Raw genomic sequence first — 112,408 nt, 5'->3', positions numbered from 1 at the left:
TTGGTTTTTCCGGTTTCCCATACTGGCCAACGAAGTGGCAGCCGAGCCCTTATCCCACCCGCGCAGCGCCTCTGCTTGCTGTTTGGGCCCGACCCCCGCCCCGGGAACCCTGACGTGCCCCGTTCGTTGTCTTTTCACAACTGCAACAGGAGATTCCGATGGATTGGAACCGTGTCGAAGGTAACTGGAAGCAGATGACGGGCAAGATCAAAGCGCAGTGGGGTAAACTCACCGACGACGATCTAGCCCAGATCAATGGCAACCGTGAGCAGCTCGAAGGCAAAATCCAGGAGCGCTACGGCAAGGCCAAGGACGAGGTGCGCAAGGACATCGATGACTGGTATGGCCGGCAGCGCTGGTAGCCTCAAACGATGAAGCGAAGGCCCCATATCAGTGGGGCCTTTGTCACGGTCCCAGCGAATTTAACGGTATCCGACGCCCATCACATAGTCCCGCATCATCGATTCTTCATTGACCGACTGACTGAGCAGCGCCTGCAGCATGTCGCGGGCATTGAGAACTCCTATTGGCGCATCGGCGGCGTCAACTACCGGAATATTTTTCAAACCCCGAGCATTCATGTCAAGCCACAGGGTTTCCAACACGTCCCCTGCCCTGCATAACAAGACATCTCGCGTCATCGCCAATCCCAACGGCGTTGTACAGCCAGCGCCCTGACATTGCCCAATCTGCTTCACCACATCAGTCTTCGTAACGACCCCGACAAGGCGTCCGGCCTCACCGTAAACGACCAATAGATCAACGCCAGAACCCAGCAGTTGCGCGGCCTCCAGCAACGGAGCATTCTTCGATATGGTGACGAGGCGCTCACGCGCTGCAGGCAAAATTGTTTCGACAAACATATGCGCCTCTAGTCGCTTGAGAAGACACAGTTCGGCGCTTGGTACTCGCCAAGAGGTCCATGAAACCTGAAGCTTCACGGACCTCCCGCGCGTTTAGACTAGCGTGGGTTAGGCACGGTCATCGACATAGACGATGACCGATCCATCGGCATTGCTCTTCACGGCAACAACGTCGTCCGCGCTATGCCCTTCGGCTTCGAGCTTGGCTTTGATGGCCGCATTCGCTTCGATGTTGGAGTGCAGCGTCGTCATAGCCTCGGCATTGGCAGACAACGCCTCATCGAGTGCGGCAGCCTCCGTATCGGCATTGCCCTGTAGCGAAGACAGCAGAATGATGGTGATGCTGGCTTCATCGGCCACAGCGGACAGATCGACATCGGCCGAACCAGCAATCGATGACATCACCGAGCCGTAAGTTTCGTCGGCCACGCCACCGGCATTGGATTTTGCATTGGCATCGACACCAACCTGAGCGTCGACGGCCGGAGTTTCGACGGTTACCCCCGCTCCGGCACCAGCATCCTGGGCGAAGGCAGGAAGAGCGATCGACGCGAGAAAGGCGGCGGCCGTCGTTAGGATCAGTGCGTTCTTCATTTTCATCTCCGTAGTGGTTTGCCCCCACTAGCGGCTGAAGAACGACCCGAGCCCCCGATGGTTGCGAATTAGTATCGGGGGGCGTTCACATAACTGCCTTGACTTAAGTAGAAATGTATATACATTGTTGATATCTTTTTCGTGTGAACCATTTTGTGAGCGAGCCATGTCAGACAAGCCCAAGAAGGTGAAACTCAACAAGAAAGATAGCCAATTGCTGATCCGTATCAGCACTCTTGAGCGCGATCAGTTCGTGCAGTTATGCGAACAGCTGGATACCAGCGCCGCTCGCGAGATCAGGCAGTTCATTCGTGGGTTCATCAAGCAGAACACACCCACTAAAAGCCATACAAGCAAGGTCGAAGAAAGCCAAAGCAGCTGAGAAGAACGTAGTTTCCATCAAGCAGCAGATCAAGAAGCGTGAAGCCAAGGTCGAGAACCACGAAAAGAAGATCAAGGCGCTGAAAAAGGCCGTCAAGAAGGCCGCATAAGGTTAGAACAAGGCCGCCAGCTGGCGGCCTTGCCAATTCGTACACTACCAGTCGACATCTATAACCCTTTCCAGGCGTTCAGCCCCGCGGTGACCAGCCAGATCACCGCGCCAAAAACGGCCGCAATGACCAGCCAGCCGATCTTGCCGGCGAGGCCATTCACCGCCCGGCGGAACGCCCGCAGGAACATGAAGTCCCTGCGGGCCTCGTCCTGCTGCTCGGCAGCGTCGACGCGGAGCCCGGCGTCAGCCAGAACGTCCGTCATGATCGACCTCAGTTGAGCCATCTGCTCGGGTGTGAAGCTCTTGCTACCGTCAACAAGCGCTGTCAGAACGCGGGACTGCTGCGCTCGGTCCCGCTCCAGCAGCTCGATCCGCCTGGTGTTGGTCATTCGGCCACGGCCGAGGGCGTTGAGATCGTCTATATCGGCCATGGCACTCGCCTGGATCGAGAGAAGATCGAGCGGCCGGGGCCGCCCGGGGTTATCGGGAGGTCAGGCGGTCCCAGAGCGTGCGCGGTGCAGGCGCCAACCTGGCGACAGCCTCCGCCTCCTTCGAGCCGGTGGGCGTCAGGGGCAGCTTCTTGCCTTCGACGGTGACGACCTGGGGGCGCACGGTGGCGCGATAGGACTGCCACTGGGACCATAGATACATGGCGAAGCCGGCATAGGCCGAGATGGAGTATCCGCCGCCCTGCCCCTGCAGAACTGCCACGATGAGCGCCTGGTGCTCCGGCGGCAGCATAAGGAATAAAGGCGCAAGCCCGGCAGTAAACGCCACAAGCTCCTGCAACCGGCGCCAGAGCCAGCCCAGCAGCACATTCTGCGCGATGGCGAGGAAGATCGAAGTCAGCATGGTGATGCGCCTCCTTAGCGCGTGGCGTGTCCCATTTTTCTGCATCATCTGATGCTGGGATTTGGGACAGCGAGTTAAAAGCGGACAAAGAAAAAGGCCGCTGCGAGGACGGCCAGGGTGGCAACGGCGACGATGATGGGGACTGCCCTGCCCCGCTCGGGCTTTTCGGCCGCCGGCGGCTCGGGCGTAGGCTTGGGGATGGCAATGCCGGTGCTGCCCTTGGCCCGCCAGGCATCGAGGGCGACCGCAGCCCACTGCTTCCGGCTGGGATAGTGCTTCACCCCTGCCCGCAGGAACGCCCGCTCGAAGGCTTCGACCTTGGCGTCGAGCCCCTTGGCGGCAACCAGCTTGCCAATGGCAGCCTTCTCGCTGCCCTCGAGGCCTTTGAGTTCCAGGAACAGATAGGCGTAGTTGGCCTCGTCGCTAGCCGGGTCTTTTCCGGTGCGAGCGCAATAGGCCTCAAAGGCGCGTCGGCGCGGCCCGGTCCACTGCGCCCAGCCATAACCGCCCTTGGAGCCGGGAACGGTCGGCTTGATCTCTTGCAGGATGGTCAGCCCGGCGCTCTCATGCCCGAGGTTGCCGAGGATCGCGGCAGCATCCACCGGCGTGATGGGAAAGTCCCGAATGAGCTGCGCCATGATGGCAGGCGATTTCGCGCGGAACACCTGTTCCGCGTTGAGTTTGGCCATGACAGCCTCCTGTTGATGTTACGAATTCGACGTACTCCCCAATTGGGGGATGCGGATGAGGCCGAGCGGCGCTATTAGCGAGGCGCTTGGGGGATTATTATGCGCGTACTTCAACGACTTGAATTTGGTTTGATCGCAATAGCGGTCTGCCTGGCTGCCTATTGGTTTGTGATGCAATGACAGACCAAGCTATGCCCGATGACGGTGCCGCTGAGGCCGCGGCAGAAAAGCCGTTCGATCCATGGGAGGAAAAATTTAGCTCCCACTATCGCCCGTCCAGCTCTGACAGAGCCAAAGAAGAAGCGCCGCCCGCCCTCGATCAAGCCGCTGCCTAGATGCAGTTGCAGGTCTTCATTGCACAGCATGAAGATCGCCAGCAGCGGCAACTGCTATTGCTGCCACATGAGAACGGCGCCGAGGCAATCCCGCAGCAATTGCAACATTTGAACTGGCGTCATCTGGCCGTAACGACGCTGGCCGATAGGTTACTTGTGACAGCGGGGCCGATTATTGAGGCCGAGATCGGCAGCAACGGATATGCGCTGCTCAGCCTTACGACGTGACGGGATGCAGTATGCGAGTGAACGTGTTTGTTGCGGCCAATGACAGGAAGACACCGCACGAATTGCTAGTGCTGCCCTGGGGGCCGCTGGGAGGCATTCCGGACCACCTTCAGCACTTGGATTGGCGCAACCTCGCCACGACCATGACCGATGACAAACTGCTGGGTAATGAGGCCGAGAGGATTAAGGCGGAGATCGCCAGCAAGGGGTACGCCATAGTTCGGGCAACCGAATGATGGCCTCCTATGGGGGTGAAGGAACGAACCGTTTGCAGAAGGTGCAGAACGGCTCCTGCTGCGCAGGAGAGTGAGTTTGGCAGAGTGTGGTCGGGTCACTCCCCAAAGCGTGACCAAAGGCCGCCTGCCAATTAACCGGTGCCGCCCCTATCTGGGACAGGTAGCAGCACATCTGTCCGCAAACAGCGTGCGCTACAGGGGCCGAGCGTTGAGCGTCTGAACTCCGCCGGCCCCACCCCTATTGTGGATGCTGAGCAAACAAAAGGGCTCGAAGCGGCTGTGAATCGACGGTGTTTCGATATCGATTTGTTGCGAATGGCCGGCTAGTCTTTCGCTGCGCATGCCGTAGTCGCGCACCGACCTACATGGTCAACGCCTGTGCCTGCCGATGGCACAGGCGTTTCCTATTGATGGAACTTAGGCGGACGCTCGCCGTTTTGCCGAAAGCGCAGATCAGTCCTCTACTGCGCAGGGGGAGCGATCTTGGCCGAGGGATTGCCCAGGTCGCTCCCTCACCTGATGCGACCAAAGGTCTGCTCGTAATCTGCCAGAATGTTGCCATGTATGGCCGGTAGCCGCGCACCCTCCCGATACGCGGTTACGGGGGCCGAGCGTCGAGCACACCAGCTCCGCCGGCCTCACCCCTTCCTATGAAAAAACCACAGAGGCGGGCCGATACGACCAAAGGCTTACTGCCTTTTACTCAGAACGGACCTCATCCTGCAGTGCGCAGTCCTGCGAACTGTCTAGGAATGGTTCTGATGGCAGAGAGGGTCGTGGGACTGCGCAATCGGCTTGGATCGCGGCCGGGACTCGGCCTATGCAGCCGGCATGACTATTGAAGAACTGACGCCCGAAGCCATTGCCTTGCTCAAGAGCGTGGTGAACAATCCCCATCCCATCGAGGACAGCCCCTCGCTACAGCTGCTGATGGCAGGCCGGCTAGTGATGGGCTCGCCAAATAAAGTCGTCATAACCGGCATGGGCGAACGCATGCTGGCTGCCGCAGCGCGACAAGAACCCATCGTCTAGCTGGCTGCGTAGCGCCACAGGTTATCCAGTTCGATCTCGCTCATGCCGATGGCTTCGCGAGCGGCCTCTACCAGTGGATGATCGCGCTCGAAGTATTTGGCGAAGTCCAGTTTCGCGGACGCTGCAGCCCAGGCCACCGGGCTGTAGTTCGGGCTCTCTGGTTCGTTGAGGCTGGCCACCCAGGCGCGGACATCATCCTCACAGCCGGCCACCCGCAGGCCGAACCAGAACTGGTCGGGCTCTAGGTGGGGGAATTGGGCTAGTCGGGCTGCGGCAGCCGCCTCGGCGGCCTTCTGCGCCGCAGTGACGATGATGGACGGATCAGGGCTCCACATTGTCGGTATCCTTTGGTGCGGGATCGGCAGGGATCGCAATAGGTCCGTCCTCGGTAACGGTGATGGGTTCGGGGAACGCCACGGCTGGCGATGGGTTTGGCCCATGCGGCAGGATCAGCGTCAGGTGGATTTCGCCATCGATGCGCTGGACCGGCCCTATGATCCAGATGGATGGCACCGCGCCCGACGGGATAACGTCGCCATCCTGCAACCCACTGAAGTCAAACAGATCGCCATTGATCGAGAGGACGTCCCCGCTATTCGCGAGGACGAGGGGTGCTGGATTGTACTGCGGTTCAAAGGTGATCTTCATCGTCAAGCTGCTTGTCCTAATGAAAAAAGTGCAATTTGTTCGGAGGTGGTTGAACCCGCCGTCTCAACCTTGAAATCCCAAGAGTTACCTGCGGTTCGCAGAGAGTGACTGGCCATTGCGGTGAAGGTGGTCCCGCTCGACACGCCGATCAACGTTGCGCCGCCGAAACACAAGCCGCCAACGAAGCTGGCGGGCATTGCAAATGCCTGGGACGTAGTGATGGTCAAATTCACATTCACGAAACGCAGACAAAGTAAGAGGCCGCTCGGCAGTTGAAAATATGTGCCGTTAGCTGTCGTCGCGGTAACGAGATCAAGGCGTTTCCAGACTCCCCAAGTCCCCCCAACAAACGTACGAATATAGATACCACCACCGATCTGCTGAGCAATCTGCGTTGCCGCAGATGTATTTGACGCGCGCGAAGTGTAGCCGTGAAAGTCCGCTCCGGACGCGGGCGCTCCGGTGCTCGACGCGCCGCAAAAGAAAAAGCCGTGCGGCGCAGTATTGAGGTTCGTTAACTGTGTCGAATTACCGAGCCCGAACGAACCTGCTGTCAGTACTCGCCCTGCTGTCGCGTCTGTCAGGCTGGATTGCAGCACCAGACTCAGCGTCGCTCGCATCGTGGCAAAGTCAGGATCGTTGGCCAGTTCGCGCATGGCTGCAGTCAGCCCGAACGTCGCCGCCGTCCCCGCCCCAGTGAGCATGACGCCCTTATCGCCGTCTGCGCCGTCGAGACCGGCCATGGCGATCAGGTTCTTGGCAGCAAAGGCTTCAGCCGTTCCTGCGCCCGTCAGCTTGATGAGCTTGTCGCCGCCGGCGCCATCGAGAGCAGCAAGCGCCGGAATGATGCCGCTGCGCAGTTCGTTGAGCAGCTGCACGAAGGTGTCCGAGAACACCCCCTCTTCATTGCGCGCATGGTATTCGAACGCCTGAAACGCCGTGGTGGTGCTGCCCCAGATCACCGAGCCAGTCGCCACTGTGTCGCTGGTCGGATCGGCTGCAAGCTGCATGGAGCCGACGCCGGGGATCGAGATGGTGCTGCCGGCCCGATAGCTCTTGAACAGGGTGCCCGTGCCGTTGATGGTGGCTGACCCGCTGTTGAAGCGAACTGCCCCGGCATTGTTGGGAAAGAAGATGCTCATAGGTGCCGAACCTTCATGGCTTGATGTAGCCGGGCGTGATGATCACGGTCACGCGCCAGAGAGATGAATAGTTGGGAGGTAACGGTTAGCTGCGGCGGCCGAAGCGGCCCTGTACCGTAATGGCGTAGGTCGAGCCGTAGTTGGTTGGATCGGAGTAAGGAGCCTCGCTTGACCCGCCGTTGCGCATTTTAGTGTACGTTCCAACAACACTATCAATGAACGGATTAGAGGTGGTCCAATTATCGGTGATGCCAGTTGCAGTAAATCCGGCATGAGCCGTATGCACATACTTCCCTGCACCTGACGGAACGGAGTTCTCTCCGCCAAGACTATTTCCGCCTTCGATGAAATTTCCCCAAGTGACAAAATTCCCGGAAATCGGGCCGCATGATTGCTGCATATCGACAATCAAATTGCCGCCCGAAATGTAAACGGAAAGCGACCTGCAAAAGCCCCTCACCTGTTCAAGCAGGATGGAGCCCGTCAATTGAACAAATTCGTTCTGCGTAACCCTCGGCACGAGGGCTTCATTTGCCCATGAGTGTGTCGGTGATACTGTTCTGTTGAGCCGAACCCGCCCAATGAAAGTATCTGCGCCAGCAGGAACCGGCCCAAGAACAATGCTATTCGTCCATTCTTGCGGCCGCGCCCCAACGCATGACGCATTATTGAATAGGTAATTCCATTTTGACGCGCTGTAGAGAATGTTCCATTGGAGCATGTAGATTTCGCCCTTTGGAACATCCGGGAATACCGCGTTGGCAGCAAACGTCTGCTCGCTGGTGAGGAACTGCACCAACGAATTGCCGGTGGTCAGGACGGTTCGACCATCCTTCCGCACCACAATCTGACCGCTTTCGATTCCGAACGATCCGCTCATTAGGGCACCCGAACCTGAATTGCCGGGCCGCCCGTAAAGGACCCGTTGTAAGCCGCTGACGGTCCGAATATCCAACCACTAGTCTGGAGGGAGCCACTAAAAGCAAACGCAGCGGCGGCAGGGACGATATCGGTAATGGTCCCATCAGCGTCAACGAGCCTGGGCGCGCCGTTCTTAAGGTCTATCGTGCGTCCTTGAGCAAATCCGTATGGAGTTCCATTGGAGCCAATTTGCAGGTATCGCCGGCTAGAATTGAACTTACCCCTCCCCAATGACACCTCTTCACTGGTCGGGTCGTAGTCAATGAGGACGTTGCCGGATGGGGCGGGTGGGCGCCGGAATACAAGTACTGTGTACGTTTTGGAAATTGCCGGAATGGCATTGGATGTGCGCCCCGAGCGTTCCTCTAGGATGATTTGGGTTGTGGTGGCCCGCGCGCTCAGATACCGAGCCCTGCCATCCCCGAGGTACTGTACGGGCCACCCTGGGAACATCGCGTCCCCGTCAACCACAACCATGAAATCAGGAACGTACCCCAGACCATGAGTGGCTAGTACATGGGACGTTATGGTCGTGTCGTAGGTGATCTGCCCCCCGTCAACCGAAAACCCGCCAGATGGCGTCACGGCGGCAATGGAGGCGTGATTGATCGTGGTGTTAACCGGATCAAATGCGGTCTCCATATAGTCCAGATCGGAATGGAAATAGAGCTTGTCGAGATGCGCGCTGGGGTTGTTCAGCGGGGCATTGCGCGGTGAGTTTGGGTTATCAACCGCGCCGGATGTGCCGTTCTCGTCATAGATCGCGCAGCGCCCGGTTATCGGGTCTGTCATAAAAATAATTGCCATGGTCGCTCCTAGCCGCTCGAAAAACGAACTGCGCCGGTATTCCAGTTGATGAGGGAGTTGCCCAGAACTGAGCGCTGCGTGCCGGTCGTCACCAACTCGTCGGAATCCAGGACGATACGCGAAGTGCCATCAGCCTTGGCGTCCATGTAGAGCCCGACTTGCGTAAAGGTCCCACCCGACGACCCCTTGATGGCAAAGGCAGCGCGCACATCCCAGCCGGCCGGTGCGGCCACCGCTTGGATCGAGATATAGCCGCCGGCCATCACCAACCCAATGGACGCCTCCACTGCCGTGATGGATGAAGCCGTGGCTTCGAACTGCGCATTGACCGATGTCGTTAGGCCGCTGAGCGCCGTGGCCGTTGCGTCCACGCCTGTCGTCGGATCATTGACCGTGGCCTCCAGCGTTTCCGTGCGATCCGCCAATGCCCCCATCTCGCCCGCAATGACAGTGACCTCGTGCGTGTAAGCAGCCGTGGTCAGCTCGAAGCGCGCGGCGATCTCGGTCCGCATGGTCTGCATATCGACCATGCGGTCGCCCAGGGCGTTGGCGAACTGCGCAATCGCCCGCGATCGGTCGGCCTGCATTTGTTCGATAGTACGGGTTGCCTGCGCGCGCGCGTCGTTCAACTCTTCGGTCAGGTCATTCGGGCCGATGCGAACGTCGGCGGTCGTTACCTGAATCCATGTGCTGGCAACCGTGGGACGGCCAGAACCGGCAAGGTACTGAATTTGCACCTCATAAGCGGTATTTGCTTCAAGGCCTTGGGTGACGCGACCTGAGCCGGTCAATAGATCCGGCTTTGGAACAACGCCGCTCCACTGAATTTCAGTACCGCCCGCGAGCCGGTGCGCAATGCGAACGAAATCCACATCCACGGCAACCGATGGCGAGGCCCAGAATGCGTCATAAGCAACTAAGCCAGAAACCGGATGCACGTCAAAACCCGAGACTTCCTGCGGCGCAGGCCGATTGGTCACCACCGGGGCAAAGCTCAACGGACGCTCGTCGGTGCTCGGCGTCCAGTTGTGGTCGGTAGGATCGATCTCCTGCAGGCCAAACACCACCTTGCCCCATGGGTCGCGGGTGCGTGCCGTGATCAGGAAACGCTTGGCGGCATAACCAAACCGCTCGTTGGTCCAGCCCAAAATTTGCAGCGGACGGAACTGCACAAATTCGGGCGGTAACGCCACGACATGCGTCCTAAACCGACGCCCTTCTTCAATCACCGCTTTGATGACGCGCTGCGCCTGCGTCCCCGAGAATGTGGTGCCGAGGTCCAGGCCTTCAACCTGCTGACGACCGTCGTCCTCGTCCTCAAGATCGCTGCGATAATAGGGGGCGGTCTCCTTGTCTTCCCAAGCCTGCGCTGGCTCACGATAGGTCGCGGTTGCGCCGTTGATGATGCTGTCGAGGTTCGGGAACGGGATGGAGCCCAGCGGTTCCGTCGCCAGCACATCACCGCCGTCATTCCCCCCGCCTGAGAAAGCGCCGTCGACATGGTCAGGCACGCCCACCAGAATATAAACCATACCGTCGCTGGCATGGCTGATGCGGGCATTGGCCCCGATCAGGAATTCCTTGATCACATCGGCCGGACGCTCGTTGAGGCTGATGCGTCGACCGCCTCGGAACTGCCGCTCAGTCCCGCCGTCAACCTTGTTGATGATCAGGTCGCATGCATCCATCGCGGCGGCCCAGACGGCATAAGGCAGCTCGGCAGCGGACTTCTTGCCGCCCCAGATATGCCGGCCCTCGTAATAGATGCCGCGCTCGATATTGTAGATGATGACGGCATTGTTGTCGGAGAAGGCCCAGGTCGATGAGTCAGCCCAGCGATGCGGGCCGCTACCGCCTGCCGTCGAGTCCTTGCGGGGGTCATAGAGCTTGATGCCCTGAAACTCGCCCACGAAGCTGGGGAAGCCGGTCCACAGGGTTTCCGACCACAGCGCTGTAGTGATGAGATATGGCACGCCACGCCCGACCATATCGGACGCCCAGGCGCGGTCAGCATCGCCGCCGAACTTGGACACCAGGTAATCGTCGGCAGCAGTTTGCGCGCCGTCAAAGAACTTCCACCAGAGGTGCCCACTATATTCGGGCACCGGGAAGCCCTGCGCCACAGCCCCGGTGCCGGACAGCGTCACCCGCACGCCGTTCACGTAGAGCCCGGATAGCGCCGAAACAGGCAGATCGCCGAACGACGAAGCGCTGGTCAGATAGGCGTTCGGCACGCCGCCGCTCTCGCCCCAGGAGTTCTGATATTCGAGCTTGCCGGCCTCGCCAACGGTGCCGACGAGGAAGTATTGCGGCACCTTGCCGCCAATCTGGGCAGAGCCGCGCGTGCCGGTGCGCTTCTCTTCTTTCGGCGCGAATGCCTGCTTGAGCAGCGTCGACGTGATCGAGAGGACGACGCCAACAATGAGCTGGATCAGGAAGTTCATGACTTGGCCTGCCCCCACCAGGTGTCGACTTGGCCGGCTGTGTCGCCATAACGACGGAAGCGGTCACCACTGCGCAGCCGCTGCTGCTCATCCGACTCCATGGCCGGGTTGGTCTTGGTCAGATCGATGGCGCTGCTCATGGCATCGAGCGATAGCCCACCCTCGCCACCGGCCGCCGCGTCATCCACCGATGCGCCGTCGACCCGCCCGGCAAAGATCAGATGCGGCGTCGAGACGAGGTTCCAGGTACTGGGATCGAACAGCGCGCGGTGCAGCTCGACGCGCGCCACGCGGACATTGTGGCCATAGACCATATCCATAGGCGAGCCAGCGGCGCTGCTGATGTGGTCGAGCCCGAGCGTGATTGACCGCGCCTCGAGCCCAATGGCATCCACCACCTGCGGCACCTCGAGCAGCGTGGCGCCACCGACCGCATTGCGGCTCACAGGCGCTGCGCCCCCAGCCGGCACCACATTGACCGCGATATTATCCTCGCCCGTCCAATAGACGAACTCGGCCCCTGAGCCGCCCAAGGCCTTGCCCTGCACGGTCAGAATATCGCGCACGACAATGGCCCCGCTGCCGAGAGCGGAGAGAGTTTCGACATCGTACATGGAGGCTCCCTACCGGCCGTATGTCTGTTCGGCGCTGAACTTGATGGTGGAATTCATGCCGTCGACCTTCGACGGATACGCGCTGCCCGCGTCGATCTTGAACTTCGCGCAGGGCTTGGCGACCACTACGTCGGCACCGGCCATGATCGAGGCTGGCAGCGGGGGCCATATCTCGGCACTGGCGACGGCGCCGGTGATCGGATTGGCGGTGCGGGGCTCGGCAAACTGCCCCAGATAGAACCGGCTGCTGTCGAACACGACACCGAAGAAGGTGCCCAGGGGGATTTCATACCCGGCTGGGAAACCGCTGAACGAGACATGCAGCCTGTCCGTGATGACGTTGAGCTTGGGCACCGTACCGCCGATGATCACGCCGTCAGGATCGCTGGCCGGATATGGCAGACGATAATTGTAGAGCAGGACCGCTTTAAGCCCCCCTGCCCGCGAATTGATCAACGCCATGATGCCTTCGGCGTCGGCGTTGAGCATCGGGATCGTCGTCAGGTCAGCCTTCCACAGCGACGGCGCCCGGTCGGCATGACGAGTTTCCCCGCCGCCGGTAGCCGAGCGCTGCTGCTGGAAGCCCTGCACGAATTGCACGTCCTGCACTCGGAGCAGGTCGGCAAAGGCGTCTCGCGGGAGAGGATTGGCGAGAACCATCAGCCAGCCCTCCGCAGCGGATTGCGGTTGAATGTCTGGATCACGTCGGGAAGCTGACGTTTGATCTCCTTGGTTATCTCGCGAGCCAACGCCGGAGCAGTTTCAGGCGAGGTGCCGGCCGGGACGCTGATATGGTTGTGGATCACCAGGTCACCGCCATTCTGGTTCGCCGCCATCGCCTTAGACTGCTGGTGCGGGATGACCTGCGAGCCGCGCGGCAGATTGACCAGCTCAGGCCCTCGTTCACCCACCCACGCCATGCCGCCCGGAGCGCTGTTCGTGCCGTCAGCAAAGCCAGGAATACCGAAAATGCCGGGCTTGCCGAAACCACCCGCAACGCCCCATCCGCCGCCAAGGCTGTTGCCGCCTATCCCGCCCATTACGGCGCTAAAGATCATGTCCCAGATACCGTTCGCCGCATTCTCCAAGGCCTTGTCCGCGATTTTCTGAAGAGCATTGGCCCCGGCGAGGCCGATCCCCTCCCACACAGATCTGGCAACGTCGCCCAGGTTCTCCCATTCGCTTGACTGCTCACGAAGGTAACTCGTGACATCGGAGAACATGCCGCCGAACACGTCCTTGCCGAAATCGTAAATCTCGGTCAGGCGGCGCGTGGCTTCTTCCGCCTCGGCCATCCCGGCAGCCAAGCCCGAAATCTCCTGACGCATCGCCGGCGTCAGCTTGATATTGTCGTTGGCCGCCTTGTTGAGCATGTCTTGCTCATAGCGGAGCCGGTTGGCGGCCTCCGCCGTCATGCCGAGTGCCTGAGTTTTGAGATGCTCGGCAGCAATAAACTGGCGAGCATCGCGGGTCAGCCCGTCATAGGCCTTTGCTTGGCGCTCGGCCTCTTTCGCAGCCGCCTTTGAGGCTTTGGTATCGACGCCAATGCTATCCGCAAGGCCCCGAAGCGCATCAGCAGCGCCAGAGGCGGCTCCCTTCACGAACTCGATGCCCTTGCCGAGGTAGTTGAAGCCTATAGACTCCTCGGCCGCGCCCTGGGCGGCGTCCATTACTGCGCCTCCCATTCCCTTGAACGGATTGTCGAACTTCTTCGGTTCAAATGGCGTGCGCATCCCTCCAAGCGCCGCACCTGCAAGCATATTTACGCCGGGCAAGGGAAGTGTTGAAACCCATGACAAGAACTGCGCAACCTGGACCCGACTTTCATTTAGCAAGCGAGTGACCCCGGCCAACACCACGTTAACTGTGGTGATTGTCACGTCACCCATCACGGCCGGCAGATTGGCCCAGACAATTGAAACAGCTTTGAAGCCGCCGACGAATGCGCCGATGATCCAGTTGATGCCCGTCTGCGCGGCGCCGACGATATCGAAGCCCAGCATCTTGGTGAGTTCATCGCGCCAGATAACGGCACCCGCGACGATGGCCGCGAAGCCGGCAATAAGCAGCACCGGCAAACCCGCGGTGGCATAAATTGCGGTCGCAATACCCCATATCGCCGTGGCGACCGTCCCGAGTGATCCGACCACCGCCACCAAACCCGAAATGATCGCTGGCGAATAAAGCAGCGCGAGGCCGACGGCCGCAGCAGCAGCGTATGGCGCAATGACCACGATGCCATCAGCCAAGAAGTTCAGGACGGTCTGCGCCACGCTGCCCCAGTCAACGAACTGGAGGCCCGTAGCCACCAGGGCGATGATACCGATGGTCAGCAGCGATACCGGGCTGATGATGGATTTCAACCCTGCCGCAATGCCCTGCAATGGTTTCTCCATCGTTGCAAACACGGCCGAGAGCTGGGTGCCTTGCTGCAGGGCGATCTGGAGCGGGTTCATGCCCATGGCTGAGGTGACGCCGATGTCCTGGAATTGGGCGGCGATGTTGGCCGTGTTGAACGAACTACCGCCGGCGCTTGCGCCGAAGCCGCCACGGCTCGGGCCCATGGTCAACTGCGCGGCGTGCTGACGCTCCTGACGCATCAGAATCTCAAGCGCCTGCTCTTGGCGCAGATAGCCGGCGGCCACCGCATTGGACATCGCCACGGCAGACCGTTCGGCCTCCCGCTCCAGCCGAATGCGTAAAGCGAACTGTTTATCGATGGAGCTGGCGGCCTGCTCGAAAACACGCTGCTCTTTCGAGCGCCGGGCCACGCTTTCGGTCGACACGGCAAGGCCTCGGCTTTGCGCCTCCTGCATCTTCTTCTGGGCAGCCTCGAAGCGCGCAACGCCACCGGTGGCCATATCGGCCGCCTGGCCTGCATCGGACATCTTCTTGCCGAACTGGTCGAGGGGCACCAGCGATCCATCCGCTCGGACGACGAGGCGGGTCACAACATCGGTCATTGCGGTTGTCCTTGGGTCTGCGATAGCGTCCATGCTTCCGATGGGGAGGGCTCAGAAAGACATGATGTTGCAAAAATGGCAGGGAGCGGCGGTGGTTGTTTTGTTGTTGACGCAGGCAGCACACGGTCAGAGCAAAGCGGAACTTGCGTCTCCAACAATTCAAGCTGCGTTCCAGTACATGGCCAATGCGTACCTGTGCAGGGACGCATTGGGTGGCCTAGCGCACTACCAGGCAGCCCGCGCGATCGCGGTTGAGACTGCTGTGCAAATCGGCCTGGGCCGAGACCAGGCGGTTTTGGCCGTCGATGAAATGGACCAGAGGTTAACGTCTGACCCGAGAGCCAAGTCTCCCGGTCTTGACACCGTTGCGTGTCAAACAGCGGTCAATGAATCCCTGAATAGTCTGTCCGTGGCCCAAGCAAGATATAGAACCGCGGAGTAGTTCGTGAACAGGCGCGCCAAGGGTTAGGTGTCCTTGTATGCCTGCTCCGACGGCTTCAGCTCAGCCATCGAGGTCATCAGCGCATCATCGAGCCGTTCAATCGTCTCGATCTCCCAAGGCCGAAGATGCAGGCCGGACAGTCGGGAGTAGGCGTCCAGATCAGCCCAGGTAATCGGCGTAGCACCGAAGCCGTTGCCGGCATTGCGGCGCCGGATACGAATGAAAGCCGTCCAAAGATAGCGCAGCGCGTCGGGGAACGGTGGCAAGGCCAGCTCCCCCTCAATCTCGCTGCGTCGTTCCGGCGTCCTTGCCCGGCTCAACTGCCCCTGCAGGTGAACACGCAGGCTATGGCCGTCCTTGTCGATGGCCGAAAGAGCAAATTCACGCTCCGCAAAGTCCAAAAGCTCTATGCGGAGCGCGGCGTAAAAGACTTCTCGCTGGCGACGAACTCCATGGCCTGAGTGAGCACGCCGATGCGCTTCGGGTGCGATAGGAATTCCGTGGCGTTCTCAGCGCTGAACGGGAATGGCTTGCCGCCAATCTCCACCGCCGACCAGCCGACGATCCGCTCCACCAGGTCGGCGATGTTTTTGGCGCGAACTTCGGCGGGTTCGTCCTGATCGGCCTTCCATTTCCGACCGTTGACCTGCGCCTGCTCGACTTGCGCGGACTTGAGCAGGCGTTCGCGGGCAAAGCGGTTATTCAGCGCCTCGGTCTTGGGATGACCCGGGCCGGCAAACTCCCAGACCCAGCCAGTGGGGCTCCCATGGATATCCAGCACCTGCATCTTGCCGATGTCGGCGGCCTCGAAGGCTTCGAAGTCCAGGGAGATGCTTTCGGTCTTGGTCATTTCGTCACTTTCGGATTGGCGCGGCGGGGTTTGGCCGGCGCGGCTGGAGGGATCGAGACAGCGCGTGCCGTCTCGCTGATGGCGATGCTGGCGAGCCCCTCAGCGGAGCTGGGCCAGGAGATGGACAGACCAGTGGCACGCCCATCAGCAATGGCCCGGTGGAGCGCCCGGGCGGCGGCCCGGACGTCGGTTTCTGCCTTGCTCATGGTCAGGGCGCGCTCGTCTGATATTTGAGGATGGTGCGGTCGAACGCCCCGCCCCGCTCGTCAACGCCGGTCAGCAGCGTAAAGCTCTGCGTGCGGGCATTGTCCTGGCCGATCTCGCCCTTGGTGGCGCTGGCCAGAGTGAAGTTGCCGAGGAAGAACGAGCAGAAGTCGGCGGCGCCGGTTTCGTGCTCCTCGAACAGCAGGTGCAGGCTCAGTTCGTCCTCGTTGAGGAATTGCTTGCTGCGCGCCACGTCGGACTTGAGGGCGGTGATCGTGCCCTCGACGCCGGCGAGATTGGTGAACACATCCGGCGTCAGCACCGAGCCCACCACCGGCACGCTCGAGGCGTTCAGGTTCAGCGTCAGATCAACCGAGCTGACATCGAGCACGTCATCGGCGCCGATGCGGATTTTGGCCTCAACGGCGGTAAGTCCGATGCTGACGGTTTCAGTCGGAGCCGTGAAATATGGCGAAGCGGCGCCTTCGAGCACTTCCATATCCTGACCGACCAGGCCGAAGGTCAGGATCGTCATGCCGTTGGGCTGCAGCTGGATCTGGAGCGAGCCGACCCGGACGCCGGTGAAAACCTCGGAGCCGTCGATATCGGCCTCGTATTCCTCGACAGTGAAGGACCGGGCAACAAGGCCCTGGGTGAGCTTCTTGGGCCGGGTGATCTCATAAGAGGCGAGCGGCCCAGCCTCGGCGATGAGCGTTTCGGCCACGGTGATGGTGGTCGCGGTCAGCCCCGTGACGCGGACATTGCGGTCCTGATTGGCCACAACAAACCCCGCCCCCAGCCGGATCACATCACCAACGCGCAGGCCGGCGGTGATCCAGGAGCCCGCAGAAGCGGTGACGGTGTTGGCTGCAACGGCCAGCGTGGCGCTCGACAGCTCAGCCGTCGCCTCGGTGATGGCCAAGGCCGGCTCGAAGGTGCCGCGAAACACCGCCTCAATCAGATCATCAAAAGACCCGACGCTCATGTCGCCGACATAGGAGCCTGCCACCGAGCGGGAGCCGTGCCGGCCGCGCGTGGTCATGCCGTCACGGCGGACCTCATTGGAGCGGATCGGCTCTTTTGCCAGCGTCAGCCCGCCCGAGTTGGGACGGAACGCCTTGGATGGGCTGGCAGCAGCCTTCACGCCATAGGTCTCTTCTGGCGCATAGGAGACGGCGACATTTCTACCGCTCTGATACATGCGAATTCTCCATGAAAAAGCCCGCCGAAGCGGGCATGTTGCAATTACAGGCGGATCGGGCGTCAGCCCCGATGGAAATACTGGAACGGCACGCTCACCGTGACCCGGTACCAGTTGCCGGCATTCACGCCCGCAATCTCGCTTTGCGCCGCTGCATCACCACCCTCATCAACGCGCGGCACCCAGCAGCGCAGGTAGCAACCGTCGCCTGGCTGATAGAGAACTTTGGCGCGGAACAGTTCGCCGATAGCTTCGGCATATTGGGTTGCGGTTGCCTCTCCGGTGCCGTCGGGCACGAAGACGTGGACATAGAAGAAGCCATTGGTCTGGCTGAGATGATTGCCGGGCATGCCGACGCCGCGGATCGCCTGCCCCGGCATGGTCGCCATCTCGAAGAAGACGAACGGCTGGAAGGCCGCGAAACTGGAGCCCGGCACCACCGCCTCGGGTGGCCAGGGTTCGTCTGGCACCTCGTTCTGATAGGCTATTCGCGTCGTCGTCCATCCAGCCTCTAGCGCAGCCTTTGCTGCCGCCTTGGCAGCGCCGTAGCTCCCCATAATCAGCGCTCCGAAATGAACAGGGTGGGGAACCGGTTGATCGACTTGTTGCCAACCAGCCCGGACGCAGTCGCCCCGCCAACGACGCCTTGCCAGCCGAACTGCACGCGCGCCGTGTTGCCGTAGCGCGCCGCCACGACCGAGGCCGCTTCTTCATAGACCCGATCAGTGCCGGGAACGCGCATGGTCATGGTGCTCATCTCAATCTTGCGGCTGTAGGGCAGCGGGTTGGTGATCAGGATTTCGCTGGCGCCGTCCCAATCGCTGAGATTGCGGGCCTCGACGCCGCCGACGAAAAGCTGGTGCCGGAGGCGATATTCGCCCGACAGGACCGGTGAGAGATCGAACAGCGTCTCCATGGCGAAGCGAACCACATCGTCCAGCCGGGGATATTCGTAGATAATCGTGCCGTCGGCCCGAACCTGCTCTTCCTGCGCGCCGCGCACGCCATCCACGGTGCGCGTGAACCGCGCCGGCCGGGGATCGTCCTGCATGACCCTGGCGTGCTCTCGCCTACCCAGCGCGGCCAATTGCTTCTGCGTTTCCTCGCGTGTCGCCTGCGCAGCCAAGACGAACAGGCGTTGATTTGCTCCAGCCATCAGGCGAGCGTCACAAGCAAATTCCACCGGACCAGCGTGGCCCCGATGTGGATCGGCTCTGCCGAAATCACCTTGCCCAGCTTTGCTCCGGCCGTGATGGCAAAATCGTCGTTTTCCTTGATCTCGTAGCTGCCGAGCGACGACGGTGAGACGATGACCTTCCGGTCCCGCTGCGTGATCATGCCGACCAACTGCTCAGGGTCATAGCCACGGACGAAGCCAGCAGCATTCTGCTCAATGGCGCCGCGCCGAAAGGCAATGGCCTGGCCGTGGTCGGCTATCTGGCCATCGAGCGCCGCAATGGCTTGGGCCGGCGTCATAGCCAGTACACCCGGAGCGGCTGCAGCAGCATCTCAATGGCTGATTTTACCACCAGCCCGGCCGCCTCCGACACCGTATAGGTGAAGGTGCCCACACCCTCGACTTCCTCGCTGCGCAAGAACAGGTTTTGATCCGAGGTCATGGACCGGAGGTGTTGGACACCGATGATGACCGCCTGCTTGGCGCTTGCCGGAACAGCAGCGGCGTCATAGCCAGCCTTGTACTGGACCGTCACCGCGTCATCGGCGCACTGGGTCGCCGGAAAGGCGAACGATGGAGCGAAACCGACGGTATTGGCTGCTCGCCGGTAGTCCGAAGCGTCCACCGTCTGCTCCGCGCCCGCGGCGTCGCGATATTTGACACTCACGACCTCGATCACCGGCAGATACGGCAGGCGGATCGATCGATGAAAGCCCGCCCGCGTCAACTCAAGGGTTTGTTCCCCCAGAGCCCGGCCCAGCCAGCCAGTCGGACCGTCGATACCCGCCTGCACCGCTGCAATCAGCGCGGTGATCTTGGCATCGTCAGCCGCATGCCCACCCGGCACGTCGGCCGGGCTGACAATTGGGGCTGGACCGGAAATGACGCGGACGGTCATGGGCTAGCCCGCGGCCTTGAGTGCATCCTGAGCCGCAACCAGGGCGGCCTCTGCATCCTTGAGCGTGGCAGCAGCAGCCGTCTTGTCGGCGCCGGCCGCAGCCTCCTTATGAGCCTTCTTCGCTTTGCCAACAGCAGCGCCCGCCGACTTCACGGCGTCTTTGAGCGCCACGAGCGGGTCGGTGCCGGGCTCCTCCAGCTCTGCCCAGCCGTTGTTGACGGCGACAGTAGCCAGATCGCCAGAAACGTCGGAACCAACGTCGAACCGGCGCGGATAGATCGAGCCATCAGGCACGCCATCGAACGCCTCGGTAACTTTAGCCATATTGGTGCTCCTTCTGCTCAGGGTGGAAGGCGGCGCTAGGCCGCCCGCCCTGGCTAGATCTGATCTGCCTGTGGGTTGTCGGCACCGTGCCCGCGAACAACGGTCACGCCGAGGGGCGTGGCGGCGCCGTGAGTGCCAGAGAAATCGGCGAACACCTTGATCCAGCGCTTGTTGCCCTTGTAGCCGACGCGATAGGCAGCGGCGGCGGCGTGCGCGGCCGTCAGGGCTTTCACAATGCCACCAGTGCCGACGGACGGAACGCCGAGCACATCTTTCTGCACGACCGCAGCAAAGTCGGCGCTGTCCGGTGGAGAGCCGTCGGCCTTGTCGTCGGCATGGGTGATCTTGAACTCGATCTTGTTGGTGTCACTGAACGTGATGCCGCCAATGCCGACGCCGATCACTATTTCAGCGCCGTCATAATCGCGGAGGTCGATTGCGACGGGGGTATTGTCGGCATCAAGCGCGGCCATGATCACAGCCACGATATTCATGCCCGAATGCAGGTCTTTCATGGGACCATTCCTTCGATGAGGGGAAAGGGACCGGGCGGAGGCCGCCCGGTATTCGAGCGAGGCCTACGCGGCGATCTTGAGCAGCTTGATCGCTTCGAAGTTCACCACGCCGCCGCCGACGCGCTTGGTCGTGTAGAACAGCACGTTGGGCTTGGAAGTGAACGGATCGCGCAGCACGCGAATGCCGGCGCGGTCGGCGATCAGATAGCCGCGGCGGAAGTCGCCAAAGGCAATCGGGAACGCGTTGGCGGCGACCTTGGGCATGTTGTCGTCGTTGTGGACCTGCTTACCCAGGATCGTGGCGACTCCGGCCTTATCGGTCGGGGCTGCCCAGATGTAGTTGCCGTCGGCATCCTTCCACTTACGGACCTTGCCCATCGTGGCGTCGGACATGAGCCAGGATGCGTTGGCCCGGTAGCCCTGCTTGAGCGCATAGTGCAGATCGATGAGGGCGTCGGCAGGGTTTGCGGTCGTGCTCGACGCGATGAAGCCCGACGCATCGCCCGAGGCGATAAACCCGAGCTTGCCCCAGGCGTAGGCGTCGTTCTGCACCATGTCATAGGAGAGGAAACCACGTGGCTTCTTCACCCCATTGCCGGACACAAACGACCGGTTTTCCTGCTCGGAGAACTCGATGGACACTTCCTCGCCGAGCCAGCCGCCGATATCGATGCGGGCATCATCCAGCGTGGTCTGCGTCGCGCCGGGCATGGCGTAGATCTCGCCGGTATTGATGACGATTTCGCGCAGCTTGGGATTGGCCGTTTCGGGGCGCTCGTCTTCCTCGCCAACCCAGCCCGAGGTGGCGCCGCCGACATTGACCAGCTTCTTGTATTCCTGGCCGCTGATGGTGATCACGCGCGACAGGCTACGCAGGGTCGAGACGGTGCCAAGAACGCGGTCGATGGTGCTCTCGGTTTCGGACGGCACCAGGTAGCCACCGTCAGGGTCGGACTGGGTGGTAAGTTTGGCCGACACTTCGAGGTCGGCCAGGCCGTTATCCACGCCCTTGCGGAACCACTTATTGAAGGCGTCCGAGTGCGCCACCACGTCGGGATCGTGGTTGATGCCGCCGGCCGGGCCAATGACTGCTGCCGCAATCGCCTGATTGACCTCGTTCAGCGCCTTGTTCAGCGCCGAGATTTCGTTGTTGATCTTGTCGACCTTGTCGCGGCTCACGACGTCATCGAACTTGGCATTGATGCCCTTGAGCTCTTCGGTGTGAGCCTCCTTGAAGGCCTCGATGGTCTGCTTGAGTTCAGTGAAAAGCGCCGTCTGGGTGCTGGCATCGGCGCGCACGGCGACGAGCCCGCGAGCGCGCGGGTTCAGCAAAACATGCTGCATGGTCTGTTCCTTTCGGGAGTTATGACCGGATTGAGTTGATAAGCTCCCGGATGGAAGCCTCATCGATGCCTGCATCACGCGCGGCGGGGGTCCGGCTTGCATCACGCAGGGCCGGATCGAGATGTCCGAGTTCGGCGAGGATCTCCTGCCGGGCGGAACGGGTATGACCGGCCTTGGCCAGCGCCGCCTCTGTCTGGCGGCGGGCGATAAGGCTGCGGTCGGAATTCTTCGCTTCGGGCAGATCGGCGCCCAGGTCATTGTCGAGGCGATCAGCAAAGCCATTCTTGATGGCATCGGTTGGGCCCATGAACGTCTCTGCGTCCATCAGGGCTTCGATGGCGGCGCGCTTGCGCTCGGTGCGGGCCTCGTAGATGTCGATCAGCGCATTGTCGAAGGCCTCGAACAGGGTGGACGCCTCGGCCAGCTCGTGCCGGTTGCCCACCACAACGCCCCAGGCGTTATGCACCATGATGAACGTGCCCAGCCCCATGACGATCTCGTCGCCGGCCATGGCGATGATGGAGGCGGCCGAGGCGGCAATGCCCATAATCTCGACCGTGACCTTGGCGGGGTGCGCCCGCAGCAGGTTGTAGATGGCCAGGCCTTCGAACACATCGCCGCCCGGCGAGTTGATCTGGACGCGGACATCAACATTCCCGATCGAGCGGAGCGCGGCGGCGCAGCGCTTGGCAGTAAAGCCTGCGCCAGTCCACCAGTCTTCGCCGATGACGTCGAAAATCGAGATGACGTTGTTTTCGGAAGTGCCGGCGGCCTTGGGCTGCGCAGCCCAGGCCTCGAACGCTTCACCCGGGGCATCGGCCTGGAAGTTCTTGGGCTTCTGCAGCGCATTGATCTCAGGCAGTTTGCGGAGGCTCATCACCTGTCTCCTGTTCGGATTTGTCCTGGCCGCCCGCCGTATTGGGCGGGTCGTAGTAGATCCCGCCCCTGCCATCATCGCGCGGGTTCTCATCTTCCAGTTCGAGCACCTTGTCGGGATTGTAGACGCCCCATTGCAGCATCTTGACGTAGTGATCTGTTCGGCTTTTGAGGTCCGCTCGCACCAGGGCATTGCGGTTGAACTTGGCGTAGAGGCCGCTTCCATCGTCGGTCAGATCGACGGTAATGCCCTCCTCCCACATGACCAGATGGTCCTCGAGAGTGAAGGCCAGAAACCCCTGCTGCTGGGACTCGATACCGGTGCCCCAACTGGTGCTCTTTTCGGTGTCGCCGGCCATATGCGGCGGCAGGCCGAAGAACATAAAAATGTCAGTGCGGCTGAGCTTGCGGCTTTCAACCCACTGCACATCCACCGCCGACATGCCCAGTTTTTCGACCTTCATCCCTTCTTCAAGGATCAGGTCACCACCCTCGTTCTCTCCGCCCGAGCGATAGCTTTCGAGGCTGGACTTGAGGTTGATGATGCCGTCTGAGCCGAGCTTTTGCGGATGGCTGAGGACGTGTCCGACGACCGCACCATTCTTGTAAGTTTTGGCGCCGTGTCGCTCCATCGAGAGCGATAGCCCCATGGTTTCGCGGGCATAAGTGATCGGCGTCACACCGGTTATGCCATCCAGGCTCAACCCGAACAGGTGGAAAACTTGATCCTGTTGCAGCACGACCTGACGGCCATCAGGGCGGGTCCAGACATACTCCATCAGCATGTCGGGTCGCTGCCGAGGCAAAACCCGATCAGGGTGAAGCGGAATGAGTGCCTGCACCTCCTTCTTGACCGCCGTGCGAACGATCATGGCGTAGGCATTGCCGCGCAGCAGAACGTGGGCCTGCATCATGCGGCGAAACTGGTTGGGCTTCTGCCACTTGTTCGGGCGGCGGCGGATAACCGTCCAGAGTTCGGCGTCCGAGGCGTCCTCACGCGTGCGGTCATCGACCCGGCGCTTGATATGCAGCGGCAATGTTGCGACGGCGCCCGCGATAATGCGGACACAGGCATAAACCGCGGCGATCTTCATGGCCGTGTTGGGCGTCACGCGTTCGCCGCTGATGCTTTCTGCGCCCCCGGAAAGGTATTCGTCCAGTTGGGCAGGCGTGTTTATGACGACGCCGCCATCACTCATGGCTCGCGGCTCAACGCGCGGCGATGCGGCCGGAGACCTTGCGTCTCCGAACCAGCGGTCCCAGAATGCCATTGAGCTCTCCTAGAGGATCAGCGCGCCGCGCGTGCGGTAGACCGATGGGGCTTGAACGCCCATTTCATTCGTCGCCGCGCCGACGGCCATCGCAATCGTGACCATGCCGTCAATCCGGCCCCGGCTGCGGTCCTTGTCGAAGGCCCGGTTTTCCTGCCCGTCGCTGATGACGCAGGCATTGGCTGCGCAGGAATACGTCACCGGCGAAGCATCTATCGTGATGGTCTTTTCGAGGATGCGGTCCTCAAGTCGTTCAATCGAGCGCGGCATCGTCAACTGCTTATCTTCGAACCGGACCAGCTTGCCTTGGGCGTGACTAACCAGCTTCAATCCACTGCCGGCCGGCTCATCTGGCCCCTTGTAGCGCCAGACCGGGAACCCGATTTGCTCACAGGCCGCGATGAAATCGGCCATGCCGGCCGGGTCGAAAGCCAGAAACTCAACCTCATGGGCCGAGCAAATTTCTTGGACCTTGGCGGCGACGAACGTCTTGTCGATCACAGCGCCAGGCACCGCCGTCAGGCAGGTGGTCGGGTCCATCGCCCATTTGTCGTAGGGTGCCATATCGGCCCGGGCCCGGTCGGCAATTCCGTCCTTGGTGGTCCAGTAGAATGTCTTGACCCAGAGGTGGCCGGTGTCGTCGACCCAGCAGACCGAAAGGGCGGTCAGGTCGTTCTTCTTTGACAGATCCAGCGACAGCCAGCAGCGGAAGCCCTTCATTTTGGCTTCATCGACCGCGCCCTGCACTGCCGACCAGGCTTCCTCTGCAATCCAGAACTCGGTCGAGCCAACCGGGATACCGAAGTAGAGCCGCTTGACCGACAATGCGGTCGATAGCAGTTGCTTGGCCGTGTTGACGCGCCCCTCGATGTTCTCCAGCGGGAAGGTCACGCCGAGGGCCGGCAGCGCCTTCGCCCACACTTCCGGCCGATCAAACACCGTTTCACGGTCAGCCTTGTCGACCCGAGCCACAAACGAGAACGCCTCGTCGTCGTCAAACTCGCCCTTGGCGACCCGCTGATAAAACTCGCTGTATTCGGTGCCGACGATCTGGTTGGACGCCGGCGTGTTGGTGCCCAGCAGCATCAGCGCATCGCCGGGCATCTTGGCGATGGCTTCCTTCCACAGCTCGATAGAGGTGTTGGTCTTGAACTCGTGGATCTCGTCGGCCGCCACCAGTGTTGGCTTTGGCCCCGAGACCGCCTCCCCGTTCGCCAGCGCCTGAAACAGCGCTTCGTGCTCGGGGAATTCAATCTTCCAGGCGTTGTCGCCTTCGCCCCGGATCAGCACATCGCCGCGCGATGCCATGCTGTCGCCATCCTCATGGCCCGGCGTGGTCGCCCGGCACATGGCCACCGCATCCTTGAACAGCACGTTGGCCGTGTTCTTGTCCTGGCCGATGGCGAACGCCTTGGCCCGCGGGATCCCGTAATAGCCGGTCATGTAGAGGCCGATGGCGGCCATCAGTGGCGACTTGGCCTGTCCCTTACCGGTCTCAATCCAGCCCGACCGGAACCGCATCCGGCCCGAGGTCTTGCGCCAGCCGAACAGCGAGCCGGCCACGAACACATGCCATGGCAGAGGCGTGAACGGCTGGCCGACGAATGAGCCCTCGGTGATCGAGAGCATCGCAGGCAGGAACCGGAGCGGCCGGGTGGCGTGATCCAGCGACCAGTGTAGCCCTCGGGCCGGCCCATCGCGCAGATCGCGCACGTGGCGCTCGGCGGCGGCGGCTACCAGCTCTCCGACGACGAACTTCCCAGCCAGGGCGTCTTGAGCCCAGGCCGTGACAGGATCAGCCGGCGCCTTTCTTGCCCGTGAACTCATCTGATGCGCGAACCACCGTCTTCTTGCGCTCCGCCTTCGTCGCCGCAGACCGGCGCCGTGGCGAGAGACCAAATTCTGCCTCGAGGATTGCCGCGTCCGAGGCCATTTCCCTCATGGCGGCGAAGTGCGGGCTGGTCCGGGTGATGGCCGTCTTGCTGCCTCGCTTCGGCTTGAGCACCGCGCCCCGCTCGGCGACTTCACGCAACGAGCGATCATAGAGGATGTAGCTGACCACCAGACGCTGCAGCGCGTGGGCATTGCCTGGTGCCATCAGCCCCCGGTCGCGCAATTCCGTGGTGACGCGGCGCCAGTGTTCAGCCGCCGCCGAGACTTCCAGCACGTCGCTGAACAGGCTTTCCCAATCGGGCTCAGGAACGATGCTGCCGGTATCTTCGACAAGGTTCATGGTGGGGCCCTCGATGCGCAACCATAGCTATTGGCCGCCGTTACGCTGAAAAGGAGAACCGACATGCAAGCTAGCCCCACCCTTTGGTTCATCGTTCTTACCGTCGGCGCGATCGTCCTGGTGTTAGAAATGGCATACGGCATCACGCGCAGCAGGACACCTATCCCTGCCGAGAAACAGCGCACCGAGGAAGCGACGAGACGGATCAAAAGATAGAAGATCGCGATCACAGCTGACGCGTTCGATACACATCACCCCCTTCGGGGTGGCCTCAACTTTTGTTTCTGAATTTCATCTCGGTGCGAATGCTTGCCCCAACCGGTCAGGGGCCCCATGCCCTCCAGACGTTTGATACCCCCCTCCCCTCTGGCTTGCTGCCTGGGGTTCGCTGGGGAGGCGCTGGGCGGGCGTCTGGGGTCACTCGGTGCCAGCGACCTTCCGCTGGACGTACTCGCCCTCTACGATCATCTCTCCCATGATCTCCAGCCTGACGTGACCGGTGGTCGTGGCCCTCATGTCAAAGGACACGCGGGTGACGCCTTGCAGCTCGACGCCGTTCAACTCCACCTTGCTATCGGCTGGGTCCAGCCCGGCGATGATCTTGAACCGATTGGTCTGCATCATGCTCTCCGGTTCCATGGGTGGTCGGCATAGGTCGGCCGGCCGGCGATATCATTGCCCTGGGCCTCGCGCCCATGCTCTTCTCGCTGCTTCACGATGTCATGGTCGTCGTGACAGAGCGGTTGCCAGTTGGCTCGATCCCAGAACAGTCGCTGATCCCCTCGATGGGGGACGATGTGGTCAACCACCAGGCCGATGCGGCGTGGGCTGGTCTCTATCGATCCGTCCATGTGCATGGTGCCGGGGTTGAGCAGGCCGCGCGCCTGGCACTTCACGCAGAACTGGTTGCCCGGCTCGGTGAGGAAGGCGATGCGAGCGCGCTGCCACTTGCTGCCATAGCCGCGCTCGGCAGTCTTGGCGCGCTGGAGCTGCGGCTGGGCGTTACCCAAATCCACTCCGATCTATCTTAAATTGTGACTATGAGTTTCATCGGCCGTCGGACCTTCCGCAGTAATATGGAGCGAAGGGGGTATGATGAAATGAGGTTGAAATATCAATACATCCGCCGCGACCTTGAGAATGCACGATCACTTCTGGACACCAGCGTTATTGAGGATAGGCGCATGAGCAAAGTGCTTGACCATTTGATCGAGGTGTCACTTTGGCTCGAACAGTCAGCAAAATCAGCGAACACGGCTCGGTCGATTTCCTGGAACCAGTACAACTGCCCCTAAGCATTATAGGGCGCTACCGGCGCCTACTGGCCATCGCGCAACCCATTTCTTCAGGCCCGAGGCCTTGGCACTTGGCGCTATGTTTGTTCTAGTCTCGCCGTGTTTTTGGAGGGGTGGCCATGGCGAAGCCGAAGTTAGAAACGATCTTTATCTACGGCGTTGACGACGATGGTGAAGCTCGAACTCTTCAGTACGAAAAGAAATCCGGGCGACTTTTCATCAGCGGGGAGGCCATCGTCACAGAAAAGCGCTTCTCGAATTTCGAACGGGGCCTTGCCGTAACCGGGTTGGTTATCGCCATTGCTGGCGTTACTGCCAGTATTGTCCAGGCTTGGGCTGCGGTTGCAGCATTACCCTGATCGCGCTCACCCGCGCCTAACTCCCTGGCTATTATGCCAAGGGCCGTGAAGCCTCTCGTTGCCAGGCGGGTGGCTCCATGCAAGTCTCTCTCGGACATCCTGCAGATGACGGGACAAGGTTATGCCCACACATATCGACGAACCGAGCCATGCAGTATGGCCAGCGATCTGGCGCGGCCTCCGATGCAAGTGCCCTCGCTGTGGTCAGGCATGGCTTTTCCATCACTACATCGAACAAGTAGACCAATGCCCGGCTTGCCAGGAGCCGCTCGCCGCCTACAAGGCGGGGCTGCTTCTGCCGCTGGTGGTCATCACACTGATGGTTCACATCATCGGCTTCGTAATGCTCGGAATGGAACTCGACGGGCATGGGAGCCCGTTGGTCTATCTCTACGTTCTGGTGCCGCTCTCCATTATCGTGCCATTGGCCATTCTCCCGTCGAGCAAGGGAGCGATTATCGGGCTCTTCTGGGCCAAGGGCTGGAGTGATGAGCTAGAACGCTAGCCCACGGTTCCCGCGGCCTCGTTGTTATGAGCCAAGCGAGCTGCCTGACTGCGGCGGCCCGTTGTCGAAGGCGGTATGCTGGGCATAGGGTTGTTGCCAGCCAAGAACAGACAGGGTTTTCACTGTGCCAATCGTAAGAATAGAAATCGCCAAGGGCGTCGCTTCGGTCGATCAAAAGAAGGCCGTGATACGGCGCATGACCGACGTGCTGGTCGAGGAGCTGGGGCGCAACCCGGAATACATTTTTGTCGTGATCGATGAGGTCGAAACCGACAATTGGGGACGCAGGGGCCAGAGCCTGACAGAACTATGGTCACAAGCACAGGCCGAACCCAGCAGCGATTAAGGTGGGTCGACCATGACCAGTGAGACAAGGCCGCTCCAGTCTCCTGGGGCGGCTTCTGCTTGTTATTTCTAGTTCCAGTAACGAGGACGGCGGGGGCCATCGTCACGATCCCGATCACGGTCTCCACCCCAATCGCCATGGCCACCATTCCAGCCGCCGCCGTGCCATCCGCCATTATCCGGACGGGGCGGACGAGGGCGCTGCGGGGTAGGAGCTGTCCCGAAGTTGAATTCGAAACTGAAGCCCGGGCTGACATTGTACCCGCCGCCATTGCCGCGGCGAGAGTTCAAATAGTTGGCTGACACCCATCCATCTGGGCCGCGCTTTTCGATGTAGCACCAACCACCACGGCAGCCTGTAACCTCAACACGGTCTCCGCGGCGCAGTACGTCCACGACGCCGTAGGAAGTACCTGGACCTGACCGAACGTTGACGTTCGCGGTAGACGTGGCTGGAGCAGCAAAGGCGGCCCCGGCAGAAGCGAGCATCACAGCGCCGGCTAGTGTTGCCTTAAGCACGTTCTTTTTGATCTGCATTTTGCATTCCTATCGGATGGGCTTGTTGGCCCGTTAACCGCATAAGACGCCATGCAGGATGAATGGGGTCTGAACCCACTTGTTCAGATACTGTTCAGGTGAAGAGTCTCGCAATCGGGCAACAAAAAACCGCCGGATCGCTCGGGCGGCGCGCTTCAGACGATGGTCTGAAAATGAAATTATGCCGTTGTGGCGCGGTTGCCCTCAGCGAGCGCATGGGCGAAGCTCTCATGTCCGGATTTTGGATGGCTTCAGGCATGTGGGGCCTGCTGGACAGGTTGCGAAACACTCGAAGCGACTACCTATGAACTGGTCGGCCAGGTCGTTGGACAAGGAGAACTCCCATGGACCATTCCAAGCATACGCGCCTCTCTGCAATGGAGCTAACCCCAGCCGCACTTGAGGGCGCGACCATTTACGGGGCTAACGATGACAGGGTGGGCAAAGTATCTCTTATTCACGGCACCGGTCCTGGTTCCCAAGCCATAATTGAGATTGGTGGATTCCTCGGCATCGGCACTAAGCCGGTTGCCGTTGCTGCCAGTGAGCTTGAATTCATGCGGGATGAACGCGGCGCCGTTCACGGCGTAACACGCTGGACCAAAGACGAACTCAAGATGATGCCAAGGCATCGCTATTGACAATAGCGACCCCGACAGATGCGGTGCGATTGCTGCGAGCCGAGGGCGGAGCTATTGTCTTCGAGGCGAGGCTCACATGTCCCAAGACAATACTGTGCCATCAGTCAGGATCGTCCGATTAGGTTTAGACTACTACGTCCATACCTATGAGAAAGGCGCCGAACGGTGGAGGGACCGATTTCCTCCGCTCTTGTCGCGCGGGCTCTTGCGGTGAAGGCGGCATTGCGCCTGGGAATAACGTTCGGCGCCTAAGTTCCTGTGGCACACCCAGCTGAAAAGGCCACCGCGTTACTACGCACGGTGACCTTCCACCCGCAGCTTCGAAAAGAGGCGAACGCGTGTGCTGTAAACAAAAAGGCCCGCCGAAGCGAGCCTTGATCTGACGCACTGCGCCAACTTATCAAAAACATAGGTGATTTGGCCCGCCTTGGCAAGCAGGCCAATCAACTGAAATCTACTAGAGCAGCGTGAGGTTGACCGCGGACTCTTTGCCGTCGCGGCCGCTCTCGATGTCGTAGGTGACCTTGTCGTTCTCGTAGAGGCCCTGGAGGCCCGACTGCTGAACGGCAGAAATGTGCACGAACGCGTCCTTGCCGCCGCCTTCAGGCGAGATAAAGCCAAAGCCCTTGCTCGTATTGAAGAATTTTACAGTGCCGGTGATGGAGCCCATTGGAAGTAGTCCTTTTTGATGCTCGGTGCCTTGGCGCGAGCGTTTGCCCACCAGCGACATGCTATGAGGGCCTATAAACGTTCACATTCGAGCATTGAGCCGCGCACCGAGAACGACCGGCAAAGGGCAGCCGTCATAGGCTGGAAACGTATGGCACTCAATATGCGGGCCAATATCGCTCAAAAGCAAGGCCAAGCTTCGTCACAAAATCACACGGGCTCCCCCTCGGTGGCTATCAGCGGAAGCCTCTCGCCATCCCGCCACCCCGTCTGCTTCGCCCTATCTTTCGGCAGCATCCCGAACAGAGCGGCCAGCTCGTCCAACGCGGCCAGTAGCTCTTTCTCCAGCCGGCGCCGCGCCTGTCCGCCTTGCCCCAGCTTGAGCTTGTCAGCCAGCCCGCGCACCGACTGACCATGGACGACGATCTGGTCCACAATGCTGGCTGCGCGCGGACCAAGGCATTTGCGGGCGGCCTCAAGCTCACTGCGGGCGTCATCCTGAGATGCCGAGACATGGTCTTGCCGCGGCCCGGATGTATCGACCCGGAGCTGGCTATAGTCCGTCGCCTTCAACGGGCCGATCTGGCTGGTTTCATACAGATGGCAGTACCTGGCGGCCGCAAGGAATTGCGCCTCGCTCTTGCCCCTCACTCGTGCCAGGCCGCCAACAAGAACCACCTCGTTCCGCATGGCCCCGATACTGCGGTCGTGCTGGGTGGCAACCTCGCCGCTCTCCACCGCGTCTAGCAGGCCCTGGGTGATCATTGGGTTCGGCACCAGCGCCGGCTTGAGCACCTTGTGCCCCTCCCCTTCGTCGACAATGGCGCGCAGCTCGTCCACGCGCAGCATCGCTGATTTGGACTTCGCCCGCTCCCGAGCCATGATCGAGTGCAGCAGACGCAGCTGCAGAATGCACTGCTCATAGGCTTCAGAATAGATTGTGGATTCCGCACGCGCCTTGGCCACCGCAACGGGCAGCTCCGATGCCGCCTGATCAAAGGTCAGCGGCTTGGCGGCTTTGGCCTTGGGGCCCTTAGACATAGAACGACCTCTCGGGTGGGAGAGGTCGGGCAGGCTGGTGTGACCGGGGGATTGTGAACTGGTTTGGATAGGTCGTCAAGAAAGCATGAGGAGCTGCTCGGCCTCGCCGAGCAGCTATTTCGGGTGGTCTGCTAGTTCACGAAGACCACTGTCCGGCTGGTGTTTTCGACCAGTACGGGACGATCATTGATATACACGTAGGAATAGCTGCGACTATCCGGGATCGGGCTCAGCACGACTTCGTTGGGAACAGCATAACCCACCACGACGTCATCTGCCACATTCACGGATCCAATCGGGTTCGCGATAGCATAGTCAGCGACCGATTGGGGGACGAGATACCCCGGCGACTGCACCAGTGCCCGCGTTTCCAAATCCACAATCCACACACGATCATTGGCGTAGATATAGCCGTAGCGATCGTCACCTTCGACCGGATAAATGGCCACATCGGGTGGCACCACCAAGCCGATATCGACGCCGCTATCGAAAAAGATCGGCTCGACCGGATGATTGCCAGCGTATTCGACAGTTGAGGCAGCAACGCCCGTCGCGGCACCCAGTGTCGCACCGGCAAAGCCGCCAATCACGGCGCCGATAGGCCCGCCAACCATGAAGCCTACCGCTGCGCCCCCACCCGCTCCCGCTACACCACCGACGGCGGCGTTGGCGTTGGTTTCGGTATTGACTGAGTCTTGGGCGAAAGCCGGAACGGCGGTGCACAGCAAAAGAACTGCAGCAGAGGCTGAAAGCCAATTTCTCATAATCTTTCCTCGTCTCGGTTTGTTTCGCCCCGGTCACCCAACGGACAGTCCGGAGGTTCGTTCCGAATTAGCGCCTCAAGCCTTCCGCTTCTTCCGGCACTTCCTGAACCAGACACTGGCAAACGCCTTCGCCGATGTCATGCGATGGGTTTTGGCAAAGCCCTTGGCCTCAATCCCGAACTCCTCGGCATTGCCCGACAGCGCGTCGGATAGCGCCTCGGGCTCGACGTCGTGCCGAAACTCATCGTCGGTCATTAGGATTTCGGCGGCGCGGATGTGCTCACCCCGGATCGGCGTCAGCTCGGCCCTGGCCACGACTTGCAGGATCTCGCGGGCGCGCATGGCGCCCCACTTGTCCACCACCGCGCGGATGGCGCTCACCGCAACGGTCTGGCCCGGCTTGTACTCTGGAGCTGGATAGCGCTGGATCGACACCCCTGCCCGCTGGGTCACCTGACTCATGGTGACCGCCTCCGGATCCTCTGCGGCCAGCTCGGCCCAATAGCGGTCCAGCGCCGTGATATTCTTCCGGTCGCGGTTGAGCGCGATAAAGTTGGCGGCCTCCGCAGTGGTGCCGGTCATCTGCACGATAATCGCTGGCACCACCGAGACACCTGGATGACGCTTCGCCGCTTCCAGCCGGTGCTGACCGTCGGTGCAGTGGTAGCCGCCACCTTCGACCGGGGCGACGACGATAGCGCCGAAGCTGGACCATTCGAACCACGTCAGGATTTTCTCAACGCGGCTGCAGTCCAGTGGTCGCTGGTAAGCGGCGTCAACATCGATCAGGGTCTTGTCGATCCAGTCGAGCACGGGCACTTCACCCGGATCGCGGAATTCTGTGTCGGCCATTATTGCCCCCTCAGTTTCAATTGATGAACGTCGTTCCAGTCGGTGCCCACGTCGGGCGGTATCTGCACGTCTGTCATGATCCCGCGCTGCTCCAGCCGGGCCGCAAGCGTGAACGCCGCCTGCTGGCCGCGTTTGTTGGCGTCATTGTCGGCGAAGATGACGAGGCCGGTGACGCCTTCTGGCGGTTCCCATACTGCCATCCTGCCGGCGTTGAGAGCTGCCCAGCACGGAAGTCCGAACATGGTTGTTACGGACATGGCGGTCTCGACGCCCTCGGCAATGCCGAGCCCTGTGTGACGCGGCTCCAGTCGCATCAGCCGCACCGCGCCGCCGTCAGGGAGCTTGCCCATCGTCAGCCTGGGTTCGCCCCATTTGATCTTTTCACCCTGTGGCGTCAGGTAGGTACGCTGCAGGCCAGACAGATCACCGTGCTGGTCGACGTAGGCCGAAAGCATCCCCGGCACCTTGCGGCCGCCATAGGGGATTGCCTCGTGAAACCGCAGGGCCCGGCTCGGTGCATAATGGCCAAGGCGGGAGCGCAGATAGACATCAGCGATATCGCCTGGCTGGATCGACCGAGCCGCCTTCCACAAGGCCATGACCTCAGCATGATTTCCCGCCGCTTCGGCCTGCTGTTGGGTCGGAGCCGGCGCCCGCGGCGCGCTGTCCGTCCCTATGATCGTTTCCACCAGTCGCGCGGCCTCGGCGAAATCGCAGTGCTTAAAGTCCATCACCAGCGCAAAGCCATTGCCGGCACAGCCGTTCGGGTTGTCCGTCTCACTGCCGTGCGACTGGTTGCAAAACCACGTGCCCTTGCCGTCCTTATCGTCAAAGCGAAACCGGTCCTTGCCGCCGCACACCGGGCATTCAGTGCCCTTGTTGGTGAGCAGACGGCCGTCGATGCCCAGCGCCGGCAGGATTTCGCGCCAGCGGTTTTGCGTGCGGGTGACGATGGGCGTTTTATGCGAGTGCATTGGTCACCGCCTCCCCGGCCTTACGCGCCTTCTCCTGGCCCTTGGCCCAACGGATAATCGATGCCTTGATCCAGTTGCGGGTGGCAACATCGGGATATTCGACCTTGGCCTGCAGGCCGACCGGCCAGACACCAAACCGCTGGTGGTAGTTGGCCTTGGCTCGGCTTATCGACCAGCCGCGGTTGTCGACATGCCAGAGGCACCCGGACCAGAACCGTTGCTTGGTTTGCCGGTCATCGGCCAGCTTGGCGCCGGATACCTGGCGGAGGTCGCCTTCGGCAGTATCGACGTCTTCAACGCGCACCGGCGCAAACCCGCATTCCGGGCAGACGTGGACGCCGGCCGGCTTGAGCGCATGGCAGGACGAGCATTCCTTGGGGTTTTGAGCTGCTGCGTTTTCTTGCTCGATTTGGTAGCCGCCGCCATCTTCCCGCCGTCGAGCTGGTCGTGGCCGATGTCCGTGACGAACCCAAGATTGAGCGTGCTGTCGGAATGATCGAGGATCAGGGCATCGGTCTTGCCCGGCGCGGTGCGGAGAGCCCGGCCGATGATCTGCACGAACAGCATTTCGCTCTTGGTCGGCCGCGCCAGGATGATGCACCGCACGTCCCAATCGACACCGGTGGTCAGCACGCCGATATTGACCACAACCTTGACCCGGCCAGCGGCGAAGGCGTCGGCGATAACCCTGCGGTCGTCTCGGTCGGTGTAGCCATCGACATAGGCCGTCGCCACGCCCGCTTGCTCGAACTGCTGAGCCAGCGAGGCCGCGTGTGCCCGGTTCACTGCGAAACACAGCGTTGGCCGGTTCTCGCCGCGTTGCAGCCAGGTCGACACGATGTCGGCGGTCAGTTGCGGACGGTCCATCGCATCGGCCAGCTGGGTTTCGTCGTAGTCACCGCGAACGGTTTTCACGCCGGCCAGATCGGGATGGGAGGGCGCAAACACGCGAAACGGCGTCAGCCGGCCGCGGTCAATGAGCTGCTGCAGCGTCACCGGCCGGATCAGGCGGTCGTAGTGGCGCCCCAGCCCCTTGCGCCAGGGCGTGGCTGAGAGCCCGATGAACGGCAGCGTGGTCCGCTCCACCATCCAGTCGAAGATGATCTTGTGCGCCTGGTGCGCCTCGTCGACGATCACCAAGTCCGTATCGGGCAGCATCCGCCGGGCCAGAGTTTGAACGCTGGCCACCTGCACCGGCTGGCTGCGATCCGTCCCGGGATGATCCGCCTGCATCACGCCGACGCAGGTCACGCCATACTTGGCAAACCGGGCCACGGTTTGGTCGATCAGTTCGATGGCCGGGACCACGAACGTCACCCGCCTTGTCTTGGCCAGAGCCCGCTGGACGATCTTCACCGCCGTTTCGGTTTTGCCACCACCGGTGGGAAGCTGGAGCATCGGGTGTCGATAGCCCTGAGCCACCGCCATGTAGGTTTCGTCGATAGCCTGCTGCTGGAAATCGTACAGGTCCACGGTCATGGCGCTCGCCCTCCCGTGTTCGCCCCTGCCCTCGTGCCTGTGGGACTACCCTGCCCTACTGATAGTCCTGTGCCTGTATGGCTAAGCTCTTTCTTCCTTCCCCTACCTCCTCCATCCTCCATCTGCGGAGACTTTTCCCCGCCTGGGGGAAATGGTTCCGAAATCGACGCGGGTAAGGCCACGTAGCTTCGGAAATCGTCCGGCATAGGGTGAATGTCATTGGGGGATTTGGGGCGCTGGAACTTCCTGAAATTACGAATTGCGCCGAACTTACGCCCGTCGACTTCGTACGCAGCGACCGCATCAATCGACACCAGCTCGGTAAGTAGGGTGTCGATATCGAGGTGATCGGCAGGAAATAGACGCATCTTAATGGTGGTCGGCTTCCACTCGAACGCGCCCTTATCGTCGGCCTCTACGCCCAACCCGAGAAAGAGCAGGCGCGCCGGCAGACTGACTTGGACCAGATCTTCGTCGGTGAAAAAGCCGGGGTGGATGGAACGAATACGGCTCATACCCGGTCCACCCCCATGAGGTCTGCGAAGCCATTCCAGGCAACGACCAATGCAGCGGCATGACGCAGGTTTGGATCAGCGGCGTTGTCGTGGAAGGCCACGCGATAGGCATTGAACGCCGAGCGCTGCGGTTCCTGCTGCATGTCGATCACCATGGTCGCACCAAGCAGATGCGATACATCGACGCCCTCGACTGCGGACATGGCTTCGCCGTCCACAATAGTGGAGTGTTTCATTTCCAGTACCTTATGGATTGGGGTCGGCGGCGATTGTCACACCAGCCTGCCCGACCGAGATTATGGTGATGGGGCTAGATCGGCGGTGGGCCGTCGCGGGCGCGCGGATGCCGGCTCATGCTGCCTTCTGTTTGCCAGCGATCAGTTCTTCAACCGCCTTGTGAACAGCCTTCCAATTGTCCAGCCGTGGGCTGGTGACCCCGTTCCGCCACCGCGTCCAAGTGGAGCGATCAAGTTTTGCCGCGCGAAGGATGTCGGCAACGCGAAATCCGGCAATCCGGGCCGCCTTTTCCAAAGCGATAATTTCATCGGTGGTGCTCATACCGCCTTAACTATAGCATTAATGCACAGTTGTCTAGCTTTATTGCATAGTGCATTTTTGCATCATCTTGTTAGGGTGCACAAATGTCCAAAGAGAACGAACAAGCGAAAGCCTATGTGCAGCATGTGATGGCGCAGCTGCACATCGCTGCCACCGCATTGGCGGCGAAGGCTGGACTTTCGGCCACTACGCTGACTCGCCCGCTCAACGATCCCGAACACAAATTCGCTCTATCCACGTCCACGCTCGGGAAGATCGCAGAGGCAACCGGAATCTCATATTCCGACTATCTGCGAACGATCACGGGCGGCCCCAGCGAAATAGCGCGTACCGCCAGACCTCCAGCGTCGGCGCCTGTCGTTGCCACCGTAGAGGCCGGCGCATGGCGCGAGGTTGACGAGCTCAATCAGGAAGATCCTGAGTGGGTCACGGTTCCGGCTGATGACAAGTTCCCCGACGCTACGCAGCGCGTCTATGACGTGTCCGGCGACAGCATGAATAAGCTGGAGCCGCACCCCATCACTCCGGGCTCGCGCATCGTTGCCATCGACTATGACGAGATCGCCAGCCGCTCACCGCTGCGAGATGGTCTGGTAGTGGTGATCCAGCGATCGAGGAACGGTGGCCAGGAGCGGGAGCTTTCGGTCAAGCAGGTCGCATGGTTTGATGACCGCATTGAGTTCCAGCCCCGGTCATCCAACGCCAAGCACAAGCCGATCATCGTTCGTCATGACGATTGGGACGATGATGGTGTTGAGGTGAAGGTGGCCGCCCTAGTGCGAGACATTATCCATAGGCTGCCAGGATGACCCCTGCTCGCTTAAGAGAATGCCTCACAATCCTGCACTGGCCGACTTTCGCATTTGCGGAGATCCTTGGCCTGGAACAGACGCAGGTTATGGACTGGTACACCGGGTCCGAGCCGACACCTGAGCCAGTGGCAGATTGGCTGGAAGCGATGATTGCCCAGCTCGGCGAGCGTCCGGCGCTGGAAACCGAACCTGTCGATAGGTGATTGCGATGACCCCTGCCCGTTTCAATGAATGCCCGTTTGCCAAGATATTGCGGGAAGCAGCCGACGACCTTGAGCAAATGACAACTGAGGACATCAAAGCCGTGCTGCTCGAAGCGGCCGAGATGTCCCAGCGGTCCCATGACCTGCTGATCTTCACCAGGGAAACACTTGAGAACGGCCCACCAGCGGGCAACGCATGACCCCTGCCCGCAAACGCAAGCCAGCAGCTCGTCCGCGCAATCCCGTAGATCCGAGAGAGAAGGCCTGCCGCGCGCGCTGCAAGGCTTACAAAATACCGCCCGACGCCCTGCACGAGGGCAAGCCTATGTGGGCCAGATTTCTGGATGAGGTTGAGGCTGCACTCATAGCAGAGGAAACCAGGGGCCAGCGGAGCTCAAGGGGACGCGGTATACGGGGATGATGCAGTGATTGGGCTATGGACGAAAGGTAGCCTCGCCGCCCAACGGAACAAACGGGCAACCACCGCTTGACCCAAGTATTGAATCGGTAGAGCATAGAAAAAGGTCCGGCACCTGGGGAGGAGCGGACCTTTTCTGTAACCGTCTTTTGGACGACCGATTTAGCGAGAGCACCATGAACCGGATTCTGGTGTGAGGTCAAGTTTCAAAAGGCAATTTCGGCTCGAATTTATTTTTGAGCACCACCTTAAGCCATTGTTGGAAAAGGACGAAATGCCAATGACTACTAATTTGAGCACCACCCCAGATCAGCTGTCCCTAGACTTTCAGATCGCCCGCGTTGCGGAGATTGATGGTGTTGAAATGGGGGTGCTCGGGAATGGCACTGCATTCCTTACGCTTCGCGGCCTCTCTCGCATGTGCGATATTGATCATAGCCTCATCGTGCGCATTACTGAGGGCTGGCAGGCAGACCCACTAAAACCCAGAGAGCGCAAAATCCGTGACTTGGTGAAAGCTCACGGAGCTGATGACGCAATTGCCTTCCACGCAGTACCAAAAGATGGCGTGGTGCAGCACATCTTTCCGGAGGCTGTTTGCATGGCCATTCTGGAATACTACGCCTTCGAGGCGTCGCCACCAAATCCAAACGCTGCCGCAAGTTTTCGTAGACTAGGGCGAAAGGGCTTTGCCGACTTCATCTACGAGCTGGTCGGGTACTCGCCTGTTAACACGTCACAGGCGGTCTGGCAGCAGTTCCATGATCGCGTTTCACTGTCACACCATACCGTTCCAGACGGCTATTTCAGCATCTTCAAGGAGCTGTCGGACATAATCGTCACCCTGATCCGAAACGGGGCAAATCTTGGCTCCGCTTTCGTTCCAGACATTAGTGTTGGCATTCATTGGGGGAAGCACTGGACCAAGGACAACCTAGATGCCGTGTACGGCGCCCGGCGCAAGTACGAACACTTTTACCCTGGCTACTTCCCCCAAGCAGCATCCAATCCTCAGCACCCCTTCTGCTACCCAGATGATGCTCTCGCAGAATTTCGTCGGTGGGTGCGCGAGGTCTACCTGATCAAGCACATGCCAAACTATCTCAGCGATAAGGTGAAGCAGGGCCAGATCGCTGCCCCAATCGCAACCGTCGCCCTGGAGGCATTGAAGCCGCGCCCCGCCTTGCCTCGCTAAACCTCTCTAGCCCGCCCTAACCGGCGGGCTTTTTGTTGGCAGGTTTCGGGGATCGACTCTCCCCTGTATCCGGCCTACGCTTCCTCCAGACCGGACCGAGCTGTGGCCCTGTGGGCCCTCCAGTGTATGCTGTTGTCCGGGCGCTCCCTGCGCAATTATCTAGGTGCCCTTCCCCGATGCACGGAGGAAGTCGAACTCCATGCGGAGGTTCAAATGCTCCTTGAACACGTCGTCCAAACCGTTGATGTCATGCATGAAGGCAAGGTGGTATCTGCCTCATATTTTGTCGAAAGCGGCATCATCCACGCTCAGATCGACGGCAGGACTATGAGGCTGCCACTTGGCGCGAAGCCAGCTGACGTCACCGTAAAGACTGTTCTTGCTGGCGCCTTGACCAGCGGAAGCCGAAAGGCTGCTCGGCTGACCAGTCTCATACCGGCCAGCTGATCGCCCACCCATGCGCTCTCAACACGAGCGGGCTCTTTGTTGCCACTATCGCAATGCTTGATCACCGCAGGCCCTCGGGCTCAGGGAGGGCTTATCGCCCCCCAGGCTTCGCCCTCCCGCCTGACCTGTTTCCAAAGTCACTCAGCCCCGCCATTGAGCGGGGTTTTTCTTTGGGTGAGGAACCAGAGCGCCGGATCCACGTTTCTCCGATGTCCTTATTATGCCCATACTGCCCCGCCCTGTTCAGGCGGGGCTTTTTCTTTGCCTATCCCAGATGCTCTGGCACTGCGCCATGCTTGGCCAGGATCACTGGATCATCAAAATCCCCGGTTTCCGTATCGCCAGTCCGTGAGAACGCAATGACCGCGTGACGGCTCAGCGCTAGGCGCTCGGCCATGGCCAGCGCGTTGTTCTCGTCGCGGGCAACCTTGGGCTCTTCGGCTTCGATCTTGCCGCGCTTGCCCTTGCGGTAGGCTTGGACGACGAAATGGGTGACCGTGCCAGCGGGGGCGTGCTCAGCGATTTCCATACTCAATTCCTCAGTGTGTCATTGCGCCGGTCAGATCGAAGGATCTGAGCGTGTCGCAGATTTCGGGGATGACGTTCGGGTCCAAGCTCAACAGCCTGATTTTATCGCTTCGATCATCTCTGTCCGGGCGAGCACTCATCACGGGGATGACGGTAAAACGATCATCGTCCGAGAGTGGCCCAAATGGATCGATGCGGAAGCTGTAGAGTGGGAAATGCGTTTCAAGGAATGCCGCAAGCCGGCGCTCTGCCCACTCGACTGCCTTGGCCTGGTTCGCAGGCGCCACCACAATAAATTCGCTGACCTCATGCGGCATGACTGATCTCCCTCACCTTGAACGCCACGATCTCGGCGCTTGGCGTTTCGCACTTGGGGCATTCGAATTTCATGTTCCTGATTTCGGGATGCTCCATGAGCTCGTCGCCATCCACTGGCGGCGGTCGGCCGGCAGGCAGTTCCACCGATTGTTGGTACATCTTGGCGCATCCGCCACACCGTACATGCAGCAAAACTGAGCTTCCATCACACATAACCGCCTCACGGTTGTTCTTGTTATGTTCTCATAAAACCTCCAATGCGGAACGGAGTCGAGTCGAAAAGCGCACTAGGTAAATATTGCATTTATGCTATTGCATGGCTGACATAGTTAATAGCTTTAATGCAATATACGGCATCACTTGATCTGGAGGCCGATATGCCGTCACCCACCTTTACCCGCCGCGCGTTGATCGCCGGAGCTGGTACGGCCGTCGCCAGCGCCGCGATTGCCGTACCCTATGTGATCGCTGCTCACTCGGCAGAAGTCTGTGGTCTGCCCGTCGATACCGCGTCAAACCTGGACGCCGAAATCCACACGCTGTTCGCAGACTGGCGGGCAACCTACGTCCTGGCCAATGACTCACGTGATGACGCGGCGCTGGAAAAGCTCTGGGCTATCGAGGACCAGATGGCGGCGCTGCGTCCAGCCACTGTGACGGGTTTCGCCATCAAGCTGCTGGTGATGACGGCTTACGACGAATTCGATTTGGACAGCGACCGGGGCAAGACCCTGTTTGCCGACGCCATTGCCATCACTGGCCAGCCGACGCCGGTACTTGCCCCCGCCTGAAGCCGAAACAAATCGGCTCGGGCAGTGCGTCAACACCACCCGAGCCTTCCAAGACAAAACTGGAGGTTCAATCAATGGATAACGAAAAGAATATCAGCAGTACTGCCATCCCAGCAAGTCGTCAGTGCGATTTGGACTTTCCCAAACGCGCCAGCGCCGACGAAACGTTCGCCGCCATGGCCACCGCAGAGCTGCGCGACGCGATCTATGCCATCTTGGCAGTGCACCATTCATTCAATCAGCAGGGCGCGCTCTACAGTGGCATCAATACTGGCTGGGAACGCATGCAGTCGTGGTGTGACGCCTATTGCGATCAGTTGCAGAACGAACTGCGCCTGGCCAGCGACGAATACCTGTCGCGCCCCCTCACTGACCCCGACGACATCGAAACCCGCAGCCTGGCGCTGGCCAGCGCGTTCAGCCTCGTCTCAGGCGGCGGCGACGGGTTCACGGTGTCGGTCACCATCACCCCGAACGGCGGTGCATGATGGCCGACAAACTCATTCACAAGGTCAATGAAGCCTCCGATGCTATCGACCGAGCAAAGTCCATGGTCTGGGCCGCATTCTTTGTCGGGGAGCGGGCATGAGTGAGCGCAAGGCAAGCATCGGAACCCGCCTATTCATGCGCAGGGGCCTCGGTGAGGCGGAGGCCGCTCTGTATGTGGGCTTGGGCTCTACGAAGTTCTCAGCCCTCGTCAGGGACGGGCGCATGCCCCGCCCACGCGTCATTGACGGGCGCCGGGTGTGGGACATCGACGACATCGACGCAGCATTTAAGGCGTTGCCAATCGAAGGCGAGATCACCCACGATAAGAACCCATGGCATGACGCCTAGCATGGTGGCACCGATGAGCACGATTAAACTCAAATATATCAAGAGTTACCGAGACCGCCTTAATGTGCAGCGTCCTTACTTCAACAAGCGCGGATGCCCTCGGGCGGCCCTGCCAGGTCTGCCCGGCTCGCGAGAGTTCATGGCCATCTATCAAGATTGCCTCGCGTCGATACCCGACGACGCTCCACGACCCAAGGTCAAGAATCCGGCCAAGGGCAGCATGTCGGACCTGATCGCCCGGTACTATGCTTCCTCGGCCTTCAAGAACCTGGGAGACATCACCCAGGCCACCTATCGGAACGAGATCAAGAAGATCGACGCTGCGCACGGGCACAAGCCCGTTGACCTGCTGGATCGCAAAGGCATCAAGCTGTTGATCGCCGCCAAGGCCGAAAAACCGGGCGCCGCGAACAAGCTCCTGCGTACCCTGCGCATGCTGATGAAATTCGCGGTGGACGATGAGATGCGCGCCGACGATCCGACCGCCGGCGTCAAACCACTCAAGGTTGCCGGGGACGGCTTTGTGGCGTGGTCAGAGGCCGACATCGAACGTTTTGAGGGCAGGCACCCGATTGGGTCGAAAGCCCGCCTGGCGTTCGCACTATGCCTCTACACGGCCCAAAGGCGCGGAGACGTGATCCGCATGGGTCGCCAGCATATCCGGGGCAATATGATCGCTGTGCGCCAGCAGAAAACGGGCACCTATCTGGAAGTGCCCATCCACCCCGAGCTGGCGGTGATTCTGGAGAATGAACCCAAGGACAATATGACCCTAATCCTGACCGACCTTGGCGGGCCCTATAAGCCGGCCAGCTTCGGCAACTGGTTCGGGGATCGCTGTCGCGAGGCAGGCTTGCTCAAGGGCTACAACGCGCACGGGCTCCGCAAGGCCGGCGCGCGCCGATTGGCCGAGGCGGGATGCACGACTTTGGAGATTATGTCGATCACCGGCCATCAGACAATTGCCGAAGTGGAGCGTTACACGCGGTCGGCGAATCAACGCCGCATGGCTGTCGACGGCATGGCTAAACTGGAGAGACGTTCTAACTAGAACAAAACGAGATGTTCTAACCGATTGAAATTCCCCGACAAAATAGGGGGAATGGTGGGCGATGACGGACTCGAACCGCCGACATCCTCGGTGTAAACGAGGCGCTCTACCAACTGAGGGCGTGAACTGCGTTCACTTAACGGGCTTCGCCCTTAATCGCCCTGCTCTATGAAACATCATTACAAACAACTGCTTACAGCACTCTACCTTGATCGCATGCTAGAGACAAGGGCAGTTCGTAGGATCAAGTGCGACACAGAGACAGGGCTGTTTCTGGGATTTGGTGTGCCAGAATTGTGCCAAGTTCTGAGAACTAGCTCCATGAGCGCCCCTATGTATAGAGAGTACCGGTCATTAGGTATTGGTCGGGACCCTGCCCCTTGGCGAGCAGCACTACGGGTTCTGTTCTGGCTCCAGGCAGGCCGTCTAGGTGGGGTACCCCGGGGGTGCCGGGGTCGGTGCGGTGCGGGGAACTCGGACCCTGAAAATTCCTAAGCGAAAATCCTCATCTCCAACTGTTGCGGAAAAGTTGGCGTATTTATCGAATTCGACAGCAACTGTTGCCCTTCGTATTGCCATTCTGACTGACTCTACCCAGTGTGCTAAACAGAATTATTGAGTTTGGGGGAGCAAATGGCCGAAACAAAGATTGATGCGCTTCTGGCGCGAATGGCAGAAATAGCTGAGGCCGTAAACTCATTTAGTTCGCCCGACGTGCAGCGCGCCGCATTTGATGCGTTACTTGCGGCTTTGGGTGGACTTGGCAATGCCCAGGGAAGCTCACCGAAATTAGAAAAAGAAGATGGCTCCACCGTCCCACAGACCAATGCTTCAGGTAATTTTGAAAATGAAGAGGAAAAAAAGCCAAAACGCACGACAACTCGAAAAAACAACGGGCAAAAAAAGGATTTCAAATTCATACGAGACCTAGATTTGCGACCAAATGACAAGAAACCATTTGAAGAATTTGCTGCAGAGAAACAGCCAAAATCGAACGAGGATAAATACGTTGTCGCCGTATATTATCTTCAGCACATTTTGGAATTACCTGCTGTAACCGCAGATCATGTTGGATCAGTGTTTCGACTTACAAGCACGTGGCGTGAGCCTAAGGATGTCGCTGCCGGGCTGCGGGTCGCTGGTTCAAGAAAGGGTACAATTGACACCTCTATGCCAGCCAATTTGAGGGTTACACCTACGGGGCGAAATTTTGTTGAGCATGATTTGCCGCCTTCAACAAAGAGCAAGAAGTGACGGCACCAATGGAACCTAAGGCTGTCCTGTCTGGCATACCCGAGGGACTGCGCACGCCACTCATTGATGAATTTAACAAGGTAATTCGTAACTATCGGGAAGGCCGGTGGGAGCCTGCAGAACTCAATGGAGGAAAGCTATGCGAGGTCGTTTACTCCATCTTGCGTGGTTACGTTGATGGCAATTTTCCCGACAAGCCGTCAAAACCCCCCAACATGGTTGCCGCTTGTCGGGACTTAGAGAAGGCGGGCGACTTTCCGCGAAGCGTCAAAATTCAGATGCCTAGGCTAATTCTGGCCCTTTATGAAATCCGAAATAACCGAAATGTTGGACATGTGGGTGCGGACGTAGACCCTAACCACATGGATGCCACCGTGGTTGTGGCTATATCGAAATGGTTGTTGGCCGAACTTGTCCGCATCTTCCATTCTGTGTCTATTGAAACCGCCACCGTCGCTGTTGATGGTCTTGTTGAAAGAAACATCCCTTTGGTTTGGAAGGTTGGAGACAGGCTCAGGATTTTGAGCAATGAGCTGTCCGCCAAAGACAAATTTCTGATTGTACTTTATTCAACTATGGAATTTACCTCGATTAAAAAGGTATTGTCCGACCTTGAATACAGTAATCCTTCAAGATTTAGATCGTCAATCATTACACCAATTCACAAAATGAACCTTATTTACTACGACAAAAGAGAAGATTCGGCAATAATATCGCCGTTAGGCATAAAGTATGTCGAAGACACAATTGCTATTAATTGAGGTCCATTCAATTCGTTCCAAGTAATCCATTTATCATAATGGGTTATATGAATATTAGGTTACTTCTGTTTCAACTAGAAAGAAAACCATTCAATCTCTGTCGTACTAACACGATAAGGCGCTCCATCTGAGATGGTTACATCCTTGTTGTCCTTTATCCGTAGCTCCCATCTGCCAATCTCGATACTGATGCCGCGTTCGGTGTTTAGATAACCCACCAGCCTGTCGTTTATCAGCTTTGAGAGCGCTTGTTTGCTGACACCCAATCGGTTGCGGAGCGTGGCCTTGGGCACGTCGTGCCATTCCGATGTTGCCTCGTCCTCTATGAGTTGCGCTAGTCTGGCTTGGTTGCCCGTCACCTTATGTACTGGCGTCCAGTCCAGAACCGTGGCATCGGGGAAAACATGGTTCAACAGCCCCCTCGGAATATGCCTGCCTGAGAATGTCGCATACAGGTGGCAACCCGCGGGGCAGCTATCTCCGGTCAACCTGCGAATGGCTCCCCTATTGGCGGCTTGCAGCAGATTATGGGCAACCTCTCCCAAAGCCATCAGGCCGTACTCGTCCGCAGAATAGCCATCCTCGGCCAATAGCCTCTTTGCACTGCGCCCAAGGGCCTCGGTGTGTGAGGTCGGGTATTGCAGAATGCTCGCCAAAATGATGTGCCTGCAATCGGCATAGTCGTTCGTGGCGGTGTGCTGACCCCAGGTGCAGAATTTCAGGTTCCGCCGTCCCGGCAACTGCTCCCGCAGCTCCCGTTCTATATCCGCTGTTCCCTCCCGCCTGTCGCCAGACGCCTTGAAGTGGACCACCAATATCGGTTCATCGTCAGGGATGGTTTTGATGGTGCGGACAAAACCCTCGTAGAGCTCGTATCTGCGTTTCTGGGATTTCTTGTACTGATCTCGCCCGGTGCCCTTGTCCTGATAATGGATGGTCAATCCACCATAGGACTTTTTCGGGCTATATAGTCCGCGAAGCCCCTTTCGGTCGGCGTGCCAGTCGGCATAGACCTTACGAAGCTGTCCCGATGCATCAAGGATCAGCAGCGGCCCAAGATCGTCCGGGAAAATGTCGTCATATCCCAGAGCCGCGCTGCCCCACTGGTCCATACGGACGCGAACAGACCGCCCGGATAGCTTCCATAAAGCTTCTGCTGCCTGCCTATCACCCTCATCATTATATAGATCGGCAATAGCTTCGGCCTCCCATCCGTATTCGGACAGATCGGGCATCTCGAAAACATCATGGTCCTTGGCCGTCCCTAGGGTCTCCGCTAGTGGCATGAGTTTGTCGTCTACAGCGGGTTTTAGGCCGGCTCGAATAAGAGCATCGAACAACTTGTGGAGTTTATAGACCCCCAAGGTATGAAGCTTGCTGGGCGAGATTGCTTCATCCCAAACCCTAACTTGGCGCGGCTTGCCGTTGAACCAAAAATCTCGAATCCCTTCAAAGCTGTCGGCCTTTTTGACGTACCGCTCAAGCATTTGCTGGGTCGTGAACAGAACGCGGGCATCAACAGGGACAGGATTCCCCAAGGGCAGTTTGTCCTGATAACCGGTACTGACGATCACAGAATAATCCCGTTCCGATAGCCCTGCCTGTTTGCGCACAGCATCGATCTGGCTGACCTGTGATAGGAACACAATCATGCCAACGCCACGATATTCCGTCATGCCTATGATCGTCTGGATGGCTTCGATCATCGTAGTGGTCTTGCCCACACCAGCAGCCAGGCTAGAAATGTACAATTCCCTGCCTATGGCTGGATCACCTGTCGCCATACCTTGAATGACCTTGGCGATTTCCTCGATACCATCGAAGAAGACAGGGGCGGGATAGTTGCCGAAGTCCGCCAAGCGGTTTCGAATGGACGGAAGGACGGCTTCAACAAGATCGCCGGGGTGACGCTGGATGTTGATCCGTTCCTCTGGAATCCCCCCTGAGGTCAAAACGCAGGGTGTTTGTTTCCTGCCGTTCCCAACCGTGATCTATCGCCAACTGAAATACCGAAGCGAAGGTTACAGGGGTGGGGTGATCGCGGAAAGATTTCCAAGCTCGGCGCTGTTTAGCCAGATCGTAGTTCCCGGCTGCCGTGGTCTTGGCCCAGTCATCCCAAATCTGAAATCCAACATCATCCCCACCTATCTCACGGTGGAGCGCCATTCCGACCTTGAGCCAAGTATCTCTGGCGTCAGAAGGAATTGCAGATAGAGCGGACTTCACGCGGTCCTGGTCAATGTCGTCGGCGACCTTTGGCGTCATGATAGGAGGTGGCCCAGAAGATACGACAACTGGATGCTGCACGAAGCTGGAAACAATCTGCTGCCGGGTATAGCGAACAGGTTCGCTGCCTGCTGGGCATATGATCGTGACCAGTTGCGGTTCGCCCTTCTGATGGAGGGTGCCCGGTAGCCTCATTGCCCGGCTGATATCCTTGGCGGATGGATCACTGCCGTAGGTGCCGACCATCGTTGCCATGACAGCCGCGAAATCTGCCCTGCCCTGTTCGTCCGCAGGCCAATCACCATCGACAAGCCAGTATCGATGGAACTTTCCAGCCGATGATTGCACTTCGACAGAAGGCTCAAGGGGAAAGCCATCTGGATATCCGTTATCGTCTTCCTGCCAAACAGCCCTGATCCGGGTAGCGTTTTCGCCCTTCCGTCCGCCTTGGGTTTCATTGATCGTGACGCCGACACCGTGATGATGGATGTTGGCAAATTCCAGGGCCAACCAGACGTTGCTGAGTTCACCATCCACTACGCCGCCAGAACCAGATTTTCCTTTCTCAGGGAAGGTCTGGAACGTGAAGCTGCTGGCCTTTGGGTCGAGCCCGTTCAAAAACCTTTCGGCCTCTGACTGGTTTAGTCGAATGCTGTCTATTTCATCATTCATTGTTTTCCTTCTTGTGTGCTGCTTTCAGATATAAAATGTTGATGGCGTAGTGATCGAATAATCCCCGGAAGACAGTGACGCCCTCCGGGGTATTGGTTAGGTTTCAACTACAGATACTCATGCTGCGCCTTTGGCCCCCATGCTCTCCTTTCTGCTTTGGGGGTAAGGAAATCTCGGTCCCTACGAGTGGCGTTGCCTTCTGGATTGACGGAAAGATTGCTCCGCCGAAGGTCCGTCGGATCGCCGTTGAGATACCGGACGTTCTCACCGGGACCGCAATCGAGTAGGACTCTGGCAACCTGGACGCTTCGTCCCACTGCGCGGGCAGCAGGAGCAAAGACATAGCCAGTCCGGGAATTCCGGTTCCACGCCAAGGAAAGGCCAAGCTCTTCTAGCATCAGCAAATCCTCGGTATCGATGACGGCGACACCCTTGGAAGCGAACTGTCCAATGGGGACGAAGGAGATCTCGTTTCCATCGCCGGCGTGCTGGATCGTTCTGGTCACGTCACGCCTCCCGGAAGGAGGGCGAGGTAATTCGCACCGGCACTGTGCAACCAGTCTGGCAGAGCGACCAATCTTGCCATTGCAGCATCACTTGTATCGATTTTAAGCCAGGTCAGAGCCGCGAAGACACCTTCCCTGCACCTCGGATAGCTGACGCTCCTCCATCGAGGTGTGGCCAGTGTTTTTGTTGACTTATCTCGACGCTGGACAATCCACTGGATACCATCGCAGCACTCGATGACACGCCACTTCTCGTTCAAGACAGCGACGACACGATGGTAGTGCTCATCCTTCTCCCGCATGCTGGTCTTGGTAGTTGCAGGCAACTGGTCAGGGTCAAACAGCATTCTTGCCCCTCCCCGCAACTGGATGCACGGCAAGATATTTTTCAGCAGCGACCCTGAAGGTTTCTGGCGACAACCACCGGCCTTCCAGTGACCGGGGCAGAGGCTTTCCATCTTTGGTTCGTGCAACCCAGAATGGATACTGAGCGGTCTTTTGAAGTAGAAAAATGGCTACCTCGATCACGACAGCCTGTTGCCGCTCAGCGATTTCCTTTTCGTGTTCCAATAGGCGGTTAGCGAATTCTCCCAAGCGGAATGCTTTCGGCCGGGTGGAGGTCATCGTGCACCTCCCTTGGCGTTCGCAAGGGCAATCACCTGATAGGCGACCGCCTTGAGAAAGTCCGGGGTTGCGGATCGCCCGGCCTGGTGGATGACGCGTTCGGCAAGCTGTTGGATTTGGAGGTCTTGATATGCCTTGTGGGCATCGTTCTGGTGATGTTGGGCGGAGTTCTCGCCCCCTGCGTTATCAAGTAAATCAGTCATAGACCGACCTTTCGTTCTTGCTTTGTTCAAGCAAAGTTGAAATTGACCAGCACGACAGAGACCGAGCGGCGTCTGTTCATGATGATCGGTGATGTCGGGGGCTATGGGGACAGCAGGAACGAGGTTCCTTGACGGTGCTGCCTTACGGGTCTCTTCGACCTGCGGGAACGTGGCTGAATGGTGCCAAGCTCGGAGAGGGGTGCGTTCGATAGTCTGAACTGCCCCTACACATCTATTGTATCACGTTTTAGGGTGCGAAGTCAAGCAAAATATGAAGTATATCAGGGACTTAGCCTGATCTAATGCGATTAGCCTAGATGCTACAGCACCATAATTACGCTAGTAAACTAGCTCCGCCCACTCCAGCCTTGCTAACTAAGTGCAGCGTCCGGCTAACCCGATACGGGCGTCCTTCTGCAAGCACATAGCATTATCGCTACGCTGTCACGCGGTCCGCCAAAGGCGTTAATGGAGGCTATGATCCTAACCGAACAGGTCATGTCCAACTGGCTAGGTGCCGGGGCGTCCGCCCTAGAAGGGCGTGGCAGGATCATACGCCCATGAGCGCGCCTTGCAACCCACCAAATATCTTCATCTAGCACCTTCGAAGAAAGGCCGATCTATGGGTAGTACCTGCACCTGATCCCGGGGGTGAAACGCAGTCCAAGTCCACTGGGTATGATGAGCGCCCGAAACCCTTAAAACCTCAAGGATTCCGGGCATTTTGACATTTGGGCGTGTCAGTCAACCCTAAGAATTACGCGATTGTCTCATTCACGGTCGATTTAGGTAACAAAATCCCTGGTGACCCCAGCAACTTGGCCCTGACACTGGCATGATTGGCGTGGGCGTAGCGAAATAATTGCCCCATCGTGCGATGGCCACTGACCGAGGCGACCTCTGGAACTGTCAGACCAAGCTCAAACAGCCGGCTGATGGCTTCATGACGCAGATCGTGGAAATGCAGGTCGTCAATTTTGGCCCGAGCGACCAGTCTGGACCATGATAGGAGGAAGCCGTTAGGTGACAAAGGAAAGACACGCTCCCTGTCGATGGGCTTGACCTCCGTAGCTGCCTCTAGGAGCGAAACCGCCTTCAATGATAGAGGGATCACGCGAGAATGCCCGTTCTTGGCCTCCAGGATCGTCACGGAGCGCCTTTTGATGTCAACCTGGGCCCACTTCAGGGCCAGCATCTCGCCCCTGCGCATCGCTGTCTCTAGGGCGAACTCGATCAGCAGCGGTACATAAGGGTTGCGCGTTCGATTGCTGTGATTAGTGGCCCCCGCGACATGACCACTCCGAGCCATCGCCAGCAGGGTGTCCAGTTCCCCTTCTTTCAACCGCCGTTCCCGCTTGTTGTCGATAACCTTCAACCGGAGCTTCGCCAGCGGATTGTCCCTGAGTGGAATATCCCACTCCTCCACCGCCAAACGGAACATATGATTGATGGGCGACAACGTACGCTGGAGAGATTTGGCCGTTACCGTTTTGAGCCGTTCATCGCGATACTTTACGAAATCACGGACGGTCAGTTCGGACAGGGTTTTGCGACAGATCGAATGCCGGAGGAAAGCGTTGACCACGTACCTCTCTCTGTCAGCGGCCTTGAGCTTAGGAATGACCTCATCCCGGTAGCGGGTCACGAGATCGCCCAAGGTGGACTGCTCAAGAGCCTTACGGTTGGGGGATAACTCCTGCCTGTCGGCCTGTATCTCAAGGAGCCGTGCCCACTCCTTGGCGTCTGCTAGCTTGAAGAAGGATTTGGTGACGGGAGCGAATCCCTGACGTCTAAACTGGACGTGGTATTTGTCGCTCCGCTTGCGGATTGTGGCCATGATTGAACCTTTGCCGTGCCATTTGAGTGCCAGCAGGTGTTCAATGATGTTTCGGAGAGTTTCCGCCTTCCAGCTAAACCATTGTGGTTCAACAAGGAAAACTTGGTGGGCGATGACGGACTCGAACCGCCGACATCCTCGGTGTAAACGAGGCGCTCTACCAACTGAGCTAATCGCCCGCTGGGGCAAACGCCCCTGCAAGGCGCTCTGATTAGGGCCCCTGCCCGGGATCGTCAACCGTCAAAAAAGAAAATGGCCCCGGCGCGAAGCGCTCGGGGCCGATCAGCATGCCGATACAGGATCGGACTTAGTTGATCGCGTCCTTCAGGCCCTTGCCGGGCTTGAACTTGGCCTGATTGGAGGCCGGGATCTGAATTTCGGCGCCGGTGGCTGGGTTGCGGCCGGTCGAAGCCTTGCGTGCCGACACAGCAAAAGTGCCGAAACCGACGAGACGAACTTCTTCGCCTGCCTTCAGGGAGCCGGTGATTGCCTCGAACACTGCATCAACCGCTTCAGCGGCCTGTGCCTTGGTGATCGTCGCCTTGTCGGCAACGACGCCAACCAGATCGTTCTTGTTCATAGCGTTTCCTCGCGTGAATTGCCCGCCCTCGCTTGGCAGACCTGATACCTGGAAACCCTTTGTCGATTCTGGACGAAACGCAAGGATTTCCGGGGGTCTCACGAGGCCGGACGGTGCAAAACTGTTAATGGACTGGAAAATTTGACCCGGCAAGAGCGGTTTGCCGCCTGCTCGCCGGTTTTCTGGGCTTTTCCGCCTGTTTCTCGACTTATTCACCGAGGGCCGGCGTCGGCGCCTTGCTGCGCCTGATTCCCAGCATCAGCGGCAGGGCCAGCAGGTAGATACCGGCGCCGATAATCCAGATTAGCCCCGGCCAGCTGCCGCGCACGCCGAAATAGACGAAGCTGAAGAACAGCGGCCCGAACACTGAGGCCAGGCTGACCAGGCTGGCCAGCACGCCCTGCAACTGCCCCTGCTTGTCCGGCCCCACCTGCTGGGTGACCAGCGATTGCAGCGCGGGCATGCCGATGCCACCCAGGGCAAACAACGGCGCCAGCGCGAACATGATCCAGCCCTGCGTGGCAAAGCCGAGAATCACCAGCGCGGTCAGTTCACACCCCATGCCGACGATCAGCGCCCAGCGCTCGCCGAGCCTGGCCACGGCCGGACCGGTGAGAAACGCCTGCGCGCCGGCGTGGAACACGCCAAAGGCGCCCAGCGACAGCCCGATCATCATGCCGTTCCACTGAAAATTGTCCTCGCTGAACAGCGCCCAGATGGTGCCGTACATGGTACCGACGAAATTCATGATGACGAAGATCGCCATCATCGGAACCAGCGCCTTGAAGGTCAGCGCCCATTTCAGCGGCTTGAACGGGTTGAGGGTATCAAGATCGAATCGCGCGCCAGGCTGGCCCTTGCGAGATTCGGGCAGCACGAACAGCGCCAGGGCAAAATTGGCGGTGTTGAGCAAAGCGGCGGCGATAAAGGGCGCCCGCACCCAGAAATCACCCAGCAACCCACCCAGAACCGGCCCGATGATGAAACCGATGCCGAACATGGCATGGAACAGGCCAAAGCGGCTGGCGCGCTCCTCTTCGGTGGAAATATCGGTGATATAGGCGGTCGCCACCGCCATATTGGCGCTGGTGATGCCGGAAATGGCCCGGCCCAGCACCAGCATCCACAGCTCGGGCGCAAACGCCATCACCAGATAATCGATCGCCGCGCCGGCCAGCGAGACCAGCAGCACCGGCCGGCGGCCAAAGCGGTCGCTCAGCACGCCGAGAATCGGCGAAAACAGAAACTGGCAGGCCGAATACAGCGCCAGCATGATGCCCAGCGTGGTCGCCACCTCGGTCATGTGGCCGACATCGCGCAACAGCGCCGGCAGAATCGGGAAGATCAGGCCGATGCCGACGGCGTCGAGCGTGACGGCCGCGAGGATAACGACAAGGGCCTTGTTCAAAGTGATGCTCCGATTGGTGCCGCCAGCGGCATTTGACGTGGGTGGTTCACAGCCCCGTTACAAGGCCGCCCGCGTTATGGCGGGTGCTGGTGACAGATTTTGGCAGCAGCGGCGCCGAGCGCATTTGGTTTGCCTTGTCGTGGTCGCAACCATGCTAGGGCTGGCCATCAGAACCGCGAGGAAATCATGGCCGTCGTCTATATCGTGCAGGGCTTTCAGCTCCGGGGTCGTAAGCTGACCCCCGACCAGCCCAGAACGGCCAAGACAGCGGAGGCGGCTATCATCCTGGCCGAACGGATGGCCACCAGCCGGGCCGGTGTCTTTGCCTTCTCGCAGGCCGTGGATATCGAAACCGATACCTATGACGAGCCCAAGGTGCTGCTGCGCCTCGGCGACCTGCCGCCGGGATTGCCGGAGTAGCGCTGGGTGGTCCTTCCTTCTCCCCTTGTGGGAGAAGGTGCCCGAAGGGCGGATGAGGGGGCTTTGCTACGCTTAGATCATGGGGAGGCGCAGCCCCCCCTCACCCTGACCTTCCGCTGAACGCGTCAGGTCTGTCCCTCTCCCACAAGGGGCGAGGGGGCGCCGGTGGGTGGAAACAAAAAAACGGCGGCCCCGAGGGACCGCCGTTTCTATTTGATACCCAGCAGCCCGCTTAGTGCGGCAGGCCGGTGGTGGCGTCGTCCGTCGTGTCGACCTTGGCGGTCGCAGCGGCGGCGGCTTCATCGAAGTTCCACTCGATCGGCTCGGGCTTGCGCACCAGCGCCCGCTCGATGACCTGGTCCATGCGGCTGACTGGCACGATTTCCATGCCTTCCTTGACGATGTCCGGAATCTCGGCGAGATCGCGGACGTTTTCCTCAGGGATCAGCACGGTCTTGATGCCACCCCGGAGGGCCGCAAGCAGCTTCTCCTTGAGGCCGCCAATGGGCAGCACCCTGCCCCGCAGCGTGATTTCGCCGGTCATGGCGACGTCATTGCGCACGGCAATGCCGGTCATCACCGAGACGATGGCCGTGGCCAGGCCAATGCCAGCCGATGGGCCGTCCTTGGGCGTCGCGCCTTCGGGCAGATGGACGTGGATGTCGCGCGTGTCGAACATCGGCGGCTTGATGCCGAAATCGATCGAGCGCGAACGGACATAGGCCGTTGCCGCGGTCAGCGATTCCTTCATCACTTCCTTGATGTTGCCGGTGACCGTCATGCGGCCCTTGCCCGGCGTCATCACGCCTTCGATGGTCAGCAGCTCGCCACCAACCGAGGTCCAGGCCAGGCCCGTCACCAGACCAACCTGTGCTTCGGCTTCGATCTCGCCATGCGTGTAGATATCGGCGCCGAGATACTTGGTGAGTTTCTCTTCATCGATAACCACGGTCTTGACCTTGGTCCTGACGATCTCGGTCACGGCCTTGCGCATCAGCTTGCCGATTTCGCGCTTGAGGTTACGCACGCCCGCTTCACGGGTGTAGCGCTGGATCAAGGCGGTCAGCATTTCGTCGCTCAGCTCGAACTCGCCATGGGCGAGGCCGTTTTCCTTCAACGTTTCCGGAATCAGGTGCTGCTTGGCGATCGCGTGCTTCTCCTGCTCGGTGTAACCGGACAGGCGAATGATCTCCATGCGGTCCATCAGCGGGCCGGGAATGTTGAGCGTATTCGACGTGGTGACGAACATCACATCGGACAGGTCATAATCGACCTCGAGATAGTGATCGGCAAAGGTGTGGTTCTGCTCGGGATCGAGCACTTCCAGCAGCGCCGAGGACGGATCGCCCCGGAAGTCCTGGCCCATCTTGTCGATTTCGTCGAGCAGGAAGAGCGGGTTGGATTTACCGACCTTCTTGAGCGACTGGATCACCTTGCCGGGCATGGAACCGATATAGGTGCGGCGGTGGCCGCGGATTTCGGCTTCGTCCCGAACGCCGCCAAGCGCCATGCGCACGAACTCGCGGCCGGTCGCCTTGGCGATCGACTTGCCCAGCGAGGTCTTGCCGACGCCCGGAGGACCGACGAGGCAGAGGATCGGCCCCTTAAGGGTGCCGGTACGGCCCTGCACAGCCAGATATTCAAGGATGCGTTCCTTGACCTTCTCGAGCCCATAGTGATCCTCGTCCAGCACCTTTTCGGCCATGGCCAGGTCACGCTTGACCTTGCTCTTCTTGCCCCAGGGCAGGCCGAGCAGCGTATCGAGATAGTTGCGCACCACGGTGGCTTCGGCCGACATCGGGCTCATCGACTTGAGCTTTTTCAGTTCGGCCTCGGCCTTGGCCTTGGCTTCCTTGCTGAGGCGGGTCTTGGCGATGCGCTCTTCGATCTCGGCGATCTCGTTGGAGCCTTCTTCGCCGTCGCCCAGTTCCTTCTGGATCGCCTTCATCTGCTCGTTGAGATAATACTCGCGCTGGGTCTTCTCCATCTGCCGCTTGACGCGGCTACGGATACGCTTTTCTACCTGCAAGACGCCGATTTCGCCTTCCATCAGGCCAAGAATCTTCTGGAAGCGCTCGGCGACCGAAATGGTCGAGAGCAAATCTTCCTTCTCGTTGATCTTGATCACCAGATGGCTGGCAATGGTGTCGGCCAGCTTGGAGTGGTTTTCGATCTGCCCAACCGCAGCGACGACCTCGGCAGAGATCTTCTTGTTGAGCTTCACATAGTTTTCGAACTCGGTGGAGGCCGAGCGCGACAAGGCTTCGAGCTCCGTCGCGTCTTCTGCGGGCTCAGGCAGGATCGACGCCTCGGCCTCGAAATAATCGACGGTCTGCAGATAGCGGTCGATGACCGCGCGATGCAGGCCTTCCACCAGCACCTTGACGGTGCCGTCGGGGAGTTTCAGCAGCTGTAGCACCGTGGCAATGGTGCCGGTGGCATAAATCTGGTCGGGCGCGGGATCGTCGTCCTGGGCGTTCTTCTGGGTCACGACGAGAATATGCTTGTCGTCGCGCATGACCTCTTCAAGCGCCTTGACCGATTTTTCACGGCCAACGAATAACGGCACGATCATGCCGGGGAAAACGACGATATCGCGCAGCGGGAGCACTGGGTAAACGCGATCCCGGCTGGATTCGCCGCCCGTGGGATTGACGTCCGTCATCTCGTATCCTTTCCGGGGCGCGCGGGAGGAAGGGAGGATGCGCGCCCGTTGTAGACAGCTTCAGCATCGAGGCTGAGCTGATTCCGGTTAATAAATAGGTCCGTCTGGCGGGGACGCAAGTCAAGCTTCGCGGTATTGTGACGGTTAACCCGAGAACGCACAGGAGATATGCGCAATAGCCCGGAAACACCTGTGTGCCCTGCATGCAGAATGGCTACGCTTCTGCCGCAGCGCCCCGGATATTCTGCAACAGCCGCACCAGCTCGATCTGGCGGCGTGAACCGGTCTTGGCCAGCGCCGCCTTGATCTGGTCGCGCACCGTGTGCAGTGACACTTGGCGGGCGTCGGCAATTTCGCGCGAGGTGAGGCCATCAGCAATCAGGCCGGCAACCCGGATTTCGCTCTCGGTCAGGCCAAAGCCGTGCCGCAGCAACTCGTCGCTCTTGGCGGTGTCGGGCGGCGGGGACAGCGAGATCAGCAGATGCGGTTCGCCGGAACCGCTGGCCATGCCCAGCGGCATGAAGCCCAACCGGTCGCTCTCGATACGGGCCAGGCGCACCTGCGTGACGCCGCCATGCGGATGCCGCAACTGCAGGCTGGCAGATGGGGCGCCCCGCCGCTGCGCCATGGCATCAAGCGCCTGCTGCAGCACATTGTCAGCCGCCATATCGACGAAATGCAGTCGTCCGAGAGCGCTGAAGCGCAAGGTCGCGCCAATTTCCGCCAGCGCCTGGGCGGCAGGATTGGCATAGATCACCTGCCGCGTCGTGGTCAGGGCCAGCAGGGCGCCGCCGCTCGACTGGCCGGAAAATTTCTGGCCGGCCACCACCTGGATGGTTTCATTGAACATGGTCCGGCTGATTTCGAGGGCGCGGCGCATATGCGGCGTCAGCAGGGTCAGCGTGTCGAAAAAGTCCTGCTCGTGGCCAGCGTGGCGCTGGCTCATATTGCCGCCCAGCACGAAGAAGCGAGATTCGTCCCGGGCCAGAATAACCCCGGCCCCGGTGCGCAAATCGCCCTGGGGCAGCACCCATTCATTGTAGAATGCGGTCTTGAACAGTTCCTCCTCGGGGAAGGACTGGGCCGAGGTCACCACCTTGCCAACCGGCGTCTTGGCCAGCCCCGGCGCCCAGGCGTTGAGGGTGCCGTAATGCTCGTGGTAGCTCTGCATGAATTCGGGGGCGTAGCCGTGATGGAGCAGGTCCAGTCCCAGATTGGACGCAAAGTCGTAGCCGTAGAGGTGGGTATTGACGACACCCATATGCGTGGACAGCCGATCCAGAAAATCCTGCCACCGCGCCGGGTCGAGCGCCGCCGCAAACAGGATCGATGTGACATCAGCGAATTGTTCGACGCTCAGCTTAGCCACGGCCCCCTCCCAGCCCGGCATGAAGCCCGCTCGAGCATGGTATTGTCAAGCTTTGCCGCCGGTTTGGGCCCCATTGCCCCCTCATGTCCGGCCCCCGACAAAGCGCGCCCTGGGCCGGATCAGCTCGCCACTGGCGGCCTGCTCCTGCGCATGCGCCAGCCAGCCGGCGCAGCGTGACAGGGCGAAGATCAGCAAGGGCGCCTGACGCGGCAGGCCATGAGTTACGGTCAGCGCGGCGAGGGCAAAGTCGATATTGGGGCGATCGCCGGTGATCCGCTCGCCTGCCTCGGCCAGCGCGGCGAACAGCGGCGGCACCGGCATTTGCGCCAGCAGATGCTGCGCCCTGGTATCGCCATCGGGATAGAGCGGATGGCCGAAAGCCGGGACCGGCATGCCCTGCCCCAGCCGCGCCATGACCGCGGCTTCGGCGCCGTCGCGCGCCGCGTCATCAGCCAGAGCGAGCACAGCGGTGGCCGCGCTGCCATGCAGCGGCCCGGTCAGCGCCGCCAGCCCCGACAGCGTTGCCGCTGCCAGTGAAGCCCCGGTTGAAGCGGTGACACAGGCGGCAAAGGTCGAGGCGTTGAGTTCGTGGTCGGCCAGCAGCACCAGGGTGCGGCGCAGCGTATCCGCCGCCGCCGGGCAGCCCCAGCTTGCGGCCAGCCGCGTATGGAGCGGGTCAGCCCCAGACGGACTGGCGGTCAGCGCAGCGCCGACGATGGACAGGATGGCAGCCGCCTCCTGCTGCAGGACGGCAGGCGACCGCCCCAGGCTGGGTGGATCGATAGCGGCGCGACCGGCCAGCGCGGCAAACGCCGCCCCGATGCTGGCGTCGCCGGCAGCGGCCGCTGGCAACTGGCCGAGCGGAGCCGCGTCCCACAGTAGCGCGGCGATTTCTTCCAGCGTTGCCGTGGCCGCCAGCTCGACCGCATCGCGGCCGCGATAGAGCAGACGACCCTCAACGACGGTGGAAATTGCCGACTGCAGCACCGGCTCGCCCCAATGCATCGTCGCCACCGCCACGGCGGATTGCTGGCGCCGGCCCGCGCCACGCTGCGCCAGCCGTCGCACGTCATCGCCGCGATAGAGGCTGCGGCGACTATCGGCCGGGTCCGACCGGGCCTTGATGCGGCCTCGGCTGACATTGGCATAGAGGGTCTGCGGCTGGGTGCCGAGCAGCGCCAGCGCTTCGGTGGCGGTCAGCCAGTCCATGACATTGATCCAAATGGTCAAGATTGACGTCAATGTTAGCACGCCTGAATGCTGCAACAACAGCCAAAGGAGAGTGTGATGAAGAGTGGTCTGGAAAACGTGGTGGCCGCCGAAACGGTGCTGTCGGACGTGGATGGCGCCCATGGTCGGCTGATCGTGCGCGGGGTGTCGCTGGACGAGCTGGTGGCGGGCAGCGCCTATGAGGACGTGGTGCGCCTGCTGCTCGATGGCTTCCTGACACTGCCCGCCGACCTGCCGGCGGCGCTAGGCGCGGCCAGGGCGGGCCTGTTCGCCCATGTGGCGACTGCTGATGCCGCGCTGGTCGCCCTGCCGCCGGTGGACGCCCTGCGGGCGCTGATGGCTCGCCTGCCCGATGGCGATGACATGGCAATTGCGCTGCCCCTGCTGGCGGCGCCGGCAGTGTTCACCGCGGCCCTGCTACGGCTGCGGCAGGGGCTGTCCCCGATCGCGCCGGACGCTACCCTGCCGCATGCCGCCGATTTCCTGCGCATGCTGCATGGCGCCATGCCCAGCCCGGAGCAGGTTGCCGCGCTCGACTGCTATCTGGTGACCGTGGCCGACCACGGGCTGAACGCCTCCACCTTCGCCGCCCGCGTGGTCGCCTCGACCCAGGCGGGGCTGGCGTCAGCGGTTCTGGCCGCATTGAGCGCACTCAAGGGGCCGCTGCATGGCGGGGCGCCCGGCCCGGTGCTGGATATGCTCGACGGCGTCGGTCAGCCCAACGATGCCGCCGCCTGGCTGGACGATGCGCTGGCGCGCGGGGAGCGGCTGATGGGGTTCGGCCACCGCATCTATCGCGTCCGCGATCCCCGCGCCGACGCGCTCAAGAGCGCCGTGCGGCGGCTGGCGGCATCCGGCGCTATCGAACCGACGCGCCTCGCCCTGGCCGAAGCCGTGGAACAGGCCGCGCTCGATCTGCTGCGGCGCAAAAAGCCGGACCGGCCGTTGGAAACCAATGTGGAATTTTACACCGCGCTGCTGCTCGAAGCCCTCGGCTTTCCCCGCGACGCCTTTACCTGCGTCTTCGCCGCCGGTCGGGTGAGTGGCTGGATCGCCCATGCCAGCGAACAGGCGCTGGACGGCCGGCTGATCCGCCCGATGTCGGTCTATGTGGGACCCCGGCCGCAGGCTGCGGCCTAACGCGGCTCCCCCACAAACAAAAATGCCGGACCCAAGGGCCCGGCATTTTCAATTCTATCGCAAGTCGATCATGCCCCCGCGGGGATGTCTTCCTTTTTGCGTTCGGAATAGATGTAGAGCGGACGGATGTCCTTGCCCCGCACCACTTCCTCGCTGATCACCACTTCCTCAACGCCTTCAAGCGAAGGCAGGTCGTACATGGTGTCGAGCAGGATGGCTTCCATGATCGAGCGCAGGCCGCGCGCGCCGGTCTTGCGTTCGATGGCCTTCTCGGCGATCGCCTTGAGAGCGTCCTCGTGGAAGGTCAGTTCGACTTCTTCCATCTGGAACAGCCGCTGGTACTGACGCACCAGAGCGTTCTTCGGCGCGGTCAGGATTTCGATCAGCGCCGCGATGTCGAGATCTTCCAGGGTCGCCAGCACCGGCAGACGGCCGATGAATTCCGGGATCAGGCCGAAACGGACCAGATCTTCGGGAGCGACATCGGCAAGAATCTGACCGACGCGACGATCATTGGGGTCCTTCACGGTCGCGGCAAAGCCGATACCTGAACCTTCGCCACGCGCCGAGATGATCTTTTCGAGCCCCGCAAAGGCACCGCCGCAGATGAACAGGATATTGGTCGTGTCCACCTGCAGGAATTCCTGCTGCGGGTGCTTCCGTCCACCTTGCGGGGGAACCGAGGCCACGGTGCCTTCCATGATCTTGAGCAGAGCCTGCTGCACGCCTTCGCCCGACACATCGCGGGTGATGGACGGGTTGTCGGACTTGCGGGAAATCTTGTCGACTTCGTCGATATAGACGATGCCGCGCTGCGCCTTTTCCACGTTGTAGTCTGCCGCCTGGAGCAGCTTGAGGATGATGTTTTCGACATCCTCACCGACATAGCCAGCCTCGGTGAGGGTGGTCGCGTCGGCCATGGTAAAAGGCACATCAAGAATGCGCGCCAGCGTCTGAGCCAGCAACGTCTTGCCCGAACCGGTCGGCCCGATCAGCAGGATATTCGACTTGGAGAGTTCGATATCCTGGTTCTTGGACGAGTGGTGCAGACGCTTGTAGTGGTTGTGGACGGCCACGGACAGCACACGCTTGGCGCGGTACTGACCGATGACGTAATCGTCGAGCACCTTGCAGATTTCTGCTGGTGTCGGCACGCCATCGGAGGACTTGACCATCGAGGTCTTGTTCTCTTCGCGGATGATGTCCATGCACAGCTCGACGCACTCATCACAGATGAACACGGTCGGACCGGCGATCAGCTTGCGAACCTCATGCTGGGATTTCCCGCAGAACGAGCAATAAAGCGTGTTCTTGGAGGTTTCGCCGTTCGTTGTCTCTTTGGACATCCTGTCACTCCCGGGAGCAGAGTGCCCCCAAAATTCAGCGCTATCGTGAACGGTAACGCTGAAGGCATAAACAAAGTCTAAGCCGGAACGATCCTAAAGACCGATCCGGCTTGGTGCAATTGCGCGCGGATCACAGTCCACGGCGCATCGGCAATGTGCTTAACGCAGGCCAATCAGCTGGCAGCGTCCGGCACGATGCGCTTTTCATAGACGCTGTCGATGAGACCGAACGCCTTGGCTTCCTCCGGCGAGAGGAAATTATCGCGCTCGAGAGCCCGCTCGATTTCCTCGTATGTACGGCCAGTGTGCTTCTCATAGATCTGATTAAGACGACGCTTCAAACCCTCGACTTCCTTGGCATGAATCATGATGTCAGTGACCTGACCCTGATAGCCGCCGGAAGGCTGGTGGACCATGATGCGCGAGTTCGGCAGACTGGTACGCATGCCCGGCTCGCCAGCGGCCAGCAGGAGCGAACCCATCGACGCCGCCTGCCCCATCACCATGGTGGCGACGGCCGGACGGATGAACTGCATCGTGTCATAAATCGACAGGCCGGAGGTGACGACGCCACCGGGCGAGTTGATGTAGAGCGCGATTTCCTTTTTCGGGTTCTCCGATTCGAGGAACAGCAGCTGCGCCACGATGAGCGAAGCCATGTTGTCTTCGACCACACCGGTGACGAAAATGATGCGCTCGCGCAGCAGGCGCGAGTAAATGTCGAAAGCGCGCTCGCCCCGATTGGACTGCTCGACCACCATGGGCACGAGCGTATTCATGTAAATATCGTGCGGATCCCGCATGTGATGCCCCTTCGCTGTGCCGTGTCGCGGACCTGGCCAGCAGTTATCGTACAGAATGGAACATGACCCCGGTCCGAACGCCTATGTCGGAGCGTTGGAATCATGCCGAATTTCGAATCAACGCGACGGTCGATAGCAGACTAGTTCGCCTTAATGGGCGGTAAAGCCACAGATAGGCGGCAATGGGGCCTGCTTCAATAGCCGGGGTCGCCGATCTGACGGAAGGGTGAATGGGCGCGGGCAGCAGCCCACGCGATCCCCTAAGCTGAGAAGCTGACCGCCACGCCCTTCTTCTTGAAGTAGGACTGCATGATCTTGCGGCCCTGGCGATTGGACTGGGCCAGCTTGGTCGGCTCGAACACGGCTTCCTTGGCGCCTTCGCGGGCCATGGCGGCCTTGAGCGCGGCGATATGGGCGTCCAGATCCTCGTTATCGTTCTTGATCGAGGCGTAGATGTTGTCGATGGCTTGGCTCAGGGTGAGGTCGCTCACTTGGGGCACTCCTTGGCTCGTTGCCCTTCCACTAGCGATTTTTGGCGGGAGGGCAAGCGGCCGATTGCAATGGCTTTGTGACCTCGTAATGTCGGACGTTGTTTTTCAGTCCGGTTTTGCATCGCCCATGGCCGCCATCGTTCAGCTCAAGCCCATCACCGACGTGCCCGAAAACCGTCGCGCCAGCGCCGAACCGCGCGACCAGGCATTCTACCAGAACCCCTATGCGTTCTATGACCAGTTGCATGCGAGCAACCCCAGTTTCTTCTGGGACCAGTATGGGCATTGGTGCTTTGCCGGCTTCAAACAGGTCAGCGCCCTGCTCCGCGACAAGCGGTTTGGCCGCGAAATCCTGCATGTGGCAAGCCGCGAAGAGCTGGGCATGCCCGCGCCCAAACCGCACACCCCCGCCTTCGACCTGACCGAGAAGCACTCCCTGCTCAATCTGGAGCCGCCGTCCCATACGCGACTGCGTACGCTGGTGAACCGGGCCTTCGTGTCACGCCATGTCGAGCAATTGCGGCCGCGCATCGTCAGGCTCGCCAACGAGATCATCGACGGCTTTGAGAATGATGACAGCGTCGACCTGATCAAGGCTTTCGCAGCCCCGCTCCCGGCCATCATCATCGCCGAGATGATCGGACTGCCGGCCGACAGCGCCCCGCAATTGCTCAATTGGTCCAACCGCATGGTGGCCATGTATATGTTCGGGGTGAGCCATGACACCGAGCTGGATGCCAATCAGGCATCGAGCGATTTCATGGATTTTCTGCGCGTGGTGATCGCCGAACGCCGCCGCCAGCCGCGCGAAGACCTGCTCAGCCACATGCTGACTTCGGATCGCGGCGGCGACCGGCTGAGCGACGAAGAGGTGATGTCCACCGCCATCCTGCTGCTCAATGCCGGCCATGAGGCGACGGTGCACACCACCGGCAATGGCGTCAAATCCATCCTCGAAAGCGGTATCGATCCGGTTACGCTTTTTACCAACGAAACGCAGACAGCGGCAACCGTGGAAGAATGCCTGCGCTTCGACGCGCCGCTGCACATGTTTACCCGCTATGCGCTGGAAGATCTTGAATATGAAGGGATTTCACTGCGCAAGGGCGATGTGGTGGGGCTGTTACTGGGCGCCGCCAATCGTGACCCGGCCCGCTTCGCCCAGGCCAATCGCTTTGACCCGTTCCGCAGCGACGGCGCCAATGTGAGTTTTGGCGCAGGCATCCACTTCTGCATCGGCGCCCCGCTGGCGCGGATCGAACTCCAGGTGGCGTTGGGAGAATTGTTCCGACGCCTGCCGAAGCTGCGACTGGCGGAAGAGCCGCGGTATAACGACGTGTATCATTTCCATGGGCTGGAGCGGCTGATGGTGCGCTGGCGGTAGCAACCCAACCACCACGCATCACCCTCGGGCTTGAGCGCCCCCGAGGCCCTTACAAACTCGCCAGCACCCCCGGCACCAGCAGCGGCAAATCCTCGCTGACGAGGCCCGGGCCACCAAACCGGTTAGCGGCTTCCGCGTGCAGCCAGACGCCGGCGCAGGCGGCGGACCAGCCCGACATGCCCTGCCCCATCAGTCCGGCGATCATGCCGGCTAGCACGTCGCCGGAGCCGGCGGTGCCGAGCCATGCCGGCGCATTGGCGTTGATGGCGGCGCGGCCATCGGGGCTGGCAATCACCGTGTCGCTGCCCTTGAGCACGATAATGGCGCCGGAATGGGCAGCGGCGGCGCGGGCCTTTTCCAGCTTTCCGCCGGGAACGTCGCCGAACAGGCGCTGGAATTCGCCCTCATGCGGGGTCATTACCACCGGAGCGGCGCTGGCCTTGATGTCGGCAAACAGGGTGGCGGAATCGTCAGCGAAGCTGGTCAGCGCGTCGGCATCGAGCATGGTGGCGGCGCCGGAGGCCAAAACGGCCAGCACATTGTTGCGGGTGGCCTCGCCAACGCCGCCGGCCGGACCGATGACCACAGCGTTGATGCGCTTGTCGGACAGCAATTCCGTCAGCGCCGGGGCGTCAGCGGCGGGCTTGAGCATGATGGCGGTGACATGGGCCGCATGGACCATCAGCGCCGCCTCTGAGCCCGCCAGCGACACCAGCCCGCAACCGACGCGGAAAGCAGCCATGGCGGCCAGGCGCGCCGCGCCGGTGTTCAGCGGGCCACCGGAGACGACAAGGCAGTGGCCGCGATGGAACTTGTTGCCGGCATTACTGGGCACCGGCAGGGCCCACAGATTGGGCGTGTTCTGCCAGGCGGTAGCAGCAATCGGCTCCAGCACGGCTTCGGGGATGCCGATTTCGGCCAGCACCACCTCGCCGCAGCGGTCACGACCCGGCTGCAGCAGATGGCCCGGCTTGAGTCGGAAGAAGGTGACGGTCATATCGGCGATGATGGCGGTGCCGCGCACGGCGCCGGTGGCGCCATCAATGCCGCTGGGCACGTCGATGCTGACCACCGGGCGCGCGCTGGCATTGACTGCCTCGATCATGGTGGCGAGTTCGCCATCCACATCGCGGTCGAGCCCGGCCCCGAGCAGCGCGTCGATCACCAGATCGGCGCTTTCAAGATCGCTGGGGCTTGGCGCCTCGATGCGACCGCTCCACTGCTCGGCCATGGCCGCTGCATCGCCCTTGAGCGCTTCGCGGGGGCCAAGCAGGCGCAATTGTACCGGCCAGCCCTTCTGCTTGAGCAGGCGCGCCACCACGAAGCCATCGCCGCCATTGTTGCCGGACCCGCATAGCACCAGCACCGAGCGCTGATAATAATGCTCGGTGATCGCCTCGGCGACGGCCTTGCCGGCGGCCTCCATCAGCTTGAGCGACTTGACGCCGCCCTGCACGGCCAGACGGTCGGCCTCGCTCATCTGGCGGGGCGTAAGCAGGATATCGGCGGGGGCGGTGGTCATGGGGACACTCTCAACAGGCTCAGGCAGCACAAAACAAAAAGCCGCCCATTTCTGGGCGGCTTCAAATTCAGCGGCAGAACACCTTAGTGGTGGTGCTCTTCGGGGACGTCGTCCTCGTCGGCCTGGATCAGCTTGGCGAGTTCTTCGCGGCTCATCTTGGCTTCGGTGATCTCGCCCTTTTCGGCGACAAAATCGACGACCTTGTTCTCGAACACCGGAGCGCGGAGGCCAGCGAGGGCCTGCGTGTTCTTGCGGTAGTAGTCGTAAACCTGCTGTTCCTGGCCGGGGAAGCGACGGACTTCGGCGATCAGCGCCTGCTGGTGCTCTTCGTCGGTCACGTTCACGTCGTTCTGGTTGCCGATCTCGGCGACCACCAGACCCAGGCGCACGCGGCGCTCGGCGATCTTGCGGTACTGCTCGCGAGCGGCTTCCTCGGTGGTGCCTTCATCTTCGAAGGACCGGCCATGGCTCTGCACTTCGTGCTCGACGCGTTGCCAGATGGTGGCGAATTCGGCTTCGACCAGTTGGGCCGGAACGTCAAACTTGTGACCATCATCAAGCGCATCGAGAATCTGGCGCTTCATGTGCTGGCGGCTCATGGAGGCGAGAGCGGCTTCCATCTGGGTCTTGACCGCTTCGCGCATGGCAGCGAGGTTTTCGACGCCGAGACGCTTGGCGAACTCGTCATCCAGCTCGCCGGCATTCGGGCCGTCGACATGCAGGATGGTGACTTCAAACTGGGCCTTTTTGCCGGCCAGTTCTTCGCTCTGGTAATCCTTGGGGAAGGTGACGTCGATCTCGCGCGTCTCGCCCTTCTTCATGCCAACGAGCTGCTCTTCGAAGCCCGGGATGAATTCACCCGCACCAACGGTGAGGTGAGCGTGATCGGAGGTACCGCCATCGAAGGGCTTGCCCTTGATCTTGCCGACAAACGACAGGCCGAGACGGTCGCCGGTCTCGACGACGCCTTCGTCACCCTTGTCGGTGTAGCCACGGTTCTGGGCGAACACGCGGTTCACTTCGGCGGTGATCTCTTCTTCGGTGATCTCGATCACCGGCTTGGTCAGCTTGACGCCTTCAAGCTTCATCAACTCGACCGGCGGCAGAACTTCATATTCGACTTCAAACGCTAGGTCGGCCTTGCCGTCCAGCACGTCATTGATGACGGTCTGATCTTCGGGCAGGTCAACCTTGGGCTGGGCGGCAGCGCGCTCCTTGCGCTCGTCCAGCGTCGAGGACACGGACGAGTTGATCGCGTCGGTCATCACTTCGGACATGGCCGAACGACCAAACTGCTTACGGATGTAAGACAGCGGCACCTTACCAGGACGGAAGCCCTTGATGTTGGCCTGGCCCTTAAGCTCTTCGAGCTTGGCGTCGAGACGCGTGTTGAGGTCGGTGGCCGGAATGGTGACGCTCAGCTTGCGCTTCAGGCCTTCATTGAGGGTTTCGGTAACCTGCATTCGGTTTATGTCCCGTCTTCATTGATCGTAGGGCCTAGTCCCTATTTGGTGCGGGCGAGAGGGGTCGAACCTCCACGCCTTGCGGCGCTGGAACCTAAATCCAGTGCGTCTGCCAGTTCCGCCACGCCCGCTAAAGGACCCGTTGGCCGGGTTGGGGTTGCATCTATATGAAGACGGAAAGCCAGTCAAAGCCTAGAGTGCCGATTTGCCGGGAATGCGCATCTGCAATGGCAGATCGGCTCCAAGTCGCTCCGGTGACGCATTTTTACCACCGCTGCGGCGACGCTGCTGGCACCTGCCCAAACTTTGTGCATACTGCCACTGTTTTGATCGAGAAGACTTTTGTCGCTCCCGCTAGCGCGGTGAGATTGCGGCGCTAAGCCATTCTACGATCAAGCATTTTTTGTTGGCCAGCAACGTGGCACGCCCCGTGCATACGGGTTGGCGGTATCCGCCGTAAGCGGCACGTGGAGGCTCAAAAATGAAAAAAATCGAGGCTATCGTAAAGCCGTTCAAGCTCGACGAGGTCAAGGAAGCGCTGCAGGAGGTTGGCCTGCAGGGCATTACCGTGACCGAAGCCAAGGGTTTTGGCCGCCAAAAGGGCCATACTGAACTCTATCGCGGCGCCGAATATGTCGTGGACTTCCTGCCCAAGGTGAAGGTGGAAGTCGTCTGTTCCGACGAATTGGTCGACAAAGCCATCGAAGCGATCCGCAATGCCGCGCAAACCGGTCGCATCGGTGACGGCAAGATTTTCGTCTATTCGATCGAACAGGCCATCCGTATCCGCACCGGCGAATTCGGCGACGACGCGCTCTAGGGCCCTCCACCCGCGCGGCTCGCCGTCAATCAACAACAGACAGATTTAGACAGGGGAATACCTAAATGACCACCGGAGCTGATCTCCTCAAGCGCATCAAAGACGAGAACATCAAGTATCTCGACCTGCGCTTTACCGACCCGCGCGGCAAGCTGCAGCACGTCACGCTCGACGTTTCCATCGTCGACGAAGACCTGTTCGAAGAAGGCACGATGTTTGACGGCTCCTCGATTGGCGGCTGGAAGGCCATCAACGAGTCCGACATGGTGCTGATGCCCGATCCGACATCGGCCTATATGGACCCGTTCTTCAGCGCCTCGACCATGGTGGTGAACTGCGACATTCTCGAGCCCCTCACCTACCAGCCCTATAGCCGCGATCCGCGCACCACCGCCAAGAAGGCCGAAGCCTATCTGCGCAGCACCGGTATCGGCGACACCATCGTGTTCGGCGCCGAACCCGAATTCTTCCTGTTCGACGACGTCAAATACTCCAACACCCCGTTCAAGGTCGGCTTCGAGGTCGACCATCCCGAACTGCCGTCCAACAACGACACCGCCTATGAATCCGGCAATAACGGCCACCATATCGGCCTGAAGAAGGGCTATTTCCCGGTGCCGCCGCTGGATAGCGCCCAGGACATCCGTGGCGAAATGCTGGCGGCGATGGCCGAAATGGGCGTGGTCGTGGAAAAGCACCACCACGAAGTGGCCTCGGCCCAGCATGAACTCGGCATCAAGTTCGCGCCGATGATCAAGGCTGCCGACGACGTACAGATCTATAAGTATGTCATCCATCAGGTCGCCAACGCCTATGGCAAGACCGCGACCTTCATGCCCAAGCCGATCTTCGGCGATAACGGCTCCGGCATGCATTGCCACCAGTCGATCTGGAAGGACGGCAAGCCGCTGTTCGCCGGCGACCAGTATGCCGGCCTCAGCATGGAAGCGCTGTATTACATTGGCGGCATCATCAAGCACGCCAAAGCGATCAACGCCTTCTCCAACCCGACCACCAATAGCTACAAGCGTCTGGTGCCCGGCTTTGAAGCCCCGGTGCTGCTGGCCTATTCGGCCCGCAACCGCTCGGCTTCGTGCCGCATTCCCTTCGGCCAGTCGCCGAAGTCCAAGCGCATCGAAATCCGCTTCCCCGATCCGCTGGCCAACCCCTATCTGTCGTTTGCCGCCATGCTGATGGCCGGCCTCGACGGCATCAAGAACAAGATCCACCCCGGCGATCCAATGGACAAGGATCTGTACGAGCTGCCGCGCCAGGAGCTGATGCAGATCCCTCACGTCTGCGGCTCGCTGCGCGAAGCACTGGATGCCTTGGACAAGGACCGCGAGTTCCTGCTCACCGGGGGCGTGTTCGATAACGACCAGATCAGCAGCTATATCGAGCTGAAGATGGGCGAAGTCATCAAGTTCGAGCAGACCCCGCATCCGGTCGAATACGAAATGTACTATTCGGCCTAAGCCCGATTGGTAGAAATGCGAAGGGCCCCGCGAGGGGCCCTTTTTCTTGCTAGTCGTAACCGTAGCCTTCGTCACTATCGCCGGGCTCGGAGGTGTCGATGTGGACCGGTGTCAGCACCGCCACCGCCTTGCGCCATTCCTCGGGCGCTTCGAGCATGAATTCGATCTCGTCGGCCGGCTGCGGCGTATCGAAATGGACGGCAAAGCCGACCTCGAACGGCCGCACCACGCTGGCCGCGACATGACCAACGGTAACCCGCGCGCCGATCTGGGGATCTGTATCCGCCGAAATCGCAGCGCCGGAGGCGGAATAATCGACGACGAGGCACGGCAGCACCGTGCCGTCTTCCAGAATGAGCACCGAGCGCGGCTCGGCCGGCATCAGGCGCTCCTCGCCACGCTTCTCGGCGATGCCAGACCAGGGCTTGTGGCGAAACGCCTCGATGCGCTCGGCCAGCGCATCATGATCGGAAGCGGCGAGCGTCACCGCGAAACCATCGGCGACCAGCCGCGACACGCGCCCCTGCAAAGTGCCGAACGGGGCAAAGCTGGCCGTCACCATGGCGCCGACCGGACCGATCACCGGCGCGGCAATCACGAAGTCCGTGGTCGAGATGGCGCGCAGGCGGCAGGCGAACACATTGACGCCGGGATGGCTGGGTTGATCATCGAGCACATAGCGGCCCGCTACGGTGCTGATATTGGTGACACTGCTTACGGCTTCCAGCTCAGGCATGACGCAATTCCAATCATCGCATGTGGCGCAGACCCTAGCGGGCGGCCCTAAAAACCCCGTTCACCGACTGACAGCAGATTTCCCGATGTCAGTAAGCAAAACTTCATCCTGCTAGGTGGGTGATCAGGTCGGTGGCGCCATCAGGACTTCGAGCTGATCCAGCTCCTGCAACTGGATAAACCGCAGCGCAAACCCCACATCGAGATAGCGCACCACCCGGCCCACCAGCTTGCCGATGGCCATCGGCGTGCCCAGGCCCGGCCAGATTTCGGCCGAAACGGCAACGCCGGACTGGGAGATATCGATGACGAAACACGGCAGCTGCGAGCCGTCGCCCAGGGTGAGCGTGGTACGGGGGTCGCGCGGCGGGATGCGCTTATGCTCGCGTTTGTCGGGGACCTGCTCGATGGCGCGCTTCTTCTGCCAGACGATCTTGCCGCCCAGCCGGTTCCGCTCGGCATCGCTGAGAATGAGGTCCATGACGAAGCCTGAGGGCAGCTTGCGGCTGATGCGGCCGCGCAAAATGCCGAACTCGTCGAAATGCGCCGTAATCGACTCGCCCTCGGCGCCGACCACCGGCGCGACCACCACCGACAGCCGCGTCGAGACCGAGCATAGCCGGCAGGCATAGACAGGGATTTTGCCATTCTCCCCAACGCGACGCTCTGACAGCGTATAGCGCCCGGCCACGGCGCCGATGAACCGGACGTCATGCCAGGCGAAATGAGATGGCGACGGCAAGCCGCCATTGTCGTCGCTGCGAAACATGGTCCCTCATCCATTTGTTCCCAACCGGAACGAAACCTATGAGGCAGGTCTTAAGGACTTCTCCCGATTTAACGGCGAGTTTTGTGCATCACGGAACAAGAAAGCGGGTTTCTGCTGCATGGTTAGCAAGGCGCTAGCGGAGCGGCAAACGGCGCTCGCCAGCGCCGCGCCGGTCACCCCGCTTCGCTGGCCATGGCGGCGAAATGTGCTTCAGGACCATCGACTTCCTTGAGGCGGCGGTTCTCGATCAGGAAGAAGCGACTACCCAGGCCCCGGACAAAACTGCGGTCATGCGAGACCAAGATCGCGCTGGCAGCATGCTGGTGGATTTCTTGCTCCAAACGCTCCTGGCCGGGAATGTCGACATGGTTGGTCGGCTCGTCCAGCAGGTAGAAGTTTGGCTCCTGCAACCGGATCGCCAGCAGCCCCAATCTGGTGCGTTGGCCGAAGGAGAGTTCGGCGATCGGCCGCTCCTGTTTTTCCACCGGGAAGCCGGCCGCGGCGAGCAGGCTCTTGCTGCGCTGGTCGCCCTGATCGAAGCGGCTGGTGATGTAGCCGAGCGGCGATTCCCGTGTCGGCAGGAAACTCATGGCCTGATCGACATAGCCGGGGACGATTTGCGGGCTGACGCGAATGCCCGGCGTGGCGGTCCCGGTCATGGCGTGGTGGATGAGGCCGATGAATTGCGATTTGCCGGTGCCGTTGCGGCCGAGGATGACCAGCCGGTCGCCCTGGAACACATGCAGCTTGTCGATGCGGAATAATTTGTCGCCGACCGGGCTGGTGACATCGACATTTTCGATGGCCAGCATGACCCGGGCCTGGGCGCCGCTATTGCCGAGCTTGATCTCGCCGCTGCGCTCCTGATGCAGCGCCAACACGGCGTTTTCGATTTTTGCGGCACGCTCGCGCAGATATTTCGATTTCACCACCAGCAGGTCACTGCCGGAGTTGATGCCGACATTGGTCAGCTTGGCAGCCTGCTTGCGCAGCCGGCTGACCTCCTTGAGGTCTTTTTCGCGTTTGGCCTCGGCGGCTTCGTCCAGTTCAGCCAGCGCCAGGCGGGCTTTGCTGTAGGGCAAGGCGAAGTAGTGACTGGCGTCGGGGCGCAGGAACAGGGTGCGGTTAGTGGTGGCGTCGAGAAATTGCCGGTCATGGCTGGCGATGACCACCGGCATATTGCGGGCCGCCTGATTGAGCCAGTTTTCCAGCTGGAACAGCTTGCCCAGATCGAGATGATTGGTCGGCTCGTCGAGCAGCAGCGCATCGGGTTGCAGCACCCAGCAGCGGGCAATCAGGGCGATGCGCTGCCAGCCGCCGCTCAACTCGGCCAGCTTCCGGTTACGCATCTCGGCCGGGGTTTCGAACTCATCGAGCACCACATCGACGCGCCAGCTGTCGCTGTCGCGCTCGCTGGGCGGCAGCGCCTGCAGCACCGCGTCATAGAGTGTCAGGCCCATGCTGGCGGCGGGCATGTCCTGCTCGACATAGCCGACGGTGAGGCCGCGCGAGCGCACGATATCGCCAGCGGTCAGTTCGCCCTGCCCGGCCATGGAGCGCAGCAAGGTGGTCTTGCCCCGGCCATTGCCGGCAACGAGCCCGACGCGGTCGCCATCGCCGATGACGAAATTGAGGTTGGAAAACAGGGTTTCGAGAGCCACGAGGCCGGCGTTGCGGAGGCTGATGGAGCCCATGATGTTGTCTCACTGGTGCAGGCGGCTCGCAGGGCGAGCGCCAATGCCGTCAGAAGGCGGTCAATGACCGCCACGAAGGGCAAACCAGATGGAAAGACAGCAAAGACGTCCGTACCGACCGGTCAGCCCTGCAGCTGGTGCCACAGGGCGAAAACAGGGCCACGGGTGTGGTGCGGATATAGCAGTGTCAACGCGCCCTCCCCGGTTGTCGATTGGCGTGCTTCACCAATAACAACGCGGTCGGCAAAAATCAATCAACTGATCAGACGAGATAGAACAGCGCCGCCATCAACGCGACGACCCCGGAACGCGGGGCGGTGAGCTTGGCCAGCCGGTACACAAAACCAGATCCGGCATGCGGCCAAACACCGAAGACAATCGAGCCGGCGGGGACCGGATACGCAGAACTAGGATCCCGATCGGCTCGCATACGGCAACTCCAGACAAAAGACCGTATGACTGTGGTTTTAGCAGCGCGGCTTTAAGAAAGTGCTTTCAAGAAGCAAACGGAACGTAAACCGGGCGCCCGATCTTGGGACGGAATTGTCCGGAGATGGGAGAGAGGGGCAAGAACGGGTGGCGAGAAGCAGCATCTTGCTACGATGACGCCCCACCCTCCGCGTCACCCCGGCGAAAGCCGGGGCCCATCCCGAGATAGTGCCGATGAATGGATCTCAGGATGGGTCCCGGCTCAGGGCCGGGATGACATCGAGTTGGTTAGCAAATTGGTGCCCTCCCCTTACCGCGCGGGGCGCAGCTCGCTGCGGTCTTCGATGCGGCCGGTGCAGTAATTGAAGTCGAGCAGATAGACCCAGTCGCCGCGGGTGGCGCGGACCTGGACGTGCTTGTCGGTCATGACGTTCAGGTAGATATTGCTGTAGCCGCGCGCGGCGACGGCCTGGCGCACCTGATAATCACTCATGCAGGTGATGAGCTCGGGAAAGAAATCGGATTCCTCATCGCCGAAGAAGAAGCCGAAACCAACCGACTGCGCCTGGGCCGGCGCGGCGATACCAGCGCCCAGCAGCAGCGCAGTCAGTGCGATAGCGATAAATCTGGTCATGGCGGGCCTCGATGTCCTGATGCGATCGCCCAGATTAGCGCATGCGCTTGAACCGCAGCGCAATCGCTTGTTCATCTGGCGTTCAGTTTGTGGACAAAGCGCGGCGCGGCAACGGGTTCCAGCGCTGGCCTGTGGTTGAGATATGCTAGAAGGCGAAAACGCCTGATTCGGGCACTAATGGAAGATGCATGTCGCAAGCAGAAGATCTTTTCGGTGGCGGGGAAGAAGCCGAGCGCCCGCGCCTCAAGCTTGACCCCACTACGCCAGCGGCCAAGTCGCCGTCGGCGCCGGGAGGCTATACGGCTGCCGATATCGAGGTGCTGGAGGGGCTTGAACCGGTCCGCCGGCGCCCCGGCATGTATATTGGCGGCACCGACGCCAACGCGCTGCACCATCTGTTCGCCGAAGTCATCGACAACTCGATGGACGAGGCCATTGCTGGCCACGCCAACCGCATCGAGGTGCATTTCGGCGCCGATGGCTATGTCACCGTATCGGATAACGGGCGCGGCATGCCCGTCGAGCCGCATCCGAAATTCCCGGAGATGTCGACCCTCGAACTGGTGATGACCAAGCTGCATGCCGGCGGCAAGTTTGACTCCAAGGCCTATGAGACCTCCGGGGGCCTGCATGGCGTCGGCGTGTCGGTGGTCAATGCGCTGAGCGACGATCTGGTGGTAGAAGTCGCCCGCGACCAGACGCTGTATCGCCAGACCTATTCACGCGGTATTCCCCAGACCAAGGTGGAAGTCGTTGGTCGGGTCAATAACCGGCGCGGCACCACGACGCGTTTCCATCCCGATCCGCAGATTTTCGGCGATCTGGCCCATTTCTCGGCCGCACGGCTGTTCCGCATGACGCGGGCCAAGGCCTATCTGTTCGCCGGCGTGGAGCTGCGCTGGAGCTGTGACGAGAGCCTGGTGACCGAGGACGCCCCTGCCAAGGCGGTGTTCCACTATCCCAACGGGCTCAAGGACTTCATGACGGCGCGCATCGAAGGCGAAGCGCGCATCGTCGACGAGCTGTTTTCCGGCAATCTCGGCAAGCCGGGCACCCATGGCGCCGTGGAATGGGCGATTGCCTGGACGCTGGGCGATGGCGGGGTGCAATCCTATTGCAACACCGTGCCGACGCCCGATGGCGGCACCCATGAGTCGGGCCTGCGCTCGGCGCTGCTGCGCGGCCTCAAGAATTATGCCGAGCTGACCAAGAACAAGAACGCCGCCATCCTCACCGCCGAGGACGTGTTCGCCCATTGCAGCGTCATGCTCAGCGTGTTCATCCGCGAGCCGGAATTTGTCGGCCAGACCAAGGACAAGCTGGCCTCGGGCGAAGCCACGCGCATCGTCGACAATGCGCTGCGCGATGCCTTCGACCACTGGCTCGCCGCCTCGCCCAACCAGGCCGGCAAGCTGATGGACTGGGCCGTCGAGCGGGCCGAGGAGCGGCTGCGCCGCCGCAAGGAAAAGGACATCGATCGGGCCAGCGCCACGCGCAAGCTCCGCCTGCCCGGCAAGCTGGCCGACTGCACGCAGACGGCGGCGCAAGGCGCGGAGCTGTTCATCGTCGAGGGTGACTCGGCTGGTGGCAGCGCCAAGCAGGCCCGCAGCCGCGCCAGCCAGGCCGTGCTGCCGCTGCGCGGCAAGATCCTCAACGTCGCCGGCGCCAGCCGCGAAAAACTCGCCGCCAGCCAGATCATCCAGGACATCATCCAGGCCGTCGGCTGTGGCACCCGCGATCGCTATCGCGATGAGGATCTGCGCTACGACAAGATCATCCTGATGACCGACGCCGACGTCGACGGCGCCCATATTGCCGCCTTGCTGATGACCTTCTTCTTTCAGGAAATGCCCAAGCTGATCGATGGCGGCCATCTGTTCCTCGCTTTGCCGCCGCTCTATCGCATCAGCCAGGGCGGCAAGACGCTCTATGCCCGCGACGACGCGCATAAGGACGAATTGATGGCCACGGAGTTCACCGGCCGCGGCAAGGTCGATGTGACCCGATTCAAGGGTCTTGGCGAAATGCCGTTCGCGCATCTGCGCGAGACCACCATGTCGCCGAAATCGCGCACGCTGTTGCAGGTCAAGGTGCGGGACGATCTCGACGCCACCCGCATCAGCGTCGACCGCCTGATGGGTACCAAGCCCGAAGCCCGGTTTGATTTCATCCAGGAAAATGCGCAGTTTGTGACTGATCTGGACGTTTAGGCTTTCTGACCTCTCCCTTTGGGGGAGAGGTCGACCCGCTTGGGTCGGGTGGGGGCCTTTCCGCGCCTCGGTGCGTGGGGAAGGCCCCCTCACCCGTCGGCTGCGCCGCCGACCTCTCCCCCAAAGGGAGAGGTGAAGTTGCCTCAATTAACGACATCAATTGCAAAACCGTTGACAGGCAAGGGCTTTGCGCTATGGTCCGCGCCGCTGGAGCAGTTTTTGGCTGGGCGGCTTGTCTATGCGACAACACCCGCATTTGTTGAAATTGCCTCAGGGCCACTCCGTCGCTTATTGCACTTGCTGCAGCCGTCCGGTGGCCACCCAGTGGTAGACGCGTTCGCGTATGTTAAAGTACCCGCCCACCACTGAAGACCCCGGCGCGCCGTCCGAATGTCTCGGACTGGACCTGGCCCCGGGCCACATTTTGAGTGGAATTACCCAACTTGACTGAAGATTTTTCCGGCCTTGGCCTGTCCACAAAAGTAACCGACGCCGTCACCGCCGCCGGCTACAGCAAGCCGACCGAAATCCAGGCGCAGGCGATCCCCCATGTTCTTCAGAAGAAGGACATTATCGGCATCGCCCAGACCGGCACCGGCAAGACGGCGAGCTTCGTGCTGCCGATGCTGACGCTGCTGGAAAATGGCCGCGCCCGCGCCCGCATGCCGCGCACCCTCATTCTCGAACCGACGCGCGAACTCGCGGCGCAGGTCAGCGAGAATTTCGAGAAATACGGCAAGAATCACCGCATCTCGATGGCCCTGATCATCGGTGGCGTCTCGTTTGAAGATCAGAACAAGAAGCTCGACCGTGGTGTCGACGTTTTGATTGCCACGCCGGGCCGCCTGCTCGATCAAATCGATCGCGGCAAGATCATGCTCAATGGCGTCGAAATCCTCGTCATCGACGAGGCCGACCGCATGCTCGACATGGGCTTCATCGACGATATCGAGAAGATCTGCTCGCGCCTGCCGCCCCGCCGCCAGACCATGCTATTCTCGGCGACGATGGATTCCCAGATCGAGAAGCTCACCAAGCGCTTCCTCAAGGACCCGGTGCATGTGCAGGTTTCCCGCGCCGCATCGACCGCCGATACCATCGACCAGAAGCTGATCAAGGTCTCGTCCAAGCCCGAAGACAAGCGCGCCGCCTTGCGTGACGCATTGCGTGCCGCCGATGGGCTGACCAACGCCATCATCTTCTGCAACCGCAAGCGCGACGTGGCGACCCTCGCCCGCTCGCTGGAGCGCCACGGCTTTTCCGCCGGCGGCCTGCATGGCGACATGGACCAGAAGAGCCGGACCGAGACGCTTGACGCGTTCAAGAACAACCGGCTGACCCTGCTGGTCGCCAGCGACGTGGCAGCACGCGGGCTCGATATCCCCGCAGTGAGCCATGTGTTCAATTTCGACGTGCCCGTGCATGCCGAAGACTATGTGCACCGCATTGGCCGCACCGGCCGCGCCGGTCGCCTTGGCGCCGCTTACACGCTGGTCGCTCCCGCCGACGGCAAATATCTTGAGGCCATCCTGAAGTTGACGCAGAAGCCCATCGAATATCTCGAAGCCGCCGGCAAGGCGACCGCCAAGGCCGCCGCAGCGGCGCCGCCCACCGACGAAACTGGCGAAGAGCGCCCCGCGCGCCCTGCCCGCTCGCGTCGTGGTGGCCCGCGCACCCGCGTCGAGGCCGAAGCCAAGCGGCCGGCTGAAAAGCCTGCTGCCGAGGCCAAGCCCGTTGCCGCTGCAGCCGTGGTTGCAGCACCGGCGCCAGCGGCTCCGGCGGAAAAGCCCCGCCCCGACCGTTCGCGGCCCAAGCCGGCGCCAGTGGCAGCCGAGCCCGCTGCTCCGGCAGAGGCGCATAGCGAGCCCGCCAAGACCGAACGCAGCAATCAGCGCCCCTCGCGTGGACGTGACCGCCAGCGTCCCGAGTCCGAGAAGGGTGATTCGAATGCTTCGGAAAGCAGCTCGCCTTTTGGCAATGACGGTCCGGTTCCGGCGTTTTTGCTTCGCCCTACCCGGCTGGTAAGTTGATTACAGACGATTTCTTTGTGTAAGCCGCGCCAATATTGCGGTTGTATGGTTGTGTTCATCGGCGAGGGGGTTCTACCTATTGCCGATGACCCGACACTGCGGGGTTTTTAAGCAGGGACGGTTCAGCGCAACCATGCGCGAGGGAAGCTGTGTCCGAACAGGAATTCAAACGTGCGCTTGGATACGCCAATTCGGCGCTAGACCTGCTGAAGCGGAGCGAAATTCCTCCCTACCCCCAATTTTATGAACTGCTCTATACCTATGCGACCGGCGTCAACCCGACGCTGAACCAGCGCATCAACGCCATCTTCCGCGATGGCGACACGCCTTCGGCCAATCTGGCCGAGACGCTGTACAACGAATTCCTCAAATCCGACGTCAATGACCGCATGACCAACGTCTCGGAGCGCATGCATGCGCGCATCGAGGCGGTGCATGAGGCCATCGACAGCGCCATGACCACGGCCAACGCCTATTCCGGCTCGCTGCAAACGGCCAGCGGCGACCTCGAGCGCTCGATCACCGCCCCGGCGATGAAGGCGCTGGCCGACCGGCTGCTCAGCGAAACCAGGCGGATGCAGGAAACCAACCAGGTGCTGGAGCAAAAGCTCGAGGCCTCGCGCGACGACATTGCCTCGCTACAGCGCGACCTCGATGACGTGCGGCGGGAATCCATGCTCGATCCGCTGACCAAGATCGCCAACCGCAAAAGCTTTGACGACGGGCTCGAGGCCGCTATCGGGGAAGCCGGGCTGAACAACACCCCGCTCTGCCTGATGATCATCGATATCGACCACTTCAAGAGCTTCAACGACACCTATGGCCACCAGACCGGCGATCAGGTGTTGCGGCTGGTGGCGATGACACTGAAATCCAATATCAAGGGCCAGGATCTGGCGGCGCGTTATGGCGGCGAGGAATTTGTCGCCATCCTGCCCTCGACCGATATCGAGGGCGCGGTGATCGTGGCGGAAAATATTCGCCGGGCGATCCAGGCCAAGCAATTGCTCAAGCGCTCCACCAACGAGAAACTGGGGCGCATCACCGCCTCATTCGGGGTCGCCGCCTATCAGTCGGGCGATACGCCGGGGGCGCTGATCGAACGCGCCGACCGCTGTCTCTATGCCGCCAAGCATGCCGGCCGCAACCGGGTCATCAGCGAGACGGCGCTGGCCAGCATGCTGGCCGAGGCCGCCCTGCTGCAGCCGGAGACGGCGGCTTAGGCGGTAGAAGAGCGTTTACGGAAAGATGTGTCCCCTCACCCTCTCCCCGGAGAGGCGAGGGGATTTGGCTGGTGGTGAACACACATCTAGCCACCTCCACGATGCAGTCCCCTCGCCCCTTTGGGGAGAGGGATAGGGTGAGGGGACGATGCCCGGCCATGCGCAGGGCTTATTCGGTCGCTTGTAGTTCCACACCCAGGCCGGTCAGCATCGCCCAATAGTCCGGGTAGGTTTTGCCGGTACAAGCCGGGTCGAGGATGGTGATGCCGGGGAGGCGCAGGCCGGCCAGGGCAAAGCTCATGGCGATGCGGTGGTCGTGGTAGGTTTCGATGCGCGCGGCGCGACCGACGAGGTTCGGATCGGCGGCGACGATCAGGTCATCCCCCTCTTCGGTGCCGAGGCCGGGCAGGATGCGGTTGAGTTCATTGGCGACGGCGCGGACGCGGTCGGTTTCCTTGACCCGGAGATTGGCAATGCCGACGAAGCGCACCGGATGATTGTTGAAAGCGGCCAATACGGCCAGCGTCGGCACTGCGTCCTGCATCTGCGAACCGTCGATGATGGCGGGCATATTGGGGAATTGCGCGATAACGGCCTGTGCAGCGGCGTCGGGCTGGGTGAAGGCATCTGCGCTCACCCCGAGGTCGATCTGGCCGCCAGTGAGCGCCGCAGCGCCCCACAGATAGGTTGCAGCCGAGGCGTCGGGCTCGATCAGCAGGTCGGCGGCGGTGTAACCGGTCGACTGCACCAGCCAGGTGCCGGCATCGCGCTGTTCGACAGTGGCGCCAAAACTGCGCATCGCCGCCAGCGTCAGGTCGACATAGCCGCGCGCACCGATATCGGTGCCGGTCAGGGCTATCTCGATGGGACCATCGCCAAGCGGCGCGGCCATCAACAGGGCGGAGACATATTGGCTGGAGAGGCCCGCATCGATCTCGACCCGGCCCTGGCCAAAACTGCCCTTGCCGCGAATGGTCACCGGCGGGCAACCACTCGGGCTGGTGGCGTCGATGCCGAGCGACTGCAATGCGGTCACCAGCGGGCCGATGGGGCGCAATTTCATTTCGTCGTCGCCATCGACGATCACTTCGCCATCGACGGTGGCGACGGCGGCGGTGAGGAAACGGGTGGCGGTACCGGCATTGCCCAGAAACAGCAGGCCATCGGGGCGCTGCAAGCGGCCGGTGCTGGTGACGACAAAGCGGGTGGCGTCGGGTTCATCGATGGTGACGCCCATCTGCCGCAAGGCGGCGGCCATCAGCACGGTGTCCTTGCTTTTCAGCGCCCCGGTCAGCCGGCTGGTGCCGTTGGCCAAAGCCGCGAGCAGCAGCGCGCGATTGGTGATGGATTTCGAGCCCGGCGGCGAAACGCGGCCGACAAGCGGGCGGTTGGGCGGGACGATGGTGAAGGCGGGGGGGAGAGAGCTGGCCATGATGGCGTGTTAGGATATTGGCGCGGGGGATGCAATTCCATCGTGCCACCCACTCGATGTCATCCCCGCGAAAGCGGGGACCCATCTTGAGATCTCAGGATGGGCCCCGGGTCGAGCCCGGGGTGACACCGTGGGGGTGGCGGGGTCGGATGACACCACGCCAGCGCAGGTGGACTCTAGGCCTCGGCCCGCGCCTCAGCGATGGCCTTCAGGTCGGCCGGCTTGAGCTGGACGCTTTCGCCGCAGCCGCATTCGCCGGTCTGGTTGGGGTTCTTGAAGGTGAAGCCGGCGCTCATCTTGGATTCTTCGAAATCCATCACCGTGCCGAGCAGAAACATCGTCGCCTTGGGGTCGATCCAGACATGGACATTCTTGTCGGTGACATGATCGTCGCCGGCCACCGGCTCGGCGACGTAGTTCATGGTGTAGGCAACGCCCGCGCAGCCCGAATTCTTGATGCCGACGCGCAGGCCGATCACCGGCGTGTCGGAATCTTCGATGATCTCGGTGATGCGCTCGGCAGCGGCATCGGTCAGCGACATGATCTTGAAGGCCACGGGGTCAAACTTTCTATCGGCGTTTCACGATATATAGGGTGAAACGCAGCAAATTACCACCAGTTCAACGCGACTTGAGCTTCTTCGCTCATGCGGGTGGCGTCCCACGGGGGATCGAACACCATGTTGACGGTGACATCCTGAATGCCTTCGACGGCGCGGGCGGCATTCTCCACCCAGCCGGGCATTTCGCCGGCCACCGGGCAACCCGGCGCGGTCAGCGTCATGTCGATCACCAGATTGCGGTCATCATCGAGATCGACCTTGTAGATCAGGCCCAGCTCGTAGATATCGACCGGGATTTCCGGATCATAGACAGTCTTGAGCGCGCCGATCAGATCGGCGGTGATGCGCTCGACTTCGGCTTCAGGCAGGCCACCGCCGGTCGAGGTGGTCATGCGGTTTTCGGCTGGTGCGCTCTGGGATTCGTCGGTCATCTTGTCCTCTTTCACGCAAAAAATTTCTGGGCGCGTTCGATGCCGTCCACCAGCGCGTCAACGTCGTCCTTGCCGTTATATAGGGCGAAGGAGGCGCGGCAGGTAGAGGTGACACCGAAACGCTTGAGCAGCGGCATGGCGCAATGCGTGCCGGCGCGCACGGCAATGCCGTAGCGATCCAGAATGGTGGAAATGTCATGGGCATGGGCGCCGGCGATCTCGAAGGAGAAAATCCCGCCCTTGCCGGGTGCCGAACCGATCAGGCGCAGCGAATTGATCCGGCTCAGGCGTTCCTGCGCATAGGCGGTGACTTCGGCTTCGTGCGCCGCAATGGCCTCGTGGCCGAGGCCCTCCATATAGGCCAACGCCGCGCCCAGCCCGATGGCCTGGACGATGGGCGGGGTGCCGGCCTCGAAGCGATGCGGCGGCTCGTTATAGGTGACGGCTTCCATGGTGACGGTGTCGATCATTTCGCCACCGCCCTGATAGGGCTGCATCTCGGCCAGCAGGTCGTATTTGCCATAGAGTACGCCGACGCCGGTCGGGCCGTAGAGCTTGTGGCCGGTCATGATGTAGAAATCAGCGTCGAGCGCCTGCACGTCGACGCTTTCATGCACCGCGCCCTGGCTGCCGTCGATCAGCACCGGAATGCCGCGGGCATGGGCGATCTCGATCACCTGCTTGATCGGCACCACGGTGCCCAGCACGTTGGACATATGGGTAACCGCAACCATACGGGTACGGTCGGTCAGCGCGGCGGCGAAGGCGTCGATATCAAAGCTGCCATCGTCGCGCACATCGACCCACTTGATGACGGCACCCTTGCGCTCGCGGTGGAAATGCCACGGCACGATATTGGAGTGGTGCTCCATGATCGTGGTGACGATTTCGTCGCCTTCGCTGATGCGCGGCCCGGCAAAGGACTGCGCAACCAGATTGATCGCCTCGGTGGCTGAGCGGGTAAAGATGATCTCTTCGGGGCGGCCGGCATTGAGGAATTTGCGCACCGCTTCGCGGCCGCCCTCATAGGCTTCGGTCGCGCGATTGGCGAGGGTATGCAGGCCCCTGTGGACGTTGGCATATTCGTGGCGGAAGGCATAATCCATCCGGTCGAGCACCTGCACCGGCTTTTGCGCCGACGCGCCGCTATCGAGATAGACCAGCCGATGGCCGTTGATGACCTCGGAGAGGATCGGAAAATCGGCGCGGACGGTTTCGAGATCAAAGGTCATGAAGAGTTCCGTGGGCGGGACACCCCCACCCTTGGTCCCTCCCCACAAGGGGGAGGGAGACGATGTGGCGCTACCTGCGTCACACTAAACCATCGGTTCCTGTGCATCCCTCCCCCTTGTGGGGAGGGAATGAGGGTGGGGGTGGTTGGCCCCCTGATATCGGGCTCTCGCCCCCCTCCTAACCTCCCCCTGGCGGGGAGGGTCAGTTCAGTGGTCGGCTTACTTGCCGCTCAGCAGCCAGCCATCGACGATGGCGGTCAGGGCTTCGTGCAGCGCTTCGTTTTCGACCGGATCGAGCACTTCCTCGATGAAGCCGCGCACCAGCATGGTTTCGGCTTCGCTGCGCGGAATGCCGCGGCTCATCAGGTAGAACATGCTGTCTTCGTCGAGCTTGCCGCAGGTCGAGCCGTGGCCGCAGACGACGTCGTCAGCATAGATTTCCAGCTCGGGCTTCGAGAGGATTTCCGCTTCGTCCGACAGCATCAGACCCTGATGCATGAACTTGGCATCGGTCTTCTGCGCATCGCGGGCCACGATCAGCTTGCCCTGCACCACCGACTTGGAGCGACCGCGCGTCACCGACTTGAACAGCGGCTGCGACGAGGTGTGCGGCACCGCATGCAGGGTTTCCATGGTGATGTCGGCATGCTGGCCGTCGCTCACCAGGTTCATCCCGGTGATGTCGGCATGCGCCCCCGGCCCCGCCATGCGCGGGAACAGATGGGTGCGGCTCACTGCCGAGCCGACCTGGATGATCACCGTGCGCAGCTTGGCACCATCGGCGAGCTGATACTCGTTGGTGGCAAAATGCGTCGTCGCCATCGGCGACAGGTTCACGGTGATGTGGGTCAGCGTGGCATTTTTGCCCAGCGCCAGATAGCTGGCGTGGTTGCCGACATGCGCCGCGTCCGAGCCCGAGAAGGTTTCGAGCACGACGGCAGAGGCGTCGTCGGCCACGAAGACTTTCAGCGAGTCGGTGACGTGGGCGGCTTCGCCCTCGGTGCGACGGTCGATCTGGATCACCGGATCAACGGTGCCTTCGAGGGTCAACGTCAGGCTTTCCTTGGCAAAAGCCTGGTGCAGATGCACCAGCGTATCGTCGCGGGTGGTCAGCACGCTGCCTTCGGTCTTGCCGACGATGACGCCGGCAGGCGCGGTGGAGGCAGCCTGGACGATGCCATTGGCGATCATCAGTTGATAGGCGCCGGGAACGCGCAGCGCCGGAGCGCTGGCTGCATTGGCGGCCTGGGCCAGAGGCGGGATCGCCTTCAGCAGGGTCTTGAGGTCGGTATAGTGATAGCTCTCGACGCGACGCGTCGGCAGGCCGGCAACGGTGATCCGTTCGGCAACTGCGTCGGCGCCCACGCTCTTGAGCTGGTCGATCAGGGTAGTTTCAGCGGCTCCGAGCCGGACGGGCATGGTCTGGCGCATGGGTCAGGCCGCCGCGCCGTCAAAGTCGGCATAGCCCTTGGCTTCGAGCTGAAGCGCCAGGTCCTTGTCGCCGCTTTCGACGATCTTGCCGTCGGAGAACACATGCACCACGTCGGGCACGATGTAGTTCAGCAGGCGCTGATAGTGGGTGATGATCAACATCGACCGACCGGCGTCGCGCAGAGAGTTGACGCCCTTGGAAACCACCTGCAGCGCGTCGATGTCGAGCCCGGAATCGGTCTCGTCGAGGATGCACATCTTGGGCTGGAGCAGCGCCATCTGCAGCACTTCGGCACGCTTCTTCTCGCCGCCGGAGAAACCGACATTGAGCGGGCGCTTGAGCATATCGGTGTCGATATTGAGATCGGTACCGGCCTGCTTGACCGCACGCATGAAGTCAGGGGTCGTCATTTCGCCCTCGCCACGCGCCTTGCGCTGGGCGTTCATCGCTGCCTTGAGGAAGGTCATGGTGGCGACGCCGGGGATTTCGATCGGGTACTGGAAGGCCAGGAACAGACCGGCCGAAGCGCGTTCGAAGGGCTCCATTGCCAGCAGGTCCTGACCGTCGAGCAGCACTTCGCCCTCGGTGATCTCATAGTCTTCCTTGCCGGCCAGCACATAGCTCAGCGTCGACTTGCCCGAGCCATTACGGCCCATCACGGCATGCACTTCGCCGGCGGGAATGACGAGGTTGACGCCCTTGAGGATTTCGCGGTCCTCGATGCGGGCATGCAGATTGCGGATTTCCAGGATTGGGGTGGTCATACAAAGCTCCAAATATCGTATCGGCTGCCATTCCGGCGCCAGGTTCAGTGGAAGGCCCCCTCACCCGTAAAGGGCGAGGTGAGGAGGGCTTCAAGGATTGGCAGCCTTAGCCGACGCTGCCTTCGAGGCTGATGGCGATCAGCTTCTGGGATTCGACCATGAACTCCATCGGCAGATGCTGCAGCACATCGCGGACGAAGCCGTTGACGATCAGCGCCACGGCTTCCTCTTCATTGAGGCCGCGCTGCTGGCAGTAGAACATCTGGTCGTCGGAGATCTTCGACGTGGTGGCCTCATGCTCGAACACCGCGGTGCCATTGCGGCTCTCGATGTAGGGAATGGTGTGGGCACCACACTTGTCGCCGATTAGCAGGCTGTCGCACTGGGTGAAGTTACGGGCATTGGTGGCCTTGGCGTGGGCCGAGACCTGACCGCGATAGGTATTGTCCGAGAAGCCGGCAGCAATACCCTTGGCGATGATGCGGCTGGACGTGTTCTTGCCCAGATGGATCATCTTGGTGCCGCTATCGACCTGCTGATAGCCATTGGAAATGGCGATCGAGTAGAATTCGCCGCGCGAGTGGTCGCCACGCAGGATGCAGCTCGGATACTTCCAGGTGATCGCCGAACCGGTTTCCACCTGGGTCCAGCTAATCTTGGAGTGGTCGCCACGGCAATCGCCACGCTTGGTGACGAAGTTGTAGATGCCGCCCTTGCCGTCCTTGTCGCCCGGATACCAGTTCTGGACGGTGGAATACTTGATCTCGGCATTTTCGAGCGCGACCAGTTCCACCACTGCGGCGTGCAGCTGGTTTTCGTCGCGCATCGGGGCGGTGCAGCCCTCGAGATAGCTCACATAGGAGTCAGCTTCGGCGATGATCAGCGTGCGCTCGAACTGGCCGGTATTGCGCTCATTGATGCGGAAATAGGTCGACAGCTCCATCGGGCAGCGAACGCCCTTGGGGATGTAGACAAAAGAGCCGTCAGTGAAGACCGCCGAATTCAGCGTCGCGTAATAGTTGTCCGTCACCGGCACGACCGAAGCGAGATACTTCTGCACCAGCTCGGGATATTCGCGGATGGCTTCCGAGATCGAGCAGAAGATGATGCCGACCTTGGCCAATTCCTCGCGGAACGTGGTCACAACGGAGACGGAGTCCATCACCGCGTCGATGGCGATCTTGGGCCGCTCGACGCCGGCCAGAATTTCCTGCTCCTGCAGCGGAATGCCGAGCTTTTCATACATGCGCAGGATTTCGGGATCGACGTCCTCGAGGCTGGTCGGCCCCGGCGTCGATTTCGGCGCGGCGTAGTAATACATGTCCTGCAGGTCGAGCTGCGGGTAATGCACCTTGGCCCAGGTGGGCTCGGTCATGGTCAGGAAACGCCGATAGGCTTCCAGGCGCCACTCGAGCATCCACTGCGGCTCATTCTTCTTGGCCGAGATGAACCGGACAATGTCCTCACTCAGGCCCTTCGGGGCCATGTCGCTCTCGATGTCGGTCTCGAAACCGTACTTGTACTTGTCGACATCAAGCGCCAGCACCGAGTCGACGGTCTCGCGATCAATTTCTTCCTTGAGCGTGGGGATATCGGCGTAGTCCGCCATGTTGGCTTCTCCTATTTACCCGGCGGCGATTCAAGGTCGCCGCGAGCCGTCTAAAACTATGCAGCTTACGCCGCGTGTCCCTGCCGCGCCCGTTGGCGCTCAAGGATCGATTGGTAACCGGCGATGAAAGCATCGACATCGCCAGCGGTAGAATTCCAGCCCAGGCTGACGCGCAGGGCACATTCGGCAAGCGCCACCGGCACGCCCATGGCGGCCAATACGTGGCTCGGTCCGACCTTGCCGGATGAACAGGCCGAACCCGACGACACCGACAGGCCCAGCAGATCAAGCCCCATCATCGCCGTCGCATTGTTGACGCCGGGCATGGCAAAATTGGTGACATTGCCCAGCCGGTTGCCGCCAAAGATGACAGCGTCGGTCGGCAGCGCCTGTTCCAGCCGCGCCGTCAGCGCCGCCACATCAGCCGCCGCGTAGCGTCCGGCAATCGCCGCTGCTGCTGCGCCAAAGGCTGCGATCAGCGCCGTGGCTTCGGTGCCACCGCGCCTGCCCTGCTCCTGCCCGCCGCCCGGAATTAGCCGCGCGGTGTCGGCATGAGCCTTGACCAGCAACGCGCCGATGCCGGCCGGTGCGCCGATCTTGTGACCGCTGATAGCCATCATATCGGGTGCCGAGGCGGCAAATTCGAGGGGCAGCTTGCCCAAAGCCTGCACGGCGTCGATGAACAGTGTGTGTCTGGTCGGCCCAACCAGCGCATTGATGCGCCCGATCGGCTGGACCACGCCGGTCTCATTATTCACCCAATGCAGCGCCACCAGCAGATTGCCCTCGGCCGCCGCAATCACGCCGGACAATTGATCGAGATCAATGCTGCCATCAGCCAGCAGGCCAATAGTGAGCACCGGCAGACCCGTCGCCTCGGCCGCCTTGGACACCGCCGCATGTTCCCCGGCGCTGATCACGATGGCGTCTGCCGCAAAGGCCTTGGCGCCACCGACAATGGCCTGGGTGATGGCTTCGGTGGCCGAGCCGGTGAACACCACCTGCTTGCGTTCGGCCCCGGCCAGCGCGGCCACTTGGCTGCGCGCCGTCTCGATGAGATTGCGCAGAGCCCGGCCATGACCATGCACCGACGACGGATTTCCCGTCACGTCGAGCGCAGCCAGCAGCGCCGCCTTCGCTTCAGGCAGAAGCGGAGACGCGGCATTATGATCGAGATAGATCGCCGCTGGGGTCATCTGTTTTCCATAGGCGCATGCGCGCCGATCATACCATCCATGCCCGGATCGAGGCGCCGCAACGCCCCGGAAACCAAACACTTCTTGAAATTTGCCGCCCAACATCATTACAAGGGGCGCTCTTGCAGGCCGTTGTACGGCCGAAGACCCGTTTTTGAATAGTTCTAAACTGGTTTTTTCGACCCTGTTTTAGGGAGCGGTGCGCGCTTAGTCAAGCCGCTACACCGCCCTTGTCGGGCCGGGAAACCTCGCTAACAGAGCCCAAAGTGGCCGGAAAAGTTGACCATGCCAGAAGTAATTTTCAATGGGCCCGAAGGCCGTCTGGAAGGCCGTTACCAGCCCGGTAAGGAGCCCAATGCTCCTATCGCTATCGTATTGCATCCCCACCCGCAGTTCGGCGGGACGATGAATAACCAGATCGTCTACAACCAGTTTTACATGTTCGCCGAGCGCGGCTTTGCCGTCTTGCGTTTCAACTCGCGCGGCGTCGGCCGCAGCCAGGGCATGTTCGACCATGGCATTGGTGAACTCAGCGATGCCGCTGCCGCGCTCGACTGGCTGCAGGTCATCAACCGCGAATCGCGCGGCTGCTGGATTTCCGGCTTTTCCTTCGGCGCCTGGATCGGCATGCAGTTGCTGATGCGCCGCCCCGAAGTCGAGGGCTTCATTTCGGTGGCCCCGCCGGAAAACCTCTATGACTTCTCGTTCCTGGCCCCCTGCCCGTCCTCCGGCCTGATCATTCATGGCGACAAGGACCGCGTGGCCCCGCCCGCCTCGGTGCAGAAGCTGGTCGACAAGCTCAAGACCCAGAAGGGCATCGTCATCGAACAGCAGATCGTTGAGGGCGCCAACCACTTCTTCGAGGGCAAGGTCGACGAACTGACCGCCCGCTCGGCAGAATATCTCGACCGTCGTCGGGCGGAGATCGCCGCCGGCGGCGGGCGCTAGTTTCAAGCGCACACACGACGATCAGTTGGAAGGGACCTCATCCTGAGCCTGTCAAAGGACGGGGTCCCTCATACACCGACCTCGTGGTTCGACAGGCTGCCATGAGGACTCCATCTTCCTCAGGTTGCCAAAATGACCAAGTTCAAATCCGACTTCCTCCGCGTCCTCGATGAGCGCGGCTTCATTCACCAGATTTCCGATCCCGAGGGGCTCGACGCGCTCGCGCTCAAGGGCCCGATCAGCGCCTATGTCGGCTATGACGCCACGGCGACCTCGATCCATATCGGCAATCTGATTTCCGTCACCATGCTCTACTGGTTGCAGGAAACCGGCCACAAGGCGATCAGCCTGATGGGCGGCGGCACCTCCATGGTGGGCGATCCCTCGTTCCGCGACGATCAGCGCAAGCTTCTGACCGTCGAGCAGATCGACACCAATATCGAGAGCATCAAGCGCGTTTACGGCAATATTCTCAATTATGGCGGCTCCAACCCGGCCATGATGGTCAACAATGCCGATTGGCTGCTCAAGCTGAATTATGTCGAGTTCCTGCGCGATGTCGGCCGGCATTTCTCGGTCAACCGCATGCTGAGCTTTGATTCGGTGAAGCTGCGCCTCGACCGCGAGCAGTCGCTGAGCTTCCTCGAATTCAACTACATGATCATGCAGGGCTATGACTTCACCGAGCTGAACCGGCGCTATGGCACCGTGTTGCAGATGGGTGGATCGGACCAGTGGGGCAACATCATCAATGGTGTCGACCTCAACCACCGCATGGGCGGCGAGCAGCTCTATGCGCTGACCACGCCGCTGCTGACCAAGTCGAGCGGCGAGAAGATGGGCAAGTCGGCCACCGGGGCCGTCTGGCTCAATGGCGACCTCTTCAGCCCCTATGATTTCTGGCAGTATTTCCGCAATACCGAGGACGCCGATGTCGGCAAGTTCCTCAAGATCTTCACCCGCCTGCCGCTAGCCGAAATCGCCAAGCTGGAAGCTTTGGGCGGCACCGAGATCAACGAGGCCAAGAAGGTGCTGGCGACCGAAGTCACTGCCATCGTGCATGGCCGCGCCGCCGCCGAACAGGCTGCGTCCACCGCTGCCTCGACCTTTGAATCCGGCGCCATCGACCTGTCGCTGCCCACCGCGACGGTAACCCGGGCCGAACTCAATGACGGCATCGGTATTCTGGCCGCGCTGGTGACGGCAGGCCTGGCCGGCTCCAATGGCGAAGCCCGCCGCCACATCCAGTCGGGCGCTGTGCGCCTCAACGACACGGTGATCGAAGATGACAAGCTCAGCATCGGCGCCAACGCGCTGCTGGCCGAGGGCGTCATCAAACTCTCGGTTGGCAAAAAGCGCCATGCGCTGATCAAGCCGGTTTAGGAACCGGCTTGATCGTCGTCATCGTCAAGGGCTAGCGACTGTCCGCCGTGCAGTATGCGCAGGACATAGACGTGGCTCTCATCGACGGTGAAGACCAGGGAAGTGTGGGGCAAGATGCCGATGACACGAAGACCCCTTTTGGGGTCTCGAACGGTGCCCCGCTCTGCCCCATAGCGCAATGTAGCGATCCGACTCCTGACCTTGTCCACATAGCGGTGAGCGACGGCGTCGGACGCTTCTTGCGCCAGCCAGACGACCATGCGGCGCAAGTCCTGTTTGGCACTTTCCAGCAGGATGATGGACCGCTGCTTCATTCTGCGGCTTTATTGCCTGCTTCGTCTTTCTTGGCGGCAATCTCGTCAATGGTCCGGTGCAACTCGTCAAACACCTCGTCGAGGGGATAGGTCTTCTCCCCTCCGGCCTGCCACCGCTCATAGGTCGGGATAACGTCCCGCTGTAGCCAGCGCTCGATTTCGGCATCGCGCTCCTGCAGCAGGCGAAGCCCTTCACGGACGACTTCACTACCTGATGCGTGTCCGCCCCGGCCCACCAATGCGTCGATAAAGTCCGACTGTGCGGCGGTTACACTGAATGTGCGTTTTTTCACATTGCTCATGCCAGTCACCTCCAGAACGGCCATTATAGCACCCGGTATGACCGATGCATACTACTCCCCGCGCGGCTGTTCCTTCGCCCGGAACTCGAACAATTCGCGGAACGCTCCTGGCACCAGAATGGACAGCGGGTTGATGCGGAACTGGGGGTTGTCCAGCGGCCCCTGCACGGCAAAGGTCACGCCGACCAGCCCTTCGCCCTGGCGGCCGCCCAGCAAGGGGCCGAGCAGCGGGATCTGCTGGAAGGCATTATTCAGCCCGAACAGCGGTACATAGGTGCCGGTCAGGTCGTATTGACGCTGATTGGTGTAGATGAAGCCGCGCATGGTGCCGCCCACCGTATCGCCGGTCAGCATGGCATTGGTCACTTCCACGCGGTCAGAGCGGCGCTGGAAATCCACCTCCGCCACGTCGAAATCCAGCCGGTTCTGCTGGGCGATGGCGGCGCGCGAATTGGAATGATTGCCCAGCACCTGGGCGACATTAGCCTCATCGACAATGGCGAAATCGCGCATCACCAACTGCCCGGCTTCCACATCCGCCGCCCGGTGCGTCGTCAGCACCAGGCTGCCGGTGCCGCCGGCGAGCTGGGAATAGACCCCGAGCAGGCGTAATATCGTGCCGGCGTCGTTGAAGGCCACCGACAGGGTGCGCCCATCCGGCGCCGGATTGGTGGTGACCGAGATGGCGTTGCCGTCGCTGAACTGCGCCGTCAGATTGGCGCGGCGCATGTCGCTGCCGCGCAGCAGCAGGTCGAGATCAACGTTGAAGGCGGTGGTGGCGTAGTAGCCCAGCGCCCGATCCAGTTTGACGGTGAGCGCGATGGTCTGGTCGAACTGGGTCGATTGCACGCCGCCCACCCCTTCGCCCAGCCCGAAGAACTGGCGCAGCATCGGCTTGAGGTCGAGCTGGCTGCCACTGACGCGCACCGCATAGCCGCCATCTATGGGCGTCATCACCAGCTGGGCATTATCGCCGGAGCTGAGCCCGAACTGGCTGAAATTGGCCTGCTGCAAGCCTTTGGTCGCGTGATAGGTGATGCCGCCCACGGCGCGGACGGTGCCGAAGGACAGGTCGATATTGGTGAGCTCGGTCACGTCCGCGCCCGGCTTGATGGTCGCGCTCAGCGTGCCTGAGGTGCCGGCGGCCTTGCGAATGCCGAGATCCTTGATGGTCAGCGCCGCATCCTTGAGGTCCACCGCCATCTGCAACGCGCCATCGGCGAGGGGCTGGGCCACGAAGCGCACCCGGCCGGAGAGGAATTCGGAGGCGTCAAAGCCCATCTTTGCCAGCTCGGCAACGTCAATGGTCGAGGCCAGGCGGAAACTCGGATCGGTGGTGGGGGTGCCGGCAATCTCGATTTCGGCCGGCATGCCGTCGATCTCCGCGGTGCCGCCGAGCTGGTAGCCATCCTGGGAAGCGCTGAACGCCAGCTGGCCATTGCCGATGTGACGCTCCTGAATCGGCTGGGTGCTGGCGAAATTGGAAACCGTGCCATTGACCACATAGTCGAGATCCATTGGCCGGCCGCTCGCTTCATCGGCAAGGCTGATGGTGGCGACCAGCCCCAGATCGACCGAGCCGGTGATGGCGGCCAGATCGATGGGCAGTTGCGCGCTGGCCAGCGCCTCGGGCTGCTGGGTCTTGATCAGGTCGAGCAGCGCCGGGATCGGCCCGGCAATATCGCCGGAAATTTCGAGGATATTCTCGGCCGGATTGGAATTATCCATCACCAGCGCCGGATTGCGGACGCGGATCGTGCCGGCCGCCGTGTCCAGCCGCCCGCCCGTCGCCGAGATGACGACATTGGCGTCATCGATCTGCAGCCGGCTCTCGCCGTCGATGGCGATCGGGTCCATTTCGACGGTGGGCTTGATGGCGACGCCGGTGCCGATCATGTCGATCTGCATGCCGCCCGTGGGAATCGGCTTGTCCTCGCCTTCCAGACTCATGGTGCCAACCGGGAATTTGAAATCGAGGCGCGCCTGCTTCACCTCGCCGGCCGTGACATTGGCCACGAACCAGTCCCGGCTCTCGCCGCCCATGACATAGGGCCAGAGGCGCTTGAGGTCGTCAGCACTGACGCCCTGCCCGGCCACTGTCATGTCCAGCCCAAGGCCGGCCTGTAGCAGATCGATGCGGCCGGTGGTTTCGACGGTCGCGTCACCCTTGCGGGCGATGAAGCGATCAATGCCCATGGCGCCATAGAGCGGCGCCGACCAGCCGGAAAACACCATGCTGTCGAAGGGCGTTTCCGGCGCGTCCATATCGTTGGGGTGGAGGACTACGTCCCGCGCCTTCAGCGAAATGCCGATGGTGGGGCCATAGGTGGCATCAAGCCCCATGGCGAAGACGCCCGAGACATAGGCGAAACTCTGGCCGATCTGCAGCGCCGCCTCATTGAGCACGAACTGGCCCGCCTCGGGCACCCAGTCGATATCCATGATCGAGCTGGCGACGGGGAAATAGGCGTCGGCGATGCGCAGATCGAGGCCGGTCAGGTCGATCTTGAACCGGCCATCGACCAGCTTGCCGCCGGCCGGCTCGAAATTGATATCCATGGACAACGCGCCAGCGCCCCGCATCGCCGCCATGCTGGTGGGATCGTCGATAAAGGGCAGGAAGGCGGCGAAGTCGATATTGGTGACATCGGCTTCGAGCCGGGAATTGCCCGCGTCATCGACGGTGCGCGACAGGCTGCCGGTCATCTTGCGGCCCCCCAGCACGGCCGAGAACGTACCATTGGTATTGCGGCGGTCAGGGGTGGGGCCGATCTCGAAATTGATCTTGTCGAAGCGCCGGAACAACCCATAGACGGCATCGTTGATGGCCACACTGCCATCGCGGATCACCAGCTTGGAAAAGCGCCCCTGCGCCGCCTGGGCGACGATATCGGCAATGCCCTGCTCGCTGGCTTCCAGATTATAGATCAGCCAGTCATTATCCGACCGCATCGGCACGGCCTGACCACTGCCGGCGACGTCGATGCCGCTGGCGCCAATGCCGACGCTGGGGAACGCATCTTCGCCCTCCTGCACCCGCACCGTCGCGCCGATTTCAGGATCATTGACCAGCTGGAAACTGGTGAGGCGCGGGCCGAACAAATCCTGCACCATCTGGATATGCGGCCGGACGATGGTCACGGTGGCGCCGGGCTGGCCGAACAGCGCCCTGGCCGGCGAAAACCCCACCTCCAGCGCATCCACCGCCACCCGGGCGCCGGTCTTGCCATCGGTGAACAGCACCGGCGTAAACTGGAGGACGGGCCAGACGCCGTTTTCCAGCGCCAGGTTCATTTCGCCGAGATCAAGGCTCGATGAGGCCGGCATGGCGGACTGCACCAGCGAGCGCACGGCCTGGCCGCCAAAAGGCAGCCGAACCGGCGTGATCAGCAGCACCAGATAGAGCAGGAGCGACAGCACAGCGGGCACGCCAAGCACCCACACGGCGAGCTTGGCCGCGTGCCTGGCAGGTGGCCGTTTGCGCAACGCAGACGGCGGAACAGCTGGGTCTGCGGAAAAGATTGACGCGCTCACTTGCTTCCAGAACGAGGCTTTGCCGGTATTTCTGGCACCCCAAGAATCAACCGCATAAGGCGGTCACTTGCCCAATGATACCGGCTGCAATATGGCACTGACACCCACATTATCGCGCACGCACCCCAGTTGAGGACAGGTTCCATGCCGGATTTGAGCGAAGGCGACATTGCTCCAGACTTCACGCTACCCCTGGATGACGGCTCCAGCTTCCATCTGGCGGCCGAGCGCGGCCGGCCCGTGGTGCTGTTTTTCTATCCCGAGGACGATTCGGGCGGCTGCACCGACGAGAATCGCGAATTCTCCGAACGCGCCGAAGCCTTCGCGCAACTGGGCGCCCGGCTGGTCGGGATTTCGCCCGACACCGTGGCCACTCACCTCAAATTCCGCAAGAAATACAATCTGGTACTGCCGCTGGCTGCCGACCCGGATCATGTGGCCATCGAGGCCTTTGGCGTGTGGAAGCTCAAGAAGCTCTATGGCCGCGAGTTCATGGGGCTGATCCGCACCTCATTCATCATCGATGAAGAGGGCCGTGTCGCCCGCATCATCCGCGCCACCCGCATTCTCGGCCACGCCCAGAAAATGCTCGATGCCCTGGCGCTCCATGTCGCTGACACGCCTCACAAATAGCCTTTGTTAACCATGGCGGGTCATACTCCGCTCACCATGTTCTTCGGCGTCACGGGGTATGTTGCGTGCGTAACCAGGCCAGTTTCGGGCGCTCCGATAGCGGAGCTGCCAAGCCCAGCCGTCCCGGCGTCCACCCTGCCCTGTTCTACGGCATGTTCACCCTGCTGCTGGCCGGCAACGGCCTGCTCGGCACTGCCGTCCTGTTCTCGCCCGATATTTCCAAGCTGCTGAGCGGCCAGAACGAACAGGTCATCGAAGCTTACGAAAACCGCATCGCCCAGTTGCGGGTGGAAGTGGACCGCTTGCATTCGCGCAGCTATGCGCAGGCCGGCGACATCAATTTGCAGTTGCAGGAACTGGCCCAGCAGCAGGACGTGCTGCTCGAACAGCATCAGCTGGTGCGCGTGCTGGTCGACAAAGCCGGCGAATTGGGCATCGAGGCGGTCGCCGCCATGCCGATGGCCAGCCCTGACACCGCCGCCCTTACCCCGGGCGGCAATCCCGATATCAATGCGACAGCCGCCGCCGTGGCCCAGATGATGGGCGAAACCCAGTTCGCCATGACCTCCATTGCCGAAACCGCCACCGCGCGGACCGACAGCATCGTCTCCGAACTGTCCGGCCTCGGCATTCGCGTATCCCTGCCGGCGCAACTGGATGGCGTCGGCGGCCCGCTGCTGGCGGCGCTGGACGATGCCGAGCCATCCCCGATGATCGATGACGCCAATGCCGTGATGGCGGCGCTGATGCGCTACAAGGTGGCGCGCGACAGTATCGACGGCGCGCCGATCCACATGCCGATCACCGGCAGCTTTCGCCAGAGTTCCACCTTCGGCAACCGCACCGATCCGTTCACCGGTGGCCGGGCTTTCCATTCGGGGCTCGATTTCGCCGCCCCAAGCGGCACCACGGTGTTCAGCGCCGGCAAGGGCGTGGTGAGCTTTGTCGGCACCAAGTCAGGCTATGGCAAGGTGGTGGAAGTCACCCATGCCAACGGGCTGATCAGCCGCTATGCCCATCTCTCCGGCTATCTCAGCGCCGAAGGCCAGGCGGTCAATACCGGCACGCCTATCGCCAAGGTCGGCTCCACCGGCCGCTCCACCGGCCCGCATCTGCATTTCGAAGTGCGCAAGGCCGACAACCCGATCAACCCCAAGGCCTTCCTCGAAGCCGGCAAGCGCCTGCTGGCGCTGCTGGGGTAGTTTTGGGCCGTGGGCGGCTCTCTCCGCAGGGCGGTGCGTGGGGCACCCCCACCCTTGATCCCTCCCCACAAGGGGGAGGGAGACGATGAACACAGCCATCTCAACCTGCGCCTCCCTCCCCTTGATGGGGAGGGAATGAGGGTGGGGTGGGGTGGGGCCAAGCACACCGGCCCACCAGCTTCGATTAATCCGACACGACATCCGTGGCGACACCAACACGCTGGGCCAATGCGGCTTCCATGAATTCATCCAGATCACCATCCAGCACCAAAGCCGGCTGGCCGCTTTCGACGGCGGTGCGCAGGTCCTTGACCATCTGGTAGGGCTGCATCACGTAGCTGCGGATCTGGTGGCCCCAGCCGATATCGGTCTTGCTCGACGCCTGGGCGTTGGCCGCCTCTTCGCGCTTCTGCAATTCGGCCTCGTAGAGCCGCGACTTCAGCATCGCCATGGCGGTTGCCCGGTTCTTGTGCTGGCTGCGCTCCTGCTGGCAGGCCACGACGATGCCGGTGGGCACGTGGGTGATGCGGATGGCCGAGTCGGTGGTGTTGACGTGCTGGCCACCGGCGCCCGAGGAGCGATAGGTGTCGACCTTGAGGTCGGCGTCGCGGATTTCGATGTCGATGGAGTCATCGACCACCGGATAGACCCAGACGCTGGAGAAGCTGGTGTGGCGGCGCGCCGCCGAATCATAGGGGCTGATCCGCACCAGCCGGTGCACGCCGCTCTCGGTCTTCATCCAGCCATAGGCATTGTGCCCCTTGATCAGGATGGTCGCCGATTTGATACCCGCCTCTTCGCCATCGTGCATTTCGATGACTTCGACCTTCATCTTCCGCCGTTCCGCCCAACGGGTGTACATGCGCAGCAGGATATTGGCCCAATCCTGGCTCTCGGTGCCGCCGGCGCCGGAGTGGATTTCGACATAGCAGTCATTAGCGTCGACTTCGCCCGAGAGCAGCGTCTCGATCTGGCGACGGCGTGCCGATTGCTTGAGTTCAAGCAGCGCATTCTCGGCTTCCTTGACGATTGCGGCGTCGCCTTCGGCTTCGCCCATCTCGATCAATTCGACATTGTCGCGGATGCCGGCTTCCAGCTCGCGCACGGTTTTGACCGCGACGTCGAGTTCATCGCGGTCGCGCATGGCGCCGCGGGCCTTTTCCGGATCATTCCAGAAATCGGGGGATTCAGTCTGCGCGTTCAGCGCGTCGAGGCGAAGTTCTGCAGTATCCCAGTCAAAGATGCCTCCTCAGCAGGGTCAAAACCTGCTCGATTTCGGCGACGGTCTTTTCGATTTCCGTACGCATTGGACAATTCCTTCAGTAACGGCGCTCCGTTTAGCGGACCGGGAGAGTGGGATCAACCCGCCCCATCAGCATGTCATTGTCGTCGCTTCGGCGCCGATCTATTATCCGTCCCGCCTGTGAGGAGGTATAATCATGTTTGCAAGACTGATTACCGTCGGCGCGACCGTCCTGGCTATGGGATCAATCGCGCTGGCGCAGGACGTGTCTGTCGCCAAAGGGGAGCGGATTTCCAAGATCGGGGGCTGTCACGATTGTCATACCCCCGGCTTTGGCGAGGCCAATGGCGTGCTGGACCCCGCCATGGCGCTGATCGGTAGCCCGGTGGGTTACCAGGGCCCCTGGGGCACCACCTATGCCGCTAATCTGCGTCTGGTCGCCGCCAAATATTCGGAAGACGAGTTCGTCACCTATCTGCAGACGTTCGAGGCGCGGCCGCCCATGCCCTGGTTCAACGTGCATGTGCTCGACGAGTCCGAGCTCCGCTCGCTGCACCAATATATCATCTCGCTGGGCGAGCCGGGCGAACCTGCCCCCAGCTATGTGCCGCCGGGCGAAACCCCGAAGACACCCTATTTCGTCTTCGTGCCGGTGATGCCGGGAGGCTGACGCCACTACGGGTCTGCGCCCACGGCGCGGGCCCCTCTATTAGCGCTGCGACTTAGCGAATTTACGCAGGGCCGTGTCCCGCTTGATGCGCGAGACCCGGGAGAGAAAGAACACGCCATTCATCTGCTCGATCTCATGCTGGGCGACGCGGGCGACAAACCCATCGAAGCGCTGCTGCTGGCGCACGCCATCGGCGTCATAATAGGCGATCTCGGCCCAGATCGGCCGCAACACCGGAACCTCGATGCCCGGCAGCGATACCGAGCCCTCCATGCCAGCAGCCGTCTCGTCGGCGGTCTGGATGATTTCGGGGTTATACAGCACGCGATAGTCGCGCTGGCTCAGCTCCGTCGCCACACTGATCACCACCAGCGGTTCGGCAAGGCCCAGATGCGCCGCCGCCAGACCATAGGCCTGCGCTTCTCGCGTGGCGGCGAGCAAAGCTTCCCCAGCCCCCAGCATGGCCGCATCGACCGGCCGGGCCGGTGCGCACTGGCTCAAAGCGGCGTCGGGATAGACGACGAAATCACCCACTAGAACAGCCCGCCACGCCCGAGATTGGGCTGCACCCACTGGCCGGTATTCTGATCATAGACCAGGCGATTGCCGTCGGTTTGCGGCTGCGGCGTGCCCTGCTGCGGCGCAAAGCCCGAGTCATATTGCTGCTGCATCTGCTGCTGGCGCAGGGCGGCATCATAGGCATTGACGTCGACGCCGATCACCGAGGTCATCTGGTTCGGCCCGGTGCCGGGCTTGAACGCTTCCTCAATCGCCGCCTCGCCCTCGAAGGCTTTGACGCCGGAATTGGGGTTGATCCAGGCCGTGCTCATGCCGGGCGGCACGTTGAACGGCGTCGGCGGCTTGCCGGCGAGCGCCTTGGCCATGAATTCGGTAAAAATCGGCACGGCAAAGCTGCCGCCGGTCACCGAGCTGCCCATCGAGCGCGGCTGGTCGTAGCCGACATAGACGCCAACCACCAATTCCGGGGTAAAGCCGACGAACCAGGCGTCCTTGTAGTCATTGGTGGTGCCGGTCTTGCCGGCCACCGGGCGGTTGAGCCCCTTGGCGCCGGTGCCGGTGCCGCGCTGCACCACGCCTTCCATCATCGAGGTGATCTGGTAGGCCGTCATCGGATCGAGCACCTGCTCGCGATTGTCGACGATCAGCGGCTCGCCCTGCCCGCTCCAGCCCTCGGCGACGCAGCCCTGGCAAAGGCGCTGGTCGTGCTTATAGACGGTGGCGCCATAGCGATCCTGAATCCGGTCGATCAGCGTCGGCACGATCTTGCGGCCGCCGTTGGCAATGGTGGCATAGGCGGCGGTCATCCGCATATCGGTGGTTTCGCCGGCCCCCAGCGCCATCGCCAGCACTGGCTGCATGGTGTCGTAGACGCCGAACATCTTGGCATATTCGGCCACCAGCGGCATGCCGATATCCCGAGCCAGCCGCACCGTCATGACGTTACGACTGCGCTCGATGCCGCGCCGCAGCGTCTGCGGGCCATAAAACTGCTGCGCGTAGTTTTCCGGCCGCCAGATCGAGCCATCGGCATTGCGGATCTCCACCGGCGCATCCAGCACCACCGAGGCCGGCGTATAGCCATTGTCCAGCGCTGCCGCATAGACGATGGGCTTGAATGACGAGCCGGGCTGGCGCAGCGCCTGGGTGGCGCGATTGAACTCGCTCAACGCGTAGGAGAAGCCGCCGACCATCGACAGCACGCGGCCGGTGCGCGGGTCCATCGCCACCAGCGCGCCTTCGATTTCGGGGATTTGCTCGAGCGTATAGATGCCATCCTTGCCCGCAACCGGCGAGACATAGACCACATCCCCCACTTTAAGGATGTCCTGCACCGGCTTGGAAACCCATTTGATTTCCGGGCCGGACAATGTGCCTTCCAGCCGTGCTTCCGCGACACCGCCGCCGGCGACGATTTCGGGGCGCAGGCCAATATGGGCCTCATTGCTCCCGACCTCGAGCACCACCGCCAGCTGCCATTCGGGCACGTCATTCAGCGGGATGACCTTGGCGACATCCAGACCCCAATCCTCGCCGATTTCGATGCTTGCCACCGGCTCGCGGAACCCCTTGGTGTGGTCAAAGGCGATCAGCCCGTCCATCACCGCCTTGCGGGCATATTCCTGCAGCTTGGGATCAAGCGTGGTGCGCACCGATAAACCACCGCCATAGAGCTGGTCCTCGCCATAGAGCTTGGCCAGCTCGCGGCGCACTTCCTCGGTGAAATAGCCGGCCGAATACAGCCGATTGCCCGAAGCGCGCGGCACCACGGTCAGCGGCTCCTCGCGGGCCTCCGCCACCTCTTCGGGGGTGACGTAGCCATTCTCCTGCATCCTATCGAGCACCCAGTTGCGGCGTTCGACAGCAGCTTTGGGATTGCGGAACGGATGGTAATTATTGGCGCCCTTGGGGAGCGCGGCGAGATAAGCCACTTCCGACAGCGTCAGCTGATACAGCGCCTTGTCGAAGTAGTTGAGCGCCGCCGCCGCCACGCCATAGGTCTGGCCGCCCACCGTGCCCATGAAAATCTCGTTGAGATACAGCTCGAGAATCTTGTCCTTGGAGAAGGTCGATTCAATCCGGATCGCCAGCAGCGCTTCCTGAATCTTGCGGTCCCAGGTCTGCTCGCTGGTCAGCAGGAAATTCTTGGCGACCTGCTGGGTGATCGAGGAACCGCCACCCTGAATCGCCGAATTGCCATCCATCCGCGCCAGCAGATTGTCGCGCAATGCGCGGACCACCCCATCGATGGAAATGCCACCGTGATTGTAGAATTCCTTGTCCTCGGCCGACAGGAACGCCTCGATCAGCAGCGGCGGCATGGTTTCGATCGGCTGGAACAGCCGGCGCTCGCGGGCGAATTCGGCCAGCAGCGCCCCATCGGCGGCATGCACGCGCGTCGTCACCGGCGGCTGGTAGTCCTTGAGCACGGTATAGTCGGGCAATTGGGCGGCGACCGAGGTCAGATACACCGCCGCCACGCCGATTCCGGCGAGCGCCAAGAACATCCCAAAGCCAAAAATCCAGCCGAGCAAGCGCAGCATATAGTCATTCTCTCCGGCGGCGGACCAGCGTCGGCCCGCCGAAAACCATCCGACGCGGCGCCTGCGGAGCGCGCCCGACACACCGCAGAATCATACCAGACAGCGACCCGAAAGTGGATCAAAAGCCCGACATGACAGAGCGTTACCCGGCGCTTGGCGCAGCCCGTGACGGAATTATCACATCACTCGTCGGGGGCCAGGCTGTCGAAATAGGTGGAAATGCCCCGCGCCAGCGCGTCGGCGGTACGGTCCTGCCATTGGCCCTGCAGCAGATTGGCCATGTCGTCGGCGTTGGATAAAAACCCCAGTTCCACCAGCACCGACGGCACATCAGGCGCCTGCAGCACGAAGAAATCGGCCTGCCGCACTGGGAAGCGGCGCAGTTCGACGCTCGGCTCCAGTTGATGCACGATGGCCTGTGCCGCCATGAACGAGAGATGCCGCATTTCGCGCCGCATCAGATCGAGCAGGATATCCACTACGGCAGGCGCCATTTGCGGCATGGCGAAGCCGGCGATCACGTCGGTCTTGTTCTCGCTATCGGCCAGCACCTTGTCGAGCACATCGGTGGCCTTCTCGTCCCTGGTATAGACGCTGGCGCCCCGGATTTCGGGCTGCTGGAAGCTGTCGGCATGGATCGAGATGAACAGATCAGCCTTGTTGGTCCGCGCCAGCGCCACGCGTTCCTCCAGTCGCAGAAAAGTATCGTCCTGCCGGGTCAGCGCCACATCGAAGCGCCCCGAGCCCACCAGCAATTCTTGCAGGCGCAGCGCAAAGGCCAGCACGATGTCCTTTTCCCTGATGCCCGTCGCCGTCTCCGCGCCGCTGTCGATGCCGCCATGACCGGGGTCGATAACCACCAGCGGGCGCGTCGCAATGGGCAGTTCCGAGCCGCCGGCGGGTGTCGGCGCCGTCGCGACCGGCGCTACCGTGCCGGCCAGGTCGCGCGCCACATTGGCGGCAAATTCGTCAGCCGTCGCCGGGATGATATCCACCACCAGCCGGGCCGGCTGATCCTCGAACGGATCGAGCACATAGGCCTGCTGCACCTGTGCGGGCGCAGACAGCACCAGCGTGGTGCGCACCCGGTCGGGCGCCGCCTGCTCCACCTGATAATCGGCAATCATGCCCTCGCCCGCCGGTTCGCCATTCGGCTCCGGCACCGACAGGGTCGCCGCCCGCACATCGATGGCCAGCCGATCGGGGTCGCTCAGCGACACCAGCGCGAATTCGGTCCGGTCCGCCAGATCGATCACCAGCCGCGCCCGCTCCGGCGTGGCCGAGACGCGCACATCCATGACATTGGGCAGCGCAATCGGCGCCGTCGCCACCGGCGCAGCGTCGGCGGGCACGTCCTGGGCCTGCACCGCGCCAAGCACAGCGCAGGCGACCACCAGCTGAAGAACAAGCAAACGAAGGGATTTCAACAAGCGCAGACCGGCCCCATATTCTTGTCAGCGCCCTGTGCCACCCGGATCGGGCGATTCTACGGCGCGTCGGCTCTTATGCGATGATTTGCACAGCGGGCCAAGAACGCCCGACACAACCTCCGACACAATGGTTTGAGCGTGTCGATTTTGACTTTCCTGTTGCCATTCTGATGCAACATCCCTACACGCTAAACAGGAGGCGCATGCTTCTTGCGGAACCAGTTTTATGTTGCCCCTCGGGCAAATGACAGCGGCGCGGGAGGTGGCCAGCCAACGGGGCGGAGAAAATTCCCCGAAGACTGGTTCAGAAGCGGCAAATCCTGCGCTTCGCGACAAATTTCGGTCCCCCTGGACCGGACGGTTGCCATTCATCCCTGGATGTCAGGCAACCCAATAGGAAGAGGTCAGATGGCCCGCAAGCGGACAGAACGCGACGCGATCGAGATTACCGATTGCCGTTTTGCCACGCTGCATCTTCCGGCCGTGACCATACATACCCGCGCGCTCAAGGCAGAGCTTCTGCGCGCCAATCCCCCCAAACCATTCGCCTCGCACAGCGCCACCAGAAGGATGCCGGCTATCCGGCGGCCTCTTGTCGGCGCGCGAGCGCGCGGAGTTCACTTTTATGGCTACCAAGAGAATGCTGGTGGATGCCATCCACCCGGAAGAAACACGGATTGTCGTTACGGCGGGTAACCGCCTTGAGGAATTCGACTTTGAATCGGCCCAGCGCCGCCAGCTGCGGGGCAATATCTACCTCGCCAAGGTAACGCGCGTTGAGCCGTCGCTGCAGGCTGCCTTCGTGGAATATGGCGGCAATCGCCATGGCTTCCTGGCCTTCAGCGAAATTCACCCCGACTATTACCAGATCCCGGTTGCCGACCGCGAAGCCCTGCTGCGCGACGAAGAGGCCGAGGACGATCATCATGATGATCACCACGACGACGAGATCTCGTTGCCGGAAGGCGTCACCGAGCCCGACGCCGACGCCGATCCGCAGGATGATGGCGACGCCAGCCATATCGAACAGGCCCCGGTCAATTCCGAGCCGGTCGAATCGATCGGTGGCGCCGACGCGCTTGAGGAAGTGCCGGAGCGTCGTCGTTCCAGCAATAATCGCCGTCACTACAAGATCCAGGAAGTCATCAAGCGCCGGCAGGTGATGCTGGTGCAGGTGGTCAAGGAAGAGCGCGGCAATAAGGGCGCGGCTCTCACCACCTACCTGTCGCTGGCTGGCCGTTATTCGGTGCTGATGCCCAATACCGCCCGTGGCGGCGGCATTTCGCGCAAGATCACCAACGCTGCCGACCGCAAACGCCTCAAGGAAATCACCTCCGATCTGGAAGTGCCGCAGGGCATGGGCGTGATTTTGCGCACCGCCGGCGCCTCGCGCACCAAGGCCGAGGTCAAGCGCGACTTCGAATATCTGATGCGCCTGTGGGAGAGCGTGCGCGAGCTGACGCTCAAGAGCCAGGCTCCGTGCCTGGTCTATGAGGAAGGCTCGCTGATCAAGCGGACCATTCGCGACCTCTACAACAAGGACATCGATGAAGTGTTCGTGGCGGGCGACAACGCCTACCGCGAAGCCAAGGACTTCATGCGCATGATCATGCCGAGCCACGCCAAGAACGTGCAGCTCTACAAGGATGATCAGCCGCTGTTCTCCAAGTATGGCATTGAAGCCCAGCTCGATTCGATGTTCTCGCCCACGGTCACCCTGCCCTCCGGCGGCTATATCGTGATCAACCCGACTGAAGCGCTCGTTTCCATCGACGTGAACTCGGGCCGCTCCACCAAGGAGCACAATATCGAGGACACCGCGCTCCAGACCAATCTGGAAGCCGCCGAGGAAGTCAGCCGCCAGCTCCGCCTGCGCGATCTGGCCGGCCTGATCGTCATCGACTTCATCGACATGATGGAGAACCGCTCCAACCGGGCCGTCGAGCGCAAGCTCAAGGATTGCCTGAAGGACGACCGCGCCCGCATCCAGGTTGGCCGCATTTCGCACTTTGGCCTGATGGAAATGAGCCGTCAGCGCATCCGCTTCGGCGTCGTCGAAAGCTCCACCCACAAGTGCCCGATCTGCGACGGCACCGGGCTGGTGCGTTCGGTCGAGTCGCTGGCGCTGATGATCATGCGCCATATTGAGGAGCATGTGCTGCGCCGCCAGGGCCAGTCGATCAACGTCCGCGTCCCGGTCGACGTCGCGCTCTACATCCTCAACTTCAAGCGCGAGACTCTGGTCGCGCTGGAAATCCGCAATCAGCTGTCGATCACCATCACCGCTGACGGCAAGTTGACCGGTCACCAGTTCGCCATCGAAAAGGGCGAAGCCCGCGTCATGGCCTACACCGACACCCGCGTCACCGAGCACGTCCGGGTTGATAGCGCCATCATCGAAGACGCCGATGAGGACGAGATCGACGAAGTCGAGGTCGAGGCCGAAGTCGAAGAGCAGCCCGCCGAAGCCGGTGAAGGCGAAAACGGCCGTCGCCGTCGCCGTCGCCGCCGTCGTGGCGGTGAACGCAGCGACGACGCCACCGCCCAGCCGCAGCGCGCTGCAGCTCCGGTCGCCGTCGAAAGCGAGACCGAAGCCGACGCCGAGGGTGACGCTGACGACGAGGGCAATGACGCGCCGGCATCCGGCGATGCCCAGTCCGATGACGAGCCGCGCAAGCGCCGTCGCCGGGGCCGCCGTGGCGGTCGCCGCAATCGTCGCGATGGTGAAGAGACCGGCACCAATGCCGCAACGTCGGACGACAGCGTAACGGTCACCGAGACCGAAGCGGTTGCCGTCGAGGCTGCGCCTGAAGTGGCCAAACTCGAACCGGTCGCCGCCGACGCTCCGGCCGAAAAGCCCAAGCGCACCCGTCGCAAGAAGGTGGAAGAGACCGCTGAGTCCGCACCGCTGGAATCGGCTCCGGTCGCAGCAGTGCCCGAGGCTGATGCCGACGCTGAAGCCGAAGCGCCTGCCGCTGAGGAAAAGCCCAAGCGCAAGCCGCGGGCTCGCAAGCCCAAGGCCGAAACCGCTGAAGCCGCTCCGGCTGACTCGGTGACTGAAGCTGCCGCGCCCGTCGCCAAGGCCCCAGCCCGCCGGCCGGCTGCCCCCAAGGCGGCTCCGGTTGCAGCTGCGCCAGCTGAGACCGCACCGGTTGCGGCTGCACAGGCTGAGGCAACACCCGCTGACGAGGCCGAAGCGCCCAAGCCGCGCCGCGCCAAGAAGGAACTGCCGGCCGAGGGGGTTGTCGTGACCTCCAGCGCCGCCCCCAAGGCGGAAGCCGAAGGCGAGGAGCAGCCCGAGCCGAAGAAGAAAGCCGGCTGGTGGCAGCGCCGCCTCGGTCTAGGCTAGAAACACCAAAGGCGGCCTCCGGGCCGCCTTTTTTTTGATCTGAGTGGAGCGCGTGGCGCTTGCGGCGAGCCCCCTCACCCGTCCCAAACGCGGTGTCATCCCGGCCTTGAGCCGGGACCCATCCTGAGATGAATCCACCGGCGCGATCCGAGGATGGGCCCCGGCTCAAGGCCGGGGTGACATCGTGGGGTGGGGCGAGATGTGTGTTTGGCCACCGGCCAAATCCCCTCGCCCCGCCGGGGAGAGGGTTAGGGTGAGGGGTGCGATTGCCGGACACCACACGCCCCTGCGGACAATCCTACCCCTCGAACCGCACCAGCGGCGTATCCGCCCGCAAATACAGCGGATGCTTGGGCGAGCCATCACCATTGGTACCGAAGCACCACAGCCCCACGCCATCGCCGCGCAATGCCGCCACCAACGCCGCCCCGGCCGGCGCCAGCGCCTTGTTGAGCTTGCCGTGGCACAGCACCACCAGATCGGCTCCCGCCGCTGCCTGGAGGATCGCTGGCAGATTGGCGTCGGACACCGCCACCACGCCGGGTTCGAGCAGCATCTTGGGGTGGGTGGCGCGATAATCGCCGACATTGGCCTTGACCATCGCCGCATAACCTTCGCGATTGGCAAAAGTCCATTCGCGGGCGCAGGTGGGGTCGTTGACCGTGGCGTCGGCGGTGCTGGGGTTCATGCCGATAAACAGCACATAACGCTCGGGGAAGCGCTCGCCGGTCCAGCGCCGCATCAGCTGGCGGTGACGGCCATCTTGGCTCATCACCGCGTCGCCATTGACGCCCGGCATCAGTTTCAGCCGGACTTTGCCGCCAGGGTCATGCGCCTCAAGGCTCATGCCGTCAGATCGCTCGGCGGCACCAGGCCGTGGATCAGCGAGGCGGTGGTGATCGTATTGGCCAGCAGGCACGCAATGGTCATCGGCCCGACGCCGCCTGGCACCGGCGTAATGGCGCCCGCGACGTCCTTGGCCGTAGCGAACTCCACATCGCCCACCAGCCGCGTCTTGCCCTCGCCCTTGTCCGGCGCCGGCACGCGATTGATGCCCACATCGATCACCGTGGCGCCCGGCTTGATCCAGTCGCCCTTTATCATCTCGGGGCGGCCAACCGCGGCAACCACGATATCGGCGCCGCGCACCACGTCCGCCAGATTCTGCGTCTTGGAATGGGCGACGGTGACGGTGCAGTTCTCGCGCAGCAGCAGTTGCATCATCGGCTTGCCGACCAGATTGGAGCGGCCGATGATCACCGCATTGAGCCCGGCCAGCGAACCCAGCTGATCGCGCAGCAGCATCAGACAGCCCAATGGCGTGCAGGAGACCGGCCCCGGCAACCCGATCTGCACCTTGCCGACATTGGCGGGGGTGAAGCAGTCGACATCCTTGGACGGCACGATGGCCTCGATCACCTTGATGGAATCGATATGGGCCGGAAGCGGCAATTGCACAAGAATGCCATGCACTTGCTCGTCGCTGTTCAAGCGCCGAACCAGCTCCAGCAATTCGGCTTCGCTGACATTTTCGGCCAGCTCATATTTGAACGAGGCCATGCCCACTTCGGCGGTCTGCTTGGCCTTGTTGGTCACATAGACTTGGCTGGCCGGGTCGTGCCCGACAATCACCACGGCGAGGCCCGGGGTAATGCCATGTTCGGCCTTGAGGCGGCTCACATGGCCGGCGACGCGGGTCCGCAGTCCCTCGGCAAAACCCTTGCCGTCGATGATCTTGGCCGTCATGGAAACCTCCTGATGCTGCAACGTGGCGCAGCAATAGAAAAGACGGCGGGCTTCGTCTACCGTCTTGGAGCAAACAGCACGCGGAGCGGCCATGTATAAACAGAAGACCCAGGCTGATACCGGCGATGTCGATGAATTTCTGGCAGCCGTGCCGGACCCGGTCAAACGCTCCGACAGCTATGCCTTGATCGCCCTGATGCAGCAGGTCAGCGGCGAGCCACCCGTGCTATGGGGCAGCATGATCGGCTTCGGGCGCTACCACTATAAATACCCCACCGGCCATGAGGGTGACGCCTTCCTCATCGGCTTCGCGCCGCGCAAAGCCGAATTCAGCCTCTATCTGATGGGCTGCTATTTCCCCGAGGAGACCGAGCGCCGCGATGCGCTGCTGGCGCGGCTGGGCAAGCACCGCATGGGTAAGGCCTGTCTCTACATCAAGCGGCTCAGCGATATCGACATTGAGGTGGTGCGCGAGCTGAGCGAAATCTCGGTGCGCGTATTGCGCGCGACCTATCCCGATCCGTGAAAAGAAAAAAGACCGCAATGGCATTGCTGCCATTGCGGTCTGGGGAACGTCGGCCAACCGCGCTGTTGAGGGCTTGGGGGACAAGCGGCCAGCACATCGTTCCTCGCTCACCGGTTTGCATGGGTCGCTTGCCGTGCCAGTGAACTGCCTGAGAAGATGGGGGCCAATTGCGGCAATAAAAGAGCCCATCACACCGATGTGAAACAAGTGCTAGATCGGCCCCACAGTTGAAGCGCCGCCCAGAAGCTGTCATCTAAAATAGCTAGACGTTGCCCGGATACGCAGCGCCCGATTCCGCCCGCAGGCAGGCCCGATCCGGGGTCTGCGAGATGAAAGAGCACCATGACCACAATCAGCCCGCCACGCCTCGATAAACAGTCCTTCACCGATCCGGCACTGGCCTGGGAGCATCTGGCGGCGCTCTATCACCGCAATACCAGCTTCATTCGCGGCCATCTGGCCGAGCTGGCGCGGGGCGTGGTGCCCGAGGGCCGCGTGCGCGCCTGCTACCCGCAGGTGGAAGTGCGCTCCACCAGCTATAGCCGGCATGAGAGCACCCTGCCCTATGGGTTCCTGCATACCCCCGGCCTCTACCGCACCACGGTGACGGCGCCCGATCTGTTCCGCACCTATTTCCAGGACCAGTTCGCCGCCATTCTCAACAATCACGGCGGCACCATCGACATCGCCGAATCCGACACCCCGATCCCGCTGCATTTCGCCGTGCAGGCCAATGAGCGGGTTGATGGCGAGGCGCTCAACGCCCTCAACATCCCGCTGCGCGACGTGTTCGATGCGCCCGATCTGGCCAATACTGACGACGAAATCGCCAACGGCACCTTCGTGCCCCCCAAGGGCGGACCCTACCCGCTCTCGACCTTCACCGCGCCGCGCGTCGACTATTCGCTGTTCCGGCTCAGCCACTACACCGGCACCGACGCTGCCCATTTCCAGAACTTCGTCATCTTCACCAATTACGCCTTCTACATCGACGAATTCTGCCGCATCGCCAAAACCTATATGCAGGACGGCCACACCCACTACGAGAGCTTCATCGAGCCCGGCAATGTGGTGACCGACAACGCCCTGCGCGGCGGCAATGTCGCCGGCACCGCCCCGGTGCGCGCGCCGCAAATGCCGGCCTATCATCTGACCGCTCCCAAGGGGCGCGGCATCACCATGGTCAATATCGGCGTCGGCCCCTCCAACGCCAAGACCATCACCGACCACATCGCCGTGCTGCGCCCGCATGCCTGGATCATGCTGGGCCACTGCGCCGGGTTGCGCAATTCCCAGGAGCTGGGCGATTACGTGCTGGCCAATGCCTATGTGCGGGAAGACCATGTGCTCGACGCCGATCTGCCGCTGACCGTGCCGGTGCCGGCGCTGGCCGAAGTGCAGGTGGCGCTGGAACAGGCAGTGGAGGAAATCACCCACACCGCCGGCGTCGAAACCAAGAAGATCATGCGCACCGGCACCGTCGCCACCTTCGACAACCGCAATTGGGAGCTGCGCGACCAGACCGAGATCGTGCGCCAGCTCAGCCAGTCACGCGCCGTGGCGCTGGACATGGAAAGCGCCACCATCGCAGCCAACGGCTTCCGCTTCCGCGTCCCCTACGGCACCCTGCTCTGCGTCTCCGACAAGCCGCTGCATGGCGAGCTGAAACTCCCCGGCATGGCCTCGGACTTCTACCGCACCCAGGTCAACCGCCATCTGCAGATCGGCCTGCTCGCCATGGAAATCCTCCGCGACCAGCCCGCCGAACGCCTGCATTCGCGCAAATTGCGCAGCTTTGCGGAAACGGCGTTTCAGTAGGGCCTCCGGTTCATCCCCAACCGCGGCGGCTCAAAACAAAAAAGCCCGGCATCACTGCCGGGCTTTTCCAATTCAAATCACCAAAAACCTTAGCGGCCCTTGACCACCGAATAGCCGGCATATTTCGCCGTCGAGCCGAGCTGCTCTTCGATACGGATCAGCTGGTTATACTTGGCCAGGCGATCCGAGCGGCTCAGCGAGCCCGTCTTGATCTGCCCGCAGTTGAGCGCCACGGCGAGGTCGGCAATGGTCGAATCCTCGGTTTCGCCCGAGCGATGCGACATCACCGAGGTGTAGCCGGCGCGGTGCGCGGTATCGACGGCATTAAGCGTTTCGCTGAGCGAGCCGATCTGGTTGACCTTGACCAGGATCGAGTTGGCGACGCCCATCTTGATGCCCGACACCAGACGCTGCGTGTTGGTGACAAACAGATCGTCGCCCACCAGCTGCACCTTCTTGCCGATGGCTTCGGTCAGCGCCTTCCAGCCGTCCCAATCGTCCTCGGCCATGCCGTCTTCGATGGTGATGATCGGGAAGCGATTGGCCAGATCTTCGAGGTAGCGCACGTTCTCGTCCGACGACAGCGACTTGCCCTCGCCGACCATCTCGTATTTGCCGCCCTTGTAATATTCGGTCGCCGCGCAATCGAGGCCGAGGAAAATGTCCTCGCCCGGACGATATCCGGCCTTTTCGATCGAGCGCATGATGAAGCCCAGGGCTTCGTCGGAGGAGCCGAGATTCGGCGCGAAGCCGCCTTCGTCGCCCACATTGGTGTTGTGGCCGTCAGCCGACAGACCCTTCTTCAGCGTGTGGAAGATTTCCGAACCGATGCGCACCGCGTCGGCCAGGTTTTCCGCGCCCACCGGCAGGATCATGAATTCCTGCATGTCGATCGGGTTATCGGCATGCTCGCCGCCATTGATGATGTTCATCATCGGCACCGGCAGCACATGCGCGTTCGGTCCGCCGATATAGCGGTAGAACGGCAATTCGCTCGATTCGGCGGCGGCCTTGGCCACAGCCAGCGACACGCCCAGAATGGCGTTGGCGCCGAGGCGCGACTTGTTCGGCGTGCCGTCGAGTTCGATCATTGCCTGATCGACGCCGAGCTGGTCCAGCGCGTCCATGCCCTGGATTTCGTCGAAGATGGCGACGTTGACGTTCTCGATGGCCTGGGTCACGCCCTTGCCGCCATATTTCTGGCCGCCATCGCGCAATTCAACGGCCTCATGCGCGCCGGTCGATGCGCCTGACGGCACCGCGGCCCGCCCGAAGCTGCCGTCGTCCAGCACCACATCGACTTCGACCGTGGGATTGCCGCGGCTGTCATAGATCTGGCGGCCGGAGACGTGGATGATTGAAGACATCGGATAAAGCCCTTTCCCGGATGGGATTGCACAGTGTTCGCGTCTTCCTAGACGGCTCAGGTGACAAGTAAAAGGGGGCAGCCCGCAAAAGCCGTCCCAGCGCGCCGAAAAGCCGCCAATCGCCGCAACCAGCATTGGCGGACACCGCGAAATCGGCTTGTATTGGCGATAGTGCAACGCAAGGACGCCGAATGACCAAGCCCCTGATCAAGCAGGTCGCCCATACCTGCATTTTCGCCCACGACCTCGACGCCACCGAGGCGTTCTACCGCGACGTGTTCGGCATCCCCACCGCATTCAATTTCCAGCGCGGCCCCGACCGCATCGGCTATTACCTCGATTTCGGCGCGCGCACCTTCGTGGAAGTGTTCCGCAAGGCCGAATCCAGCTTCGCCGAAACCAACCAGATCAACCACATCTGCCTCGAAACCGAAGACCTCGACGCCCTGCTCACCCATGTGCAGGCCCAGGGTGTCACCATCACCGACAAGAAACTCGGCGCCGACGGCACCTGGCAGTCCTGGACCAATGACCCCAACGGGGTGAAGCTGGAGATCTTCCAATACACCGCCGACAGCCTGCAGTTTAAACCGCATGGCTCGGTGTGTGAGGTGACTTGGTAGGGTTTGGGCCGGCCTGATGGATCGGGGCTCCCCCACCCCCTCCCAGCCTCCCCCATCAAGGGGGAGGTGGCGTTCGGTGGTTGTGACGGGATCATGCCACGAGAGTGGAGAGATACCTCCCCCTTGATGGGGGAGGCTAGGAGGGGGTGATGGTTTGGGCACGATCCCGCCCCCACCACGGTGTCACCCCGGCCTTGAGCCGGCGCCCATCCTCAGATCAAGCCGCTGACCACATCTCAAGATGGGGCCCGGCTCAAGGCCGGGATGACATCGCGTTTGATTTGCCGGCAACAGCCCAATAGCTCCAGACCGATGGACTAGCGGACAAGATCAGACCTCCCCACAC

The 112,408-nt window shown here is 61.4% G+C and carries 118 protein-coding genes and 2 tRNA genes; 36 read left to right on the top strand and 84 right to left on the bottom strand.

Annotated elements, in window-relative coordinates; genetic code table 11:
- The first annotated feature begins 158 nt into the window (after positions 1-158).
- Positions 159-362, top strand: coding sequence for a CsbD family protein (locus ACX3OW_RS09220; protein WP_459095451.1), 204 nt, complete (start codon positions 159-161; stop codon positions 360-362).
- Positions 363-422: 60 nt separating this feature from the next.
- Here ACX3OW_RS09220 and ACX3OW_RS09215 read toward each other — a convergent pair whose 3' ends face one another.
- Both ACX3OW_RS09215 and ACX3OW_RS09210 read right to left on the bottom strand, forming a co-directional pair.
- Positions 423-863 carry a CBS domain-containing protein gene (locus ACX3OW_RS09215; protein ID WP_459095450.1) on the bottom strand — a complete coding sequence of 147 codons (441 nt, stop codon included), beginning with the start codon at positions 861-863 and terminating at the stop codon, positions 423-425.
- Positions 864-971: 108 nt separating this feature from the next.
- On the bottom strand, positions 972-1,457 hold the full coding sequence (locus ACX3OW_RS09210; RefSeq protein ID WP_459095449.1) for a hypothetical protein: 486 nt from the start codon (positions 1,455-1,457) through the stop codon (positions 972-974).
- Positions 1,458-1,623: 166 nt separating this feature from the next.
- On the opposite strand from ACX3OW_RS09210, the gene ACX3OW_RS09205 reads away from it, so the two are divergent.
- Complete coding sequence (locus tag ACX3OW_RS09205; RefSeq protein ID WP_459095448.1) at positions 1,624-1,839, top strand: hypothetical protein; 216 nt, start codon at positions 1,624-1,626, stop codon at positions 1,837-1,839.
- A gap of 167 nt (positions 1,840-2,006) precedes the next feature.
- Here the strand turns inward: ACX3OW_RS09205 and ACX3OW_RS09200 are convergent, their stop codons facing one another.
- From ACX3OW_RS09200 to ACX3OW_RS09190, 3 genes are all read right to left on the bottom strand, one after another.
- Complete coding sequence (locus ACX3OW_RS09200) at positions 2,007-2,381, bottom strand: hypothetical protein (RefSeq protein WP_459095447.1); 375 nt, start codon at positions 2,379-2,381, stop codon at positions 2,007-2,009.
- 49 nt (positions 2,382-2,430) lie between these two features.
- Positions 2,431-2,802 carry a hypothetical protein gene (locus ACX3OW_RS09195; RefSeq protein ID WP_459095446.1) on the bottom strand — a complete coding sequence of 124 codons (372 nt, stop codon included), beginning with the start codon at positions 2,800-2,802 and terminating at the stop codon, positions 2,431-2,433.
- Positions 2,803-2,876: 74 nt separating this feature from the next.
- Positions 2,877-3,491: a phage tail tip lysozyme gene (locus ACX3OW_RS09190; RefSeq protein WP_459095445.1), complete on the bottom strand. Its 615-nt coding sequence runs from the start codon at positions 3,489-3,491 to the stop codon at positions 2,877-2,879.
- 335 nt (positions 3,492-3,826) lie between these two features.
- On the opposite strand from ACX3OW_RS09190, the gene ACX3OW_RS09185 reads away from it, so the two are divergent.
- The 3 genes from ACX3OW_RS09185 (at position 3,827) to ACX3OW_RS09175 (ending at position 5,322) form a co-directional block, all read left to right on the top strand.
- On the top strand, positions 3,827-4,054 hold the full coding sequence (locus ACX3OW_RS09185; RefSeq protein WP_459095444.1) for a hypothetical protein: 228 nt from the start codon (positions 3,827-3,829) through the stop codon (positions 4,052-4,054).
- Between the two features lie 17 nt (positions 4,055-4,071).
- Positions 4,072-4,290, top strand: coding sequence for a hypothetical protein (locus ACX3OW_RS09180; protein ID WP_459095443.1), 219 nt, complete (start codon positions 4,072-4,074; stop codon positions 4,288-4,290).
- Between the two features lie 831 nt (positions 4,291-5,121).
- Positions 5,122-5,322: a hypothetical protein gene (locus ACX3OW_RS09175; RefSeq protein ID WP_459095442.1), complete on the top strand. Its 201-nt coding sequence runs from the start codon at positions 5,122-5,124 to the stop codon at positions 5,320-5,322.
- On the opposite strand, the gene ACX3OW_RS09170 is transcribed toward ACX3OW_RS09175, so the two are convergent.
- The 26 genes from ACX3OW_RS09170 to ACX3OW_RS09045 form a co-directional block, all read right to left on the bottom strand.
- On the bottom strand, positions 5,319-5,657 hold the full coding sequence (locus ACX3OW_RS09170) for a hypothetical protein (RefSeq protein WP_459095441.1): 339 nt from the start codon (positions 5,655-5,657) through the stop codon (positions 5,319-5,321). The two genes, ACX3OW_RS09175 and ACX3OW_RS09170, sit on opposite strands and share 4 nt — an antisense overlap.
- Complete coding sequence (locus ACX3OW_RS09165; RefSeq protein ID WP_459095485.1) at positions 5,644-5,970, bottom strand: hypothetical protein; 327 nt, start codon at positions 5,968-5,970, stop codon at positions 5,644-5,646. Before ACX3OW_RS09165 ends, ACX3OW_RS09170 begins: the two co-directional genes overlap by 14 nt.
- 2 nt (positions 5,971-5,972) lie before the next feature.
- Positions 5,973-7,112: a pyocin knob domain-containing protein gene (locus ACX3OW_RS09160; RefSeq protein ID WP_459095440.1), complete on the bottom strand. Its 1,140-nt coding sequence runs from the start codon at positions 7,110-7,112 to the stop codon at positions 5,973-5,975.
- Positions 7,113-7,197: 85 nt separating this feature from the next.
- Positions 7,198-7,992: a hypothetical protein gene (locus tag ACX3OW_RS09155; protein WP_459095439.1), complete on the bottom strand. Its 795-nt coding sequence runs from the start codon at positions 7,990-7,992 to the stop codon at positions 7,198-7,200.
- Positions 7,992-8,840, bottom strand: a complete 849-nt coding sequence (locus tag ACX3OW_RS09150; protein ID WP_459095438.1) for a hypothetical protein — start codon at positions 8,838-8,840, stop codon at positions 7,992-7,994. The genes ACX3OW_RS09155 and ACX3OW_RS09150 overlap by 1 nt, the downstream gene beginning before the upstream one ends.
- 8 nt (positions 8,841-8,848) lie before the next feature.
- A complete protein-coding gene (locus ACX3OW_RS09145) occupies positions 8,849-11,284 on the bottom strand; it encodes a phage tail protein (RefSeq protein WP_459095437.1) in 2,436 nt (811 codons plus the stop codon).
- Positions 11,281-11,898 carry a hypothetical protein gene (locus tag ACX3OW_RS09140; RefSeq protein ID WP_459095436.1) on the bottom strand — a complete coding sequence of 206 codons (618 nt, stop codon included), beginning with the start codon at positions 11,896-11,898 and terminating at the stop codon, positions 11,281-11,283. Before ACX3OW_RS09140 ends, ACX3OW_RS09145 begins: the two co-directional genes overlap by 4 nt.
- Before the next feature lie 9 nt (positions 11,899-11,907).
- On the bottom strand, positions 11,908-12,558 hold the full coding sequence (locus tag ACX3OW_RS09135; protein WP_459095435.1) for a hypothetical protein: 651 nt from the start codon (positions 12,556-12,558) through the stop codon (positions 11,908-11,910).
- On the bottom strand, positions 12,558-14,861 hold the full coding sequence (locus ACX3OW_RS09130) for a phage tail length tape measure family protein (protein WP_459095434.1): 2,304 nt from the start codon (positions 14,859-14,861) through the stop codon (positions 12,558-12,560). The genes ACX3OW_RS09135 and ACX3OW_RS09130 overlap by 1 nt, the downstream gene beginning before the upstream one ends.
- Before the next feature lie 465 nt (positions 14,862-15,326).
- Positions 15,327-15,704: a phage tail assembly chaperone gene (locus ACX3OW_RS09125; RefSeq protein ID WP_459095433.1), complete on the bottom strand. Its 378-nt coding sequence runs from the start codon at positions 15,702-15,704 to the stop codon at positions 15,327-15,329.
- 5 nt (positions 15,705-15,709) lie between these two features.
- Positions 15,710-16,153, bottom strand: a complete 444-nt coding sequence (locus tag ACX3OW_RS09120; RefSeq protein WP_459095432.1) for a branched-chain amino acid ABC transporter — start codon at positions 16,151-16,153, stop codon at positions 15,710-15,712.
- Positions 16,150-16,359, bottom strand: coding sequence for a hypothetical protein (locus ACX3OW_RS09115; protein WP_459095431.1), 210 nt, complete (start codon positions 16,357-16,359; stop codon positions 16,150-16,152). The genes ACX3OW_RS09120 and ACX3OW_RS09115 overlap by 4 nt, the downstream gene beginning before the upstream one ends.
- Positions 16,360-16,361: 2 nt before the next feature.
- The gene (locus ACX3OW_RS09110; RefSeq protein ID WP_459095430.1) at positions 16,362-17,558 is read right to left on the bottom strand and encodes a phage tail tube protein; all 1,197 of its coding nucleotides are present in this window, start codon (positions 17,556-17,558) and stop codon (positions 16,362-16,364) included.
- A gap of 62 nt (positions 17,559-17,620) precedes the next feature.
- Positions 17,621-18,115, bottom strand: coding sequence for a phage tail terminator-like protein (locus ACX3OW_RS09105; RefSeq protein WP_459095429.1), 495 nt, complete (start codon positions 18,113-18,115; stop codon positions 17,621-17,623).
- Positions 18,116-18,117: 2 nt separating this feature from the next.
- Complete coding sequence (locus tag ACX3OW_RS09100) at positions 18,118-18,714, bottom strand: hypothetical protein (RefSeq protein ID WP_459095428.1); 597 nt, start codon at positions 18,712-18,714, stop codon at positions 18,118-18,120.
- Positions 18,714-19,034 (bottom strand): hypothetical protein, encoded by a 321-nt coding sequence (locus ACX3OW_RS09095; protein WP_459095427.1) that lies wholly within the window; start codon positions 19,032-19,034, stop codon positions 18,714-18,716. The genes ACX3OW_RS09100 and ACX3OW_RS09095 overlap by 1 nt, the downstream gene beginning before the upstream one ends.
- Positions 19,031-19,633 (bottom strand): hypothetical protein, encoded by a 603-nt coding sequence (locus tag ACX3OW_RS09090; RefSeq protein ID WP_459095426.1) that lies wholly within the window; start codon positions 19,631-19,633, stop codon positions 19,031-19,033. Before ACX3OW_RS09090 ends, ACX3OW_RS09095 begins: the two co-directional genes overlap by 4 nt.
- 3 nt (positions 19,634-19,636) lie before the next feature.
- A complete protein-coding gene (locus ACX3OW_RS09085; RefSeq protein WP_459095425.1) occupies positions 19,637-19,957 on the bottom strand; it encodes a hypothetical protein in 321 nt (106 codons plus the stop codon).
- Positions 19,958-20,010: 53 nt separating this feature from the next.
- Positions 20,011-20,472, bottom strand: a complete 462-nt coding sequence (locus ACX3OW_RS09080) for a hypothetical protein (protein ID WP_459095424.1) — start codon at positions 20,470-20,472, stop codon at positions 20,011-20,013.
- Positions 20,473-20,535: 63 nt separating this feature from the next.
- On the bottom strand, positions 20,536-21,816 hold the full coding sequence (locus ACX3OW_RS09075; protein WP_459095423.1) for a phage major capsid protein: 1,281 nt from the start codon (positions 21,814-21,816) through the stop codon (positions 20,536-20,538).
- 19 nt (positions 21,817-21,835) lie between these two features.
- Positions 21,836-22,693 carry a head maturation protease, ClpP-related gene (locus ACX3OW_RS09070; protein ID WP_459095422.1) on the bottom strand — a complete coding sequence of 286 codons (858 nt, stop codon included), beginning with the start codon at positions 22,691-22,693 and terminating at the stop codon, positions 21,836-21,838.
- Positions 22,671-23,963: a phage portal protein gene (locus ACX3OW_RS09065; protein ID WP_459095421.1), complete on the bottom strand. Its 1,293-nt coding sequence runs from the start codon at positions 23,961-23,963 to the stop codon at positions 22,671-22,673. The genes ACX3OW_RS09070 and ACX3OW_RS09065 overlap by 23 nt, the downstream gene beginning before the upstream one ends.
- Positions 23,964-23,972: 9 nt before the next feature.
- Complete coding sequence (locus ACX3OW_RS09060) at positions 23,973-25,790, bottom strand: terminase large subunit (RefSeq protein ID WP_459095420.1); 1,818 nt, start codon at positions 25,788-25,790, stop codon at positions 23,973-23,975.
- Positions 25,759-26,196: a P27 family phage terminase small subunit gene (locus tag ACX3OW_RS09055; protein ID WP_459095419.1), complete on the bottom strand. Its 438-nt coding sequence runs from the start codon at positions 26,194-26,196 to the stop codon at positions 25,759-25,761. The genes ACX3OW_RS09060 and ACX3OW_RS09055 overlap by 32 nt, the downstream gene beginning before the upstream one ends.
- A gap of 417 nt (positions 26,197-26,613) precedes the next feature.
- The gene (locus ACX3OW_RS09050) at positions 26,614-26,820 is read right to left on the bottom strand and encodes a hypothetical protein (protein WP_459095418.1); all 207 of its coding nucleotides are present in this window, start codon (positions 26,818-26,820) and stop codon (positions 26,614-26,616) included.
- Entirely contained in the window at positions 26,817-27,212 is a 396-nt protein-coding gene (locus ACX3OW_RS09045) for a hypothetical protein (protein ID WP_459095417.1), read from the bottom strand. Before ACX3OW_RS09045 ends, ACX3OW_RS09050 begins: the two co-directional genes overlap by 4 nt.
- A gap of 398 nt (positions 27,213-27,610) precedes the next feature.
- Between ACX3OW_RS09045 and ACX3OW_RS09040 the strand changes: the two genes are divergently transcribed.
- From ACX3OW_RS09040 to ACX3OW_RS09030, 3 genes are all read left to right on the top strand, one after another.
- On the top strand, positions 27,611-27,850 hold the full coding sequence (locus ACX3OW_RS09040; RefSeq protein ID WP_459095416.1) for a hypothetical protein: 240 nt from the start codon (positions 27,611-27,613) through the stop codon (positions 27,848-27,850).
- A 121-nt stretch (positions 27,851-27,971) separates the two neighbouring features.
- Positions 27,972-28,355: a DUF983 domain-containing protein gene (locus ACX3OW_RS09035; RefSeq protein ID WP_459095415.1), complete on the top strand. Its 384-nt coding sequence runs from the start codon at positions 27,972-27,974 to the stop codon at positions 28,353-28,355.
- Between the two features lie 124 nt (positions 28,356-28,479).
- Positions 28,480-28,701 (top strand): tautomerase family protein, encoded by a 222-nt coding sequence (locus ACX3OW_RS09030; RefSeq protein ID WP_459095414.1) that lies wholly within the window; start codon positions 28,480-28,482, stop codon positions 28,699-28,701.
- Positions 28,702-28,769: 68 nt separating this feature from the next.
- Here the strand turns inward: ACX3OW_RS09030 and ACX3OW_RS09025 are convergent, their stop codons facing one another.
- A complete protein-coding gene (locus ACX3OW_RS09025; RefSeq protein ID WP_459095484.1) occupies positions 28,770-29,189 on the bottom strand; it encodes an SH3 domain-containing protein in 420 nt (139 codons plus the stop codon).
- Positions 29,190-29,581: 392 nt separating this feature from the next.
- Between ACX3OW_RS09025 and ACX3OW_RS09020 the strand changes: the two genes are divergently transcribed.
- Entirely contained in the window at positions 29,582-29,878 is a 297-nt protein-coding gene (locus tag ACX3OW_RS09020) for a PRC-barrel domain containing protein (RefSeq protein ID WP_459095413.1), read from the top strand.
- 457 nt (positions 29,879-30,335) lie between these two features.
- On the opposite strand, the gene ACX3OW_RS09015 is transcribed toward ACX3OW_RS09020, so the two are convergent.
- The 9 genes from ACX3OW_RS09015 to ACX3OW_RS08975 form a co-directional block, all read right to left on the bottom strand.
- Positions 30,336-30,548 (bottom strand): cold-shock protein, encoded by a 213-nt coding sequence (locus ACX3OW_RS09015; protein WP_459095483.1) that lies wholly within the window; start codon positions 30,546-30,548, stop codon positions 30,336-30,338.
- A gap of 209 nt (positions 30,549-30,757) precedes the next feature.
- Positions 30,758-31,588, bottom strand: coding sequence for a DUF6456 domain-containing protein (locus tag ACX3OW_RS09010; protein WP_459095412.1), 831 nt, complete (start codon positions 31,586-31,588; stop codon positions 30,758-30,760).
- A gap of 131 nt (positions 31,589-31,719) precedes the next feature.
- Positions 31,720-32,352, bottom strand: coding sequence for a DUF1236 domain-containing protein (locus tag ACX3OW_RS09005; protein ID WP_459095411.1), 633 nt, complete (start codon positions 32,350-32,352; stop codon positions 31,720-31,722).
- Between the two features lie 75 nt (positions 32,353-32,427).
- Positions 32,428-33,204 (bottom strand): DUF6551 family protein, encoded by a 777-nt coding sequence (locus ACX3OW_RS09000; RefSeq protein WP_459095410.1) that lies wholly within the window; start codon positions 33,202-33,204, stop codon positions 32,428-32,430.
- Entirely contained in the window at positions 33,204-34,178 is a 975-nt protein-coding gene (locus tag ACX3OW_RS08995) for a toprim domain-containing protein (protein ID WP_459095409.1), read from the bottom strand. The genes ACX3OW_RS09000 and ACX3OW_RS08995 overlap by 1 nt, the downstream gene beginning before the upstream one ends.
- Positions 34,179-34,343: 165 nt before the next feature.
- Positions 34,344-35,657 (bottom strand): DEAD/DEAH box helicase, encoded by a 1,314-nt coding sequence (locus ACX3OW_RS08990; protein WP_459095408.1) that lies wholly within the window; start codon positions 35,655-35,657, stop codon positions 34,344-34,346.
- Entirely contained in the window at positions 35,654-36,172 is a 519-nt protein-coding gene (locus tag ACX3OW_RS08985) for a hypothetical protein (protein WP_459095407.1), read from the bottom strand. The genes ACX3OW_RS08990 and ACX3OW_RS08985 overlap by 4 nt, the downstream gene beginning before the upstream one ends.
- Positions 36,169-36,408: a hypothetical protein gene (locus ACX3OW_RS08980; RefSeq protein WP_459095406.1), complete on the bottom strand. Its 240-nt coding sequence runs from the start codon at positions 36,406-36,408 to the stop codon at positions 36,169-36,171. The genes ACX3OW_RS08985 and ACX3OW_RS08980 overlap by 4 nt, the downstream gene beginning before the upstream one ends.
- A 115-nt stretch (positions 36,409-36,523) precedes the next feature.
- Complete coding sequence (locus tag ACX3OW_RS08975) at positions 36,524-36,730, bottom strand: hypothetical protein (protein WP_459095405.1); 207 nt, start codon at positions 36,728-36,730, stop codon at positions 36,524-36,526.
- Between the two features lie 83 nt (positions 36,731-36,813).
- Here ACX3OW_RS08975 and ACX3OW_RS08970 point away from each other — a divergent pair, with 83 nt between their 5' ends.
- From ACX3OW_RS08970 to ACX3OW_RS08955, 4 genes are all read left to right on the top strand, one after another.
- On the top strand, positions 36,814-37,539 hold the full coding sequence (locus ACX3OW_RS08970; protein ID WP_459095404.1) for a LexA family protein: 726 nt from the start codon (positions 36,814-36,816) through the stop codon (positions 37,537-37,539).
- 211 nt (positions 37,540-37,750) lie between these two features.
- On the top strand, positions 37,751-37,945 hold the full coding sequence (locus tag ACX3OW_RS08965; protein WP_459095403.1) for a hypothetical protein: 195 nt from the start codon (positions 37,751-37,753) through the stop codon (positions 37,943-37,945).
- Between the two features lie 498 nt (positions 37,946-38,443).
- Entirely contained in the window at positions 38,444-39,358 is a 915-nt protein-coding gene (locus ACX3OW_RS08960) for a hypothetical protein (RefSeq protein ID WP_459095402.1), read from the top strand.
- Between the two features lie 213 nt (positions 39,359-39,571).
- Complete coding sequence (locus tag ACX3OW_RS08955; protein WP_459095401.1) at positions 39,572-39,805, top strand: hypothetical protein; 234 nt, start codon at positions 39,572-39,574, stop codon at positions 39,803-39,805.
- A gap of 265 nt (positions 39,806-40,070) precedes the next feature.
- Here the strand turns inward: ACX3OW_RS08955 and ACX3OW_RS08950 are convergent, their stop codons facing one another.
- Positions 40,071-40,334, bottom strand: a complete 264-nt coding sequence (locus tag ACX3OW_RS08950; RefSeq protein WP_459095400.1) for a hypothetical protein — start codon at positions 40,332-40,334, stop codon at positions 40,071-40,073.
- A 10-nt stretch (positions 40,335-40,344) separates the two neighbouring features.
- Positions 40,345-40,650 carry a hypothetical protein gene (locus ACX3OW_RS08945; protein WP_459095399.1) on the bottom strand — a complete coding sequence of 102 codons (306 nt, stop codon included), beginning with the start codon at positions 40,648-40,650 and terminating at the stop codon, positions 40,345-40,347.
- 378 nt (positions 40,651-41,028) lie between these two features.
- Between ACX3OW_RS08945 and ACX3OW_RS08940 the strand changes: the two genes are divergently transcribed.
- The 6 genes from ACX3OW_RS08940 (at position 41,029) to ACX3OW_RS08915 (ending at position 45,345) form a co-directional block, all read left to right on the top strand.
- Entirely contained in the window at positions 41,029-41,442 is a 414-nt protein-coding gene (locus tag ACX3OW_RS08940) for a hypothetical protein (protein WP_459095398.1), read from the top strand.
- Positions 41,443-41,516: 74 nt separating this feature from the next.
- Positions 41,517-41,930, top strand: a complete 414-nt coding sequence (locus tag ACX3OW_RS08935; RefSeq protein WP_459095397.1) for a hypothetical protein — start codon at positions 41,517-41,519, stop codon at positions 41,928-41,930.
- A 97-nt stretch (positions 41,931-42,027) separates the two neighbouring features.
- Positions 42,028-42,279 carry a helix-turn-helix transcriptional regulator gene (locus tag ACX3OW_RS08930; protein ID WP_459095396.1) on the top strand — a complete coding sequence of 84 codons (252 nt, stop codon included), beginning with the start codon at positions 42,028-42,030 and terminating at the stop codon, positions 42,277-42,279.
- A 13-nt stretch (positions 42,280-42,292) separates the two neighbouring features.
- On the top strand, positions 42,293-43,330 hold the full coding sequence (locus ACX3OW_RS08925; RefSeq protein ID WP_459095395.1) for a tyrosine-type recombinase/integrase: 1,038 nt from the start codon (positions 42,293-42,295) through the stop codon (positions 43,328-43,330).
- Positions 43,331-43,963: 633 nt separating this feature from the next.
- Entirely contained in the window at positions 43,964-44,584 is a 621-nt protein-coding gene (locus ACX3OW_RS08920) for a hypothetical protein (protein WP_459095394.1), read from the top strand.
- Entirely contained in the window at positions 44,581-45,345 is a 765-nt protein-coding gene (locus tag ACX3OW_RS08915) for a hypothetical protein (protein WP_459095393.1), read from the top strand. Before ACX3OW_RS08920 ends, ACX3OW_RS08915 begins: the two co-directional genes overlap by 4 nt.
- Positions 45,346-45,419: 74 nt before the next feature.
- Here ACX3OW_RS08915 and ACX3OW_RS08910 read toward each other — a convergent pair whose 3' ends face one another.
- From ACX3OW_RS08910 to tet, 10 genes are all read right to left on the bottom strand, one after another.
- The gene (locus ACX3OW_RS08910) at positions 45,420-47,204 is read right to left on the bottom strand and encodes a hypothetical protein (RefSeq protein WP_459095392.1); all 1,785 of its coding nucleotides are present in this window, start codon (positions 47,202-47,204) and stop codon (positions 45,420-45,422) included.
- Positions 47,205-47,232: 28 nt separating this feature from the next.
- Complete coding sequence (locus tag ACX3OW_RS08905) at positions 47,233-48,243, bottom strand: PriCT-2 domain-containing protein (protein WP_459095391.1); 1,011 nt, start codon at positions 48,241-48,243, stop codon at positions 47,233-47,235.
- Between the two features lie 107 nt (positions 48,244-48,350).
- The gene (locus tag ACX3OW_RS08900; RefSeq protein ID WP_459095390.1) at positions 48,351-48,749 is read right to left on the bottom strand and encodes a hypothetical protein; all 399 of its coding nucleotides are present in this window, start codon (positions 48,747-48,749) and stop codon (positions 48,351-48,353) included.
- The gene (locus tag ACX3OW_RS08895; protein ID WP_459095389.1) at positions 48,746-49,096 is read right to left on the bottom strand and encodes a hypothetical protein; all 351 of its coding nucleotides are present in this window, start codon (positions 49,094-49,096) and stop codon (positions 48,746-48,748) included. The genes ACX3OW_RS08900 and ACX3OW_RS08895 overlap by 4 nt, the downstream gene beginning before the upstream one ends.
- Positions 49,086-49,373: a hypothetical protein gene (locus ACX3OW_RS08890; RefSeq protein ID WP_459095388.1), complete on the bottom strand. Its 288-nt coding sequence runs from the start codon at positions 49,371-49,373 to the stop codon at positions 49,086-49,088. The genes ACX3OW_RS08895 and ACX3OW_RS08890 overlap by 11 nt, the downstream gene beginning before the upstream one ends.
- Positions 49,370-49,576: a hypothetical protein gene (locus ACX3OW_RS08885; RefSeq protein WP_459095387.1), complete on the bottom strand. Its 207-nt coding sequence runs from the start codon at positions 49,574-49,576 to the stop codon at positions 49,370-49,372. Before ACX3OW_RS08885 ends, ACX3OW_RS08890 begins: the two co-directional genes overlap by 4 nt.
- Positions 49,577-50,333: 757 nt before the next feature.
- A complete protein-coding gene (locus ACX3OW_RS08880; protein ID WP_459095386.1) occupies positions 50,334-51,413 on the bottom strand; it encodes a tyrosine-type recombinase/integrase in 1,080 nt (359 codons plus the stop codon).
- Positions 51,414-51,516: 103 nt separating this feature from the next.
- Positions 51,517-51,592 (bottom strand) — tRNA-Val (locus tag ACX3OW_RS08875).
- A 128-nt stretch (positions 51,593-51,720) separates the two neighbouring features.
- A complete protein-coding gene (locus tag ACX3OW_RS08870; RefSeq protein WP_046140229.1) occupies positions 51,721-51,993 on the bottom strand; it encodes an HU family DNA-binding protein in 273 nt (90 codons plus the stop codon).
- 208 nt (positions 51,994-52,201) lie between these two features.
- A complete protein-coding gene (tet, locus tag ACX3OW_RS08865; RefSeq protein ID WP_459095385.1) occupies positions 52,202-53,401 on the bottom strand; it encodes a Tet(A)/Tet(B)/Tet(C) family tetracycline efflux MFS transporter in 1,200 nt (399 codons plus the stop codon).
- Between the two features lie 186 nt (positions 53,402-53,587).
- Here tet and ACX3OW_RS08860 point away from each other — a divergent pair, with 186 nt between their 5' ends.
- Positions 53,588-53,821 carry a hypothetical protein gene (locus ACX3OW_RS08860; RefSeq protein ID WP_459095384.1) on the top strand — a complete coding sequence of 78 codons (234 nt, stop codon included), beginning with the start codon at positions 53,588-53,590 and terminating at the stop codon, positions 53,819-53,821.
- 232 nt (positions 53,822-54,053) lie between these two features.
- Here ACX3OW_RS08860 and lon read toward each other — a convergent pair whose 3' ends face one another.
- The 3 genes from lon to ACX3OW_RS08845 all read right to left on the bottom strand — a co-directional run bounded on the left by lon (position 54,054) and on the right by ACX3OW_RS08845 (position 59,064).
- The gene (lon, locus tag ACX3OW_RS08855) at positions 54,054-56,486 is read right to left on the bottom strand and encodes an endopeptidase La (protein ID WP_459095383.1); all 2,433 of its coding nucleotides are present in this window, start codon (positions 56,484-56,486) and stop codon (positions 54,054-54,056) included.
- Between the two features lie 214 nt (positions 56,487-56,700).
- Positions 56,701-57,855, bottom strand: a complete 1,155-nt coding sequence (locus ACX3OW_RS08850) for a helix-turn-helix transcriptional regulator (RefSeq protein ID WP_459095382.1) — start codon at positions 57,853-57,855, stop codon at positions 56,701-56,703.
- Between the two features lie 81 nt (positions 57,856-57,936).
- Positions 57,937-59,064, bottom strand: coding sequence for a citrate synthase (locus ACX3OW_RS08845; protein WP_459095482.1), 1,128 nt, complete (start codon positions 59,062-59,064; stop codon positions 57,937-57,939).
- A gap of 78 nt (positions 59,065-59,142) precedes the next feature.
- Between ACX3OW_RS08845 and ACX3OW_RS08840 the strand changes: the two genes are divergently transcribed.
- Positions 59,143-60,225, top strand: coding sequence for a citrate synthase/methylcitrate synthase (locus ACX3OW_RS08840; RefSeq protein WP_459095381.1), 1,083 nt, complete (start codon positions 59,143-59,145; stop codon positions 60,223-60,225).
- A 68-nt stretch (positions 60,226-60,293) separates the two neighbouring features.
- Here ACX3OW_RS08840 and clpX read toward each other — a convergent pair whose 3' ends face one another.
- From clpX to ACX3OW_RS08825, 3 genes are all read right to left on the bottom strand, one after another.
- Positions 60,294-61,571 (bottom strand): ATP-dependent Clp protease ATP-binding subunit ClpX, encoded by a 1,278-nt coding sequence (gene clpX / locus ACX3OW_RS08835; RefSeq protein ID WP_459095380.1) that lies wholly within the window; start codon positions 61,569-61,571, stop codon positions 60,294-60,296.
- Positions 61,572-61,744: 173 nt separating this feature from the next.
- Entirely contained in the window at positions 61,745-62,374 is a 630-nt protein-coding gene (locus ACX3OW_RS08830; RefSeq protein WP_459095379.1) for an ATP-dependent Clp protease proteolytic subunit, read from the bottom strand.
- A gap of 260 nt (positions 62,375-62,634) precedes the next feature.
- Entirely contained in the window at positions 62,635-62,865 is a 231-nt protein-coding gene (locus ACX3OW_RS08825; protein WP_459095378.1) for a hypothetical protein, read from the bottom strand.
- A gap of 127 nt (positions 62,866-62,992) precedes the next feature.
- Here ACX3OW_RS08825 and ACX3OW_RS08820 point away from each other — a divergent pair, with 127 nt between their 5' ends.
- The gene (locus ACX3OW_RS08820) at positions 62,993-64,249 is read left to right on the top strand and encodes a cytochrome P450 (RefSeq protein ID WP_459095377.1); all 1,257 of its coding nucleotides are present in this window, start codon (positions 62,993-62,995) and stop codon (positions 64,247-64,249) included.
- Positions 64,250-64,298: 49 nt separating this feature from the next.
- Here ACX3OW_RS08820 and ACX3OW_RS08815 read toward each other — a convergent pair whose 3' ends face one another.
- The 3 genes from ACX3OW_RS08815 to ACX3OW_RS08805 form a co-directional block, all read right to left on the bottom strand.
- Positions 64,299-65,771 (bottom strand): NAD(P)H-hydrate epimerase, encoded by a 1,473-nt coding sequence (locus ACX3OW_RS08815; RefSeq protein WP_459095376.1) that lies wholly within the window; start codon positions 65,769-65,771, stop codon positions 64,299-64,301.
- 83 nt (positions 65,772-65,854) lie between these two features.
- Positions 65,855-67,234, bottom strand: coding sequence for a trigger factor (tig, locus tag ACX3OW_RS08810; protein ID WP_459095375.1), 1,380 nt, complete (start codon positions 67,232-67,234; stop codon positions 65,855-65,857).
- A gap of 46 nt (positions 67,235-67,280) precedes the next feature.
- Positions 67,281-67,365 (bottom strand) — tRNA-Leu (locus ACX3OW_RS08805).
- A 350-nt stretch (positions 67,366-67,715) separates the two neighbouring features.
- Here ACX3OW_RS08805 and ACX3OW_RS08800 point away from each other — a divergent pair.
- Positions 67,716-68,054 (top strand): P-II family nitrogen regulator, encoded by a 339-nt coding sequence (locus tag ACX3OW_RS08800; protein ID WP_459095374.1) that lies wholly within the window; start codon positions 67,716-67,718, stop codon positions 68,052-68,054.
- Between the two features lie 65 nt (positions 68,055-68,119).
- On the top strand, positions 68,120-69,529 hold the full coding sequence (glnA, locus tag ACX3OW_RS08795; protein ID WP_459095373.1) for a type I glutamate--ammonia ligase: 1,410 nt from the start codon (positions 68,120-68,122) through the stop codon (positions 69,527-69,529).
- Positions 69,530-69,578: 49 nt separating this feature from the next.
- Here glnA and ACX3OW_RS08790 read toward each other — a convergent pair whose 3' ends face one another.
- The 4 genes from ACX3OW_RS08790 to ACX3OW_RS08775 form a co-directional block, all read right to left on the bottom strand.
- Positions 69,579-70,265: a PilZ domain-containing protein gene (locus ACX3OW_RS08790; protein WP_459095372.1), complete on the bottom strand. Its 687-nt coding sequence runs from the start codon at positions 70,263-70,265 to the stop codon at positions 69,579-69,581.
- A 123-nt stretch (positions 70,266-70,388) separates the two neighbouring features.
- Positions 70,389-71,033 (bottom strand): PilZ domain-containing protein, encoded by a 645-nt coding sequence (locus ACX3OW_RS08785; protein WP_459095371.1) that lies wholly within the window; start codon positions 71,031-71,033, stop codon positions 70,389-70,391.
- A 173-nt stretch (positions 71,034-71,206) separates the two neighbouring features.
- Complete coding sequence (locus ACX3OW_RS08780) at positions 71,207-72,727, bottom strand: ABC-F family ATP-binding cassette domain-containing protein (RefSeq protein ID WP_459095370.1); 1,521 nt, start codon at positions 72,725-72,727, stop codon at positions 71,207-71,209.
- A 739-nt stretch (positions 72,728-73,466) separates the two neighbouring features.
- Positions 73,467-73,790, bottom strand: a complete 324-nt coding sequence (locus ACX3OW_RS08775) for a hypothetical protein (protein ID WP_459095369.1) — start codon at positions 73,788-73,790, stop codon at positions 73,467-73,469.
- A 188-nt stretch (positions 73,791-73,978) separates the two neighbouring features.
- On the opposite strand from ACX3OW_RS08775, the gene parE reads away from it, so the two are divergent.
- From parE to ACX3OW_RS08760, 3 genes are all read left to right on the top strand, one after another.
- The gene (parE, locus tag ACX3OW_RS08770; protein WP_459095368.1) at positions 73,979-76,000 is read left to right on the top strand and encodes a DNA topoisomerase IV subunit B; all 2,022 of its coding nucleotides are present in this window, start codon (positions 73,979-73,981) and stop codon (positions 75,998-76,000) included.
- A 443-nt stretch (positions 76,001-76,443) separates the two neighbouring features.
- Entirely contained in the window at positions 76,444-78,030 is a 1,587-nt protein-coding gene (locus ACX3OW_RS08765; protein ID WP_459095367.1) for a DEAD/DEAH box helicase, read from the top strand.
- 149 nt (positions 78,031-78,179) lie between these two features.
- Positions 78,180-79,253, top strand: a complete 1,074-nt coding sequence (locus tag ACX3OW_RS08760) for a GGDEF domain-containing protein (RefSeq protein WP_459095366.1) — start codon at positions 78,180-78,182, stop codon at positions 79,251-79,253.
- A gap of 169 nt (positions 79,254-79,422) precedes the next feature.
- On the opposite strand, the gene aroA is transcribed toward ACX3OW_RS08760, so the two are convergent.
- The 8 genes from aroA to ACX3OW_RS08720 form a co-directional block, all read right to left on the bottom strand.
- Entirely contained in the window at positions 79,423-80,685 is a 1,263-nt protein-coding gene (gene aroA, locus ACX3OW_RS08755) for a 3-phosphoshikimate 1-carboxyvinyltransferase (RefSeq protein ID WP_459095365.1), read from the bottom strand.
- A 176-nt stretch (positions 80,686-80,861) separates the two neighbouring features.
- Positions 80,862-81,227 (bottom strand): HesB/IscA family protein, encoded by a 366-nt coding sequence (locus ACX3OW_RS08750; protein ID WP_459095481.1) that lies wholly within the window; start codon positions 81,225-81,227, stop codon positions 80,862-80,864.
- Between the two features lie 68 nt (positions 81,228-81,295).
- On the bottom strand, positions 81,296-81,640 hold the full coding sequence (locus tag ACX3OW_RS08745) for an SUF system Fe-S cluster assembly protein (RefSeq protein ID WP_459095480.1): 345 nt from the start codon (positions 81,638-81,640) through the stop codon (positions 81,296-81,298).
- Between the two features lie 50 nt (positions 81,641-81,690).
- Complete coding sequence (locus ACX3OW_RS08740) at positions 81,691-82,911, bottom strand: cysteine desulfurase (RefSeq protein ID WP_459095364.1); 1,221 nt, start codon at positions 82,909-82,911, stop codon at positions 81,691-81,693.
- A gap of 219 nt (positions 82,912-83,130) precedes the next feature.
- Positions 83,131-84,342, bottom strand: a complete 1,212-nt coding sequence (gene sufD / locus ACX3OW_RS08735; protein ID WP_459095363.1) for a Fe-S cluster assembly protein SufD — start codon at positions 84,340-84,342, stop codon at positions 83,131-83,133.
- 3 nt (positions 84,343-84,345) lie between these two features.
- The gene (sufC, locus tag ACX3OW_RS08730; RefSeq protein ID WP_459095479.1) at positions 84,346-85,095 is read right to left on the bottom strand and encodes a Fe-S cluster assembly ATPase SufC; all 750 of its coding nucleotides are present in this window, start codon (positions 85,093-85,095) and stop codon (positions 84,346-84,348) included.
- 118 nt (positions 85,096-85,213) lie between these two features.
- Positions 85,214-86,716: a Fe-S cluster assembly protein SufB gene (gene sufB, locus ACX3OW_RS08725; protein ID WP_459095362.1), complete on the bottom strand. Its 1,503-nt coding sequence runs from the start codon at positions 86,714-86,716 to the stop codon at positions 85,214-85,216.
- Between the two features lie 65 nt (positions 86,717-86,781).
- On the bottom strand, positions 86,782-87,912 hold the full coding sequence (locus ACX3OW_RS08720; protein ID WP_459095361.1) for a cysteine desulfurase family protein: 1,131 nt from the start codon (positions 87,910-87,912) through the stop codon (positions 86,782-86,784).
- Between the two features lie 285 nt (positions 87,913-88,197).
- Between ACX3OW_RS08720 and ACX3OW_RS08715 the strand changes: the two genes are divergently transcribed.
- On the top strand, positions 88,198-88,860 hold the full coding sequence (locus tag ACX3OW_RS08715; RefSeq protein WP_459095360.1) for an alpha/beta hydrolase: 663 nt from the start codon (positions 88,198-88,200) through the stop codon (positions 88,858-88,860).
- 132 nt (positions 88,861-88,992) lie between these two features.
- Entirely contained in the window at positions 88,993-90,243 is a 1,251-nt protein-coding gene (tyrS, locus tag ACX3OW_RS08710; protein ID WP_459095359.1) for a tyrosine--tRNA ligase, read from the top strand.
- Here the strand turns inward: tyrS and ACX3OW_RS08705 are convergent.
- From ACX3OW_RS08705 to ACX3OW_RS08695, 3 genes are read right to left on the bottom strand one after another with little or no spacing between them, the layout of a single operon-like run.
- Positions 90,240-90,557 carry a type II toxin-antitoxin system RelE/ParE family toxin gene (locus tag ACX3OW_RS08705; protein WP_459095358.1) on the bottom strand — a complete coding sequence of 106 codons (318 nt, stop codon included), beginning with the start codon at positions 90,555-90,557 and terminating at the stop codon, positions 90,240-90,242. The two genes, tyrS and ACX3OW_RS08705, sit on opposite strands and share 4 nt — an antisense overlap.
- Positions 90,554-90,859 carry a ribbon-helix-helix domain-containing protein gene (locus tag ACX3OW_RS08700; RefSeq protein ID WP_459095357.1) on the bottom strand — a complete coding sequence of 102 codons (306 nt, stop codon included), beginning with the start codon at positions 90,857-90,859 and terminating at the stop codon, positions 90,554-90,556. The genes ACX3OW_RS08705 and ACX3OW_RS08700 overlap by 4 nt, the downstream gene beginning before the upstream one ends.
- Before the next feature lie 51 nt (positions 90,860-90,910).
- Positions 90,911-94,288, bottom strand: a complete 3,378-nt coding sequence (locus ACX3OW_RS08695) for a hypothetical protein (protein ID WP_459095356.1) — start codon at positions 94,286-94,288, stop codon at positions 90,911-90,913.
- Between the two features lie 249 nt (positions 94,289-94,537).
- On the opposite strand from ACX3OW_RS08695, the gene ACX3OW_RS08690 reads away from it, so the two are divergent.
- A complete protein-coding gene (locus tag ACX3OW_RS08690) occupies positions 94,538-95,026 on the top strand; it encodes a peroxiredoxin (protein WP_459095355.1) in 489 nt (162 codons plus the stop codon).
- 65 nt (positions 95,027-95,091) lie between these two features.
- Positions 95,092-96,228: a M23 family metallopeptidase gene (locus tag ACX3OW_RS08685; RefSeq protein ID WP_459095354.1), complete on the top strand. Its 1,137-nt coding sequence runs from the start codon at positions 95,092-95,094 to the stop codon at positions 96,226-96,228.
- A gap of 184 nt (positions 96,229-96,412) precedes the next feature.
- On the opposite strand, the gene prfB is transcribed toward ACX3OW_RS08685, so the two are convergent.
- A protein-coding gene (gene prfB, locus ACX3OW_RS08680; protein ID WP_459095353.1) for a peptide chain release factor 2 occupies positions 96,413-97,535 on the bottom strand; the annotation gives its coding sequence in 2 pieces (ribosomal slippage) (positions 96,413-97,465 and positions 97,467-97,535; 1,122 coding nt in all).
- 132 nt (positions 97,536-97,667) lie between these two features.
- Here prfB and ACX3OW_RS08675 point away from each other — a divergent pair.
- Complete coding sequence (locus ACX3OW_RS08675; protein ID WP_459095352.1) at positions 97,668-98,141, top strand: hypothetical protein; 474 nt, start codon at positions 97,668-97,670, stop codon at positions 98,139-98,141.
- A 39-nt stretch (positions 98,142-98,180) separates the two neighbouring features.
- Here ACX3OW_RS08675 and ACX3OW_RS08670 read toward each other — a convergent pair whose 3' ends face one another.
- From ACX3OW_RS08670 to ACX3OW_RS08660, 3 genes are all read right to left on the bottom strand, one after another.
- Positions 98,181-98,675 carry a peptide deformylase gene (locus ACX3OW_RS08670; protein ID WP_459095351.1) on the bottom strand — a complete coding sequence of 165 codons (495 nt, stop codon included), beginning with the start codon at positions 98,673-98,675 and terminating at the stop codon, positions 98,181-98,183.
- On the bottom strand, positions 98,675-101,203 hold the full coding sequence (locus ACX3OW_RS08665; protein ID WP_459095350.1) for a penicillin-binding protein 1A: 2,529 nt from the start codon (positions 101,201-101,203) through the stop codon (positions 98,675-98,677). Before ACX3OW_RS08665 ends, ACX3OW_RS08670 begins: the two co-directional genes overlap by 1 nt.
- A 182-nt stretch (positions 101,204-101,385) precedes the next feature.
- On the bottom strand, positions 101,386-102,615 hold the full coding sequence (locus tag ACX3OW_RS08660) for an N-acetylmuramoyl-L-alanine amidase (RefSeq protein WP_459095349.1): 1,230 nt from the start codon (positions 102,613-102,615) through the stop codon (positions 101,386-101,388).
- 643 nt (positions 102,616-103,258) lie between these two features.
- On the opposite strand from ACX3OW_RS08660, the gene ACX3OW_RS08655 reads away from it, so the two are divergent.
- Positions 103,259-105,982 carry an Rne/Rng family ribonuclease gene (locus ACX3OW_RS08655; protein ID WP_459095348.1) on the top strand — a complete coding sequence of 908 codons (2,724 nt, stop codon included), beginning with the start codon at positions 103,259-103,261 and terminating at the stop codon, positions 105,980-105,982.
- A gap of 298 nt (positions 105,983-106,280) precedes the next feature.
- Here ACX3OW_RS08655 and ACX3OW_RS08650 read toward each other — a convergent pair whose 3' ends face one another.
- Both ACX3OW_RS08650 and folD read right to left on the bottom strand, forming a co-directional pair.
- A complete protein-coding gene (locus ACX3OW_RS08650) occupies positions 106,281-106,829 on the bottom strand; it encodes a DUF1643 domain-containing protein (protein ID WP_459095347.1) in 549 nt (182 codons plus the stop codon).
- On the bottom strand, positions 106,826-107,728 hold the full coding sequence (gene folD, locus ACX3OW_RS08645) for a bifunctional methylenetetrahydrofolate dehydrogenase/methenyltetrahydrofolate cyclohydrolase FolD (protein ID WP_459095346.1): 903 nt from the start codon (positions 107,726-107,728) through the stop codon (positions 106,826-106,828). Before folD ends, ACX3OW_RS08650 begins: the two co-directional genes overlap by 4 nt.
- 91 nt (positions 107,729-107,819) lie before the next feature.
- Here folD and ACX3OW_RS08640 point away from each other — a divergent pair, with 91 nt between their 5' ends.
- Positions 107,820-108,254: a DUF1801 domain-containing protein gene (locus tag ACX3OW_RS08640; RefSeq protein WP_459095345.1), complete on the top strand. Its 435-nt coding sequence runs from the start codon at positions 107,820-107,822 to the stop codon at positions 108,252-108,254.
- Between the two features lie 342 nt (positions 108,255-108,596).
- Positions 108,597-110,072: an AMP nucleosidase gene (locus ACX3OW_RS08635; protein WP_459095344.1), complete on the top strand. Its 1,476-nt coding sequence runs from the start codon at positions 108,597-108,599 to the stop codon at positions 110,070-110,072.
- An 89-nt stretch (positions 110,073-110,161) separates the two neighbouring features.
- On the opposite strand, the gene eno is transcribed toward ACX3OW_RS08635, so the two are convergent.
- Entirely contained in the window at positions 110,162-111,439 is a 1,278-nt protein-coding gene (gene eno, locus ACX3OW_RS08630) for a phosphopyruvate hydratase (RefSeq protein WP_459095343.1), read from the bottom strand.
- Between the two features lie 191 nt (positions 111,440-111,630).
- Between eno and ACX3OW_RS08625 the strand changes: the two genes are divergently transcribed.
- Entirely contained in the window at positions 111,631-112,062 is a 432-nt protein-coding gene (locus tag ACX3OW_RS08625) for a VOC family protein (RefSeq protein WP_459095342.1), read from the top strand.
- The last annotated feature ends 346 nt before the right edge of the window (positions 112,063-112,408 follow it).

The sequence above is a fragment of the Devosia sp. A449 genome, assembly GCF_054489375.1.
Note: the sequence above shows the minus strand (reverse complement) of the source record. Positions and strands in the feature narration are given on the sequence as shown.

Coding starts and splice junctions, on each gene's coding strand:
- ACX3OW_RS09075 (WP_459095423.1), bottom strand. CDS start 21,816: ATGCAGCATGTTTTGCTGAACCCGCGCGCTCGCGGGCTCGTCGCCGTG.
- ACX3OW_RS09110 (WP_459095430.1), bottom strand. CDS start 17,558: ATGTATCAGAGCGGTAGAAATGTCGCCGTCTCCTATGCGCCAGAAGAG.
- ACX3OW_RS08990 (WP_459095408.1), bottom strand. CDS start 35,657: ATGACCGTGGACCTGTACGATTTCCAGCAGCAGGCTATCGACGAAACC.
- folD (WP_459095346.1), bottom strand. CDS start 107,728: ATGACGGCCAAGATCATCGACGGCAAGGGTTTTGCCGAGGGACTGCGG.
- ACX3OW_RS08675 (WP_459095352.1), top strand. CDS start 97,668: ATGTTTGCAAGACTGATTACCGTCGGCGCGACCGTCCTGGCTATGGGA.
- glnA (WP_459095373.1), top strand. CDS start 68,120: ATGACCACCGGAGCTGATCTCCTCAAGCGCATCAAAGACGAGAACATC.
- ACX3OW_RS08840 (WP_459095381.1), top strand. CDS start 59,143: ATGAAGAGTGGTCTGGAAAACGTGGTGGCCGCCGAAACGGTGCTGTCG.
- ACX3OW_RS09140 (WP_459095436.1), bottom strand. CDS start 11,898: ATGTACGATGTCGAAACTCTCTCCGCTCTCGGCAGCGGGGCCATTGTC.
- ACX3OW_RS09025 (WP_459095484.1), bottom strand. CDS start 29,189: ATGCTCGCTTCTGCCGGGGCCGCCTTTGCTGCTCCAGCCACGTCTACC.
- ACX3OW_RS08965 (WP_459095403.1), top strand. CDS start 37,751: ATGACCCCTGCCCGTTTCAATGAATGCCCGTTTGCCAAGATATTGCGG.
- ACX3OW_RS09145 (WP_459095437.1), bottom strand. CDS start 11,284: ATGAACTTCCTGATCCAGCTCATTGTTGGCGTCGTCCTCTCGATCACG.
- sufB (WP_459095362.1), bottom strand. CDS start 86,716: ATGGCGGACTACGCCGATATCCCCACGCTCAAGGAAGAAATTGATCGC.
- ACX3OW_RS09095 (WP_459095427.1), bottom strand. CDS start 19,034: ATGACGCCGGCCCAAGCCATTGCGGCGCTCGATGGCCAGATAGCCGAC.
- ACX3OW_RS09200 (WP_459095447.1), bottom strand. CDS start 2,381: ATGGCCGATATAGACGATCTCAACGCCCTCGGCCGTGGCCGAATGACC.
- ACX3OW_RS08655 (WP_459095348.1), top strand. CDS start 103,259: ATGGCTACCAAGAGAATGCTGGTGGATGCCATCCACCCGGAAGAAACA.
- ACX3OW_RS08895 (WP_459095389.1), bottom strand. CDS start 49,096: ATGCTGTTTGACCCTGACCAGTTGCCTGCAACTACCAAGACCAGCATG.
- ACX3OW_RS08975 (WP_459095405.1), bottom strand. CDS start 36,730: ATGAGCACCACCGATGAAATTATCGCTTTGGAAAAGGCGGCCCGGATT.
- ACX3OW_RS08985 (WP_459095407.1), bottom strand. CDS start 36,172: ATGAGCCGTATTCGTTCCATCCACCCCGGCTTTTTCACCGACGAAGAT.
- ACX3OW_RS09150 (WP_459095438.1), bottom strand. CDS start 8,840: ATGGCAATTATTTTTATGACAGACCCGATAACCGGGCGCTGCGCGATC.
- ACX3OW_RS09000 (WP_459095410.1), bottom strand. CDS start 33,204: ATGGCCGACACAGAATTCCGCGATCCGGGTGAAGTGCCCGTGCTCGAC.
- ACX3OW_RS08905 (WP_459095391.1), bottom strand. CDS start 48,243: ATGAATGATGAAATAGACAGCATTCGACTAAACCAGTCAGAGGCCGAA.
- ACX3OW_RS08925 (WP_459095395.1), top strand. CDS start 42,293: ATGAGCACGATTAAACTCAAATATATCAAGAGTTACCGAGACCGCCTT.
- ACX3OW_RS08740 (WP_459095364.1), bottom strand. CDS start 82,911: ATGACCTTTGATCTCGAAACCGTCCGCGCCGATTTTCCGATCCTCTCC.
- clpX (WP_459095380.1), bottom strand. CDS start 61,571: ATGTCCAAAGAGACAACGAACGGCGAAACCTCCAAGAACACGCTTTAT.
- ACX3OW_RS09005 (WP_459095411.1), bottom strand. CDS start 32,352: ATGAGAAATTGGCTTTCAGCCTCTGCTGCAGTTCTTTTGCTGTGCACC.
- ACX3OW_RS09090 (WP_459095426.1), bottom strand. CDS start 19,633: ATGACCGTCCGCGTCATTTCCGGTCCAGCCCCAATTGTCAGCCCGGCC.
- ACX3OW_RS08785 (WP_459095371.1), bottom strand. CDS start 71,033: ATGTTTCGCAGCGACGACAATGGCGGCTTGCCGTCGCCATCTCATTTC.
- ACX3OW_RS09130 (WP_459095434.1), bottom strand. CDS start 14,861: ATGACCGATGTTGTGACCCGCCTCGTCGTCCGAGCGGATGGATCGCTG.
- ACX3OW_RS09195 (WP_459095446.1), bottom strand. CDS start 2,802: ATGCTGACTTCGATCTTCCTCGCCATCGCGCAGAATGTGCTGCTGGGC.
- ACX3OW_RS08890 (WP_459095388.1), bottom strand. CDS start 49,373: ATGACCTCCACCCGGCCGAAAGCATTCCGCTTGGGAGAATTCGCTAAC.
- ACX3OW_RS08815 (WP_459095376.1), bottom strand. CDS start 65,771: ATGACCACCGCCCCCGCCGATATCCTGCTTACGCCCCGCCAGATGAGC.
- ACX3OW_RS08930 (WP_459095396.1), top strand. CDS start 42,028: ATGAGTGAGCGCAAGGCAAGCATCGGAACCCGCCTATTCATGCGCAGG.
- ACX3OW_RS09105 (WP_459095429.1), bottom strand. CDS start 18,115: ATGGGGAGCTACGGCGCTGCCAAGGCGGCAGCAAAGGCTGCGCTAGAG.
- ACX3OW_RS08720 (WP_459095361.1), bottom strand. CDS start 87,912: ATGACCCCAGCGGCGATCTATCTCGATCATAATGCCGCGTCTCCGCTT.
- tig (WP_459095375.1), bottom strand. CDS start 67,234: ATGCAGGTTACCGAAACCCTCAATGAAGGCCTGAAGCGCAAGCTGAGC.
- ACX3OW_RS08820 (WP_459095377.1), top strand. CDS start 62,993: ATGGCCGCCATCGTTCAGCTCAAGCCCATCACCGACGTGCCCGAAAAC.
- ACX3OW_RS09015 (WP_459095483.1), bottom strand. CDS start 30,548: ATGGGCTCCATCACCGGCACTGTAAAATTCTTCAATACGAGCAAGGGC.
- ACX3OW_RS09065 (WP_459095421.1), bottom strand. CDS start 23,963: ATGGCATTCTGGGACCGCTGGTTCGGAGACGCAAGGTCTCCGGCCGCA.
- eno (WP_459095343.1), bottom strand. CDS start 111,439: ATGTCTTCAATCATCCACGTCTCCGGCCGCCAGATCTATGACAGCCGC.
- ACX3OW_RS08665 (WP_459095350.1), bottom strand. CDS start 101,203: ATGCTGCGCTTGCTCGGCTGGATTTTTGGCTTTGGGATGTTCTTGGCG.
- ACX3OW_RS08955 (WP_459095401.1), top strand. CDS start 39,572: ATGCTCCTTGAACACGTCGTCCAAACCGTTGATGTCATGCATGAAGGC.
- ACX3OW_RS08880 (WP_459095386.1), bottom strand. CDS start 51,413: ATGGCCACAATCCGCAAGCGGAGCGACAAATACCACGTCCAGTTTAGA.
- ACX3OW_RS09220 (WP_459095451.1), top strand. CDS start 159: ATGGATTGGAACCGTGTCGAAGGTAACTGGAAGCAGATGACGGGCAAG.
- ACX3OW_RS08790 (WP_459095372.1), bottom strand. CDS start 70,265: ATGCCTGAGCTGGAAGCCGTAAGCAGTGTCACCAATATCAGCACCGTA.
- ACX3OW_RS08860 (WP_459095384.1), top strand. CDS start 53,588: ATGGCCGTCGTCTATATCGTGCAGGGCTTTCAGCTCCGGGGTCGTAAG.
- ACX3OW_RS09020 (WP_459095413.1), top strand. CDS start 29,582: ATGGACCATTCCAAGCATACGCGCCTCTCTGCAATGGAGCTAACCCCA.
- ACX3OW_RS09085 (WP_459095425.1), bottom strand. CDS start 19,957: ATGGCTAAAGTTACCGAGGCGTTCGATGGCGTGCCTGATGGCTCGATC.
- parE (WP_459095368.1), top strand. CDS start 73,979: ATGTCGCAAGCAGAAGATCTTTTCGGTGGCGGGGAAGAAGCCGAGCGC.
- ACX3OW_RS09055 (WP_459095419.1), bottom strand. CDS start 26,196: ATGAACCTTGTCGAAGATACCGGCAGCATCGTTCCTGAGCCCGATTGG.
- ACX3OW_RS09170 (WP_459095441.1), bottom strand. CDS start 5,657: ATGTGGAGCCCTGATCCGTCCATCATCGTCACTGCGGCGCAGAAGGCC.
- ACX3OW_RS09135 (WP_459095435.1), bottom strand. CDS start 12,558: ATGGTTCTCGCCAATCCTCTCCCGCGAGACGCCTTTGCCGACCTGCTC.
- ACX3OW_RS09120 (WP_459095432.1), bottom strand. CDS start 16,153: ATGACCAAGACCGAAAGCATCTCCCTGGACTTCGAAGCCTTCGAGGCC.
- ACX3OW_RS08885 (WP_459095387.1), bottom strand. CDS start 49,576: ATGACTGATTTACTTGATAACGCAGGGGGCGAGAACTCCGCCCAACAT.
- ACX3OW_RS08970 (WP_459095404.1), top strand. CDS start 36,814: ATGTCCAAAGAGAACGAACAAGCGAAAGCCTATGTGCAGCATGTGATG.
- ACX3OW_RS08980 (WP_459095406.1), bottom strand. CDS start 36,408: ATGAAACACTCCACTATTGTGGACGGCGAAGCCATGTCCGCAGTCGAG.
- ACX3OW_RS08845 (WP_459095482.1), bottom strand. CDS start 59,064: ATGGACTGGCTGACCGCCACCGAAGCGCTGGCGCTGCTCGGCACCCAG.
- aroA (WP_459095365.1), bottom strand. CDS start 80,685: ATGGCCAGCTCTCTCCCCCCCGCCTTCACCATCGTCCCGCCCAACCGC.
- ACX3OW_RS09210 (WP_459095449.1), bottom strand. CDS start 1,457: ATGAAGAACGCACTGATCCTAACGACGGCCGCCGCCTTTCTCGCGTCG.
- ACX3OW_RS08625 (WP_459095342.1), top strand. CDS start 111,631: ATGACCAAGCCCCTGATCAAGCAGGTCGCCCATACCTGCATTTTCGCC.
- ACX3OW_RS09190 (WP_459095445.1), bottom strand. CDS start 3,491: ATGGCCAAACTCAACGCGGAACAGGTGTTCCGCGCGAAATCGCCTGCC.
- ACX3OW_RS08650 (WP_459095347.1), bottom strand. CDS start 106,829: ATGAGCCTTGAGGCGCATGACCCTGGCGGCAAAGTCCGGCTGAAACTG.
- sufD (WP_459095363.1), bottom strand. CDS start 84,342: ATGCGCCAGACCATGCCCGTCCGGCTCGGAGCCGCTGAAACTACCCTG.
- ACX3OW_RS08690 (WP_459095355.1), top strand. CDS start 94,538: ATGCCGGATTTGAGCGAAGGCGACATTGCTCCAGACTTCACGCTACCC.
- ACX3OW_RS08800 (WP_459095374.1), top strand. CDS start 67,716: ATGAAAAAAATCGAGGCTATCGTAAAGCCGTTCAAGCTCGACGAGGTC.
- ACX3OW_RS08750 (WP_459095481.1), bottom strand. CDS start 81,227: ATGTCGCTGACCGATGCCGCTGCCGAGCGCATCACCGAGATCATCGAA.
- ACX3OW_RS09165 (WP_459095485.1), bottom strand. CDS start 5,970: ATGAAGATCACCTTTGAACCGCAGTACAATCCAGCACCCCTCGTCCTC.
- ACX3OW_RS09160 (WP_459095440.1), bottom strand. CDS start 7,112: ATGAGCATCTTCTTTCCCAACAATGCCGGGGCAGTTCGCTTCAACAGC.
- ACX3OW_RS08780 (WP_459095370.1), bottom strand. CDS start 72,727: ATGGGCTCCATCAGCCTCCGCAACGCCGGCCTCGTGGCTCTCGAAACC.
- ACX3OW_RS08705 (WP_459095358.1), bottom strand. CDS start 90,557: ATGAAGCAGCGGTCCATCATCCTGCTGGAAAGTGCCAAACAGGACTTG.
- ACX3OW_RS08830 (WP_459095379.1), bottom strand. CDS start 62,374: ATGCGGGATCCGCACGATATTTACATGAATACGCTCGTGCCCATGGTG.
- ACX3OW_RS09040 (WP_459095416.1), top strand. CDS start 27,611: ATGGCGAAGCCGAAGTTAGAAACGATCTTTATCTACGGCGTTGACGAC.
- ACX3OW_RS09155 (WP_459095439.1), bottom strand. CDS start 7,992: ATGAGCGGATCGTTCGGAATCGAAAGCGGTCAGATTGTGGTGCGGAAG.
- ACX3OW_RS09010 (WP_459095412.1), bottom strand. CDS start 31,588: ATGTCTAAGGGCCCCAAGGCCAAAGCCGCCAAGCCGCTGACCTTTGAT.
- tyrS (WP_459095359.1), top strand. CDS start 88,993: ATGACCAAGTTCAAATCCGACTTCCTCCGCGTCCTCGATGAGCGCGGC.
- ACX3OW_RS08995 (WP_459095409.1), bottom strand. CDS start 34,178: ATGCACTCGCATAAAACGCCCATCGTCACCCGCACGCAAAACCGCTGG.
- ACX3OW_RS09100 (WP_459095428.1), bottom strand. CDS start 18,714: ATGGCTGGAGCAAATCAACGCCTGTTCGTCTTGGCTGCGCAGGCGACA.
- ACX3OW_RS08920 (WP_459095394.1), top strand. CDS start 43,964: ATGGCCGAAACAAAGATTGATGCGCTTCTGGCGCGAATGGCAGAAATA.
- ACX3OW_RS08945 (WP_459095399.1), bottom strand. CDS start 40,650: ATGCCGCATGAGGTCAGCGAATTTATTGTGGTGGCGCCTGCGAACCAG.
- ACX3OW_RS09070 (WP_459095422.1), bottom strand. CDS start 22,693: ATGAGCCTCCGCAAACTGCCTGAGATCAATGCGCTGCAGAAGCCCAAG.
- ACX3OW_RS09060 (WP_459095420.1), bottom strand. CDS start 25,790: ATGAGTTCACGGGCAAGAAAGGCGCCGGCTGATCCTGTCACGGCCTGG.
- ACX3OW_RS08870 (WP_046140229.1), bottom strand. CDS start 51,993: ATGAACAAGAACGATCTGGTTGGCGTCGTTGCCGACAAGGCGACGATC.
- ACX3OW_RS08775 (WP_459095369.1), bottom strand. CDS start 73,790: ATGACCAGATTTATCGCTATCGCACTGACTGCGCTGCTGCTGGGCGCT.
- ACX3OW_RS09050 (WP_459095418.1), bottom strand. CDS start 26,820: ATGATGCAGACCAATCGGTTCAAGATCATCGCCGGGCTGGACCCAGCC.
- lon (WP_459095383.1), bottom strand. CDS start 56,486: ATGACGGACGTCAATCCCACGGGCGGCGAATCCAGCCGGGATCGCGTT.
- ACX3OW_RS09080 (WP_459095424.1), bottom strand. CDS start 20,472: ATGAAAGACCTGCATTCGGGCATGAATATCGTGGCTGTGATCATGGCC.
- ACX3OW_RS09185 (WP_459095444.1), top strand. CDS start 3,827: ATGCAGTTGCAGGTCTTCATTGCACAGCATGAAGATCGCCAGCAGCGG.
- ACX3OW_RS08960 (WP_459095402.1), top strand. CDS start 38,444: ATGACTACTAATTTGAGCACCACCCCAGATCAGCTGTCCCTAGACTTT.
- ACX3OW_RS09035 (WP_459095415.1), top strand. CDS start 27,972: ATGCCCACACATATCGACGAACCGAGCCATGCAGTATGGCCAGCGATC.
- ACX3OW_RS08950 (WP_459095400.1), bottom strand. CDS start 40,334: ATGGAAATCGCTGAGCACGCCCCCGCTGGCACGGTCACCCATTTCGTC.
- ACX3OW_RS09175 (WP_459095442.1), top strand. CDS start 5,122: ATGACTATTGAAGAACTGACGCCCGAAGCCATTGCCTTGCTCAAGAGC.
- ACX3OW_RS08715 (WP_459095360.1), top strand. CDS start 88,198: ATGCCAGAAGTAATTTTCAATGGGCCCGAAGGCCGTCTGGAAGGCCGT.
- ACX3OW_RS08640 (WP_459095345.1), top strand. CDS start 107,820: ATGTATAAACAGAAGACCCAGGCTGATACCGGCGATGTCGATGAATTT.
- ACX3OW_RS09215 (WP_459095450.1), bottom strand. CDS start 863: ATGTTTGTCGAAACAATTTTGCCTGCAGCGCGTGAGCGCCTCGTCACC.
- ACX3OW_RS09205 (WP_459095448.1), top strand. CDS start 1,624: ATGTCAGACAAGCCCAAGAAGGTGAAACTCAACAAGAAAGATAGCCAA.
- ACX3OW_RS08635 (WP_459095344.1), top strand. CDS start 108,597: ATGACCACAATCAGCCCGCCACGCCTCGATAAACAGTCCTTCACCGAT.
- ACX3OW_RS09115 (WP_459095431.1), bottom strand. CDS start 16,359: ATGAGCAAGGCAGAAACCGACGTCCGGGCCGCCGCCCGGGCGCTCCAC.
- ACX3OW_RS08940 (WP_459095398.1), top strand. CDS start 41,029: ATGCCGTCACCCACCTTTACCCGCCGCGCGTTGATCGCCGGAGCTGGT.
- ACX3OW_RS08700 (WP_459095357.1), bottom strand. CDS start 90,859: ATGAGCAATGTGAAAAAACGCACATTCAGTGTAACCGCCGCACAGTCG.
- ACX3OW_RS08935 (WP_459095397.1), top strand. CDS start 41,517: ATGGATAACGAAAAGAATATCAGCAGTACTGCCATCCCAGCAAGTCGT.
- ACX3OW_RS08745 (WP_459095480.1), bottom strand. CDS start 81,640: ATGACCACCTCGACCGGCGGTGGCCTGCCTGAAGCCGAAGTCGAGCGC.